A 112789-nucleotide genomic window follows, 5' to 3' on the forward strand; every position below is an offset into this window, starting at 1 on the left:
ACGTAAACACCCGGCGTGCCGGTAAAGGTCTCGGCAACGTGGAAGGGCTGGGAAAGGAAACGCTGCACCTTGCGGGCCCGAGCCACCACGAGCTTGTCCTCTTCGGAGAGCTCGTCCATGCCAAGAATCGCAATGATGTCCTGCAGATCCTTGTAGCGCTGCAGGACTTCCTGCACCGAGCGGGCCACGTCGTAGTGCTCTTGTCCCACCACGTTGGGGTCAAGTATGCGCGAGGTTGAATCCAACGGATCTACGGCCGGGTAAATGCCCAGCTCGGCGATCTGCCGCGACAATACCGTAGTGGCGTCCAGGTGGGTAAAGGTCGTTGCCGGCGCCGGGTCGGTGAGATCATCGGCCGGCACGTAAATCGCCTGCACCGAGGTAATCGAACCCTTAGTCGTGGTCGTGATGCGCTCCTGCAGGCCACCAAGATCAGTACCCAGGGTGGGCTGGTAACCCACAGCCGAAGGCATGCGGCCGAGCAGGGCCGACACTTCCGAGTTGGCCTGCGTGAACCTGAAAATGTTGTCGATGAACAACAGAACGTCCTTGCCGTCATGGTCGCGAAAGTACTCGCAACAGGTGAGCGCCGTCAGGGCCACCCGCGCACGCGCGCCGGGCGGCTCGTTCATCTGCCCGTATATCAACGCCGTCTTGTCGATAACCCCCGACTCGCGCATCTCCATCCAGAGGTCGTTGCCTTCACGGGTGCGCTCGCCTACGCCCCCGAACACCGAGTAACCTCCGTGTGCCTGGGCCAGGTTGTTGATCAACTCCATGATGATGACGGTCTTGCCAACGCCAGCACCGCCGAACAGTCCGATCTTGCCGCCCTTGGCGTAAGGACAAAGAAGGTCGACCACCTTGATGCCGGTTTCAAAAGCCTCGACGGCCGTCGACTGCTCGGTAAACTCGGGGGCAGCCCTGTGTATGGGCCACCTTTCGGTAGCCTCTACCGGTCCACCGCCGTCAACCGGCTCGCCGATGACGTTGAGAATGCGCCCCAGGACCGCCTCGCCCACCGGGGTGGTGATGGCCTGGCCGGTGTTGGTGACCTCCGCGCCGCGCACCAGTCCTTCGCTGGAGTCCATGGCTATGGTTCGTACCGTGCTCTCGCCGAGATGGGCCGCGACCTCCATTACCAGGTTGTCGGGCTCGTCATTGATAGCCGTGTTGGTGACCGTGAGAGCGGTCAGGATGTCGGGCACCTCGCCGGGTGGAAATTTCACGTCCACCACTGCGCCCATCACCTGGGTTATCCTGCCTTTAGCCATTACTGCTCGTCTCCTCCGTAGTTTGCCGCCACCCCGCGTTGGCCTGCGGCCCACGCTCGAGTGCGTCAGTCCCTGTGTACCTTAACCGTTGAGTGCCTCGGCTCCGGCGATGATCTCCATGAGTTCACCGGTAATCGTTGCCTGCCTCGCCTTGTTCATCTGCAGTGTCAGCGCGTCCATCATCTCGCCGGCATTACGCGTGGCGCTGTCCATTGCCGTCATACGCGCGCCGTGTTCACTCGCCGCCCCTTCGAGCATCGCCTGGTAGACGGTGGTCTCCAGGTAACGGGGCAACAGGCCCGCCAGCAGCTCCTCGGCCCCCGGCTCAAACAGGTAGTCTGTCGCCTCATCGTCGTTCTCGGCGCTTCCAGCGGCGCCGTCCTGCTGCGACGATGCCTCCCCTCGGTCGATGGGCAGTATCTGCCGGGTGCGGACTATCTGGGTCATGGCCGATTTGAACTCCGAGTAAACCAGGTACACCGAGCCGGCGTCGCCCTCGGTAAACAAGCGGGCAGCCTCGGCTGAAACTTCACGCGCGAGCTCCAGGCTCACCCCGCCAGGTACGTTGACGTGCGCAGTCAAAACACGGTCGCTGCGCTTCTTAAAATAGTCATTGCCCCGCCGCCCACAAACGGTGAGCGAAGCACCCTTTCCCTGCTCAGACGCCATGAAAGCCTCTGCGGCCTTGGAAAGGTTGCTGTTGTAGGCTCCGCAAAGTCCACGGTCCGACGTGATCAGCAGCACGTGCACCGGCGCGTCGCTACCCTCGCCCAGAAATGGGTGCGAGGAAGCCTCGACCCTGTTGGCCAGGTTGGCCAGCAGCGACTGAAGCTTTTCAGAATACGGGCGCGACGCGGCCACCTGGTCTTCCGCCCTGCGCAGCTTGGCGGCCGACACCATCTTCATGGCCCGCGTTATCTGCTGGGTGCTGCGCACCGAAGAGATGCGCTTACGGATGTCTTTGAGGTTGGCCATTGTAGTTTCCGGTCAGTTTTTCCTTGTTCCTGTTCAGCAGCGCGCCGGTTCAGGCCGCGAAGATTCCCTGGAACTGCTCAAGCGCCGCGTCGAGCTTCGCCTTGAGATCGTCATCGAGTTCTTTTTTCTCGGCTATGGCCGGCAGCAACTCGGCATGCGAATTGTCGAGGTAACTCATCAACTCGCTCTCGTAGCGCCCCACATCCGACGGGCTGACATCGCCCATCAATCCGTTGGTCGCCGCGTAGAGAATCACCACCTGTCGCTCGATGGGCATGGGCTCGTACTGCCCCTGCTTGAGCACTTCGACGAGCAGTTCGCCCTGGGCCAGCTGTTTCTGGGTGGCAGCGTCAAGATCTGATCCGAACTGCGCAAAGGCCGCCATCTCGCGAAACTGGGCGAGGTCGAGGCGCAGTGTCCCGGCAACTTTTTTCATCGCCTTGATCTGGGCCGCACCACCCACTCGAGAAACCGACAGGCCCACGTTCACCGCGGGGCGAACGCCTGAAAAGAACAGGTCCGACTCGAGGTATATCTGCCCGTCGGTGATCGAGATCACGTTGGTGGGAATATAAGCCGCCACGTCGCCGGCCTGGGTCTCGATGATAGGCAGGGCTGTGAGCGAACCTCCCCCCACGGAGTCATTCATCTTCGCCGCGCGTTCGAGCAGGCGCGAGTGCAGATAGAACACGTCACCCGGGTAGGCCTCGCGCCCCGGCGGCCGTCTGAGGAGCAACGACAACTGGCGATAAGCGGTGGCCTGCTTGGACAGGTCATCGTAAACGATCAGGGCGTGCTGGCCGTTGTCGCGAAAGTATTCACCCATGGCCACGCCCGCGTAGGCCGCGAGGAACTGCAGCGGGGCCGCCTCCGACGCCGTGGCCGCGACCACTATGGTGTAGTCCATCGAGCCGTGTTTCTTGAGGCGGTCTACCACCTGCGCCACCGAAGACCGCTTCTGGCCGATGGCGACGTATATGCAAACCACGTCGCCGCCCTTCTGGTTGATGATGGTGTCTATGGCCACCGCGGTCTTGCCGGTCTGTCGGTCTCCGATGATCAGCTCGCGCTGGCCACGACCGATCGGGATCATCGAATCTACGGCCTTGATACCCGTCTGCAGTGGCTCGTTCACAGACTGCCGATCCACGATGCCAGGCGCCTTGACCTCGATGCGGCGGCTCTCGCTGCTCTCGATATCACCCAGTCCGTCTATGGGCTGGCCCAGTGCGTTGACCACCCGCCCGAGCAGGCCCTTGCCCACCGGAACCTCGGCGATACGACCGGTACGCTTTACCTCGCCGCCCTCAGAGATTTTTTCCGGGTCGCCGAACACGGCCGCGCCAACGTTGTCCTCTTCGAGGTTCAACGCCATGCCGTAAATACCACCCTCAAACTCAAGCAGTTCGCCCAGGGCGACGCGGTCAAGTCCATGTATGCGGGCGATGCCGTCGGCGCTCGAAAGCACGCGACCGGTTTCACGGATCTCAACCTCGCGGTCAAAGTTCCGTATCTCGTCCCTGATAATATCGCTGATCTCTGATGCCCTGATCTGCATCACTTCTCCCTCGGGTCGTGTTGCCCGATTTCCCTGTTGTCTTTTTCAGTCATCATTTCTACGTTCGCTCTTCTTCCGGGGTACTCGGCTAACGAAACTCAGCCGTTCCCGCCCATGCTACGGGCCAACCTTCGCAAGCGCGTGCGCACGCTACCGTCAAATACCCGTCCCTGCACTTCTACTTCGACTCCGCCCAGCAGGTCAGGATCAACCTCGAGCTCTGGCAGCACGGTACCACCGGTCCGACCACCCGCGAGATCAGCAAAACGCTGCGCGATGGAATCGAGCTCGGCTGCCGTAAGTTCGCTGGCCGACCTGACCGCGATTCTCACGCGACCCTCGACCTCGTCCTCCATGGCGCGATAACACTCATCTATAGCCGGCAATTCGGCCAGCCGGTCCTTTTTGGCGAGCAGCCTCACGAAACGCCCGATCGTTGAACCCTCGCCGGCACCCGCCACCATGGCGGCGGCAATTCGCTGTCGTTGGGCAAGGCCCATGCGGCCAGCGGCCAGCGGATCCCCTTCCACCCCGCCCAGGCCATCGGCGAGTTGCGCCAGCTCCTGCCCGGTTTCCTGTACCCGGTTTTCTTCGTCGGCCAATGAAAACAGGGCCCGCGCGTAGCGCCGTGCTGCGGCTCCCGAAATCACTGGAGGCTGTTCTCCCCGGTCGTCTTCTCAGCCGCCGATACTTCCTTGAGAAACTCTTCGATCAAGCGGCTGCGATCGGCGTCGCCGAGTTTACTGGCCAGTGTTGTAGAGGCCAGCTCAGCAGCGAGCCGAGCGGCCTCGGCACGCAAGTCGGCACGCGCTGTCTCGTAGTCACTTTGCGCGGTGCGACCGGCCTCGGTAAGCATGCGCTCGGCAGCTTCACGCGCGGCAATGAGCAATCGCTTGCCGTCGGCCTCGGCCATCGCCCTGAGTTCGGCCGTTAGTTCTTCGCGCGCCTGGTCAAGACCCGCTAGTTTTTCCTTGTACTCGGCCTGAACACGCTCGGCCTCTTCTTTTGCCCGCGCGGCGGCCGACATGGCTTCCACGAGTTCCTTGCGACGAGAGGTGAGAAAATCGCGCAGCGGCGCCGAAGTGAAACGGTGGAACAGGAAAACGAACAGGCAGAAGTTGAATACCGAAGCACCCAAATTGAACCAGTCTCCACTGCTGAGATGATGCTCGCTGGCGTGACCGGCATCGCCGGCTGCCAGAGCAAACCCGGCGCCCGCGAGAACAGCCAACAGCGTGGCGGCGGCCGAAAAAACTCCGTGACGGGCAAACCGGGCTGCGCTGGGGTCGGTCACGATTGCCCACCGAGGACGGCCTTGACCATCGCGTCTGCCATCTCTTCTGATTGTGCCTTCAAGCTGCTGCGCGCCTCGTCGCGACTCTGCCAGACTTCCTTCCTGAGTGCGGCCAGGTTGTTGGCGGCCTCTTCCCGGGCTTTCTCAAGAATCACGGCCTCGTCTGCGCGCGCCTGGCTCCTGACTTCTTCGGCAGCCACCTGGGCCTGGGCCCTGCTGGCCTTGAGCTCCTTCTCGTAACGCTCGTTCATCTGCTGGGCTTCTTCGCGACCGCTGGCGGCAAGGTCCTGGTCGCCGGCCGTGCGCTGTTCGCGCTCCTCGAGCAGCTGCCCGAAAGGCTTAAACAACAGGCGATTGAGCAGGTAAGCGAGTACAAAAAAGCTTACCAGCTGAATGATAAAGGGAGCTTGCAGTTCGAAATTCATCTATCGAACGGTCCAGTAAAAAGGTCCTGTCTCAAGGTCACAGCGCAGTGGAGGTAACCACGCGGATAACCGGTTTGTAGATCAAAGCGGGCCTTTCCGGCGCCCAACGCGCCGGAGCCTCTCGGCCTAACCTTGCTTGGCTAACACCGCCCGAAGAGCTTGTCAAAACTGTTCCCGGGCGAAGACCCGACAGGGTCAGGCCAGCAGCCGATCGGCCAGCCCGCTAAGCTCTTCTTCCGAGTAGAACTCGATCTCCACGCGACCGCCTTTACCCTTACGACGCACCCGCACGCGCGTGGAAAGTGCACGCCCGAGCTGCTCCTCCAGCCCACTTGTTTCGAGATCCGCAGAGCCGGCCTTCGAGCCAGTCTGCTCCCCATCATCGGTGGCGCTGCCAGCTTGGGAATCGATGATACGGCGCACTTCTTTCTCTGTCTGCCTGACCGACAGACCCCGTTTGCACACTCTCTTTGCGGACTTTATCTGCAAGGCAGCCGTCGGCAGCGCAAGCAACGCGCGGGCGTGGCCCTCGCTCAACTCCGAGCTCTCGAGCAGTTCTTTGACCGGCGCCGGCAAGCCATTCAAGCGCAGCGAGTTGGCAACGCTTGCACGCGACTTACCCACCCGCCTGGCGACATCCTCCTGGGTGTAGCCGTATTCGTTGACCAGTCGCCGATAGGCCGAAGCCTCTTCCAGGGGTGAGAGATCCTGCCTCTGTATGTTCTCAACCAGCGCAAGTTCGACCAGCTCGCCCTCGGAAACCTCTTCGCGCACGATAACCGGCACCTGCTGCAGGCCAGCCAGTGTGGCCGCACGCAGACGACGTTCGCCGGCTATGACCTCGTAACCACCCTTGCTGCGAGTAACAACCAGCGGCTGTATGATGCCGTTCTGCTTGATCGAATCCGCAAGCTCGCGCATCGGCTGCTCATCAAAGTTGCGCCTCGGCTGACCGCGGCCCGCCCAGATGCGCTCCACGTCCACGAGGCCCTGGCCCTTGGGCCAGCTCGGCAGGCCACCCGCAGCCTGGCCTTCGACAGCCTGGCCACCAGCTCCCGGCTTTACTTCTGTCCGCGCAGAGCTTTCCGAAGAAGCATCGTCGGGGCCGGCTTCGCTGGCAGTGGCCGCCCCGAATATCGCGTCAAGCCCTTTGCCCAGTGCTTGTCTCCTGCTCACTATGCCCTCCTGCCCGACTCTCCGACGAGCTTGTTCTTAATATTTTCGTCAGCAATTCTTCGCCTGCCGCGCGGTAGGCTTCGGCCCCCTTTGACGCCGGGTCGTACAACAGCACCGGCAAGCCGTGCGAAGGGCTCTCACTTATTCGGACGTTGCGCGGGATGACCGTGCTCAACACAAGGCTCTGAAAATGTTTCCTTACCTGTTCAGCCACCTGGCGGCTGAGTGTGGTCCGACTATCAAACATTGTCAGCAGTATGCCGTCGACCACCAGCGCTGGGTTGAAAGCGCCGCGTATGCGCTCCACCGTGTCGAGCAGGCCTGTGAGCCCCTCAAGTGCGTAGTACTCGCACTGCAGCGGGATGAGCACCGAGTCAGCTGCCGACAACGCGTTGACGGTAATCATCCCCAGCGAAGGCGGGCAGTCTATAAGAACGCATTCATAGCCAGACCGCACTTCCTCAAGCTTTTCACGCAGGCGGTACTCCCTGGCCTCTTCGCTGACAAGTTCAAGCTCAGCCCCCGCAAGGCTGCGGTCAGCAGGAATTACGTCGAGTTCGGCGAGCTCGGTGGTGCATAGGGCCGATGAAGCCGGCGTGTCGTTAACGAGTACGTCATAGACCGTAACCCCGCTACTGCTGTTGGCTCCGACCCCGCTTGAAGCGCTGCCCTGGGAATCAAGATCGACGAGTAGCGTACGGTGACCGGTCAAGGCCAACGCCGCAGCCATATTGACGGCGGTCGTAGTTTTACCCACACCACCTTTTTGATTTGCTACTGCTACTATGCGCCCCATCGACCCATCCGCCCTTCTCCCCTTGGAATTATCACGCCAGAAGCCTGATTGCGAGCCTTCTGGGCACAGCGGCGGGCACATTCGGCAATACAGGCCGCCCTATACGGATCGAAGGACCGGATTAATTCCGGCTGAGAATTGTTTCACGTGAAACATCTACCGGAACCAAAGCACCACTGAGGCGGACTTGTGAAACGATCTGCCACGGGCTGAGCGGGAAATTGTTTCACGTGAAACAATCTGGCGACTGTTCAGCCCTGGCTGTCGTCGTGCAGCCGATAAACGAAGAGCCGGCGGCCACCGGCCCACCCTAGATCGTAATCCTTCTGCCGCTCAAACTGCAGGCCACCGTGCCCGGGGTCGGGCTGAGCCGCAGTGCCGCCGGCCATGACCAGCAGGCGCCCCCCATCGCGAAGCAAACCCGCCCCCGTCTCCATGAAACGATGCGGGGCCTGAAAAGCCCGCGACACCACGGCGTCAAAACACCGGTCCCGGACCTCAGGGGATTCGACGTCCTCGTTGATTACGCTGCAGTCGGTCAGCTCACAGCATCTGACCACCTGTTCCAGAAAGCCGGCCCGCTTGCGGCGTTTCTCAACCAGGGTTACACGCACGCCCGGCATAACCACCGCCAGGGGCACACCAGGCAAGCCCGCGCCGCTTCCGAGGTCAACAATGTCGCTGCAGCCCGAAAGGCAGTCTACCAGGGCCAACGAATCAAGCAGCTGGGCTTCTACCGCATGTTCTCGGGGGATAGCTGTAAGCCGCTGGACCCGGTTCCAACGGTAAAGCTCGTCGAGATAATCTATCAACCTGAGCGCGAGCTCGTCGTCCAGCGCCAGCCCCAACGAGGCTGCTCCAGCCTGCAGCCTGGAGAGCTCGCCTTTCATGCACTGCGCTTTTTGAGATGAATCGCGATGGCCGAGACCGAAGCCGGTGTCAGGCCACTTACCCGGGAGACCTGGCCCAGTGAAGTAGGCCTTATACGCCCCAGTTTCTCCCGGGCCTCGGCCGACAAGCCCTCGACGGCCTGATAATCAAAATCCTCGGCCAGGGAGGTCCCCTCAAGCTTTTTCATTCGTTGAACTTCTTCGCGCTGGCGGCCGAGGTAGCCATCGTAGGCGGCCTCGGTCTGCACCAGGGCTGCCAGGTCAGGCTCAACGCGGGGTAGGGCGGTCAAGCCAGCCCGTTCAACGAGGCGGCCCAGAAGCTGGTAGTCAACCGCCGGCCGCCTCAGCATCTCCCAGCAACTCGTAGAGCCGGTAGGCACCGCTACCCCCGCTTCGCCAAGACCGGCACGAAGCGCGCCATCTGGATTGAGCCGGGTTGACTTCAGGGCCGAGGTGACCCGGCGCAAGCCGCTCTCCCTGCGCTCAAGCGAGGCCAGCCGCTTGTCACTCAGGACGCCGATCGATCGCGCGTGGGCAGCCAGCCTCAGGTCGGCATTGTCCTCTCTGAGCAGCAATCGATACTCAGCCCTCGAAGTGAACATACGATAGGGTTCGCCCTCAACACCGCGGGTAACGAGATCGTCTATCATCACGCCAATGTATGCCTCATCACGACCCAGCAGCAGGGCATCGCTACCGGACAACAAGCGCACGGCATTTATACCTGCGATGAGGCCCTGGGCCGCCGCCTCTTCATAGCCGGTGGTTCCGTTGATCTGACCGGCCAGGAACAGGCCACCCAGCACCCGGGTCTCTAAGGACGGACCGAGCTGGGTAGGCTCCACGTAGTCGTACTCTATGGCGTATCCCGGCCTCACGATGATGGCCTGCTCCAGCCCCTCGATGCTGCGCACGAACTGTTCCTGCACCTCCAGCGGCAAGGCGGTCGACAGGCCGTTGGGATAGACCTCATCGCTGTCCAGGCCTTCGGGTTCAAGAAAGATCCGATGAGTATCCCGCTCAGGAAAGCGTACGACCTTGTCCTCCAGGGCCGGGCAGTAGCGGGGACCGCCGCAGTCTATCGTGCCGTTGTACATTGGCGATTTCTGAAGGTTATCGCTTATGATGCGATGCGTCATCGGGTTGGTCGCGGTAAGGTAGCAGCTCAACTGCTTCAGAGGAGGGACGATGTCGTCAAAAGAAAAAGTCGGCATGTCCGGGTCGCCCGGCTGCTCGACCAAACGATCCCAGGCTATGCTGCGTGCCGACAGCCGCGGGCAGGTACCCGTCTTCAACCTTCCCGTGAGCAGGCCGACATCGCGCAACGAAGCGCTCAGCCCGTGCGAGGCCCGGTCGCCAGCCCGACCACCACTGCTCTGCCTGTGGCCTTCGCGGATCAACCCCTCGAGAAAAGTACCCGTGGTAACGATCACAGCAGGCGCAAAGTAAGCTTGTCCGTCGCCGCTCAGCACGCCCCGCACCCGACCAGCATCGTGCAGCAGTTCGGTGACCTCGCCTTCAAGCAGGGTAAGCCCTTGCGTGTCGCGGGCCACCTGCGTCATACGGCGACTGTAGAGCAGCTTGTCGGCCTGGGCGCGGGTGGCCTGCACCGCTGGGCCCTTACGCGTGTTCAAGCGCCGGAACTGTATGCCACACTCGTCAATGGCACGGCCCATTTCGCCACCGAGGGCATCGATCTCGCGCACCAGGTGGCCCTTGCCTATGCCGCCAATCGCCGGATTACATGACATGCGCGCAAGTCGGTCCGAGTCCATGGTCACGAGCAGCGTGCGACAACCCGAACGCGCTGCCAGCAGCGCGGCTTCCATGCCGGCGTGACCTGCGCCGATGACGATTACGTCATAATCTGTATCCATGCTTCCCATTGTCTCAGCCGCCGGCTCTCTTACTTGCCCACGCAGAACTCAGAAAATATCACGTCCAGGATATCTTCGTTATCCAGAACCTCGGTAAGCGCCGACAGTCCTTCGAGCCCCTGCCGTAGCTCAAAGGCGATCAACTCGCTACCGGCCCGGTCGCGCAACAGGCCACTGGCCTGCTGCAATGCGAGCGCAGCCTTTTCAAGCGAAACGCGGTGCCGCTCCCTGCCCATGAAGGCAGGTTGCCCGGGCTCGCCCAGTACGCTGTTGAGCTTGTCGCGAACGGCCTCGGCCAGCTGTTCACAGCCTTCGCCCGACAGCGCCGATACCCCGAGCACCGGGGCACCATCAGCGGCCTGCGACAGGCGCATACTGTCCAGCGAGCAACCGAGATCGAGCTTGTTGAGTAACAACAGGTCGGCTCCAACAGCAAGCTCAATATTGGCCTCGAGCAGTTCAGGCCGCGAACCGTCCACCACCAACACGCGCAGGTCGGCCTCCTGCATGGCCTGCCGACTACGCTCGGTAGCGGCACGGTCCAGATCGGTCATGTTCGCTCTCGTGTCTCCGACCAGGTGCTCCCCCAGGCCGGCGGTGTCGGTCATCACCAGCGCCAGCCCAGCAAGATCGACGGTCTCCTGTACGCAATCACGGGTGGTTCCGGGTTCGCTTGAGACGAGCACCCTGCCGTGCCCGAGCAGGGTGTTGAAGAGACTCGACTTACCGGCATTGGGCAAGCCGTAGAGCACCAGTCGACAGCCCTCGCGCAGGCGACGGCCGAGGGTGAAAGAGTCGAGCAAAGAGGCCACTTCGGATTGCAGACCAGCCAACGCCAGCAGCGACGCCTCCGGATCGGGTTCTCCTATTTCCTCTTCGCTGAAATCAACGTCGGCTTCCGCCGCTGCGAGCAGCCCGCACAACTGCTGCCTGAGCGAAGCCAGCCTGGTCGACAGACCGCCCTGCAGCTGCTCCCAGGCGGCTTCGGCGGCTAGCCCGGCAGGTGCGTTTATGAGATCGATCAAGGCCTCGGCCTGGCTCAGGTCCATGCGGCCGTTGAGCACCGCCCGGCGCGTGAACTCGCCCCTGTCGGCAGGCCTGGCGCCGGCTGCATGAACCGCGCCCATGATCCTCTCTACCACCACGGGCGAACCGTGGCACTGGATCTCCAGGCAGTCTTCGCCGGTAAAACTACGGGGGCCTGGCATCACCACGCACAACACCTCATCAATCGGGCGTTCGCTGACGGGGTCGACCGCGGTGCCGTGACTGAGCTTCCAGGGCTCGAGGGGCCGATCGGGGGACGGTCGAAAAACCGCCGCGGCTATGGCCGGTACCAGCGCCCCGCTGACCCTCACGACGGCTATCGCCGCTGTCCCGGCGGCCGTCGCGCAGGCAGCAATCGTATCGGTCTTGTACAAGGGCGTCGCCCCCGCTCAGGCAGCCACCGGGGCGGGAGCGTGACTGTCTATTTCCTGATCGTGGCCGAACTCGCCTTCGCTGACCACGGCCTCATCGACAACCGGTAACATGCGTATCTTACGATAAAAGCCAGAGCCCAGTATGCGCAGCTTGAGACCCTCGGTCTCGGCCAGGGCACCCTGGAAAACCCGCCGGTCCGCCGGGCTCATGGCCGCCAGTTGAACGCCCTTTACGTCGGCGATCACCTGCTCGCCCAGCCTGGCTGCAAGACTTTCAAGCACGGTGGCCCGCAGCGCGCGGTAGTCGCCTATATCGACGGTGACGCGCAGCCGATCAGCCCGCTCGCCTTTGTGAATCATGCGGTTGAGCACGTGCTCAAGCGCGTCCAGGCACTGGGCCTCAGGGCCGACCAGAATGGCATCGGTTTCAGATCTGACCGTCACCACGACTTCGTTTCCGTCGTCCACGAGGCTGGCGCTCACCCGGCCCGGAAAACCCATGGAAGCGATCAACTGACCCATGAGTTCGGCTCCGAGATCGCAAAGTTTTGCTTTTTCTTCTTCGCTCAAGGGCGGCGAGGGGGCCTGCTTCTCCTGTTGCCTCTCGGGCTGTTTCTCCCGCTGAGTCCCGGATTGCTGGCTATCAGATTGCTGGCTATCAGATTGCTGACCGCCACCCTGACCACCACCACCCTGACCACCGCGGCCCCTGCCGCGACGGCCACGCCGGCGCCCACTGCCACTGCGGGCTTCCTGGTTGCCGCCCCGGCCAGCGTTGCCGCCCCGGCCAGCGTTGCCTCCCTGGCCGGCGTTGCCGCCCTGGCCAGCGTTGCCGCCCTGGCCGGAAGCGGTATCACCATCCGCAGCCGAAGCTCCGCCACCACGATTCCTGGTGTCGTCGCGCTTCTTGTCATCACGCTTCTTGTCATCACGCCGAGCCCGGCCGCCACCCTCTCGGCGATTGCCGCCACGAGAAGCCCCGCCATCACCTTCACCGCCACGACGACGTCCGCGCCGCCGACGTCCGCTTTGCTCGGCCATGTCGTAACTCTGGCCGTCGTCCATGACACCCGGACGGGGAGTTGCCCGTACCTGGGCACGACGGGCGCCCACGCCAAGGAATCCCTTGCGCGGATGCCGCTGTATTTTTATCTCAACACGATCACGGGTCAGCCCGAGCTGATTAAGAGCCAACTGAATGGCTTCTTCGACCGTAACTCCCTGTACCTCGACGCTATCTGACATCGGCTTATTACTCCTGTGTCCGCTGCCGGTTGGTGTGGTACTGCTGCGCGATTGAAAGCAGGTTATTCGTGAACCAGTACAACACCAGGCCGGAGGGAAAGTTTACAAACATGACTGTGAAGACGACGGGCATGAGCATCATCATCTTCTGCTGGGCGGGATCTCCCATGCTCGGGGTCATGCGCTGTTGGAGGACCATGCTGGCCCCCATGAACAGGGTCATGACCGGTATTCCGGGCGGGGAGACAAAAGGAATGGCCAGGCTACCGAGTCTGTCGGGCTGCGACAGGTCGGTCATCCAACCGATGAAAGGGGCGTGACGTAGCTCAATTGCCTGCATGAGCGCGTTGTACAAGCCCAGGAACACGGGGATCTGCACCACCATCGGCAGGCAACCCGAAAGCGGGTTCACCTTGTGACGGCGATAGAGCTCCATCATTTCGCGATTGAGGGTCTCGCGATCATCTTTATACTTTTCCTGTATCTTCTTGAGCTCAGGCTGCACTTTCTGCATGGCCTTCATGGCGTGGGCCTGTCGCTTGTTGACGGGGTAAAACAGTACCCTCACGCCCAGCGTGAGCAGCAGTATCGCCACCCCGAAATTGCCCACGTAGCGCTCCAGGAAAATAAGCGCCTCGAGCATCGGTCGAGCTATGGCCGAGAACCAGCCCAGGTCGATTGCCGTGTCGAGCGAATGGCCGACGTCTTCGAGCAGGTGCAACCGCTTAGGCCCAACGAACAGGCTCCAGGACAGGCTGTCGGTGCCGTCCTCCCACAAGGTGGCTTCGCCCAGGCCTGATCCCGCGGCGGCAACAAACCGCAGCGCGGTAGTTTCAGGCGGAAAAAATGCCGCCATGAAATAGTGGCTCGCGTAGCCCGCCCAGGTGATCTGGCCCAGCTGGATCAGGGGCTCTTCGAGCCCCGACGCCGCGCTTGCCTCCAGCTCACCGTCTATAAACCCCACGGGCCCTTCTGTCCCCGCAAAGCGGTTGGCCTGTTCGCCCAACTGCCGGGTCCAGGACAAGCCGGTTGAACGACTACCCTCGGCCTTTACCTCCAGCTCTACGTCCAGAACGTAAGAACCCCCGTGCACGGTCACTCGCTTGGTGATCTCTTCGCCCGCCGGGCCCTGGCCACGCATGACCACTGCCATATCCGCCCCGAGCCTCTGCACGTCCAGTTCGTAGACAATGTTGCGGTCGTCGCGCGGCTGACCCTCGCCGTCGGTCCAGTAGGCACCAAGCGGCAGCAAGCTGCCGGCGGTTACCATGTCGAGCGGAGCACTATCGCCCGAGTTCGTTTCATTAAACTCTCGCAGCCGGTAGTGGCGCAGCCGGCCTCCCCGCGAAGTAAACACCGCCTCGACAAGATCGCTGGAAAGCTCGGCCAGCTGTTCGACGCTTCCCGGCGTGAAATGAATGGGGTCGGCCAACAGTCCGCGGGCTTCAATCGGGGGCAGCTTCAGTGCCGGCACCGGCGCCGTCGACGATACCGGCGGCGGGATGACCGCTCCCGATAAATCACCGCCGGTGGGTGCACTGCCAAGGTCGGGTTGCAGCCGCCCCGCTTGCTGTTGATCGGGGGGAAGCTGACCGGGGGGCACCTGCGCTTGAGGCGCAAAAAGATACTGGTAGCCAACCAGGATCCCGACCGAAAGTATAAATGCTAGTAGTGCTCTCTGTTCCACCAAGCGGCCCCATCTGAAGGCCGCAACCTGGCTCTCGGTTTCAACCCACTGGGTCGTAACCCCCGTCGGTGAACGGGTGACAGCGGGCCAATCGCGACAGCGCTCGTGCGCTGCCTGAAATCGGTCCATATCTATCTATCGCGGTCATGGCATAGGCGGAGCAACTGGGATGGTAGCGACAACTAGGTCCGAGTAGCGGGGATAAAACGGCACGGTAGGCGCGGATCGCATAGACCAGCGCGGCCGCTGTAAAAGCAGCCCAACTGGCACCAATAGCCCCCAGGCGACTAAGCCCAGGCGCTGACGGATCGGTCATCACTGGACCTCCGTCATTCGGTTTTAATGCCCACGAGGGCCGCAAGTTCCGTTTCAACATCCCTGTAACTCAAGCTGTCAGCACCCGCTCTGGCTATGACTACGAAATCGTGAGCCGGCTGCAGTTTGTTATAATTTAACCTGAAAAATTCTCTGACTCTTCGCTTAATACTGTTCCTTTTGACCGCCGAGCCTACTCTGCGACTCACCGTTATGCCCAGCCTGACGTCCTTCGTCGGCCCGGGACAAGCGATCAAAACAAAGTGCGGTCCTCTCTTACCGCGATTACCTCGCTGGATGCGCAGAAACTCCGCACGCTTGCGCAAACGACGAGTGCGGGGGTAAGTAAACCCCATGTGCCTGAGCCCCATGTCCTTGAGACCCGTATCCCGTCGGCTTGTCAGCCCGCCTGTCAGCCCCTAGCCCGCTTGGGAGGGGTGGAGACCGCAAGGCGTTTGCGCCCCTTGGCGCGACGATTTCTGATCACGCTACGCCCGCCTGGAGATGACATACGCGCCCTGAACCCATGCCGCCGGCGGCGACTCTGATTGCTAGGTTGATAGGTTCTTTTCACGCATTCAGCTCCCGTCTGAACCTTGCGCAGACTTCCACGCAGGATCCAACCGGGCAAAGCTGTCACAGCAATTCTATCTTGTCAATTGTACACGGCCTGGAGCAACAGCGCAGTTATTCTATATTACAGGGGTTTAGCGCCGCCGGGGCCGCTATCAAAGGGAGCTGAGCGAAGGCCGAAGAGAATTCGGGTGCCCCCTCGGCAAGCTCAGTGAAACTCGGGCTTGAGACTGCGCCCAAGCAGCTCCGAGAGGGCCTGGGACGGGGCCATGCCGTTGTAAAGGACCTCGTAGCAGGTCTCGACTATGGGCATTTCGACACCGTGCCTGTCTGCCAGCATCTTCACCGAGCGCGTATTGCGTACGCCCTCCACCACCATGCGCATGCTGCCCAGGATCTGCTCCACGTCCTCGCCGCGGCCTATTCGCAAGCCGAACTGGCGGTTGCGGCTCAGGTCGCCCGTGCAGGTCAACACGAGGTCGCCCAGTCCCGACAAGCCCGACAATGTTTCGGGACGAGCGCCGAGCGCCGCGGCAAGGCGCTGCGTTTCGGCCAGGGCCCTGGTTATCGTCGCTGCCCGTGCGTTGTGTCCCAGGCCCAGCCCATCGCCGGCACCCGTGGCAATGGCAATCACGTTCTTCACCACGCCGCCCACCTCGACACCGGTCACGTCGGTGCTGCTGTAGACCCTCAGGTTGAGAGACGCAAAGTTGTGCTGGATGCTCTCGGCGGTCTCCTGGTCAGCGGCCGCGGCTACCACCACGGTGGGCATTCCAGCTGCCACCTCGGTGGCAAAGCTTGGTCCTGACAGGACACCGACGCGCGGCATAACAGAGCTGCCGCCACCCTGCCGCTGCGCGGCGAGGCATTCACCAATTACCGCGGTCATGGTGGCACAGCTTTCGTCTTCGATGCCCTTGGATGCCGACACCACCACCGCGTCGTCCGCGATCCACGGCGCCACCGCAGTCATGGTCTCGCGCATTGCGTGCGAAGGCACAACCGCCACCACCAGGCTGGCGCCGGCGAGCGCCTGCTCGGCATCACTGGTCGCCTTGAGATTTTCGTTGAGTTTGAGCCCGGGCAGGTAGACCGGGTTCTCATGCCTGGCGTTGACCGCCGCTGCGACTTCTTTGCCCCGCGACCAGAGTACCGTTTCGTGGCCGTTGCCAGCCAGCAGACTAGCCAGGGCTGTTCCCCAGCTACCAGCCCCCAGCACCGCAGCCTTCACGGGCACGCCGCCTAGTCTCCCTCTTCCGGTGTTTCTATATCGGCCATCGACTCGGTGTCGACCTCTGCCACCAGCGCCACCGAGGCCACTTTCTCGCCACCACCGGAGTCTACCTTCACCAGGCGCACGCCCTGGGTCTGGCGCCCGATGACACGGATATCACCCACGCCCATGCGAATGAGCTTGCCGCCGTCTGTAACCAGTACGACGTCGTCATCAACATCGGCGATCTGTACCACTCCCACGACCTGGCCGGTCTTGGGGGTAACCTTCATGGTGTAAACACCCTTGGCGCCGCGCTTCACCAGCCGGTAGGTCTCGATCTTGCTGCGCTTGCCGTATCCGTTGGCCGACACCGTGAGCAGCGTGGCTCCAGCCTCGACGACCTCCATCGACACCACGACGTCACCCTTACCCAGGGTGGCACCGCGCACTCCACCGGCCGTACGGCCCATCGAACGAACATCGGTCTCCTTGAAACGCACCAGCATTCCGTTGCGGGTCGACAGCGCCATTTCCTTGGAGCCGTTGGTGATGCGTACCGAGATCAACTCGTCCTTGCCCACAAGGTTGATGGCCCTTATGCCGTTGGTCCGGGGTCGCGAAAAATCCATCAATGGCGTTTTCTTCACCGTCCCGGCCCGCGTTGCAAAGAACACGAACTGGTCCTTGGTGAACTCACGCACCGCGAGAAACGCCGACAACTCCTCGCCGGGCTGAAGGGGCAGCAGGTTCACTATCGCCTTGCCACGCGCCACGCGCCCAGCCTGGGGCAGCTCATGGACCTTTCGCCAGTACACCCGGCCCCGGTTGGTGAAAAACATCAGGTAGGAGTGGGTGGAGGCCACGAACATGTGCTCGATAAAGTCCTCGCCCTTGGTCCCGGCCCCGGTTTTACCGCGGCCACCGCGCCGCTGCTGCCTGTACAGCGAAGTCGCGTTACGCTTGATGTAACCCTCGTGCGAGACGGTAACCACCATCTCTTCGTCCACGATCATGTCCTCGATGCCGATGTCGTCGGTAGCCTCGGCTATCTCGGTACGACGTTCGTCACCGTATTTCAGCGCCAACTCTTCAAGCTCGGTGGAAATAATTTTCAACACCTCGGCCTTGTCCGAGAGTATTTTCTTCAGCCGGCGTATCAGTGCACGAACTTCCTTATGCTCTTGAAGAATCTTGTCGCGCTCGAGTCCGGTCAAGCGCTGCAGGCGCATGTCGAGAATGGCCTGGGCCTGCACCAATGACAGCTCGAATTTATCGACCAGTTGCTCTCTTGCCGTAACGGCGTCCTTGGCCTTGCGGATGAGCTTGATGACCGCATCGAGGTTGTCCAGCGCGATCTTAAGGCCCTCTAGTATGTGCAGCCTCGCCTCGGCCTTGCGCAGGTCAAACGCGGTGGCCCGGATAACCATCTCGCGCCGGTGATCAATAAAGTGGACCAGCGCCGACTTGAGGTTGAGCAACTTCGGCACACCGTCCACCAGGGCGACCATGCGCACCGAGAAGGTCTGCTGCATCTGCGTGTGCTTGTAGAGGTTGTTGAGCACCACCAGGGGCACAGCGTCCTTTTTGAGCTCCACCACGATACGCATGCCATCACGGTCCGACTCGTCACGGAGGTCGGAGATACCCTCGATTTTCTTGGCGTTGACCAGTAGCGCAATCTTCTCGATCAGCACCGACTTGTTCACCTGGTAGGGGATCTCGTTGATCACGATGCGCGAGCGCCCGGTACGTGAATCGGTCTCGGTGCTGGCGTTGGCCCGTACCTGCAGCTTGGCCCGCCCGGTCTGGTAGGCTTCCTTGATGGGCGCCCTCCCGAATATGGTGGCACCGGTAGGAAAATCCGGCCCCGTGACGTGCTTCATAAGCCCGTCGATCGAAATCTCCGGGTCGTCGATGAGGGCGCGCAGCGCAGCGCAGATTTCACGCAGGTTGTGAGGGGGGATCGACGTCGTCATGCCCACTGCGATACCGGTCGCGCCGTTAATGAGAAGGTTGGGCACGCGCGCAGGCATAACCGTGGGCTCGGCCGTGCTGCCATCGTAGTTGGGAATGAACTCGACGGTTTCCTTGTCGATGTCGACGAGCATTTCACCCGCCAGCCGTGACATGCGGACCTCGGTGTAACGCATGGCCGCAGCGGCGTCGCCGTCTACAGAACCAAAGTTGCCCTGGCCGTCAACGAGCAGGTAGCGCAGCGAAAAATCCTGGGCCATGCGAACGATGGTGTCGTAAACCGCCTGGTCGCCATGCGGGTGGTATTTACCGATAACGTCACCGACCACGCGCGCTGATTTCTTCGGCGGTTTATTCCAATCGTTGCTGAGATCGTACATCGCGTAGAGCACGCGACGGTGCACGGGTTTCAATCCATCGCGCACGTCGGGCAGCGCACGACCGATGATGACACTCATCGCGTAGTCCACGAAGGACGCACGCATCTCGTCCTTGATCTCTATGGGCAGCTCGGGGCGGCGTACGTTAGCTTCCATGCTTCATACCGCTAGACGTCCAGGTTGCGCACGTCGCGCGCGTTGGCCTCGATGAACTCCCGACGGATCTCCACGTTTTTGCCCATGCACAGGCTGATCATGGAGTCAGCTCCCGGCGCGTCTTCCATGGCCACCTTGAGCAGCACCCTGCGCTCCGGGTCCATCGTGGTCTCCCACAACTGCTCGGGGTTCATTTCGCCCAGCCCCTTGTATCGCTGCACGACCAGGCCCTTTTCGGCCCCCTTCATGATCACGTCGTAGAGCTCGTTGAGGCTTGCCGCCTCGCTGGTGCCGGTTCCGTTCTCAATCTGGAAGGGAGTCTTGCCCAGTCCTTCAAGTTCGCCCAGCAAGCGCGACAGCGTCGAGAACTCGGGCGACCCCAGCAACTCGGTGTCCACGATAGTGACCGTGGAACGGCCGTTGACAGTGGTGCTCACCACCATCCTCTCGCAACCGTGTTCGGGATCTTCCTCGTAAGATACGCTGTAAGGCGCAGACTCCGGGTGACGTTGATCGAGCTCGCTCTTGAGACGCTTGCCCGTCTTGCGCAGAACTGTTTTCTTGCCCAGGCTTGCTACGCTGATTTCGCCGTCGCCAGCCACCGCGCTTATGACCGCGCGATCGCGACGCTTCATCTCGAACACGTTGAGCAGGTCGCTTACACGCGTGAGCCTGGTGAGCGCCTTCGTCAGGGCCGCCGTCGTAATCGCTTTTTTGGCACCCTTGCCGCGTACATTGAGGCCTTCCACCCCGAGTTCTATCAGGTGCGCGTCGAGCGCCGGCTGATCCTTGAGGTACTGCTCCTTGCTCGATTTCTTGACCCGAAACAACGGGGGCTGGGCGATGTACAGGTGACCGCTTTCAATCAAGCGACGGTAATTGCGAAAGAAAAACGTGAGCAGGAGCGTGCGGATATGCAGGCCGTCCACGTCGGCATCAGTCATGATGATGACCTTGTGGTATCTCAGCTTGGACAGGTCATCAGCGTCTTCGCCCACGCCCAACCCCAGCGCCATGACCAGCAAACGTATGGCCTCAGACTGCAGCTGCTTGGCAACCGGCGCCTTCTCAATGTTGAGTATCTTGCCCCTGAGCGGAAGAATGGCCTGGTTGCGGCGATCACGGCCCTGCTTTGCCGAACCACCGGCGGAATCTCCCTCGACTATGTAGAGCTCGCTCTCGGCGGGGTCGCGGCTCTGGCAGTCTGCGAGTTTTCCGGGCAAGGCACCGGACTCCAGCGCCCCCTTGCGACGCACCATGTCGCGAGCCTTGCGCGAGGCCACCCGCCCACGGGCCGCGTCGAGACACTTATTGACTATCGCCCGGGCGTCGCGTGGGCTCTCTTCGAGGCAGGTCGCGAGACTCTCGTTCACCAAGGTCGCTACCAGGCCGCGCACCTCGCTGTTGCCGAGCTTGGTCTTGGTCTGCCCTTCGAACTGTGGCTCGGGCACCTTGACAGACAACACCGCGGCCAACCCTTCACGCGAGTCATCGCCTTCGATGGTTTCATCGTTTTTCTTGAGCAGGTTGTTGGCTACCGCATAAGCGTTGAGGGTTCGCGTGAGCGCTGAGCGCAGGCCGGCCATGTGGGTGCCGCCCTCGATGGTGTTGATGTTGTTGGCGAAGCTGTAAACGTTCTGCGTGTAGCTGTCGTTCCACTGCAGGGCGATCTCAATTTCAACCCCGTTACGCTCGCCGGTCAGGTAAACGATCTTGTTGTTCACTACCTCGTGGTCACGGTTGAGGTGCTCCACGAACGAGACGATTCCGCCCTCGTAGTAGAACGTTTCCATCTGGCCTTTTTCCCGTTCGTCCTCCAGGGTGATGCGCACGCCCCTGTTGAGGAAAGCCAGCTCGCGCAGCCGCTTGGCGAGGATGCCGTAGTTGAACACCTCCACCTCAAAAATGCTGCTGTCGGCCTTGAACTTGACCGTGGTGCCTGACCTCTTGGTTTCGCCCACGGCCTTGAGAGCGCGCTTGCGCTTTCCCCGGTGAAACTCCTGTTGGTAGACCTTGCCGTCGCGATAAATCTCTACCTCGAGATGTTCCGAAAGAGCGTTAACCACCGATACGCCGACACCGTGCAGACCACCCGAAACCTTGTAGGACCCCTTGTCGAACTTACCGCCGGCGTGCAGCTTGGTCATCACCACTTCTGCTGCCGACACGCCCTCGGTGGGGTGTTTGTCTACCGGGATACCACGGCCGTTGTCGCTGACCGTGATGCTGTTATCGACGTGGATTTCAACCACCACGACGTCGCAGTGACCGGCCAGGGCCTCGTCGATAGAGTTATCAACGACCTCGAAAACCAGGTGGTGCAGGCCACGCTCACTGGTGTCGCCAATGTACATGCCGGGCCGCTTACGGACCGCGTCCAGCCCCTCGAGGACTTTTATATTTTTGGCGGAGTAGTCTGCTGCCGGGGGTTTTGCCCCGCTCTTTCCAGTCTTTTTAATTACTTTGATTTTGCTCGGCATACGAAAAGAAAATCCTGTTCCAGAAGGGCACGAGCGCCTGGCGGGGCGTGCCCTTCTGGCCCGCTTCGGGCAGCGGTCGGTCCGCCCTCAAGGGGTCGTCCCGACACCGGCCAAAGTATCAATCAGGGCTCGGAAAGTAAAACGGGTCTGCGGCTGTTCACCCGCAAAAAACAAGGCCGAAATCAGGGGACCGGGACCCCGATATTATTCCGTAGGGGGATCTTTTTCGGCCCGACGGCCGAGCTCATATACGCATTGGCATAACGACGTAGCAGTAGTCCTTGTCGATTCCCCTGACGACGCCGGGGCTGAGCTGATCCTTGAGCGAAATCTCGACGTTTTCGTTGTCCGGAAGCACGTTGAGAACGTCGAGAAGGTAACGGCTGTTAAAGCCGATCTCGATCTCATCACCTCCGTACTTGACCTTCACATCTTCGCTGGCTTCGCCCAGGTCGGGGTTATTGGCCGACACCTCGAGAGAATCCTCCTGGACGCTGAACTTGATGCCTCGGGCTCGCTCACTCGAAAGCAAGGACACCCTGCGTACGGTCTGCAACAGGCTGTCCCGTTCGGCTACCATCAGGTGAGGAACCTTTTTTGGTACGACCTGGTTGTAGTCAGGAAAATTACCCTCGACCAGGCGCATGCTCATTATCGCGCTGCCAGCCTCGAGGAAGGCCTCGTTAGCGGTGATCGATAGCTTGACGTCTGCTTCCGAGGCCATATCGGAAAGTATCCTGGCAGTTTCGTTAAGGCCCTTGCGGGGTAGAATTACCCCGGAAGGAATTTCACCGCTGCTGTTCTTTTTTTCTATCATCGCCAGGCGATGACCGTCGGTAGCGACCATCCTCAACAGGCCACCTTCGGTAGCCGATTCCAAGTAGACCCCCGCCAGGTTGGACCTTGTGTCGTCGGTGGACACGGCGAAGATGGTTTTCTGTATCATGTCGAGAAGTTCGTTGACCTTGAATGAAAGAACCGTCGTGGCGCTACCGTTTCCCGGCGAATCGGAGACCCCCGGATGGTCGGAAGGGTCAATTCCCATCAGCTTGAAGTCTGAGCGACCGTAAGCCACTTCGACCCAGCTGTTCTTGAGAACCTTGAGCTTGAGTTCGATGCCGTCGGGAGCCTCCCTGACGATTTCGAACAACTTGCGGGCCGATACTGCCACTGTGCCGGGTTTTTTTACCTGGGCTGGACAGGACTGGCGCAGCCCGATTTCAAGATCGCTGGCCAGGACGATCACAGAGTCTGAATCAGTTTCGATCACCAGGTTGGTGAGCACTGGCATCGAGTGTCTTCGGTCGACCACTCCCTGGCAGCGGTTGAGTACGGTAAGGAAGGATTCTCTTTCTAGGGTTATCTCCATGCGGACCTCTTCAGTAATAAAGGAATAGACTTATCCTGTTACTGTTGTTAGATGCCAACTTTCGAGGGATAAGTTCGTAAGTTGTTGTATTGATGTAGTATTGTATGCACAGCAAGCCTGTGCGCTTCCTGCTGACAATCTGAGCGTAACTCCTTTCTTTGTGTTTCGGCTGCGATAGGCAAAATCTGCGCACAGCCCAGCGCATAACTTATCCACAGCCAATCATCCTCGTCACGGTGTCGACCAGATCGCGAAAACGGGGGTCGTCACTACGCTTCTTTTCGACCACCCGGCAGGCGTGGACCACGGTTGAGTGGTCGCGGCCACCGAGGAACTCACCAATGCGGGGAAACGAAGCGCCGGCGTGGTTGCGCATGATGTACATGGCCACCTGCCTTGCTTCGGCCACCTTCTTGGTGCGCCGTCGTGCCGCCAGTTCACCGGGCCTGAGGCCGAAGTGGCGGTTGACCCCGGTAGCTATGTCCTCGAGGCCGATTTCCTTCTGGCCATTGCCGCCGCTGGTGGCGAGCAGTTCCCTGGCCAGGTCCAGTGTCAGTTCACTGCGGTTCAACGAAGCGTAAGCACTCAAGCGGGTGAGCGCGCCCTCCAGATCACGGACGTTGGAGTCGATCTGAGAGGCCACGTAGCTCATCACCTCGTCGGGCACGCTTATGCTCTCGGCCTGGGCTTTGCGCCGCAGAATGGCCACGCGGGTTTCGGCGTCGGGTGACTGGATGTCCGCCACCAGGCCCCAGCCGAAGCGGTTGCAGAGCCGTTCTTCAACACCCTGTATCTCGTTGGGAAACTTGTCCGAGGTCAGCACGATCTGCTTGCCGCTGTCATAGAGCGCGTTGAAGACGTGGAAGAATTCTTCCTGGGTACGCTCGCGGCCAGCGAGAAACTGTATGTCGTCGACCACGAGCACGTCCATGCGGCGAACGCGGTTTTTGAATTCCTGCACGCGGTTGCGGGAGATGGCGTCGATGAGCTGGTTGGTGAAGCTGTCGGTGGACAGGAACAACACCCGCGCGTTGGGGTCAGAGTCGACGATGGCGTTGCCGATGGCGTTTGCCAGGTGAGTTTTACCCAGTCCCACACCACCAAAAATAAAAAAGGGGTTGTAAAGCGCGCCCGGCTGCCCGGCCACCGCGCGGGCGGCGGCATGTGCAAACTGGTTGCTGGGGCCGACCACGAAGTTGTCGAAATCGTAGCGGGCAAGGAAGCCCCCGGGCCGTCGCGCAGGAGGTTTTCTGACTTTCTGGCTGGCCTTGTCCGGCTCGTCGGCAAACAGGTTTCCCTGGGCCGGCTGCTCGTCGCAGACAAGGCGCAGGGTGTTCCGTTGTCCACTGGCCTCGGTCCAGGCTGTGGATATGTCGTCGAGAAAGTTCTCCTCTATCCAGGACGCACAGAGCCGGTTGGGGACAGTGATTTCCAGCGCCCCATCAGGTGCCGGACGCGTTTTCATGGGCTCAATCCAGGATTCGAAGTCCTCATCGGATACAACCGCCCTGAGCGAGCTAACGACTTGATTCCAAAGGGTTTTAAAGTTGACCGACGGGGCGTTTTCCACAACAATTACCAAACTTAGACACAGGGTTATCCACAACTGTTGATAACCCGTATCGCGGGGCCGCGGTGGAACTTATCCACAGGGGCACCGATGGTTGCCAATAGGCCCAAACGCGTGGAGTTTCAAGAGCGGTACGCGACGCGCGAGACAAGTATGCGAGAAACAAGCAGAGTTGAATGCAGGTTCGGTCGGTGCCATCGGTTGGTGTGAGCGGCACTCGCCTCCGGGCGGGGCCGGCAGCCTGGGAGGAAGAGCTGAAAATGGAAGCAAAGCCGGTTTCGGCTGAACTCTTTGAACGTGCGTGCCGTTGTATGCCCGGCGGCGTCAACTCGCCGGTGAGGGCCTGGTCGGCGGTGGGCGGTGTTCCGCGCATCGTGGAGTCGGCGGCGGGTGTTGAGCTCTGCGATGTTGATGGCTGTCGGTACCTGGATTTTACGGCCTCCTGGGGGCCGCTGATCGCCGGCCACGCCCACCCGCGGGTGGTCGAGTCGGTGTCAGCAGCGCTGGAAAAGGGCAGCAGTTTCGGCGCCACAACGCGTGGAGAAATAGAGCTTGCGGAGCGCTTGTGCAGCCGTTTTTCCTCGCTGGAGAAGCTGCGCCTGGTCAGCTCCGGCACAGAGGCGACCATGAGCGCGCTGCGCCTGGCGCGGGCGGCCACCGGCCGCGACTCGGTAGTCAAGTTTGCCGGTTGTTATCATGGCCACAGCGACGGGTTACTGGTGCGAGCGGGTTCGGGCGCCACCACCCTGGGCATTCCCGATAGCCTGGGTGTGCCGGCGGCCGTGGGTGGGCTTACGCGGGTGGCACGCTACAACGACCTCGAATCGGTGCGCGTCGCCTGCGACGGCGAGGTAGCCGCCGTCATCGTGGAGCCGGTGGCCGGCAACATGGGAGTAGTGCCGCCGCGCGAAGGCTTTCTGGAGGGCCTGCGCGAGATAACCGAATCAACCGGGGCGCTGTTGATCTTTGACGAGGTGATAACCGGCTTGCGCCTGTCGCCCGGTGGATGGCAACAGTTGTCGGGGGTGACGCCCGACCTGACCTGCCTCGGCAAGGTGATAGGCGGCGGCTTGCCGGTGGGTGCCTACGGCGGGCGCGCTGACCTCATGGACCAGGTGGCACCCAACGGCCCGGTCTACCAGGCGGGCACCCTGTCGGGCAATCCGCTGGCCGTGGCCGCCGGCCTGGCCACCCTCGACCTGCTCGAGGAAGACGGCAGCTACGAGAGACTCGAGGAGCTTGGCAAGCGACTGGGCGACGGCTTGGCGCAGGCGCTGGCGGGCAACGGTTGCGTGCAGCGAGTCGGCTCGATGCTGACGCTTTTTTTTGGCGTCTCTGACGTGGCCGATTACGACGACGCACTAAGCCTGGACGCCGATGCTTACGGGCGCTTCTTCCACGCGATGCTGGACCGCGGAGTGTGGCTGCCGCCGTCGGGCTACGAGGCCTGGTTCGTGTCGATGGTTCACAGCGATGAGCATGTCGACCGTGCGGTCGAAGCGGCTGGCGGCGCGATGGCGGAGATCCTGTGAACGAGCCCGGCGTGAACGAGGACCGGGGCGGCTCGCTCAAGGCCCTTGGACTTGGCTGGAGCCTGGGCTGGCGCGTGGTGGCCGGCGCCCTGCTGGGCTACCTGGCCGATGCTTACCTGGGCAGCGGGCCCTGGCTCGCGTTGTTGGGTGGGCTGGGGGCAATGGTAAGCGGCGTGCGCAACATGCTATCCGTGTTGGGCCCCGACCCTGCGCAGGATTCATCGCTGGACCCGGGGTCGAGCGATGAAGGCACTTGATCTCGTAGAGCGCGATACGGCGCTGCTCGTGTTGGCGCTGGCCGTGGCCAGCTGGGTCGCCGGGCTCGGCAACGCCATCAGCGTGTTGCTGGGTGGTGGTTTCATGGTTATCAACTTTCGCGTCATACGGATGTTGGTCGCCCGGGCGCTCGGTGGCCGCAAGCAGGCCGTGGCCGAGGGATCAACCGGTGCAGCCGAGTCGCCGTCAGCGTGGCGAACCTGGCCACTGTTTGTTGGTAAGCTGCTACTTGGAATTGCGCTTATAGCCGGTGTGCTGTACCAGTTTCCCGTTGAGCCGCTGTCGTTTGCTGCGGGCACAACCGCCCTCCTGCTGGTCATATTGCTGCGGGGGCTCAGCGGTGGCCTGGCGGACGAAACTGGCACGAGCGAAAGCAGCCCGACGGAGAACTGACCTTGAACAGCAAAGCGAGAAGGATCACCGCCACGTCGCTGTTTATCGGCCTGGCTACAGCTTTCACGCTGGCCGTTGTCCTGGTAGAGCCGGCCCGCGCATCGGGCGGAGTGACCTGGTTTGCTCTGATCCCAGGACTCAACACCATCTGGCCCCACACCGTGGGTGCCACCCTGGTATCGGTGCTGCTGGTTTTGTTTGCCTGGGCCGCCGGTCGCCAGCTCGAAGCAGCGCGTGGGCGCGGCACGGCCCTGGTACCTGACGAGAACCTGAGCCTGCGCAATGCGGCCGAGCTCCTGGTCGGCGCCGTTCACTCGATGACCGAGGGTGTCCTGGGCAAATCGGGCAAGCAGTACGCGGCCCTCTTCGGCACGTTTTTTATTTTCATACTGATGGCCAACCTGCTCGGTCTCGTGCCGGGTTTTGCTCCGCCCACCGACAACTTCAACATTACTTTCGCGCTGGGCATCGCGTCGTTTCTCGGTTTCAACGCCATCGGCATACGCCGACAGGGCTTGGTCAATTACGCCAAGCACTTCGTAGGCCCGGTGTGGTGGCTGGCGGTGCTCATGGTTCCGCTCGAACTCATAGACACCATGGTCCGCCCGGCCTCGCTCGCACTTCGACTCGCGGGCAACATGACCGGCGACCATCTCGTGCTGGCGATTTTCACCGATCTCACCAAGTTCGTGATCCCGGTGGCTTTCTATTTCCTGGGGGCTTTCGTGTCCCTGGTCCAAGCTTTTGTATTCACCCTGCTTTCAATCATCTACGTGTCGCTGGCCATTGGCCACGCCGACGAGCACTGATTGGACGACGACTTTCAAGGGTGGAATTCGAAACAACTTCGTTGCGGTCGGTGGTTGATAGAGGAGTGGTTGGTAGAGGAAAGAGGATGGATGTCGGGCCGTAGAAACGCAGCGTGATAAGGAGAAAACAATGAAGAAGATGAAGACTTTCGTATACGCGGCAACTGCTTTCGTGGCTGCTTCGCTGGTGGCTACACCGGCGATGGCTGCCGATGGCGGCGGCGGTGCTGGTGGAATGATAGCGCTCGCGGCAGGCATCTGCATGGGCGTGGCGGCTTTCGGCGCGGCGCTCGGCCAGGGCCAGGCCGTTGCAGCGGCCATGGAGTCGATAGGGCGTAACCCCAACTCGGCCGACCGTATCCAGACACCGATGATCATCGGTATCGCTTTCATGGAAGCACTGGGCATTTACGCCCTGGTGGTTGCCTTCCTGCTGGTGGGCAAGGTCTGACAGGCGGGATATTGACCTGGCCAACGGGCTTCCGTTGGCTGGTGAACGGGCGGGGATCGACAGCGGTCCCCGCCTTTTTTATGGGCTCTTCGCGGGCTATCGCCCGGCCGCTTCTATCTCGGCCCTGGTCGCCAGCGCCACCACCGAGTCGCAACGCTTCGCGAGATGGGCCATCCCGTCGTTCTCCTGGCGGTCGACCACGGTGACGATGAGCGAGACCCGGCCGCCGGCTTCTTCCACGGCGTCGACGGCCTGGAGCGTTGAGCCACCGGTAGTGACCACGTCCTCCACGAGGGCGATGCGTGCGTCGGGTCGAAAACGACCGTCGAGTTTTGCCGCCGTGCCGTGATCCTTGACGTCACGGCGAACAAAGAAGCCGTCCAGCGGCTGGCCCAGGCGAGCGGCCTCGCACAGCGCTACCGAAACCAGAGGCACTGCGCCTATCGCCATGCCACCGACCAGTTCGACCTCGTTGGCAACCAGGATCTCGGCCACGGCCGTGCCCAGCAGGCTCGCTCCCTCGGAGGACATGACGGTCTGCTTTACGTCGACGTAGAAGTCGCTGGTCTGTCCCGAGGCCAGGGTGAAACTGCCACGTCGCCACGAGAGGCGGGCGAGCAGTGCGGCTACTTCGGCCCTTGTGTTGGTCGTTTTTGCCATCGTTATCTATTCCTGCGCGCTGGGCGGCGTCAGCACAAGTGGCGGCCGCCCGGCGGGCTATTTCTTGAGCAGGTTGCGGGCGATCACCATGCGCTGGATCTGCGAGGTTCCCTCGTAGATCTGCAGCAGCTTGGCGTCACGCATGAGTTTTTCTACGGGGTACTCTTTCATGTAGCCGTAACCACCAAAAATCTGCACGGCGTTTATCGCGATCTGCATGGTACGGTCGGCGCCGAAAGCCTTGGCGTAACTGGCCACTATCGAGGCCGGTTCACCCTGGTCTATGCTCCAGGCCGCTTTCCACGTGAGCAGGCGCATGGCTTCCACTTCTATGGCCATGTCGGCGAGCATGAACTGTATGGCCTGGAAGTTGGCTATGGGCTCGCCGAACTGCTTGCGCTCGAGCGCGTAGTCACGGCTCTCTTCGAGTGCCCGCCGGGCGATGCCGATACACATGGGGCCTATCTGCGGCCGCGTGCGGTCGAAGGTCTGCATGGCTATGCGGAAGCCCTCGCCCTCGTTTCCCACGAGCGCGTCGAGGGGCACCCGCACCTGGTCAAAACTGATTTCGGCCGTATCCGAACAGCGCTGGCCCAGTTTGCCTGTCATCTTGGTGGTCGTCACGCCGGGCGTGTCGGCCGGCACGACGAAACAGGCGATTCCGCCGTGGCGTTCCGAAGCGTCACGGGTGGCGAACACCGTGAACCAGTCTGCCTCGGTGCCGTTGGTTATGAAGTGTTTCACTCCGTCGAGTACGAAGTGGTCGCCGTCGCGCTTGTAGCGGGTCGTCATGCCGGCCACGTCGGACCCCGAGCCAGGTTCGGTCAGGGCGTAACCGGCAAACTTGAAATCGCTGCAGAGGCTGCCCAGGAAGCGCTGCTTCTGCTCTTCACTACCGGCTATGAGCAGAGGCGTGGAGGCCAGCCCGTTGGCCGTCATTATGGTACCGACGCCCGAACAGCCGAAGTTGATTTCTTCCATCACCACGACCGCGTCGAGCACGCCGAGGCCCACGCCACCGTACTCGGCCGGGATCTCGAGGTTCATCAGGCCAACGTCCCAGGCCTTGCGCAGAACTTCCGTCGGAAACTCCTCGGCCTCGTCGTATCGGCCCGCTACGGGAATGATTTCTTTGGCCGTAAAGTCTCTCGCGGTTTCGCGTAACTGTTTCTGTTCGTCGGTCAGGTCAAAGGCTATCAAGTGTTCCTCCGGCGTTCGAGTATCCGGATATGAAGCCGTGAACGCGTCGCGCAGTCCAGTGACCAGGGCGGTGTGGCGCGTTTGCTGCGGTCAGCGGCGCGCGCTAATGCGGCAGCTGTGAAAGACGGCGACACTGTGGGGCCCGGAGAGGCACGATGGTCAACGATCGCGGTGCTGATGGGGCTGGCCGCGGGCGTGTTCATGACCGCAGCCGGATTGATGACCGGGGGTTCGAGGCACAGCTCGGGGCTGGCGCCTGGCATTGCGGCTACGGTGAACGGCAGGGAGCTTCTGGTAGAGGACCTGGAACGGCTGGCCGCCGGCCTGGCGGCCGAAGATCGTGTCGTTACTCTCGAAGATCGGCAGAGAGTACTCGATCGCATGGTCGACGAATCCCTGCTGCTGGGCAGGGCGGTTGAACTGGGCCTGGTCGGCCGCGACCCGGCGGCCCGCAAGGCGCTGGTGTCGGCGGTGGTTGATTCGGTGGTGACCGACAGCAGCGACCTCGACCCTGGTGACGAGCAACTACGGGAGTTTTTCGAGGACAACCGCGACTACTTCCGCTCCTCGCCGCGGTTGGTGGTCGAGCAGATGTTCTTCAGCAGTGGGCGAGCCGGCCTGGACCATGCGCTGCGCGCTGACAAGGCGCTTGCCCGCTTGCGCGCGGGAGAGTCAGCAGAGTTGGTGGCCCGCGAGCTGGCCGACCGGTCGGCGCTGCCCCTGCCGGCCCAGCCGCTGCCGCCGGCGAAGCTGCGCGACTACCTCGGACCCACCGCCGTGCGCACCGCCATGGGTCTCGGCGAAGGCGAGTACAGTGAGGTGCTGCCCGGCGTTGGTGGCTCGCGGGTGCTGCGGCTTCTCGGGCGCGTGGAGGCGGCCGAGCCAGCGTTCGAGATGAGCAGAGCGCAGGTGCTGAACGAGTACCGCCGCCGCGCCGGGGATGACGCCCTGCGGGCTTACATCGATCGCATGAAGCGTCGGGCGAGCGTCGAGATTGCCGAGGGCTACAGGTGACCCTGGTTCGACGGTCTCCTCCCGGCGGGCTGATCGTCATCGGGCTGCTGATCTTCCTGGTGTCGGCCGTGCTGTGGGAGGCCGACCCTGCCCAGGCCCATGATCGCAGCATCTCGTGGTCGCGCTGGTGGGTCAGCGGGAGTGAAAGTGGTACGCAGCTAAGCGCACGCCTGCGGTTGCGGGCTTTCGATCTTGAGCGTTATCGCAGTGGGGCACAGCTGTTCGGTGGAAGAATGCCTGTGCAGCTCGCGTCCCAGTTGGCGGTCACGGTAGACGGCCACCGCTGCAAGGCTCATTCGGCCCGGCGGCTGGCGGGGTCGCCCGATCTTGCCCTGTTTGAGTGGGAGCTCGACTGTCCGGCCCAGGGCGTGGTGGTCATACGCAGTGACTTGCTGGCACCGTTGCTCCCCCAGCACATGAACATGGGGCGGTTGTTTGACGCCGAGGGCAAAGAGCACGAGTTTCTGCTGGGCGCGGGGCGGCGCAGCTGGACGCAAGCAAGCTCCGGCCCGTCGCAGGAGCAGGCTTCATCGTCGGCCTGGGACGATTTCGTGGGCAGTGGTTTTCTCCACGCCGTGGGCGGGTACGACCACCTGGTGTTCCTGCTGGCCTTGCTGCTCGGCGGCACGGCGTTCAAGGAAATGCTGGCGGTGGTCACCGGCTTCACGCTTGCTCATAGCCTGACCCTGGGCTTGACCGTGACCGGCCTGCTGCGCCCGGACGCGTACGCTGTCGAGGCACTGATAGCGTTGTCGATAATTATAGTGTCGGTGGAGAACGCCTGGCTGGCCGGTGGCCGCTCTTCAACACTTACGCGCTGGACGCCATTGTTCATAGCCGTCCTGGCGCTTCCCGCGGCCATGGGCCTGCTCGCCGTTTCGGTAACGAGCATGCTCGGAATGGCTGTGTTTTCGGCTTGTTACTTTCGCCTGCTCGGCGGTAGCGACAGGCCCGGCCGCCTGCGCTGGTTCTGCGCGGTCGTGTTCGGCCTGCTGCATGGCTTTGGTTTTGCCGGGGCACTGCTCGAAGACAGTCGCGCGCAGGCGTCGATTCTCTCGGCACTGGTGGGCTTCAACGTCGGCGTAGAGCTGGGACAGCTGGCGGCACTTTCGTTGATGTGGCCCCTGCTCGGTTTTGCCGAAGGCTTTGCCCGGCGAGTGGGCGGAGCTCCCGCCGTGAGGGGGCTGACCAGGGTGGGTGCGGCCACGACGCTCGCGCTTGGTACCTGGTGGTTTACCGGCCGCGCTTTTCAGCAGCTGGCCATCGGTGGCTGACTTGTGGGCGCAACAGGCGCTGCGTCAGGCGGGGTCGTCGCTGGCCGGGGAATCTTCGGCCGCCGGGTCTTCGTCGCCAGCGGGCGCCTGCCCCGGCGCGGGCGCCAGTAAAACGCGGGCTATACGCCGGCCCTGCATCTCGGTGACGCGGCCGCGGTAATCGCCTATTTCGAACACGTCGCCAGCGCGGGCGATTCTGCCCAGCTGGTCAGTAACGTAGCCACCCATGGTATCTGAATCGCTGCCAGTGTCTTCGATGTCGAGCTCGCGGCAGAGGTCTTCGACCAGGAGCATGCCATCGATCAGTATGCCGTCGTCGGTGTGCAGGATCTTGGCTTCTTCGTCAGTGTCAAACTCGTCCTGTATTTCGCCGACGAGTTCTTCGAGCACATCTTCAAGCGTGACCAGTCCGGTAGGCACGCCGTACTCGTCCACCACCAGGGCCATGTGGGCCCGGCGGCGCTGGAAGTTCCTCTGAAGCACGTCGATGGCCTGGGTCTCGGGTACAAACTGCATCTCGTGTTGGAGCAGCCGCAGGTCTTCTGAAGACTGCAGGCTGTTGGCGCGGTGAAAGAGATCCTTGATGTGGATCATGCCCACGACACTATCCAACCCGGTCTCGCACAGTGGATAACGGGTATGGCTGGTTTCGTGGATGATGGTCATGTTTTCTTCGAGGCTGCGTTCAAGGGAGATAAAATCGATCTGGTCGCGGGCGATCATTACCTGCCGCGCGTTGTGGTCAGAGTACTCGATCAGGTTTCCCAACAGGCGCCGGTTGCTTATTGACAAGCGGCCCAGGGTGGAAGGTTCGGCCAGAAAAATCTGCAGCTCCTCGGCGCTCATGGATTCGTACTCGTGGTCGGCCTCGGTCACGCCAATCATCGAAAGCAGGGCCTGGGCGAGGCGGTTCATCACCGCGAGCAGTGGCGACGAAAGGCGGGCCACGAAGTGTAGCGGCGGCGACATCCACATTGCCACTTTCTCGGTACGGCGCAGGCCGAGAAACTTCGGCGCCAGCTCACCGGCTATCACCAGTGTCACGGTGATGAATACGAAGGCCAGCAGCAAGGCGAGCAGGTGAACAAAAGCGGGAGAGGCGAGACCGGCAGGCGCCAGCAGTTGTTCGATCTTGCTGGCGAGCGCCTTTTCTGCGATTGCGCCTATGGCGAGGCTGGCTGCTGTTATCACGAGCTGGCCGGCGGTTATGTGGCGATCAAGATCGTTGAGGACTTTTTCCAACACGGCTGCTCGCCGCCGGCCGTTGCGAACGAGGGTTTCTACCCGGCTCCGACGCACGGTGACGATCGCGAACTCGGCGGCCACGAAGCAGGCGTTGACCAGCAACAGCCCGAGGGCCGTCAACAAGGCTGTAGTTTCGTTCACTGGATTTGCTGTCGCTGGCCGAAAGTCCGGATAGCCGGTGCCGGCGATGGAGGTTGGTCTGGGTCGTTCATCAAGCTTTTGCAGACTCACTTCCATTTAAGCCACGAAGGAGCCGCGTTGCAAGCACCGTGGAGTCATGGCTGGATAGGGAATCGTTTCCGGTGACCCCGGGCGGGTAAATACGTCGTGCTAGCCCTTGTTCTCGATAATTCCCTCGTGCGCTTGCAGCGCGGCCGGGACCGCCCCCTTTCGGGGGATGGCCTCGTAAGGGTGCGTACCCGCATAGGGGGCATATGCAATACCGACCTTGAGCTGGCCCGCGGTTACATGGGATTCGAGGGTGTGCTGGGGCACGAGTTCGTGGGCGAGGCCCTCGACGGCCAGCTGGCCGGCGCGCGGGTGGTGGGGGGAATCAATTTTTCCTGCCACGATTGCGCTACCTGTCGCGGCGGAAACCCCAGGCATTGTCCCCGGCGTACCGTGCTCGGCATCCAAGGTGCCGACGGGGTGTTTGCCGAGGAGTTTCTCATACCCGAGCGCAACCTTTCGCTGGTGCCCGACGGCGTGAGCGACGAGCAGGCCGTTTTTACCGAGCCGCTGGCCGCTGCCTGCCAGCTGGTGGCGCAGCTGGCAGGAGAAGTGCCGCCGACGGCGCTGGTGATGGGCGACGGCAAGCTCGGCTTGCTGCTGGCCCAGGTGCTGGCGGCCAACGCTTGCAGGGTGGAGCTCGTGGGCCGGCACCTCGACAAGCTCGGCTGGCTGAGGGATTCAGGTGTCAGCCTGGTCGAAGAGTTGCAGCAGGGTAAGACCTGGCCGTTGGTCGTGGAGGCCACCGGCAGTCGCGAAGGGCTGGAGGCCGCTCTGCAGGTTACAAGTCCGCGGGGAACGCTGGTGCTTAAGACTACCGTTGAGGGTAGTCACGAGCTGAACCTGGCCCCGGTGGTTATCAACGAGATCACGATACTGGGTTCCCGCTGTGGCGCGTTTGAGCCGGCGCTGGAGCTTCTCGAGCGCGGCCTGGTCCAGACCGATCCAATGATCGGTGGGCGCTACGGGCTCGACGACGGCGAGAAAGCCTTTGAGCGTGCGGCCTGCCGCGGCGCCGGCAAAATACTGATCGAGGTGGGTTGATGGATTTCGGTTACAGCGACGAGCAGGAAGTTTTCCGCGGCCGGCTGCGCAAGTGGCTCGAACAGTGCGGCGAAGACGGTTCTATTCCCCGGCTGAAGGGATTGGGCCTGGACGAAAAGGTCGCCGTGGGCAGGGTCTGGCAGAAGCGCTTGTATGAAGGAGGTTGGTGCGGGCTTTCCTGGCCCGCGGAGTACGGCGGGCAGGGGATCGGTATTGTCGAGCAGATAATTTTTCAGGAAGAGCTGGCCCGCGCGGGTTCGCCGCAGCTGGTCAACCTGCTGGCCCTGAGTATGGTCGGTCCGATGATCATCGAGCATGGCAGCGAAACCCAGAAAAAACGCTTCCTGAAGTCGATCCTCAACGCCGACGAAATCTGGTGCCAGTGTTTCAGTGAGCCGGGCGCCGGTTCGGATCTCGCTTCGTTGTCCACCCAGGCCGAACTCGACGGTGACGACTACCTGGTAAATGGCACCAAGGTGTGGACCTCGTACGCGCAGTACGCCGACTACTGCATCCTGCTCGCGCGTACAGATCGCGGCACGAAACCGCACGAGGGTATCACCATGCTGATCGTCGACATGAAGAGCGATGGCGTCCAGGTGAGGCCCCTACGCCAGCTCAACGGCGACAGTGAGTTCAACGAGGTATACCTGGAGAACGTGCGTGTTCCGCGGTCGGGGGTCATAGGCGAGCCGGGCGGTGGCTGGAAGATGGCGATCGCCATGTTGATGCACGAGCGTGCGACGCTTACTTTCCAGAGGCAGTTACAGTCGCGCGTTGCGCTGGACGACATGCTGAAGTTTGCCCGTGACTTTGACCACGGCAAGGGGGCGCCGGCCGATGATCCGGTCTACAGGCAGCGCCTGGCCCAGGCCTGGATAGAAAGCGAAGCCATACGGCTGACCTCGCTGAGGCACCTGACCCGGCGTCTCAAGGGCGACCCACCCGGCGCCGAGGGATCAATGGAAAAGCTGTTCTGGAGCGAGATGTACCAGCGCATGCTGGCCGTGCCGATGTCGATGTCCGGCCCTTACTCGATGCTCTCCGGGGAGGATCCCAGGGCACCGCTGGCAGGCCAGTGGCCCGAACTCTACCTCTACTCTCGCGGGCGCACGATCGCCGCGGGCACCTCGGAGGTGCAGCGCAACATCATCGCCCAGCGCGTGCTGGGCATGCCCCGTTCCTGAACGAAGCAGGCTCAGGCAGTTTTGCGTATGCGGCGCCGCTCGCGTTTGGGGTTGATGCTGTGGCGACGTCCGTTGACGCGTCGGAAAGGGAAACGGTAGACCTGTCCCTCGACGCCGGCCAACCTGGCCCGGTCACGCCAGGTCTCCAGGCCCCTGCGAAGGTAGTCGGGCTCCATGTCCAGCGCCTGGCAGATACTCTCAAACGAGAAGGCCCAGTCCATGTCTTCCGAATCCAGCCATGAGTCGACCGCGGCTTCGTCTTCAGAGGGCGGCAGCGGGATGCTGCCACCGCGGAAGACGTTGCGTTGGAACGAGGCGATCGCGTCTTCGAGCACGGCGAGCATCAGGCGTTTTTCCGGCACGAGCGAGGACTCGTCAAGGGGGTGGGTAAAGAACTGGGCGGGGCTCACCGTGTCAGGTTCGACCATGGTAAGGGCCGGGTCTTCTATGCATACGGTGCGTGATTTTCTCGGCTCAACGGTCTCGGTTTTTTGCTGCTCACTCATTTTATGCTCCTTTTTTCTCTCTCTACTCGATTTCGTACGATAAACGGCTCAGGCCACTAGCGATGTCTCGGCTTGGGCTTCGGTGTTGTACTCGTTCACCAGCGCTGCCGGGTCGGCGAACTCTTCTTCAGACGAGGGCATGCTCTCGAACTCGAGGATGTCGAGTTCTTCGAATCCCCTTCTCAGCTTGTCGTTGAGCAGCCCGAGTTTCTTGACGTTGGGTACGATCTTGGAAAACATCGCGCGGCGGAAGGCCTTGGACATTTCGTCGTGATATTCGATCTCAACGCAGGCTTCGACGTCCATGCCCATCTTCTCGTAGACCTCGCGCTGCAGCAGTCGATCGCGCATCAGGCGGCAGCCTTCGTAGACAAATTCCACGCGCTCGTCGACCTCTGCCTCGCTCAACTCGCGGTAGTAGTCCTTCAGGCTGAGTACGCCGAAGGCAACATGGCGCGACTCGTCTTTCATGACCATGGCCGTGAGTTCCTTGATCAGCGGCTCGGTGCTGTAGTCACGCATGGTCTGGAAGGCGGCCAGCGCCAAGCCCTCCACGAGTATCTGCATGCCGAGGTACTTCATGTCCCAGCGTGAGTCGCTGAGAATCTGGTCGAGGAGGGTCTTGAGCTCCGGGTTTATCGGGTAGACGATCTCGATCTTTTCATGCAGGTAACGGTCGTAGACCTCCACGTGACGGGCTTCGTCCATGACCTGGGTCGCCGCGTAGAGTTTTGCGTCTATGTTGGGCACCGAGTCCACGATCTGCGCGGTTGCCAGCAGGGCGCCCTGCTCACCGTGCAGAAACTGCGAGAGTGTCCACGCCATCGACTCGTGGTTGAGTTGGACTTTCTCGCGCTCGGTGAGACGGGTCCAGTGCGAGGTGCCGGAAATGGCTGTTTCTTCTACCGGGAAAAAAGGCTTTTCCGGGTCAACGTCGATTGACCAGTCGAGGTAGGTCTCGCCGTCCCACTGTGCCTGCTTGGCCATGCGGTAGAGCCGCACGAGGTCACCGCGCAAGTGATCGTAGTCCGCTAGAAAGGCGCTGTCGTAGCTGTGGGCCACGCTGTCGAAGGCCCGGGCTACCAGCGGCGGAGTGGTTTGGTCAGCGATTGTTTCTTTCCGGGGCATTTTTCTTATTTCTCTTCCGGCTGCTCTTCAGTCGTTGGTACCCGTATTTTCAGTTTCGTTACCGAGCCTGATTTCCGCCATGGCGCGTAGTATCATCTTGCGCCTCAAGAGTGCCATGAACTGCTCGGCGTGCTTCATGGCGGCTATTGCTATTTCGGGCACGCGCTCGGGGTCGGAATGGTCGGTCACGCCCCGCGTGAAAATTTTGATTTCTTCGCGGGCGAGCTTTTCGAGCGCTTCCACGTAGATGGGCAGCGTAGTCTCGTAGGGGAACAACTCCGGTCCCATGCCGGCCTCGCGCATGGCCTGGAAGTTTTCGAGCAGCAGAAGGTCATCGCCCTCTACGCAGCTCACGCCTTCGCGTTGCATGGGGGTGATGATTCCCAGGCGAACGCAGAAGTCGAAACGATCCCGGTCCACGCCGTAGCGGGCCAGGGCTTCTTCTACCGGCACCGGCGGCTGGTCGGGCGCGTAATGAATTTCTTCGTACAGTGTTCCCTCGATGCCCAGCAGGGTGCTGACCTCGCGCTCGCTCACCACCTCGGAGTCGTGCTCGAGTATGGCCTTGATGACGTCCAGGGGCAGGAAACGCTTCTGCTGCAGTTCCTTGATCACGCGGATGCGCTCAATAAACGAGTGATCGTACCAGGCCATGTTGCGTCCGGTCTTCACCGTGGGTTTGGGCAGAAGGCCTTCGCGGATGTAGAATTTTATGGTGCCGGTAGACACGCCGGTCTCGCGCGCGAGATCGGAGATCTTGTGCAGGCCCGTGGTGCTCGGGTGATTGTCGGTGTCGGTGTCGGTGTTTCTGGTTCTCGTCATGGTAAGTAGAAAGTGCGACTATCCACTTACTATAACCAGGGCATGGCTGTCAAGGGATTTCTCGGAACGGCAGAACTTTTTTTTCCGGGCCAAAAACGGCTGGGAACCAATAAAATACTGGCCTTTTTGACAATTCACCCTTTGCCGAGCAGTCTGCTCGCCAGTGTCTGAGTCGTTTCAGCCAGCTCCAGAAACGGCCCCCCCGACCAGGGGGGAGCGTCTTGGCCAGGCGGCCGAGGGCTGCTTTGACCTCGTCGTGGTGGGCGGAGGGATCACCGGCGCGGGGGTCGCCCGCGAGGCGTCGGCCCGTGGATTATCTACCCTGCTGCTCGACCGTGGAGACTTTGCCGGGGGCACCAGCAGCCGTTCGTCCAAGCTCATTCACGGCGGTATACGCTACCTCGCCCAGGGTGACGTAGCCCTGGTGCGAGAGGCTTCGCGCGAGCGCGCGGTATTGCACCGCATGGCTCCGCACCTGGCCGTGCCCATCAACGTTGTTTCGCCCGCGCGATCGAAAGCCGGCTTGGCCAAGCTGGCAACCGGCATGTGGACCTTCCGCCGATTGTCGGCCGACGGTGAAGATTACAAGGTGCTGGGGTCACGCCAGACGGTTGAGTTTGAGCCCTTGCTGGCCGATCGCGGCATCGCTGGCTCGGTGGTGTTTCGCGAGTACCTCACCGATGACGCGCGCCTGGTACTCGAGACGGTGCTGAGCGCTGCTGATTCTGGCGCGGTGGTTCTCAACTACACCGAAGTCACAGGTATAGAGATGGGAGAGGCTGGCGCCATGCTGTCGGCCCGCGACGTACTGGGAGCCGACGACCTGGTGATCAGGGCGCGCTGCGTGGTAAACGCTGCCGGCCCCTGGTTCGACGAGGTGGCCGGACTCGCCGACGCTTCGCAGCGGCCCCGCCTGCAGTTGACCCGGGGTATTCACGTTGTGGTCAAGGGCGAGGCCCTGCCGTTGGCGAGCATGCTGGCCTTGCGCACGAGCGACAATCGCACCGCGTTTGCGCTTCCTCGAGGCGGCGCGTGCTACGTGGGGACGACCGACACGCTCTACGAGGGCGACCCGGCCGAGCCCGATATCGAGGGTGCCGACGTTGCCTACCTGCTCGACGCGGTCGAAGAGACACTCGGTTTGCGCTTGCGGGCCGACGACCTGCTCGGTTGCTGGGCGGGGGTGCGGCCGCTCATGGCATCGCCCGGTCGCAAGGTGTCGGAGATATCGCGGCGCGACGAGCTCAGTAGCGGCCCCGGTCCGCTGGTGTCGATAGCTGGTGGCAAGCTGACGACCTTTCGCCGCATGGCCGAAAGGGTCGTTGACGCCGCTGTCAAACAGGCCGACCTGAAGCCGAGTGCCGGGCCGCCGGGCGACACGCCGTTGGTGGGAGGCAGCGCTGACCAGCAACTCGAGGCCCGGGCCTGCGCTGTCGGCCTCGAGGACAGCGAGCTAGAGCAGCGTTTGTGGGCTGTCTACGGCGCCCGGGCCCCGGGGCTACTGCGCTGTATCGCCGATGACCCCGCCCTGGGCAGAGCCGTGGGCGGTCTCAAAGACCTGACCCTGGCCGAGCTCGAGCACTGCGTTGAACAGGAAATGGTGCTCACCCTCGATGACCTGTTGCGACGCCGTGTGCGCACTGCGATGTTCGACGCCGAGGCGGCCATGGCTGCTGCGCCCGAGGCCGCTCGTGCGCTGGCGGTGAGATTGGGCTGGGACGATGACCGGCGGCGGCGGGAAGTGGACGTTTTTGTCTCGAGAACCCGTGCCCAGCTTTCTGCGGCGCGCGACGCAGCAAAATAGAACAGCGGCGCTGAGCTGTGGAGACGAGCTATGACTGAACAGGTAGAAGGGCTGGACAAGCTGGCGGCCGACGCTCCCGGTCTCGAAATAGTGACCGAGGGCGAGCTGCTCGAGGAAACCGGCCGCGACACCTGGATGCGCAGTCTCATGCAGGCACGCGCGAGTGGGCGCGAACCGCGGGCGGGGGCGGTGCTCAGACCCGGCAACACCGCGGAACTTTCGGCAGCCCTGCGCTGGGCCGGGGAGACCGGCACACCGGTGCTGCCCTACGGGCACGGCTCGGGCGTGTGTGGCGGCGTGTTGGCGTCGGCGGGTAGCGTGGTAGTCGACCTGCGGCGCATGGATGCCGTGCTCAATATAGACGACGTTTCGTTGAGGGCGACCGTCCAGGCTGGCGTGCGGGGCTCCGACTTTGAGGCTGCTCTCAACGAGCGCGGTCTGACGATGGGGCACTGCCCGCAGTCGATCGAGATTTCGAGTGTCGGCGGTTGGTGCGCCACGCGCGCCTCGGGCCAGTTCTCTACCCTGTATGGAAACATCGAGGATATGTTGCTGGGCTGCGAGTTCGTACTGCCCGGGGGCAGGGTACTCAGGCTGGCCAGTTCCACCCGTTCGGCCACCGGCCCCGATCTTAAGCACATGTTGATGGGCAGCGAGGGCACACTGGGCATATTCAGCGAGCTTACTTTCCGTGTGCATCCCTTGCCTGACTGCAGGCGCGGCCAGGCCTTCACCGTGCCCGATTTTGCCGCTGGCGTGGAATCACTCAGGCTGATAATGCGCGGGGGGTGGCGGCCGGCGGTTACCCGCCTGTACGATGCGGCCGAAGCGGGTCGTCATTTTGCCGGCATGGCCGAGGGCGCACCTGCCCTGCTGTTTCTGAGCGAGGGGCCCGAGTCGCTCGTGCAGGCTGAGTCTGCGGCCATAGCCGCCATAGTGGAAACGCAGGGCGGCACGCCGCGCGGCGAAGAGCCGGTTCTCAGCTGGATGGAGCACCGCAACCAGGTGCCCACTTTTGACTCCCTGCTCGACCAGGGGCTGGTGGCCGACACCATAGAGGTGGCCATTGCCTGGGACAGGCTTTCGGCCCTCTACGACGATGTAAGCAAAAAGGGCGGGGAGATAGAGGACATGCTCCTCATGTCGGGGCATGTTTCGCACTGCTATACCCACGGTGCGAATATTTATTTTACCTTCGTAGCGTCCCAGCCCGATCTCGAGCGAGGCCTGGAGATTTACGACCGGGCCTGGGAAACCACCATGCGCGCAGTTCACGAAGCGGGCGGCACGATCGCTCACCATCACGGCATCGGCCGCGTGAGACGCGGCTGGTTGAGAGCCGAGCTGGGCGAGGGCGTCGAGTTGTTGCGTGCCCTCAAGGACTCGTTGGACCCCGGGGGCATCATGAATCCGGGCGTGCTGCTGGAGCCCGCCGAATGAAAACCGCGCTGCTCGCGCTCGACGCGGGCACCACCCAGATAAAGGCGGTTGCCTACGATGAGAAGGGCACGGTGCTGGCCCGCGCCGTGAGGCCGGTGACCACCATTTATCCGGGGCCCGGGCTGGTGGAGCAGGACGCGTCGCAGGTGCTGGCCGCGTCGGTCGAGGTACTCACAGAGGTGCTGGGCCGGACGGGCGGCAAGGCCGAGGGAGTAAAGGCCCTGGGCATAGCCAACCAGCGGGGCTCGATAGTGGCCTGGGACTCGGTCAGCACGGAGCCCTTGTCGCCGATGATAAGCTGGCAGGACACGCGCGGGGCTGAGCGTTGCGAGCAGTTGCAGGCGGCCGGGTTTTTCGTGATGCCGGGGATGGCGGCGAGCAAGGCCGAGTGGATCATGGCCAACATCGAAGCCGCGGCCACGGCAGCAGCCGCGGGCCGGCTGCGCATGGGAACGCCCAACTCCTGGTTGGTGGCAGGCCTCTGTGGAGGCTTGCACACCTGCGATCACTCCAACGCTTTTCCCAGCGGCCTGTACGACTTTGCCGATGGTGACTGGAGCGATGCCCTGCTGGTGGAGCTTGGCCTCGAACGCGCCATGTTACCCGAGCTCGTAGACTCCAAGCTGGTGACCGGAGGCCTGCAGGCGGAACTGCTCGGTGCCCCGGTGCCGCTGGGCTGTACTTCGGCCGATCAGCAGGCCTCGTTGTTCGGGCTCGATTGCCTTGTTGAGGGCAGCGCCAAGTGCACGCTGGGGACCTCGGCTTCGGTCAATCTCAATACCGGGGGCAAGCTGCGGCTCGGTGGGCCGGGAACTTTTCCGCTGGTGGCCTGGAGAGAGGACGGCGTGTCGACTTACTGTATGGAGGGGCAGGTCCTCACCGCAGGCGAAGCCCTGCGTTGGGCGGCCACTGCGCTGGGCTTTGACGGTGGCCCGGCGGCCCTGGCAGCACAGGCCGAAACAGCCGACGATTGCGGGGGCGCCTGGATGATCCCTGCCCTCCACGGCCTCGGTACTCCCTGGCAGAATGATGTGCAGGCCCAGCTGGGAGGGCTTTCGGCGGCCGTGGGTCGCGCGCAGCTCGCGCGCGCGAGCGTTGAAGGAGTGGCCCACCGTGTGGTCGATGCTGCCGAGGGGCTGTGGCAAACCCCCGGCGAGACGCTATCTACCGAGCCATTACCCCTCGAAGTGCTGCGGGTTGATGGTGGGGCCTCGAGCAGCGAGATGTTGCTACAGATGATCGCTGACTTTGCAGGCACGCGGGTCGAGCGCAGCAGTGATCTCGACGGTGGCGCCCGTGGCGTTGCCCTGATGGCGGCCGCAGCGGTGGGACTCGAGCTGGGCGAGGGCGGAGATGGCTGGTCGTTTGACCGGGCATTTGAACCCGCCCTGACCGAAGAGCGAAGGCTCGAGCAGCGCGCGACCTGGAAGGCTCGCGTGCAGGCCCTGGTCGAGGTCAGCAGCTGACCGTGTCTATCCGCCTGCTGGTGTTCGATTGTGACGGCGTGCTGTTCGAATCAGGTGACGCCAACATCGGTTTTTATAACGAAGTGCTGCGCCGTGTCGGCGAGCCGGCGATGACGTCGGCGCTCGAAGAAAAATGTCACGCAATGTCTTCGCCCCAGTTCTTCGAAGTCTACTTCGCCGATCGTCCCGACATGGCTGCGAGGGTACGCGAGATGGCGATCGCTACCGACTACGAACCGTTCTACTCGTTGATGCATCCCGCCCCGGGCCTGCACGACCTGCTCGACGCTTTGCGCGCCGAGGGTTACGACACGGCCATGGCCACCAACCGTGGCCGCACGGTGGGCCGTCTTCTCGAGCTTTTTGAGCTCGACAGTCGTTTTGATTTCAGCATCGGTACGCTCGACGTCGAGTTACCCAAGCCGGCTCCGGACATGCTGCTCAGTTGTCTCGAGCGTTTTGCCCTGGAGGCGCGTGAAGCCGTTTACCTGGGCGACCAGGACTGCGACCTCCAGGCGGCTACCGCTGCGGGGCTGCATTTTGTGGGAGTCGGGCCGGTTGTCGCCCACGCACAGTTGAGTATTGAAGCTATCGGTGAGCTGCCCGGCCTGCTCACGCTGCTCAACGAGCCTGGCGGCAGCGCGACTTGATGCAACAATTCGCAACGTTGCGAGTTATTGCGGTCTATAGTTGAACCAGAACGCCAGCGCGGGGCTCAGTCCCGGCCGTTGATACGGTTGATCAGCTCGCGCAGGCGGCCGTGACCCGAACGGTTGAAATCGAGTGCGAGGCGCGGCATTCCGGCCAGCTCGGGCTCGTCTGATTCCTCGGCAAAGGCTTCGCGCTGTTCGGGTGGCGAGCCCAGGATGTCGCTGAACTCGCGACCCAGCTCTGTCACCAGGCCCTCGTCGAGTCGCTGCTGCAGGCGCAGCACCAGGCGCGAGCCTACGTAGCGCGACGAGTGGTACACGCGGTAGAAACGGTTGATCTCGCGTAGCGCCGCTTCGCTGTCGTCGGTGACAGTGTAGAGCGAGAGGTCCTCTTTTGAAATCAGACCGCGCCTGAGCAGGTGCTCGCGGATGTACTTGTCCCAACTCTTCCAGTAGGTGCCGCCGGGCACGTCAAGATAGATCACGGGTACGAGCTGGCTCTTGCCGGTCTGTATCAGGGTGAGAGATTCAAAACTTTCGTCGTGGGTTCCGAAGCCACCGGGAAACAACACGATGGCCGATGACTCCTTGAGGAAGAACAGCTTTCGCGTGAAGAAGTACTTGAACTGGGCCAGCTTGGGGTCGTTCGCGATAAACTTGTTGGCCTCGTTCTCAAAAGGCAACTGTATGTTGACGCCGAAGCTGCGCTCTTTGCCGGCGCCTTCCTGGCAGGCCTCCATGATGCCGGGGCCGGCACCGGTAATGATCATGAAACCGGCGCGGGCGGCCGCCTCAGAAAAGTTACGCGCGAGGTGATACTCGCCGTGGTCGGCAGGCGTACGCGCGGATCCGAAGGTGGTGATCTTGCGCGTGTCGTTCCAGGGCTGAAAACAGGCCAGCCCCCTGCGAATTTCGGCGAAGGCGGCCGTGACCAGTTTTATGTCGGCCATGTCAGCACCGCCCCTGACCATGGCGAGGCATTCTTCGATAATCTCGCGCAGGTAGGGTAGTGATTTGCGCTCCACGGGTTCGGGCAGGGCCTGGGCGAGCAGGTCGGTTATGGTGTCGGTGAGGCCGGTGTCGTTTTTCTGCCTGGTTGCCAAATTACTTGTGTCCCGCCGAGCTGGGGCCTGTAGGGGCGGCTGAATCCTGGCTCTCTGCCCGCTGGCGTTCCAGAGGGAAACCCTGGGTTATGACAACGCCCGCCGGGTCTTCAAACACAACTTCAACGCCCGCGTCGCGCGCGGCCTGTACCCCCATTCTGCCAAGCACGACCAGCGCCGTCGACCAGGCCTCGGCAGTTGCGCCGTCGGCCGCCAGTACGGTAGCGATTCGTGGTTCGGTGACAGGCCGCTGCGAGCTGGGGTCAATGATGCTGCCCGCCGGGTCGCCCGCTGGCGTGGAGCGCGACGTAGACAGAGATCGGCCGTCGAGCAGTACGCTGCCATGCACGGTGGTGGCATCGAGGGCCGCTACGGCTACCCGCCAGGGCCTGCCCCTGGAGTCGCTGCCGAAAGCCGCCTGGCTTGAGCCACCGAAATTGAGCCAGGCCCCGCGCGATCCGAGCGAGAGCAAAAGGTCAACGGCCGCGTCGAGAGCCAGGCCCTTGCCTATGCCGCCGGAGTCCAGGGCGGAGTTGGCCAGGAGGCTGGCACGGTCTCCGTTGAGCTCAAGAGCGGAGGCTATCCTGACCTCCGGCCCCGCTGCAGCGGGCGCCGCGAGGCCTGGATGCTCGCGCCAGTAATTGACCAGTGGGCCCACGGCCGGATCAAAGGCGCCGCCTGTGTCCCCTGACAAGCGCAGCATGCTGGCCAGAGCCGTGGCCAGGTCGTGGCCGATGCGCTGCGGGCCTTCACCGGCCCGCTGGTTGAAGCGGTACAGCTGGCCCTCGCTTCTCCAGGTGGTGAGCACGTCGTCCCAGTGGGCAACGAGTTGCTGGGCGCGGTCGGCCAGCTTGGCGGCCGTGGCCTTGTCGGGGGCGGTTACCCTGAGCTCGAGCACGGTGCCCATGACGGGCCACCCCCGCGCAGCTTCAAACAGCAAGGCCTCGGGGGAGTGAGCGGCTTCAGCCGGGTGAGCGGCCGGGGTGCCGGCCGAAGAGGCAGAGCAGCCCGAAATGGACGCTGCCAGCAGTAGTGTGCAGGCGCTGTAACCGCGCACGCGCTTCACGTATCGCCGTTGTAGTCCGAGGGTGTGTTGAACAGCAACGCCCGGGCCACGAGCAACATCAAGCACAGTATCGTCGTTTCGAGCAGCAGGAAGGAGAACACCTTGGCCCAGGCAAAACCCGGGTGAACAAAACGCACCCCCCAGCCCGCGGCCTCGTTGGCCAGCCCCGCGCCGAAGCTGAGAGCGATCCCCCAGGCCTTGGTCTTCAGCGACAACGGCACAAACAGCATCAGGTGGGTGAGGGTGAGCAGCAGTATGCCCATCGCGAACGAGTGAAAGTGCAGCACCTCGAGCAGGCCGAGCATGCTGCGGGGTTGGCGGAAGGTAGCGGGGTCGCCCAGGTAGTAACTCACCACCGAATCGGGATTCAGCGACATCTTCGAGAAATACAGCGCCGCGTTGCTGGCCCAGAGCAGGGCCGTGTAGATCAGGAAGCACAGTACTATGGTCTTCAGCAGACGGTTACGCGTCCACTCCCCTGTGACTACGAATCTCACGGCGTCCTGCAAAACCTACGGCAAGTCGGCTCCGGGAGCCAGCAGCACCTGCCAGGTAGCCAGCGCCCGGCGTATGCCGCCCTCCACGGCCCTGGCCGAGAGCGTGGCGCCGGTGATGCCGGCGATGGCGCGACCCACGCGGAGGTCGTCGTCGAGATCCTGGTCGTCAAATTGTTTCAGCCAGCGCGGGGGAGGCATGTACTCAGTGGGCTCGTGGAAGGCCAGCATGTGGGTGGCCGTCACCTTGCCCGAAGGGGCCACCACCACGAGAAAGGTCTCGGGCAGAGTGCGCACGTTGTGAGTGTCGAGCAGGGCCCAGCCGGTGACCCGGCCGTCGCGCCGACCCTCGTAGGCGGTGAGCAGCTGCGAATCGAAACGCGCTCGGGCGAGTTCTTCGAGCAGGGTCTTCTGCTCGCCGGTGATAATGAAACTGCGCGTAACAACCTCGTCGGCATCGGGAAACGCCAGCTCCAGCATTTCGTCGCGGGCGTAGAACACCACCGCGTCGGCCGGCTGTCGCCCCAGCAGGGTCGCCGATACGACCAGGGCCAGCAATGCCGCCCGCGTCCAGTTGGCCCGGGATTTCATTAGAACACGAAGCCCGCGCCCAGGCGCAGCTCGTCGCCGGGGTCACTGTCCGTCTCGGCGTCGCTGAAGTCACGCCAGTCGAGTTTTATGACTACGTTGGAGATTGGCTTCCAGGCCAGGCCCACTTCGAGCAACTCGCGATCCGCCGAGGGGTCGGCGCTGAAGCCCGCGGGGACGTCGGCGTTGGTATCCAGGGCTGAGTAGCGCAGCCACGGAGCGAGGTACTGGTCGCTGCCCGGACTGAGCAGTGGCATAAGATCGTAAGCGACCTCGGCGTACCAGCCCTCCATGGCGGAGCCTATCGTTTTCCCGTTGGCCGTGCTCAGCACGTCGGCGTCGTCGAGGTCAACGGTCACGCCCAGCGCGCGCAGCTCCAGCCCGTGCGAGCGGTACTGCAGGTGGGCCTCGTACATCTGCATGAAGACGTCAGCTTCAACGTCTGCAGTGATGGGATTACTGTCCATGTCGGCGGCGATGCCGTCCTGTCCCTGGTCGCCCAGGTAGGCCGATGCACCCAGCAGCAGCTCGGGCGTTGGCTCCCAGTCGAGTCGGCCGACCCAGGAAAAATCGTTGGCGAGTTCCTTTGAGCCTTTCTGTCGTCCGCCGCGGATATCGCCGGATTTGAAGCCACTGGCGTCCAGGCTGGTGACTACGTAACTGCGGTAACTCAGGCCGGGCGCCAGCTCGCCGAAGAGGCCCAGGCCGTTGGCTCTCCAGGTGCTGGGGATGATACGGCGCTCGACAATGGGCCGCTGGTTGCCATGGTAGAAAGGAGGCTCGTGCATTTCGTTGACGAAGCCCACCGGCACCAGTACGAGTCCGGCGCGGACGTTGGCTCGCTGGTTGATGAGGAAGTCGAGGTACGCGAACTCGACCGACACCGAACCGCTCTTGCCGGTCGAGGCGTGCTCGTACTCGATCTCGGTGTTGAGCAGGATCTTGTCGCTGAACTTGTATCCGAGGTAGGTCACCAGCCGCAGGAAGTCGGCGGTGTCATCGCCACCTTCGACGTGGGCAAAGTTGAATTCGCCGTAGCCGGCTATCGACAGCCCGCTCTCAACGCCGTAGACCTTTGACGCCGCCGGCCCCATGCCCCACTCGCTTTTGAGCTCGGTGGTTTCGGGGATGACCTGCGCCTCTTTCACGCGCCCGAGTTCTTCGGCGAGCACCTTGATCTGCCGCTCGAGTTCGTTGATGCGCTTGTCCATGGCCTGGTCGGCCCAGGCGTTGCTTACGTTTGCCGTCAACAGGGTGCAGGCCAGGGCTATGGCCCGCAGGCTGGAAGTTCTCATTTCAATTAATCTCCTTTACCGGGGGGCAGGGCCGGCTCACCGGTTGACTTTGACAATGATAGTCAAAGTCGAAACGCTGTGTCAAGGCCCGGTGATTGGCGCAAAAGCTGGCCACGGCGTTGCTTTAGTGCCCCGGGCGGCCAATGGATGGCGGCATGGATGCAGCGATACTGTTGGCCAGGGGCGGCGCTGTTATGTACGTACTGCTCGCCCTCTCGGTGGCCGCCGGGGCTATCGTTATTTTTAAAGGCTGGCAATTTACGCGCCTGGGCCTGCGCGACTGGGACTTTGTTGAGCCGGGCCTCGAGGCCCTCGGGCAGAACCCGGCAGCGGCCGGCGCGCTGTTTGCGGCCGCAAAGAACCCGGCCGCGCGCGTGCTCGGAGCGGTCTGTGGACAGCCCCTGCAGTTTGTCGAGTCCGAGATGGCGCGCAGGGGCAGCGCCCTTATTCGCGAGCTCGAGTCCTGGCTGCGGGCGTTGTCGGGCATCGCCCACCTGAGTCCCTTGCTGGGTCTGCTGGGAACCGTGCTGGGAATGATACGCGCTTTCATGGCCGTTGAGGCAGCCGGCTCGCGGGTCGACCCGGCCATGCTCTCGGGCGGCATATGGGTAGCCTTGCTCACCACGGCCTTCGGACTGCTGGTGGCGATACCCGCCATGGCTGCCTTCTACTGGCTGGAGGGCCGACTCGATAGTTTTGCGGGCACACTCAAGGACGCCTGCGCACGGGCTCTCGAGCGCCGTGGCTTGCGGTCGTCGGGGACGGCGACCGAGGGCGGCCGGGTGAATCTGGCTGACGAGGACTATGGAGTTTGACCGTCGCTCACGCCTGCGCCCGCGGCTGAGCGTAGCTCCGCTCGTAGACGTAGTTTTTCTCCTGTTGATATTTTTCCTGCTTACCAGCAGCTACGAGAAGAGCGGGGCCATGCAACTCGACCTCCCCCGGGCACAGTCTGCCCGGCCGGTCGGTGACAGTGCCATAACGGTAAGCCTGGCCGCCGACGGCAGCACCCGGTTAAACGGCCGCCAGGTGGCCGGCGCAGACCTCAAGGCGGAGCTCGAGCTATTGCTCAGCGCCGACCAGGCTGTACTCCTACGCGCCGATCGCACGGTGGCAGTGGCCGAACTGGTGAGGGTGATGGATTCCGTGCGGCAGGCCGGTGGCCGGGTTCTTTCGTTGGCCACGGGTTTTCCGGTTCCCGCTGGAGGCCCTGACGTCGACAGGGCCGATGATGACGGCGGCTGACAGCAGGCTACTTGCCGGGCTATCCTTGCTGGCGTCGCTGCTGCTGCACGCGCTGCTCGTGCTGGGCCTACCTGATATGCGAGCTGCCGTTGTCCTGCCTCCCGCTGCGCTTGAGTTCAGCTTTGCCAACCTCGGCCAGCGCCACGTTTCGCCCGAGCTTGAAAATCAAAGGCCCGAGCCACCGCCGTCAGTGGATAAGGCAGCTGCAGTAAAAAAGCCTTTGGCAAAAAAAGCGTCTGTAAAGGAGCCGCCGACAGGGGCCGCAGTTTTGCAACCCAGCCCTCCCCGGCCCTCGCCTGCCGCGAGCGAGGCCGTGGCTGCGGCGCGGGCTTCCCGGGATCGGGCCCTGTACCAGCAAACCCTGGCGGGCTGGATCGCTCGGCACAAAAGCTATCCCGAGATCGCGCGACGGCGCGGCGTGACGGGCAGTGGATTGCTCAGGGTTCGCATCGCCCGCGACGGCCGAATACTCGAGCAGTCCATCGAGCAGTCCACGGGAAGCGCCCTGCTCGACCGGGCGGCCGCCGACATGCTGGACAGGGCTTCACCGCTTCCGCCTGTACCCGAAAACCTGCCCGCCGGCGATTTCGAGTTTCTGCTGCCGGTAGAGTATCGCCTGGCCGCCGCCGCGGATTGACTCGCTGTCGTCCGCCCGCCGCCGCCGCTGAGCCCGCCCCTGGCGCTTTTTGGCCAGTAACGGCGCGGTTTTTGGGGACTGTTGCCCGCCGGGGTAGCCTGCCGGTACAATAGACCGCAGTTGTGTGGGGGAGATTGTGGCGGAAATAAGGGGAGTGAGGAGCTATGGCTGATTGGACAATGGTGGTACCGGAAGCGCTGGGGGGCACCCTGGCAAATCTGAGTCGTGGCAGCAGGCTGGCCTCGGGGCTGGCCAGGGACCTGACGAGCGCGATTGAAAACGGTCGTCGGGGTTTGTCGTCGGTGACTCACGAGGTCCGAACGGGAGCCATGCGCATGGCTGGCTACCTGGCCGAGGTGGGCGGGGACATGGTCCTGCCGCGCAGTTCGGCATGGGGCGAAAGGCTCTTCTCCAGACTGGGCATCGCTTCGGTCGGGTTGCTGCGGGAGCTCGACGAAAGGATTGAAGACGTTGAGTGCAAGGTCGACGAGGTTGGCCGTGGCCAGGCGGCGCGCGAGCTGTTGCTGCTCAGGCAGAGGGTGGGCGAGCTCGAGTCGATAATCTCCGAGGTTGACGACCGCGAAGGCCAGACCGCTATTCACCTGCTGGTCGATCGCCTGGGCGAGCTGGAGTCGCGCATAGACACCCTGCCTTCGCCTACCATAGACGTCAGCGACGCCGTAACTTACTGAGCCTCGAGGAGGCAGCAGCCGGCGCCGGACCTTTGCGGTAGGCGCGCGCGAGCAGCTCCACCGGGTGTAGCAACTCGGCGCTTATCCCGGCACGGCGCGCGTGCATCTCTATCTGCAGAATACAGCCCACGTTGCCCACGGCGAGCACCGAGGCGTCGCTTGCACCCAGCGCCGCCGCTTTTCGCCGTCCCAGCCGTGCCGCCATGGACGGCTGCTCGAGGTTGTAGCTGCCCGCGCTGCCGCAACAGAGCTCACTTTCGGCCAGCTCCAAGGGCTCCCGGCCCACGGCTGCGCGCGTGATTATGCGTGGTTGTTCGGCCACTGAACAGCCGTGCAGCAGGTGACAGGCATCATGGTAGGCCACCGGCCCGATGTCGGTCAGCGGTTGCATGGGAGGGTCGAAGCCTGCTTCTACGAGCAGCTCGGAGACGTCGCGGGTAGCTCCCGCCAGGCGTTGCGCGGCGCCAGAGAGCAGGTTGTCGTGGGCGAGCAGGCTGTCGTACTCGCGCATGAAGGCTCCGCAACCGGCCACCGTGGTCACCACGTGGTCCAGGCCTGCGGCATCGAGCAGGCGCACGTTGTGGCGGGCGAGTTCGGCGGCGCGTTCGCGGTCGCCCGCGTGTGCGTACAGCGCTCCACAACAACCCTGGCCGGCCACGTCGACCACGGTGATGCCGTTTCGCTCGAGCACTTCCCTTGCGTCACGGGTTATGCCGGGCGCCACCGCGTTGCCCACGCAGCCCTGCAGCAGGGCCACGCGCAGGCCGCTTGAGCGTTTGCCGGGGCTGCCGATCGTGAGGCCGCCGGCCCTGAGCTTGCGCTTGCGTCCGGGCATCAACGCCAGGCCGGGTAGCAGTCGCCGCAGTCGTTCGAGCCCGAGCAGGTCGAGCAGTCGCGCGGTGCGGGCAGCGATTTTCAGCAGCAGGGGAAAGCGCGTTACCAGCAGCGCCGCTCTCCTGCCCGGGGCCAGTCGGTGGGCGGCCGCCAGGCGGGGGCGAAACTTATCCATGCGTTCGGAAAAACCGACGCCACTCGGGCAGGCGGTCTCGCAGGCCTTGCAAGCGAGGCAGCCCTCGAGGTGTGCGCGCGCGGGCGCGTCAAGCTCCTGCTCGCCGGCTTCGATGGCTTCCATGAGATAGATGCGCCCGCGCGGCGAATCGGCTTCGCTACCCAGCTCGCGGTAGGTGGGGCAGCTGTGCAGGCAGAGACCGCAGTGTACGCAGGGCAGACCGGTATCCACTACAGGCCACCGGCCAGTCGGCCCGGGGACAGTATGCCAACGGGGTCAAAGCGCTTTTTCAGTTCTCGCATCAGTCCCAGTCCTGCCGGGCGCCCGTGCCAGCAGTCGACGAGTTCATACAGCTCGGCGGGCGCCTGCTCGACCACCACGCGCGCCTTGTAGTCGAAGGCGGCCTGCCTGAGTTCGACCAGCAGCGCGGCCATCTCCCGGGGCGATCGCCCACCGGCGGCAGTCTGCCTGGCTTTCACCGGTGGTAGGGGCTCAAGGCCTATCACGGTTTCGCCCGAGCAGAGGTGGGTCAGCAACTGGTAGCTCCCGCCGGCCTTGACGAGGGTCGTTATCCTGTCGGCGAAGGCCAGCGCCTGGCCGGGCATCGAAACCGCGCGCAGGCGCAGCAGCCAGTCCTGGTGGAGCGCGTCGTGGTGGTCGGGCGGGTTGTCGGATCTCGCCAACGGCGCGCAGCCGAGCAGCTCGCGCAGCCGTGCCTGCTGGTAGTCGAGCTCGGAGTTTCCACCCTCGATGCGAAGCAGCAGCAGGGGCCGCTCGTGGTCGTTATCGGGCGAGCTGCCGGCGCTGTCTCTACCGCCGCTTTGCAGCAGGTCCATCATCACCGGCGAGAGTTCGCTGTTGAGCAGGCTCGCGCGGGTAGCCACGGCCGCCGCGGTGTCGGCGAGGCGATACTGGAGGGTGAGTGCCGCCACTGGCCGCGGGAAGGTGCGCAGCGTGAGCTGGGTGATAATTGCCAGGCTGCCGTTGGAGCCTGCGAGAAGGCGCACGAGGTCATAGCCGGCCACGTTCTTTACCACCTGTCCGCCTACCGTGAGCTCTCGCCCCGAGCCGTCGATGGCGTTCAGGCCCAGCACCATGTCGCGAAAACAACCAAATCCAGCAGAAGAGCTGCAGGTGGTGTCGGCGGCCACGAGGCCACCCAGCGTGGCTTGCCCGGCGAGCGGCGGGTCGAGCGGCAGGCGCTGACCCGAGGCCGCAAGCGTGCGGTTGAGTTCGGTGAGCGTCGCTCCGGCGCTGATGGTGACGACCATGTCGTTGGGGCGAGCGTCGACCGGTCCACCGAGGCCGCGGGTGGACAGCAGCAGGTCGAGTGCGCGCGGGGGGTTGGCCGCGCCCATGGCCGTGCCTCCACCGGTGACCACCAGCGCCAGCCCCTCGCTTCGTGCCGTGTTTACGCAGCTGAGCAGTTCCTGCTGGTCGCGCGGCGAGAGGACAGTGGGCGCAGTCAGGCCTGACAAGGTCTCGTCGGGGCGGGCGTCACGGGAGGGCACCCCCTTGGTGCCGGCGGCGAGTGCCGCGCTCCTGGCCCTGGTTCCGTTCTGGCTTGCCTGCACTGTCAGCCGCCTCCCCTTGGGCGCGGGCGTGTGACCTCTACGCAGTGGCGGTCACTGGGCAGAATCTTGTGGGGATTGCACAGCGAGCGCGGGTTGAATACCTCGCGCAGGTCGGCCATTGCGGCAAGGGTAGCGGGCCCAAAGCTGGCCGGCATGAGATCGGTTTTTTCTATGCCTATTCCGTGCTCACCGGTTACCGAGCCGCCCAGTTCGAGGCAGGCCAGGAGTATGTCGCGGCCGGCGTCGAGCACGCGGGTGACCTGCTCGGGATCGTTCTCATCGTAGAGCAACAGTGGATGAATGTTGCCGTCACCGGCGTGCATGAGATTGGCTATGCGCAGCTTGTAGCGGCGGCCGATTTCGCCGACGCGCTCGACTATTTCGGGTAGGGCGCTGCGTGGGACAACGCCGTCCTGGGTGCAGTATGACGGCGCCAGTCGGCCCATGGCGCCAAACGCGCGCTTGCGCGATTTCCACAGCAACTCGCGTTCCCGGGGGTCGTCGGCGCGGCGGATTTCGCTCGCGCCCTGCTCGTTGCAGGCCTCGGTTACCTGCACGCACTGCTCGTCGAGGGCTGCCGCCAATCCGTCCAGCTCGATGATGAGCACTGCCCCGGCGTCGGCCGGAAATCCAAAACCGTAGGCGGCCTCGACCGCCTTGATCACCAGCGCGTCCATCATTTCGAGCGCGGCGGGCACCAGCCCGGCCGCGATGATGGCCGACACCGCCCGGCTGGCTTCGAGCACACCGGGGAACACGGCCAGCATGGTCGCCACCGCTTGCGGGGTTCTGACCAGCGCCAGCGTGGCCGAGGTTATGATGCCCAGCGTGCCCTCGCTGCCGGTTACAACGCCGGCCAGGTCAAATCCACCGCTGCCGGCCTCGCGCGACAGTTGCAGCACTTCGCCGTCGGGCAGCACCAGCTCAAGGCCGAGCAAGTGGTTCACGGTCACGCCGTACTTGAGAGTGTGCGGGCCGCCGCTGTTCTCGGCGACGTTGCCTCCTATGGTGCAGGCGGCCTGGCTCGAGGGATCGGGCGCGTAGTGCAAGCCATCGCCTTGGACCAGGCGGGTGACGTCGAGGTTGACCACGCCCGCTTCGACTTCGACGCGGCGGTTGTCGAGATCCACGTTGCGGATTCGTCGCATGCGACTGGTGCCTATCATCACCGGGATGTCGGCTGGCAGGCAGCCACCGCTCACGCCCGTGCCTGCGCCGCGCGGTACAAAGGCGATACCGGCCTTGTGGAGCAGCTCTACCGAGCGCGACACCTCCTGGGTCGTGGCGGGCAGCAGCACCAGGGCCGGCCGGGCTTTTTCGAGCGTGTAGCCGTCGCACTCGTAAACCCTCAACGCGGCTTCGCCGGTGAGCAGTCCCTCCTCTCCCAGCATCCGCCTCAGTCTGGTCACCAGCCCGGCGTCCAGCGGCGGGTTGCTCAAGGTAGCGCTCACGCATTGAATCTAACGGCTGCGGCCCACCCGCGCCAGAGGGCCCCCGGGTTGTCTTCGGGAGGGGGGCGCCTTATGCAGCTGATCGTGAGCGATAAAACTCAGCAGGCTTCTTTTGTTCCGCCCGATAGGCTGTTGCTTGGCCCCGGTCCGGCCATGGTGCACGAGCGGGTTTACGCTGCCATGTCGCGGCCGATTATCGGCCATCTTGACCCCGCTTTCCTGGATCTCATGGACAGGGTGCAGGGCAATCTTCGTCGGGCGTTCGGAACCGAAAATGCAATGACCCTGCCGGTGTCGGGTACCGGGTCGGCCGGCATGCAGGCTTGTTTTGCCAACCTGCTTGAAGTTGGCGACGAAGTTGTGGTGGGCGTGAACGGGGTGTTCGGCACGCGCATGGCCGACGTTGCCGAGCGGCTGGGTGCGCGCGTGCGCAGGGTCGAGGCCGAGTGGGGCGAGGTGATACCCGTCGAGGCGCTGGCCGAGGCGCTCGCTGCATGCGACAGCCCACGTTTGCTCGCCGTGGTGCACGCTGAGACTTCCACCGGCGCCTGGCAGCCGGTGCAGGGGCTGGGCCAGCTGGCCCACGACTCGGGTGCCCTGTTGATGGTGGATGCCGTTACCTCGCTGGCCGGCTGCCCGCTGGAGGTCGACGCCTGGGAAATCGACGCCTGTTACAGCGGTACACAGAAGTGCCTCAGTTGCCCGCCTGGGCTGTCGCCGTTGACGATGAGCGAGCGCGCCATGCAACGCGTGGCCGACAGGAAGAGCGCCGTTTCGAGCTGGTATCTCGACCTGGGCTTGATCGCCGGTTACTTCGGAAGCGCACGCGTGTATCACCACACCGCGCCCATCTCGATGCTTTACGCGCTGGACGAGGCACTGCTGCTGGTGCACGAGGAAGGGCTTCACGCGCGCTGGGACAGGCACCGCTCCAACCACGAAGCGTTGTGGGCTGGCCTGGCTACGCTCGGCCTGGAGCCCGCCGCGAGCGAGGGGCACCGGTTGTGGATGCTCAACAGCGTGCTCGTGCCCGATGGCGTAGACGAGGCGGGCCTGCGGCGCTCATTGCTCGAGGATAACGGTATCGAAATAGGCCCCGGTCTTGGCCCGTTGGCTGGGCGCGTGTGGCGTATAGGCCTGATGGGCGAGTCGAGCAGGGCGGCCAACGTACTGCGCTTGCTCGGCGCCCTGGCGCAGCTGTTGGGCGGCGACGCCGCGAAGGCGCGGCGCGCGGCCGAGCAGTCCGGCCTGCAGGGCTGAAGTCTCGGCCCGCTCATTAAGCGATTAGTGTGCATTTGATCGCTCGCAGCTGTTGACATCTGTGGGGCTCGAATCACAATAGAAAGGTGGCGCTGAGGTCGGTCCCATGGCGGACAGGCTACGGTGGTGAGGCAGGAGATTGAGGCGGAGGATGAGGTGGCCCCTAGGGTTAAGGAGCGGTGGATTGCTGCTCTTGTTGGTCTTTCTTCCCTCCTGCGGCGTGCTCCCCCTGGATTTTAATTCATCCCCCGCAACTTCCTACGAGCGCACCCAACGTGTCGGTGTCATAGGCGACGATCTCGACGTGGAAAGCCTCCTGGCCGCGGCCTCGGCCAGCCTCGACTACTACGACAGCCGGGGTCGGCGCAAGCGTTACTCGCTCGATCACGATACTTACAGCGCCAAGCAGCTCCGCCACAGCGTGGAGCATTTTGTTGAGCTGGTTCGGCACACGCCCACCGCCTTGCTTCACCAGCGCCTGGCAGAGGAGTGCCGCGCCTACGCGCCCAACGAGGGAGCGCGGTTCACGGCCTACTACGAGCCGGTGCTCGAGGCGCGCAGCAGCCCCGACGAAAAATTTCGTCACCCGGTCTACGCGCGCCCCGACGAGCTCACGCGTGTGGAGCTGGGGCGCTTCTTCAAGGGAGACCAGAGGCTCATCCACGGCAAGGTAAAGGACGGTGACCTCGTGCCCTACCTCACGCGTGAAGAGATCGACGGCAGCCGGCTTCTCGAGGGTCGTGATCTCGAACTGGCGTGGGTGGACGACCCGGTCGCGCTGTACTTTTTGCATGTGCAGGGTTCAGGCCGCTTGCGCATGGAAGACGGCCGTGTGATGCGCGTGAACTTCTCGGCGAGCAACGGCTTGTCTTACTTCAGCGTGGGCAGGTGGATGCTCGACAACCGCGTGCTGGGGCCGGGGCAGGGTTCGTCGAGTTCCATACGTTCCTGGCTCACCCTCAATCCCGAGCAGCGCGACGGCGTGCTGTTTCGCAACCCGCGTTACATATTTTTTCGCGAGGTTGATCTCGCCGACAACCAGGGGCCCATAGGTTCGCTGGGAGTTCCCCTGATCGGCGGGCGCTCGATAGCCACAGACCCGAGCTTCGTTCCGCCCGGGGCGCTCACTTACATCGTCAGCCGCCGTCCCCAGCTCAACGACAAGGGACAGGTGGCCAGCTGGCGGCACTTTGCCCGCTTTGCTTTCAACCACGATACCGGCGGCGCCATCAAGGGAGCCGGCCGCGCTGACATTTACTGGGGCGAGGGCGAAAAGCGGGGGCTGGAGGCCGGTTACATGAACGAGCCCGGTCGCATGGCGGTGCTGCTCTGCGGCGTGCAACCGCGGCCCACGTCGCCCACGCGGCAAGCAGCCGTAAACAAAATGGGTAAGGTCAGCTGGCCTTACTTCAAGCCTGTGTCTCCCACCGTCGTTGCTTCCGCGGGCTGAGCCCCGGCAGTTGACCCGGGACTGCAGGCCGGAAAACTCGCGGCTTCACCAGGCGGCGTAGCCGCCGTCCACGGGTATCACCGAGCCGGTCACGTAAGACGAAGCGGGTGACGCCAGGAACAGGCAGGCCGTCCTCAGTTCGCCCGCCCGCCCCATTCGGTTCATGGGGCAACCGCGGCTCATTCGGTCGACCACGCTTTCCTTGGCGGTGCTGCCGCCGGTCATTTCGCTGGGAAACCAGGCCGGCGCGATGGCGTTCACCGTTATACCATCGCCCGCCCACTCAACGGCCAGCTGCCGGGTGAGGTTAGTGAGCCCGCCCTTGGAAGCGCTGTACGCAGCCAGCCGGAACAGCGAGCTGCCGAGACTGCCGAAGATCGAACTTACGTTGATTATGCGCCCGCCTCGCCCGCTTGCGCGCATGCCTTCGGCGGCCAGCAATGAGAGTTGGAAAGCGGCGCTGAGGTTGACGGCGAGCGAATCGTCCCAGGCCTTGGGCCACTGAGTTTCGGCCCGCCCGGTCACCGATATGCCCGCGTTGTTGACCAGTATGTCTACACCGCCGGCCTCGGCCGACAGTTTGGGCCACGCTGCCGCCACCGCTTCACGCTCGCTTATGTCGAGCGCGTGCGTGGTCACGGTGGCCCCCCAGCGTTGGCGTAGCAGTTCGGCCTGTTCGTCGAGCTGCTGCTTGCGCCTGGCCACGAGCAGCAGCGAGGCCCCGGCCGAGGCCAGCGCGTCGGCAAACTCGGTGCCAAGGCCCGACGACGCGCCGGTCACCAGCGCGACGCGACCCGCGAGAGAAAACAATTCCGCGGGCGATTCCGCTTCAACCGTGCTCATGGTGTTGCTCCACTGCGGGCAGTATTCGCGAACACGCCACGGCTCGCCAGCAATTCTACCGCGCTGTCGATGTCGTCGCAGAGATCAATCAGTTTCATGTGGCGTTCGCCGAGTTCGGTGAGCCCGCTCAGGCTTTCGAGCGCAGCTGGCCATTCGCTGCCCACCAGCAGCAGGGGCCGCGCCGGGAGTAGGCTCATGTAGATTTCGTTCCACGCCAGGAAAATTTCGACCAGCGTGCCTATGCCTCCGCCCAGAGCTACCCACGCGTCGCTGCCGTGAATAAGACCCTGCAGGCGCTCGTAGAGATCGCCGCAGGGGCGTTCTTCGCTGAGAAACTCGTTGGGCTCGCGGCCAGGAAAATCGGGCACGGTAAAGCCCAGTGCGTGGCCGCCTGCAGCCCGGGCGCCGCGCGAAACCGCTTCCATCACACCGCCGTAGCCACCGGAGGCAACTCGCGCTCCACGCTCGGCCAGCATCCGCCCCAGCCGCTCGGCCGATCGGTACAGCTCGTCGCCCGCGGGCGCCATCGAGCTGCCGAATACTGTTACTACCGTAGACTTGTTTTCATCCGTCACTGGAAACCGTTTTCCTCTGGGTACAGGATGCATATCTCCGCGGCCCGGGTTTGTCACGGTCGCTCGCATAGCGAGGCCTCACCTGGCTACCAGGCACTGACACTACCGCGGGGACCAGGACTGACAGTCAATGAAACACTTCAGGGTAGATAGCAACGGCCAGCGCATAAACGTGACCGATTGGGGTGGGCAGGGTCGCACGCTGCTGTTCTCGCATCCCACGGGTTTTCTCGGCGCGGTATGGAAGCCGGTCATCGACGAGCTGCGTGGCATCGGTTTCGACGGTCGCGTCTTGTCGATCGATCACCGTGGGCATGGTCTCAGCTCCAAGCCCGACGACGGTTACCAGTGGAGTAACTTCGTGGACGATCTCGAAGGCGTCATGGCCCGGCTCGAACTCGAAGTTGCCCTGGGCGTGGGCCACTCGGGCGGTGCCACTACGCTGGCTGGTGTGGCGGCGGCTGACGGGAAACGATTCGAGCGGCTGCTGCTGATCGATCCGATTCTTTTTGATCCCGTGGCCGACGCTTCGTTCGCCGAAGTGGACAACCCCATGTCGGCGCGTACGCGTACCCGCCGCATGGTGTGGCCGTCGCGCGAATACCTGTACGAAGTCTTTGCCTCCAAGCCCCCCTACGACACCTGGACCGAAGCGGCCCTGCGCGCATACGTTGAGCACGGCAGCTTTGATCGGCCCGACGGCGAGATAGAGCTGCTGTGCCCTGCTCGCCTCGAGGCGCGGGTATACCAGGGTGCAGCAGAGTCCAATGGCTTTGCCTATCTCGAGGCCCTCGACCTGCCGGTACTCGTGGTAAAGGGAGAGACCACCGACTCGTTTTCTGATGAGCGCGCCGCGCGTGCGATGGATCGCCTGTCGCAAGGCCGCCTGCTTGTCGTGCCCGGCAGCACGCACTTCGTGCCCATGGAGTTTCCTCGAGCCATCGCCGACTTGATAGTTGAAGAACTCGACGACTCTGCCGCCTGACCGGGTGGACCTGGTCAGTGCTCGTGGTTCTGTTGGTGATCGGCAGGCGAGGCCTGGGACGGGAAATGGCCGTCTGGCGAATGCGGGCTGTGCCCCAGGTAGCGGGCAAACGGCAGCGCGGCCAGTAGCAGACCCAGCAGTATCGCGGCGAGCAGGCGCGCGTCGTTCACTCCCTGTCTGCCGATCGTTGCATGGTCACGGTTACGGCCACGAGCAGGATCGCGGGCAGGTACACGGCCGGAAAATCGAGCAGCCAGTGATTGGCGGGCACCAGCCCGCGGGCGGTGTCGAGCACGTGCACGGCAGCGTGCAAAAGGTAGAAAAGACTTACCAGCACCATCACCGGCAGCCTGACGGGCGGTCGAACTGCGGCCCAGGCAAGCCCGAGGCCCATCATGCCGAAGGTGGCGCCCACGTCACGAATGAAGTGCTCGTTGGCGGGACCGAAGTCGGGCACGGCGGCCGGAATGCCGTGATACCAGCCAATCGGGTCGGCCAGCATCCAGGAGGCATTGGCCAGGTTGCCGAGGGCAAATAGCGCGAGCGTCCACGCCCAGGGGTCGTTCTTGAGCTCTTTGGTCATGTTTTCTTCCCCGATCCTGCTCGTCACAAAGGTATAGACCAGCGCTGACGCAGTGCACAACCCGGCCGGGATGGTTTGCCAAAGCGCGGTATGGGGCTATACGGAGCCGATGCAGGCTGGTGTTTCGAGTGGGGGGCCCGTGGCCCGGGCGGTGGCCTGGGCGGTTCATTTATACACGGCCTCGGGCGTCGTGCTGGGTTTTCTCGCTTTGCAGGCGGCTTTTGTCGGTGACCACCGCACTTGTTTTATCATGCTTGCCGCCGCCCTGGCCGTAGATTCAACCGATGGCACCCTGGCCCGTGCCGCCAACGTGAAGCACGTGCTGCCCTGGTTCGACGGCGCCATGCTCGACAACCTGGTCGACTATCTCAACTACGTCATCGTACCCGTGGCCGTGTTCATGCAACCGGGCATGCTGCCCGACGAGTTCAGGTTGGTGCCGCTGGCCGTGCTGGCGGCGAGCGCCTACGGGTTTTCGCGGGCCGACGCCAAGGGCGTTGTCGAACACTACTTCCTGGGCTTTCCTTCCTACTGGAACATCATCGCGTTCTACTTCGTGGTGCTTGGCACCGGCCCGATGATGAACCTGCTGGTGTTGGTCACCGCGCTGGTGCTGGTGTTTGTGCCGCTGAGATGGCTGTACCCCAGCCGCAGCGAAATACTGCGCCGGCGCACGCTCGGCCTGGGCGCAGTGTGGGCGGCGATGGCGCTGGTGTTGGTGCTGCGCTTGCCCGAAGTGCAACCCCTGCTCGGGGCGGCGTCGTTGTTCTACCCGCTTTACTACATCGGGGCGTCGTTGGTGTATCACCGGCAGGGCTGAAGCCCGGGCGGCCTGCTCAATAGCTGCGCTGCAGGTTTTCAGCCGTCGCTTTTTTCGCCCGCCGCTTCTTCGACCTGCAGCGTTTGCAGGCTCGGCGTCTGTGGTTGCTCCATTCTCTCAAACGCTCGTGCGTGCAAAGTGTGAAGCGCTTGCTCAACTTCGACCCTGAGCAGTTCGGCGGCATTGTCTTTGTTGCCCGCGGTGAATGGTCCGAGAGTCTCCAGGCTCACCCTGCTGAAGGGCAGCGGCAGGGCAAAGCGGTCCCAGCCCGGCGCGTACCAGCAGCGCCGGCTGCTGCCACACACTGCGTAGACCGGTAGACCGGTGCGCGCAGCCACCACTGCAAAACCCACCTTGCAGGCCCCGGCCGGCCCCTGCGAGCCATCGGGGGTGATGTAGGTGCAGGCGCCGGTGTCGCGGGTTTCTGCGACGGCTTCGAGCAGGTAATCAACAGCCGGACGTCGGCGACTGGCGCGACTGCTCGAGCCACCTCTCAGCGCGCGGTAGCCATAAAGACGACAGAGCCCGGCTATGACATCGCCGATGTCGCCTATGCTCACCAGCGTGTGCATGCGCGAGCCGGCGAAGAAGAATGCCAGGTAGAGTAAGCCCTGGTGCAGGCTCACCACGATGCAATCCTTGCCAGCGGCGGCATCGGCCAGTGCCCGGCGGCCGGCCTTGTCTATGCTCACGCCGCTGGTCAGGCGCACAAAGGCCAGCCAGCCCCTGAGTAGCCACGGCACCACGCGCGCGGCCGCGGCGACGCCGGCTTTTTTGAGACGCCGGGCCGGGCGCAGCTTAGCGGTTGCAGCATGGTCACGTTGGGTCATGACGACTGACTGCCCAGCGCTCGGGGCATTGTCAAAGCAGCAGACTGTCGATGCTGAGCAAGCTCGTCGCTATCTGCCGTTTCTTGACGCAGTCAAGGCAGGCCGTCAGGTTACGCGGCTATGAACAGACTTGATGAAAAGACGGCGATCATAACCGGTGGCGCATCGGGCATAGGGCTGGCAACGGCGCGGGCGTTTACCGAGGCGGGTGCGACGGTGGTGCTGGCCGACGTGCAGGACGGTTCGGAAGTGGCCGCCGAACTGGGCGCGACTTTCATGCGTTGTGATGTCACCGACCCCGAGCAGGTGCAGGCGCTGGTAGACTCAGTGGTAAGCGCGCGGGGCCGCCTCGATCTCTACTTCAATAATGCCGGCGTCGAGATCAACGGTCCGTTGATCGACACCGACCCCGCTGAGCATCGCCGCCTCATGGACGTAAACGTCAACGGCGTGTTTTATGGATTGCGTTCGGCCGTGAGCGCCATGCTCAAGAACCCCGGCCCGGTGCGTGGAGCTATCGTCAACACTGCCTCGGTGGCCGGACTCGTGGGCGTGCCCGGCATGATCAGCTACAACGCGAGCAAGGGAGCGGTGGTACTCATGACGCGTGAGGCGGCGGTGGAGTACGCAGCCGAAGGCATCAGGGTCAACGCAGTCTGCCCGGGCGTCATACGAACCCCGATGGCAGACACGGCGATGGCCGTGCTCGGTGGAGACGGTGAGCTGCTCGAGGAAATAGGCAGGCGTAGCCACCCGCTGGGTCGCGTGGGCGAGCCCGAAGAAGTGGCTTCCGTTGTGAGATTTCTATGCAGCGACGACGCGTCGTTCGTGACCGGCGTCGCCCTGCCTGTGGATGGCGGCATGACGGCCGGCGTTATCTCGCCCGGCCCGCCACCCGAGTAGGGCCGCCTTTCTCGGAGCCGTAGTTGTCTACCGGCCGTTTCAGGCGGCTTCTGCCACTGCTGCGCCGGTGAACGTAAGGCTGTCGCTCGAGGCGTCCACCAGTACGCGGCTGCCCGCCGGGAACTCGCCCACAACCAGGCGCCGAGCCAGCGGTGTTTCGACTTCTCGCCTGATGGCACGCTTGAGCGGACGCGCGCCGTAGGCCGGCTCGTAGCCCGACCGTGCCAGGTGGTCGAGCGCCGCTTCGGTCAGCACCAGTTCGATCTCGCGTGCGGCCAGGCGTTCCGCCAGCTCCCGGGTCTGCAGCTCGACTATCTCCCTGATCTGTTCGCGCTCGAGCGCGTGGAAGATCACGACCTCGTCGAGGCGGTTGAGAAACTCGGGCCTGAACTCCTGCTTGAGTAGCTCGAGCACGGCCTGTTTCATCTGCTCCCACGACCTCCCCTGCTCTTCGAGCGAAACGATCTCGCTGCTGCCCAGGTTCGAGGTCATCAGTATGACCGTATTTGAAAAGTCTACCGTGCGACCCTGGCTGTCGGTCAGGCGCCCGTCGTCGAGCACCTGCAGCAAGGTGTTGAAGACGTCGCGATGGGCCTTCTCGATTTCGTCGAGCAGGATGACGGCGTAGGGCCTGCGGCGCACGGCCTCGGTGAGTTGGCCGCCCTCTTCGTGACCCACGTAGCCGGGGGGCGCCCCGACCAGCCGCGACACGCTGTGTTTTTCCATGTACTCGGACATGTCGAGCCGAATCATCGCGTGCTCGTCATTGAACAGCTCTGCCGCCAGGGCCCGCGCCAGCTCTGTTTTGCCCACGCCCGTTGGTCCGAGGAAGAGGAACGAGCCGTCGGGGCGGCCAGCTTCGGACAGGCCCGAGCGCGCGCGCACGACCGCGTCGGCCACTGCCTGCACGGCCTCGTCCTGGCCTATCACACGCTCGTGCAGGCGCTCGGCCAGGTGCACCAGCTTGTCGGCCTCGCCCTCGAGCAGGCTCGTGACTGGTATGCCGGTCCACCTCGCCACCACCGCGGCGATGTCGTCCTCGGTGACTTCTTCGCGCAGCATGGCGTGACCGTCGTCGGCCTGGGCGTCGGCCTGTTCGAGTTCACGTTCGAGCTCGGCCAGGCGGCCGTACTTGAGTTCGGCAGCGCGGTTGAGGTCGTAGGCCCGCTCGGCCTGCTCGACTTCGACGCGTAGAGAGTCGATCTGTTGCTTGAGCCCGCGCAGTTTCTGCACCTCGGCGCGCTCGACGTCCCACAGCGCTTTCTTTTCTTCGTAGTTGGCGCGCAGGCCGGCGAGTTCCTGCTTGAGCTTCTTTAGCCGCTCGCGCGAGGCCTTGTCTTTTTCGGCCTTGAGCCCTTCGCGCTCTATCTCGAGCTGCATTATGCGGCGGGACTGCTCGTCGAGATCGGCGGGCATGGAGTCCATCTGCGTGCGCAGGCGCGCGGCCGCCTCGTCGACCAGGTCTATGGCCTTGTCGGGCAGGAAGCGGTCGGCGATGTATCGGTCCGACAGCACGGCAGACTTCACCAGTGCCGCGTCGCGTATACGCACGCCGTGGTGAATCTCGTAGCGCTCCTTGAGCCCGCGCAGTATCGACACGGTGTCGGTCACGCTGGGTTGATCGACCTTGACGGGCTGAAAACGGCGTTCCAGGGCCGCGTCTTTTTCGACGTACTTGCGGTACTCGGTGAGCGTGGTCGCGCCTATGCAGTGCAGCTCGCCGCGGGCCAGGGCGGGCTTGAGGAGGTTGCCCGCGTCCATCGAGCCCTCGGCCGCGCCCGCGCCGACCACGGTGTGCAGCTCGTCTATGAACAGCACGACCTGGCCGTCTGACTCCTGCACGGCCGTGAGCACGACCTTGAGCCGTTCTTCGAACTCGCCGCGGTACTTTGCGCCCGCCACCAGCGCGCCCATGTCGAGCGACACCACGCGGCGGTCCTTCAGGCTCTCGGGCACGTCGCCGGCAACGATGCGGCGGGCCAGGCCCTCCACGATCGCGGTCTTGCCCACGCCGGGCTCGCCTATGAGCACGGGGTTGTTCTTGGTGCGTCGCGATAGGACTTCTATCGTTCGGCGTATTTCTTCGTCGCGGCCGATGACGGGATCGAGCTTACCGGCCTCGGCGTCACTCGTCAGGTCGCGCCCGTACTGCTCGAGCGGAGATTTGCCGTCGGGCTGTTCGGTATCCAGGTGGCTGTTTCTGCCAGTCGCTCGCAGCCCGGCCAGCGCCTGCTCGAGAACTTCGACTGTAAGGCCGGTCTCCCCCAGCGCCCGGCCGGCCTCGCCCTTGTCGGCGAGCAGGCCTTCTACGAGGTGTTCGACGCCGAGGTGTTCGACGGCCGAGTGTTCTACGGCGGAGTGGGAGTCATTGCGTCGTTTCGTGGCGCGTTCGGCCGTTCGCATTACGCGGGCAAAACGGGTTCCGGCACGTAGCTCCTGTTCGGGGGAGGCGTTGCCGGGCAGGGCCTCGAGCGAGCGCGTTACGCTGGTTGATAAAGCGGCCGGCTCTCGGCCTACGCCGCGTAGCAGGGTGCTGAGCAGACCGCCTTCCTGCCCGAGTAAGGCCGCCAGGAGGTGCTCAGGCTCAAGGGTTTCGTTGTGGTTGTCCAGCGCCAGTCCCTGCGCTTCGGCTATTGCCAGCCGGGCTTTTTCTGTCATTTGTTTGTCCATCTCTTCTCTCTCGTACCGGCCACGCCAGGTGCGCGCGAGAGCCTTACGGCCCGGCGCAGTGAGCCGGTCTGTAGACAGAAGATAAGCACGAAACGGCCGCGGGCAAGGTCGCCGGAGAGCTTGGCGTTTCAGGCGGACTGGGTTTCGGCGGTGAGGGGACGGTGGAATCCCCTGAGCATGAGCGCGGCGAAGCAGCCGAAGGAAAAGCCGCCCAGGTGGGCCCACCAGGCCGTTGCCAGGTCTGCCGAGAACACGCCCAGCACCTGCGTGGCCAACCAGGCCACGATGAAGACCATGGCTGGTATCCACACCCGGATGAGCACGAAGGTGAACTGCACGCGCGCCAGCGGAAAGTAAACCAGGTAGGCACCCAGCACGGCGCTCACGGCTCCCGACGCGCCCACCATGGGCACGCTGGAGTAGGGGTCGGCCAGCACGTGCATGATGCCGGCTGACAGCGCGCCCGACAGGTACAGCAGCACGAACAAGAAGCTTCCCAGCCGTTGCTCCACGCGGTGGCCGAACACGAAAAGGTAGAGCTGGTTGCTTGCCAGGTGAAAGAATCCGCCGTGCAGAAAGGCTGCGGTGATGGTGCTCAACAGCACAGCGGGAGACGCCGAGGCTTCCAGGCGATAGGGAAACATTGCCCAGGTGGCGAGCAGCTCTTCGGGCTTGGAGGAAACGACAAGAAAATAAAAAGCCGTGCAGTTACCAGCTATGAGCAGCCAGGTGGCGGGCGCAAATCGGTAAGGTCCCAGCGTGTCGCGTATGGGGTACATGGCTTCACTGTGGGCCACGCTGCAGGCGAGGCCCAGTCTAAAAGAATAAGCCCCGTGGGGGCGCTCCACAATGGGCTTGGCCGTTTTCGTTACACGGCGGGGGGTAATGGCGCCGCCGTGGGCTGGAACCGTAGGCCCAGCCTGCCTACAATGCGCCGCTGGAAGTACGCCCGCGTTGAAAAGAAAAGCACTGAGATGGTTTCGCCTGACGGCGGGCAGCGCCCTGCTGCTGTTGGGATTCGTGGGTGGGTTTATTCCCGTGCTGCAGGGCTGGGTGTTCGTGCTGGCGGGTCTTGGGCTCATGGCCCCGGAGAGTCGGCGGGCCCGGCGGGCGCTGGACTGGGCCCGGGCACGTGTTAAGCGAGACAAGGCCGATGTTTCATCGACGGCCGCGAGCAGGGAGAAGACGACGGATGAGTAGCAAGGACAAGTTTGGCGACAAGCTCAAGGACAAGGAAAAAGCCGAAGAGGACAGGTACTTCGCGCAAAAGGACCGCGAACGGCTCGACGCCATACGCGAGGCCGACCAGCCGCCGGCTCCAAAGGGACTGTGCCCGCGCTGCGGGGTGGCACTGGCCGAGCGCGACCACAGCGGCGTTGCCATTGACGAGTGCGCCGATTGCGGCGGCATCTGGCTGGACAAGGGCGAGCTCGAGTCTATCGAGGAGCGCGACGGCGAGGGCTGGATGAGCCGCTGGGTGCGCAGCCTGCTCGAAGGCCGCGGCTGAAGCAGCCAACCCACACCGTGTTTACCGGCATCATCGAAGACCTGGCCAGCGTGGCCTCAGTATCGCCGCTGGAGCAGGGCTGCCGACTGGAGATAACTACCGCGCTGCCCACTGCTGAGCTGGTTATGGGCGAGAGCATCACCCTGAACGGAGCCTGCATGACGGTGGTGGTCATTGGCGACACCGGCTTCAGTGTAGACGTTTCATCGGAGTCGCTCAGGTGTACGACGCTTGGTGACCTGGGCGAGGGTGCGCCGGTTAACCTCGAGCGCTCGCTGCGCATGGGTGATCGCCTGGGTGGCCATGTCGTGACCGGTCACGTCGACGGTGTTGGCCGCGTGCGCACCGTGCGCGAAGAAGGCGAATCGTCGGTGTACACCTTCGAGACTTCCCCCGAACTGCTGGTACGGCTGGTCGAGAAAGGCTCGGTGGCTGTCGACGGTGTGAGCCTGACCTGCTACGCGCTCACCGACGACAGCTTCGACGTGGCGCTCATTCCCCACACGATGACCGTCACCACGCTGGGGCAGCGGGCAGCGGGCGACGCCGTTAACCTCGAGCTCGACGTGCTGGGCAAGTACGTGGAGAGGTTGCTCGAGGGGCGGGTTGGCTGACCCTCCAGTAACGTAGCCCGCCGCGAAGAAATCGTGCCTGCAGGTAAAAACTCCTGGCCCGCCCTTCCTCCAAGTACTCGGGCCGCGGCAAGGGCGTATCACTCCAGGCCGGCCAGGAAGGGCACCATGGCCTTTACCGGGTCTACCTGTGAGTCGAGCTGTTTGCCCAGGCCGCTGAGCAGACCCATCACGCGCAGCACCAGCCGCGACTTCACAACACGCCCCTCGGTGGAACCTGGCTCGGGATACAGCCGCCCGCTTTGTTTTCCTATCCGTGTGCGTCGGGGCTCCGGACCCACTGCCGCAGTAACCATCTGGGATGATCGGGATCTTCCGTGTAGGCGTCCCGGTCGTGGGCGACGACGCGATTTGCTATCCAGAGCATGTCGCCAGCGGAGAGGTCAAGGCGGAACATGTGCTCCTCGCGGGAGAGTTCTTCGTCCAGGGAGTCCATTGCCTTCCTCTCTTCTTCCAGGATAGGCACGCCGGTAATGCGGTGACCGGTTTCGATCCAGTAGCGCATGTAACGCAGGGTCAGTCCCTCTTCGTGTTGAAAGATCGGGAACCGGTTGTCGGCGATGCTGGCGGGGGCTCGGTCGGCTCCAGGAGTTACGATGTCGCGAATGAAGTCCCGGTAGAGAACCTCCAGGGCGCTTGGGTTGAGACGGCGCAAGGCCTCGTGGGCCTGGGTTGCGCTGGCGATCCTCGACCCGCCGCCGCTTCGAGCCGGCCTCTGGCAGAGCAGTCCGACATAGTCCGGGACGTTGCCCAGACGGGAACTGTCGGTGTGCATCCCGGTGGATTCGCGCGTCTGCGATACCGGGATCGCGGTTTTCTTGTAGCTCTCGCCCTGATCGACCACGTCGTATAGCGGCCCGTAGGTCTCGATGACTTCTCCCATGGCCGCACCGAGGGCGAGGTACAGTAGCGAGGCGGTAGTCGGATCTCCTTCCACGGGAATTCCCGTTACCCAGGCAACCCCTGAGCGGGTGTCCAGTTGCTCGCGGATCGCGACGGCCAGGGCGGTTGTTTCGGGAAGATCGATGACCCCGTGTCGGTAGCTCGCGATGGCATCGTGTTGCTCGGCTGCCCATTCGGCCAGTCTTGTGCGCTCGCGAAGCAGCGATCCCGGAGCGCCGAGTTTCCAGCCGGAATCGCGAAGCAGGGTATCCACGTCAAAGCGGCGTTCGTCGAGCGGCTCGGGTGCTACCGGGTAGCTCTTTCTATCGACCCGCACCGGCTACTCCTGTTTCTCGACCGAAAAAAGCAGGTGGAGCGGCTGGTCGAGAAGGGGCTCGAAGAAGTCGCGATCCAGGTTGACGTGTTCCGGCTGAACCCTCAGTTCCATGACTTTCGGCATGCCGGTCCACCCGGCATTCCCAAGCGCTTCGAAGTAGACCTCCAGCGGCTTGTGTACGCAACGCACTGGAACAGCCACTCCATCCCTCCGCCAGATCGACCCTTCGAGGGTCTTATCCCTTGCACTGAAGTAGCCGGTGCCGTCCCGACGAAAGAAGAACGGGGGCTCCTCGCCGCGCATGAACGGCAGGCTCGGATGGGGAACGGTGAACACGAAACGACCACCGGGCGCGAGCCAGGAGCGAACGCTGCGGATCACCTCGGTCATTACGTCGCTTGTCACGTAGTTGAAGAGAAAAACGGCGGCGATGCGGTCAAAGGCCGCTTCGGAGAGATCCTGCAGATCCGCAGCATCTCCCTGTCGATATTCGATGCCCTGCGGATTCCTCTTCTCTTCGGCGCGAGCCTCATCGATCATTCCTTCGGACAGATCGATTCCGAGAACAGACGCGGCACCCGCCGCCTTGATCTGCCGTGCAACGAAGCCTTCACCGCACCCCAGGTCGAGAACGCGTTGATCCGAGAGTGGCTCAAGTTGCTCCAGCACGTATGGGCGCGCCGTGAAGTCACTGAGCAACAACTTCTCGTTGCGCGCCCATTTGGGCGAAGCGCTGTCGTAGATTTCCCGCGTGGAGCGGGGACCGTCAGTCATCTGCGTACGCCTCCGGGTTCAGCGCGCGCTCGTGGAGCCAACTCCAGAAATCAGCACGCAAGGAGAGGGCCTTGTGCATTCCGCGTGCGAGGTCGAATCGACCTTCAGGCGTCACCGCAAGATCGATGGCGATTCTCGCGAGGGCGGCCTGGTGGTGGTCGTCGACGGCCGTGTGGAGAGGGAAGAACACGGCGTCCCTTGCACCGATATCGCCTACGGATTCGATGGCCCTGACGAAGGGAACGTAGATCTGCCGGACGATGTTCTCGGTGCCCAGGCCGAGGGCGCCCACGGCTTCAGCGGACGAACCATAGCTGAGAGCGTTGAGAAACATGTCGCGCCAACAAACTACCTCGATATGCTCCTCCCCGGCTGATTTTTCGTTCATTCCCAGTGCTTCCCGAAAGCGCTGGAACAGCAACGGGTGAGGAACGCCGACGACCCACTCCGCTTCGATCCCGATTTCCGTGAGCAGGGCCAGGCCCTCATCGTCGTACTGTCCTGACTCTTCGGTCAGGTTCTCCAGCAGAGCCTCGCGATGTTCGGTTTTTTCCAGCCGAGAAATGAGCGCGGTGAGGTAGCGGGGGAAGTGCGAGGAGTAGCCGTTATAGTGCCTTGCGAAATCTGTCAGAGCCCAACTCATGTCTGGAAGGTTGCCGGCGGCCAGGTCGGAGAGGTAGGGGTGCCGAAGCGCACGGTGGGACGTCGCCGAGGCTGCGAGTTCTTCGACGAACGCACGAGGCTCGATCTCGCTGCCCTTTTCGCCAACCCGCAGGCGCGACTGCTGCAGCGCGGTGAGAGCTTCGAGGATTACGGTGATATCGCGGGGCTGTTCGCACAGTGCCCGAAACAATTCCTGCCGCTCGATGCGCCTCGCCTTTACCGGTCCTACCGCCGAAGCCGTGGCCGTCCGCGGCCGGTTGTCCAGGAAGGCCATCTCCCCGAGAAGGTCTCCTGTTTTCAGCATGGTCGGAGCCGGATCGGTGTCGACGGAAACTTCTCCCGAAAGAATGTGGAACAGGTGTGTGTCGCAATCGCCGAACTGGATCATGCAATCGCGGTCACCAAAATCCTGGACTTCACCGATCTTCAGAATAACGTCCAGCAAGGCCGGCGAAAAGCCGTGTGTCCAGTTCATGATGGTCTTAGATATCGAATCTGCTGCCCAATGGGAAGTTCGAGTTATGGAGCCTGCCGCGAGGGAGTTCTGGTTGCAGGTATAAACTTGGTTCGCCTTTCCACCAGATACGCCGGCTGACACGGCGCTGCCCCGACACGGCTTCGGGTCGCGTAGTCAGGGACGTATCACTCCAGGCCGACCAGGAAGGGCACCATGGCCTTTACCGGGTCTACCTGTGAGTCGAGCTGTTTGCCCAGGCCGCTGAGCAGACCCATCACGCGCAGCACCAGCAGCAGGTCGGAACCTGCCTTTACTATGGGATTGCCCCTCAGGGCGTGCCACAGCTCGTCGTTGATGCGCTCCACCATTGCCGGGTCGGCGTAGGCGCGGCCGCTCGCGAGAGCCTGCCCCAGCATAAGTTCGGCTATTGTGGCGAAGACCTCGTCGTCCTGGTCGCGGGTCTCAAAGCCCAGCTCGCGAAAAGCGCTGGCCACGCGCGCGGGGTCGTCGGCCACGACGGCGGCTGCGAGGCGGGCTGCCGACTTGCGTTTTTCGGGTGTGAACTCGCGCGCCAGCCCGAGGTCGAGCAACACCAGCACCGGGCCGGGTCTCACCAGGAGGTTGCCCGGGTGAGGGTCGGCGTGAAAAAACCCGTGCTTGAGTATCTGCACGAGGTAGCAGCGCACCAGTCGCTCGGCTACTTCGTGTGGGTCTATGCCCAGCCGTTTCAGCGCCGCCAGGTCGGTGGGCTTGACCCCTTCCATGAAGTGCATGGTCAGCACCGTTCGGCAGGTGAGCTCCTCGATGGGTTCGGGAAACTCCACGCCGGGGTCGTCGGCAAAGTTGTCACGAAACTTTCGTGCGTTGGCCGCTTCGTTGACGAAGTCGAGTTCGAGCGGCACGTAGGTGGCGATTTCCGAGAGCAGCACGCGCAGGTCAAAGCTGCGCTCTATTCGCGCCAGCAAGCGCACGAAGAACCCGAAATTGGCTATGTCTGTGGCGATCACCCGGTCTATGCCGGGGTACTGTACCTTGACGGCCACCGGGGTGCCGTCATGCAGGGTGGCGCGGTACACCTGTGCCAGCGACGCGGCGGCAATGGGCTGCGTGTCGAAGCTGGAGTAGGCCTGCTCGAGCGTCTTGCCGAGCTGCTGCTCCAGCCAGGGTTTCATTTCGGTGAAGGGCCTGGGCGGTACGCGGTCGTGAAGCTCGGACAGTATTTCTATCCAGGCCGGTGGCAGCACGTCGGCGCGGCTGCCGGCAAACTGGCAGGCCTTGATCAGCAGGCCTTCCATCGCCAGCGCGGTGTTGCGCAGGCGCAACGCGCTCGCGTGGTGACAGCCGTCGTACCAGTCGTGGTGGTGGCGTCGGCCGGTCAGCAGGCCCAGCACCTGCCGGCTCTTGTAGCGACAGTAGATGGCCAGCACCATGCTGGCGACGCCCAGGAACCTGCGCGTGCGGGTGAGAAGTGGCAGGGGCGCGCCGGTCAATTACTGTCCGGCAGGGAACGCTCGAGCTCGGCTATCCGTTGTTCCAGTTCGCGGCAACGCAAGCCGACTCTCCAGGCGTAAAGCAGTACCAGTGTCCAAACGACCAGGAAGGCCGCGCCGAGAAATTGCAGGTTGTTCATACGGTTGCCTCTCCCGTGCTTGTATTGCTGCCCGTGGCCATGGCCAGGCGGTCACCACGTTCTTCGAGCAGCGCCACCTGGTCGTCAAGTCGCAGCGAACGCGCACCCAGCGCCCACAGCCACGCGAACATGATCATAAAGGTAAGCGTGCACAGTATCAGCGTGGTGATCATGCGCGGGTCGGAAAGCCCGGAGCCGCCTTCGCTGGTCTTGAGCACGGCCGGGTGGACGGTACGCCACAGGCGCGTGGAGAGCATGATCAGTGGGATGTCCAGCGTGCCCACTATGGCGAGTACCGCCGCAAAGCGAGCCCCCGAGGAGCCACCGTCACGCTCGCCCGAGAACGCGCGCAGGAGCAGGTAGGCAGCAAAGATCAACCACAGCACGAGCATGGTCGTCAGCCGTGAGTCCCAGGTCCACCACACGCCCCAGATCGGCCGCGCCCAGATTGGCCCGGTAATGAGTACGGCGGTGGCAAACAGCATGCCGGTTTCAACCGCGGCGCGGGCGGCGTTGTCCCAGTCGCGGTGGCGTTTCCACAGGTAGGCTGCGCTGGTCACCGATGCCAGGCCGAAGGCCAGGAAGCAGCACCAGGCCGAGGGGACATGGAAATAAAATATGCGCTGCACGGCGCCCTGCACGCGCTCGGTGGGCACCCACCAGAACACGGCACACAGCGAAGCCAGCATACCCAGCGCCACCGGCAGGGGAAGCACGCGCATGAGCAGGGACTCGGTTTTGTAGAGAAAGGGGACGGTAGTCATAACTTAATCAGTGGCCACGTATTCAAAGGCCAGCCAGCCGGCAACCACGAACAGCAGGTCGAAGCCAAGTAACAGTCTGACCCAGCTGTCACCCCAGGGGAAACCGCCGCCGGCCATGATTACGCGGGTGATCTTGACGGAGGCTATGAGCAATGGCACCTCCAACGGCAGCAGCAGTATGGGCAGGGCCAGGTCGCGGCCGCCTCCGCCCACCGTAACCAGGGCGAACAGGGTCCCCACTGCCGCCAGGCCGATGCTGCCAAGCAACAACGCCAGTGCCAGCGGTGCGAGTACGGGCAGCACCGACAGTTCAAAGAACAGCGCGAACACCGGAAGCAGCATGGCTTCGAACAGCAGCAACAGCAGCAGGTTGACGGTGAACTTGGCGAGGTAGACCGAGCCGCGGTCCAGCGGCGAAGCCACTATGGCGTCAATGCAGCCGTTCTCTCGTTCGCCAACGAAGCCGTGGCCGGCGGCGAGTCCGGCCGAGAAAAGTACAGCCACCCACAGTATGCCCGGAGCCAACGCGGCCACGTTGTCTGGCGACAGGTCGAGAGAGAAGTTGAAGGCCAGCAGCATGAGCACGCCCATCACGAAGGAGGAGGCCAACAGCTCACCCCTGCGAAACTGCAACCTCAGATCACGCGTGAGCAGCGTCAGCACGTTTGCGTTCCCCCGTCGGTGGCAGCGCGGCCACCTTGGCTACTGGTCGTGTCACGCCATGCCTGTTCAAGTCGTTCCGGCGCCAGGTCGTTCCCTTGTCCCTGCCAGGCCACGCGTCCGCGCCCGAGCAACACGGCCTGGTCGGCCAGCAGTGACACGCGCGTGAGATCGTGGGTGACCATAAGTATGCTCGTGCCGGCCGTCCGTTGCTCGGCCACCAGGTTTTCGAGTAACTCGACGCCGTCTCGGTCCAGGCCGGTAAACGGTTCGTCGAGAAGAAGCAGTTCGGGGTCGTGCAGCAGGGTGCGCGCGAGCGAAAGGCGCTGCACCATGCCACGCGAAAAACTACGCACGCGCCTCGATGCTGCTCGTGTCATGCCCACCCGTTCGAGTAGCGAGTCAACCGAGCCATCATCGCTGACGCCATAGAGTCGGCAGTAGAACTCCAGGTTTTCACGGGCGCTCAGGTCACCGTACAGCCAGCTCTCATGACCGAGGTAGCCCAGCTTCCGGCGCAGGACGGCCGTTGAGGGCAGTGGGTGCCCGAGCACCGTGGAGCTACCACCGTCGGCGCGTAACAGTCCCGCCAGGAGTCGCAGCAGGGTTGTTTTACCCGATCCATTTGCACCCAGCAGGGCCATGCTCGCCCCGCGCTCGAGCTCCAGGTCAAGACCGCGCAGTACGCCAACGCGGCCGAAGCTGCGCGTGAGTCCGCGGCAGGTAACGGCGGCTTCAGGCAAGGCCCGCGTCTCCGGTTGCCTGCTTGCGGCGGTCAGTAATTATCCACAAGAGGTAGTAAACGTGCGCCGCCACGGCGCAGGCCCACAAGAACAGGTCCGGTCTTCCGGCCACGGTGGTGAGCAGCAGCGCCCAGGCGGTGCCGTTACGGTTGGCGAAGCGGCTGGCGAAACTCGCGGGGCGCACGTGCAGAAAACCTGGCGCGCGGTCGCGATCGCGGGTCCACTGGGCGTGGAAGATTCTCTTCCACGCCAGCCACGCGCTGAGCACTACACCGGCGAAGGCCACCGAGGCCAGCAGCTCGCCGTGTACCCCACTGTCGGCGCGACCAGACAGCGCCCACAGCATGGCCGCCATAACGGCGAGGTCGCCGTAGAAGTCGGCCTTTTCGCCCGACGAGCCATCCTTGATCGCGGCGCGTGCGAGGTCCGACGAGACCCCGTCCAGCACCCGCGAAAGGAAGAAAAGCAGCGCGCCGGCGACACCGGTCAGCCAGGATCCGGCGGTAATCACCCACGCGGCCAGCAACCCGAGAGCGATCTTGGCCGCCGACACGTGCAGCGGCAGCACGCTGGTGGCAGCCAGGCGGCGGGTGATGGGCAAGGTGAGGTAGTTCTGCACCAGGCGCAGCAGCGGCGACTCGCGCTTGACGCCCGCGCGGTTGAAGAGCTTGGTCTCGGCACGGTCCACTGCCACGCTGTCGCTCAGTCGGTGGCGTTCGGTAGCCGGGAGGTCCACCAACATAGAGTTGGCATCAGAGTTGCGGTTTATCAGTTCGCCCGACGGCGTGTTGGCCAGCGCGGGAATTATGCGCTTGAGCGAGGCCACGCTCATGCGCGCGAGCGGCGCTACTTCTCGTGTCCTGTCGTTGAAGCGGGCGAGCGCGGGGCCGGTGGTGCTCTCGATGAAATCCACCACAGCGCCGGGCGACACGTACCAGTCGCCAGCGAGTACCAGCACCTGCCTGTCATCGTCGCCGGCCTCGGTGTTGAAGGCGTTGGACGGCACGCAGCTCACGCGCTGCCCCACCGCGCCGCTGATCTCAGCGCCCAGGGCGCGCATGCTGCCCGGGTAGAGCACCAGCGGCTCGTAACCCAGGCGCTCGGCCACCGCCGCGTGCCTCGCCACCGACGGCATACCGCCTATCGTGGCCACGGCGGTACGGCCCGTGACCAGTAGCACCAGCGGTTCTCGTTCGAGGCAGCCCAGGGGTGGCGGGAGTTCCACGCAACCGAGTCTAGCTACAGCGGCGGCGGGAATCGAATCCGGCCCGGACTGAAGGGCGTGGTCGGCGGCTGTTTGCCTGGGATCCGTTACGCGGCAAGATGCTGTCCGTCATGGCAACAAATTCATTGGTTTCGAACTGGCTCCAGGTACTGCAGACCCAGAATCTCGAAGAAGGCCGCCGCGTGGACCTGTTGTCGCGCTGGTTGCTCATCGTGCGCGCAAGCGTTTTTCCGATGACCTTGTTCTCGGCCTGCGTGGGGGGCTTGCTTGCCGCCCACGGAGGCAACGCCGACTGGGGCCTGTTTGCGCTCGCGACTTTCGGTCTACTCGTGGCCCACGCGGCCAACAACATGATCAACGACTACTTCGACACCGACTCGGGAGTAGACACCGAGGGTTACGTTCGCACGCAGTACGCGCCGCACCCGATCTTCTCTGGCCTCGTATCCAAGCGCGGGTTGATCGCCGCCATAGCGCTGGCCAACATCGTTGACCTGCTCATACTGATTTACTTCGTCGAGCTTCGTGGGCCGATGGTGGCGTGGTTTGCGATGGGCGGGTTGTTCATCAGCGTGTTCTACGTCGCGCCGCCGCTGCGGCTTAAACACCACGGGTTGGGCGAGCCCGGCGTATTCATCGTCTGGGGCCCGCTCATGGTGGGTGGTACCTGCTACGTTGCTACGGGCGCGGCGCCCGCCGATGTCCTGCTGGCCAGCCTGCCCTACGCGCTGCTGGTGACCTCGGTTCTGTTCGGCAAGCATATAGACAAGATAGAGGCCGACTCGGCCAAGGGTATACGCACGCTGCCGGTCATTCTCGGCCCGACCCGGGCGCTGCGATGGGCTAAGGCCATGATGGTGGTGTTTTACCCGGCCACGGGTGCCTTGGTGCTGGCCGGGCTGCTGACGCCATGGGCGCTGCTGGTGTTGGCCGGCCTGCCCATGCTGCGCGAAACCCTGGCGACCTTGAGCGAGCCTCCGCCGGACGAGGCCCCCGAGGGATTTCCGCTGTGGCCCTTGTGGTACGTGGCCTGGGCGTTTCGTCACACCCGACGTGCGGGTGGGCTGTTCGTGCTGGCGCTGGCTCTTGACCTGTTAGTCCCGCTTTCGCTGCCCTTCTGAGCGATCGCCGGGCCCCCTGCTTGCCGTGTTGGCTGAACCGGCGTTCTGGCGTAGTGTCCCGGGGCGATATCGTGTTCCGGGGCAGCTTGTTCCCGGGCAACGAAGTGTAGCCGCGGAGCGGACGCGAGTATTTTCCGCAATCAAGAAAGCACTGGAGTTTTTACCAAGATGAGAGAAGCCGTAATTGTTTCGAGCATGCGCACCGGCATGGCCAAGTCCTACCGTGGCAGTTTTAACGTCACCCGTCCCGATGAGCTTTGCAGCCACGCCCTGGTTTCGGCGCTAGACGCCGTACCCAACGTGGATAAATCCGAGATCGAGGATGTGGTAATAGGTTGCGGTTTTCCCGAGGGGCCGCAGGGAATGAACGTCGCGCGCGTGGCGACCCTGGGAGCTGGTCTACCCGATACGGTGGCCGCCACCACGGTCAACCGCTTCTGTTCTTCGGGCCTGCAGGCCGTGGCGATGGCCGCGCACCAGGTAATTGCCGAGGGCGCCGAGGTGTCCATAGGCGGCGGCGTGGAGAGCATCACCCTGGGCCAGGGACAGGCCAACCAGAACGGTATTTTCAGCGAGAAGATCAATGAAAAATGGCCCGGTGTTTACATGGGCATGGGCGACACGGCCGAGGTAGTGGCTGAGCGCTACAACATCTCGCGCGAAGACCAGGACGCTTTCGCGCTGCGCAGCCAGCAGCGCTACGCGGCGGCGCTTGAGTCGGGCATCATGGCCGAAGAGATCGCTCCCTTGTCGGCCACCTGGGCAAAGAAAAACAAGGAGACCGGCGAGACAGAGATGGTGGAGGTCAACGTTGATCACGACGAGTGTAACCGTCCGACCACCACGCTCGAGGGACTGGCGTCTCTCAAGCCGGTGTTCAAGGAAGACGGCAGCGTGACAGCCGGCAATGCCAGCCAGATGAGCGATGGTGCTTCTGCCACCGTGCTGATGTCTGCCGAGCGAGCCAAGCAACTCGACGTACAGCCGATGGGCGTGTTCCGCGGTTTCGCGGTGGCCGGTTGCCGGCCCGAAGAGATGGGCATAGGCCCGGTCTTCGCGGTGCCCAAGCTCTTGTCGCGACACGGATTGAAGATAGAAGACATCGACATCGTGGAGCTCAACGAGGCGTTCGCTTCGCAGGCGCTCTACTGCATGCGCGAGCTGGGTATCACCGACGAGCAGATCAATCCCAACGGCGGCTCGATCGCCATCGGTCACCCCTACGGCATGACCGGCTCACGCATGGTCGGTCACCTGCTGCGCGAGCTCAAGAGGCAGGGCAAGCGCTACGGCATAGTCACCATGTGCATAGGCGGTGGCCAGGGAATGGCCGGCCTGTTCGAGGCCTGCTAGGGCCTGGCAGTAAGCCGCGCCAGCCACAGCAGCGCTCGTACTGCTGCGAGCAGTTCCTTTAGCGTTTTTCCTTGCATCACCGCTGGGCCGGGGTCTTATCATGGTGTGGGCAGAAAGACCTGGGGCCACGATGAACGATCGCAAGGAAGAAATACGCCGCCTGCTGGGACTTTTCAGGCGCGGCAGTCTGGACGAGGAATTGTTACTCGAACAGTTGGCCGAGATACAGGATAACGGCGAGCAGTCCGATGGCGCGGTCCTCGTCGAGTTGTCGGCTGAAGAGCCAGCGAGCAAAGAGCCAACGAGCAAAGAGACAGTGAGCGAAGACAACGATTCAACCACCCTGCTGGCCGGCAGGCTCGACTCCTGGCGTGCTGCCGAGAGGTCGGGTTCGTTGACACTGGCCGCCTGGGCCGACAACACCGACGACGAGGAGCTTGGCGGCGGTCTCCGTGGCGCCGCTGCGCGGGCGGCTGCCCACGCTGAGCTGTTCGAACGTCGCCTGGCCGACCTCGGTGCCGACGCCGTCGCCGCGGTGCCAGCCTGGATGGAGAAGTACAACGCTGCGCTGCTGGACCCGGTGGCCAGTGACGCCGATCGCCTGGCCGCCGTGGTGGCGGAGTTTCCCGACGTGGAAGACGCGGTGAGGCCGCTGCGCGAGTTTGCCGAGGCTTTGCAGGCTGATCCGCTTACGCAGCAGTTGCTGCTGACAGTGTGCGAAGACCAGGTGGCCACCCTGACGTGGTTTCATCGCGCCAGGCAGGCGCGAAAAGCGCAGTAGCCGGGCGCTCAGTTCTTGGAGTTTAGTTCGGGATATTCGGCCAGGCCCTTTGCCAGTCGCCACCCGGCGTCTCTTTTCGAGAGCAGGGGAAGAAAGCGTTCCTCGTGGCCGAGCAGCCAGCTTTTCAATTCCAAGCCGCCGGCGTAGCCGGTAAGGGTGCCGTCGGCTCCCACCACACGGTGGCAGGGGATGATGATGGGCAGGGGGTTCGCGCCCTGCGCGCGGCCGGTAGCTCGCACTGCCTTGGGGCGGCCCGCGTTCCGCGAAATCTGGCCGTAGGACAGGTAGCCGCCGAAGGGGATCTTTTCAACGGCCTTCCACACTTCCACCTGGAAGTCGGTACCCACCATCATCAGCGGCAGGTCAAAGGCGGCCCGCTTGCCGGCAAAGTACTCGGACAGCTGTTCGGTGGCGCGCCTGAGCACCGGCGTGATGCCACGACTTACCTTGGCCTGCGGGAAGTGCATCGCGAGCCACACGTTCATTCGTATGGACGCGTTGTCTCCAGGCAACTCCATCCGTACCAGGCTGGTGTTGGTAGACCCCAGGTAGATCCTGCCCACGGGGGTGTCTGTGAAGGAGCTGAAGATCCTGTCCACCAGAGCATTTTCTGTCCGCGACCGGACTTTCCGGGGTGTGCGGGGCGTCTTTGTTGTGCGAGGCATGATGCTTGTTTTTAGTACATTTGGGTACTTGAATACAAGGGCTGGAGGTCGTTTGCGAAACATTTTTACCTAGTCGGGGGGCAGCCAGATTCATTGCTGGGACTTGAGCCCCCCCGGTTGGGGAGGCTACAACTGCTATAGTAGGGGCATCAGCTATGAGGACTTAATGTTCGCGTGGCGGGGTGGATTGTATGCAGGAGCAAGCGATTAGCGACGGGCCCAGGCAGGTGGCGGTGGTAGGTTCGGACAGTGTGGCGCTGTTGCTGGCCACCGCGAGCATCCTCGGCGAATGCGCTGCGCGGCATGGTTGGTCGGAGCGGCTGCGCGTGTCGGCCGTCGGGCGCGGTAGTGCGGCGGGCCGCGCGGGGGCTGATGATCTGGCCTTGCTCGCCAGGGCCGGGGTAAAGCCAGGCAGCGATTCCTGCCCGGAAATAGTGGGCCAACAGGGGATTATCTCTGCTGCCGATACGCTGGTGGGATGGTCGAGCCCCGACGCTGATTACCTGCTCGAGCTCGACGAAAGCATTGGCAAGCCGGTGCTGTGCCTGCAGGAATTGTTGGGCGCAGAGGGTTCCTGCGACGGTGAGTTGCCCCTCGAAGAGCTCGTTGAGAACATGCGCGAGTTGATGCCGGTGCTGTTGCGCCAGATCATCGCCGGCAGCAGTGAGCTAGACGACGACATCTGCTTCACGTCAGACTTCTAATAATGTAAATTTGAATTTCTCGCGCAGGTCGTCGAGAAACCTGTTTTGCTTCACGAGACGGAATACTGAGCGTTTTCTTTGTTCAATTACAACGCAATCGGGGGTCAAGCTGGTGATCACCGCTGCGGTTTCCGCCACGGCGTCGCCGCGCCTGAACTCCAGGCGGCAGGCCAGCCCCTTTTCCTGGAATTCCCCCACCAGCTGTTGGGACTGATCGACCAGTAATTTTTCCTGCCTTTCGTGCAGGGTGTCGGCCAGGTCACCGGACGGGCGCGAGCCGATCTGCCCGGCCTCACACACGCGGCTGACGATATCCGAGACCCTCTCGGGGTCGGACACGGCGAGCAGCACGAGTTCGGTTCCCGCCTTTGAAGCCCGGTTGGCTGCCGCTTCGACGAGCTCCCCGTCAGCGCCAGCCGGTCCAAGTATGAGCAGGACGGTGTCCACCCTCGAACTGTATACCCGTGGGCCTCGGCAGTCTATGTCGGCAGCGGCCCACGCTCGGAGCAACGCGGGAGCGGGCTTATCGACTGGCTACGGCTCAGCGCCTGAACAGCACGGGGGTGCCGGTTTCGACCAACTCGTGGAGTTCGGTAATGTCACTGTTGCTGAGCGCCACGCAGCCCCTGGTCCAATCCGTGTCGCCATCGTGAGCGCTATCGCTTCCGTGCAGTCCCAGGCCCGAACCTATGGCCAATGCCTTGCCGCCCAGGATCGGGACCCGCTCTTCTTCGAGCAGTCGTTTATAGCGTTTATGGTCGCCCCGGTTTGGGTAGTCGATGGCGAGAAAATAGGCCCAGCGGTAGTGGGGTTTTTTAGAAGAGATTCGGTACAGCCCTTCGGGAGTTCGCATGTCGCCCTGGAAGCGCTTGGCACCGCTGGGTCGCCGGCCCAGGTTGACCGGGTAACGGCGGTAGAGCTCACCTTTGCGGTAAACCGACAGCTGGCGCGAAGACTTATCGAGCAGCAGGGCTACCGATTCGTTGGCGAGCCCCGCTGGCAGCGCCGTGCTGTCACCGCCGCTCAGGGTGGCGCGCGGGTTGCCCGCACAGGCCGCGAGCATCAGCGGCAGCAACAGGGTGGCAATTACCCGTAGCCCTGCCGCCACCATATCGGGGCTGTGCCGCGTGGGGGTATAATGTTCGGGGCCACAAGCTTGGGCCCTGTTCAGTAGAGGTTGTAGTGGTTTCACGTCCCCCTATTTTCTGGGATGGTAATGTAAGGTTCAACAGCCCTGGGTCGATTGTTGCGACAAATATAGAAGCGAAGTGATCTCAATCAGGCAAAAATTCTCGCCCCGCAGGCTTTATGCTCGGATTCTACGGCTGTCGGCCCTGGGGTTGCTGCTGGTCTTGTCGGCGGGCGCGGGCCTGGTAGCAGCCGGATCGGCAGCCACGCAGCAGTGGGAGCTGGCCCGCTTGCGCGAGCCTTCGGGCCTGGTGCTGCACCCGGGGCGCAACACGCTTTTCGTGGTGGGCGACGAGGGGGACGTGGCCGAAGTGGGTCTCGACGGAGAACTGCTTCGCATCTCGGTGCTCGGTGGCGACCTCGAAGGTGTGACCTGCGATCCCTCGAGCGGACTGGTCTACGTGCTGCGCGAGGGACCCGACGAGATCGTCGAGATAGATCCCGACACCTTCAAAGCCCTCAGGCGCTTTCGTCTTGACCGGGGCTGGGCGGGCGACCGCGAGTACATCAAGCCCGGCGGCGATGGGCTTGAAGGACTTACTTTTGTCGCCTCGTCCGAGCAGGCCGAGGGAGGCAGCTTCTTTGCAGTCAACCAGAACGACCCCCCCGCCCTGCTCGAGCTGCTGCTGCCCCTGCGTAGTGGACGGGGCGACGCTGCTGCTCGCATAGTGGCTGCCCACGAACTGGGCCCGGCCGCACTTTCGGCGGTCGTGTGGCTGCCTGGGCGCGAGCTTTTTCTCATAACGAGCGCGCTTTCGGGGCGCGTGGCGCTGGTCGGCCGTGACGGTTCGGCCCACGGAACGTTCAGGATTCCGGGTTTTCTGCCCGAAGGGCTGGCCCTGCTGCCCGGGGGTGTATTCATTATCGCGCAGGACACCGGGGGATTGATACAATGGAAACCCGGTGAGGATCCCCTGCCGGGGCTGCTGGATGGCAAAAGACATGGCGACTGACAAAACTGGAAAAACAAAAGGCCGTGCGCGGCGACCCCTCGCGGTGGTCGTACTGGCCGCTGGTGAGGGCAAGCGCATGCGCTCAGACCTGCCCAAGGTGCTGCACGAGGTGGCCGGTCGGGCGATGATCGACCACGTGCTCGGGTCGGCGCGGGCGCTTAAGCCCGAGCGCCTCGTGGTGGTGGTGGGTGATGGTGCCGAGGCCGTGCGCTCTCGCGTGGGTGACGATGACGGCGGTGATCTGCGCTGCGTGTTGCAGGCCGAGCAGCTCGGAACCGGCCACGCGGTGTTGCAGGCAAGATCGGCTCTACGCGGCTTTGATGGCGACGTGCTCGTACTGTGCGGCGACGTTCCCCTGCTGACGACATCAACCCTGCGCTCGCTGCTCAAGCAGCATGGCCGCAACGCTGCCCTGGCCACGGTGCTTGGCATGGCGGTAGACGACCCCTCTGGCTACGGGCGCATTATAAGAGAAATGGACGGCCGACTGTCGGTTGTCGAACACCGCGACGCCACAGCTGCTCAGCGCGAGGTCTTCGAGGTCAACAGTGGCACCTGGTGTTTCGATGCCCGCTTCATGCTCAAGGCCCTGGCCGGGCTTGGCAGGGACAACGCCCAGGGCGAGTATTATCTTACCGACCTGTTGGCCATGGCCTCGGCCAGGGACAGCGCCGCTGCCTGGGTGATGGACGACGACAGCGAGGGGCTGGGAGTAAACTCCCGGCATGACCTGGCGCAGGCAGAGATGCTGATGCAGGAACGACTGATAGCCGGCTGGATGGACAAGGGCGTGAGCTTTCTCGATCCGGCTACGGTGACTCTTTCCTGCGACGCGCGCCTGGGCCGCGACACCGTGGTGGGGCCCGGCGCTCGCATCTGGGGCAACACGCGTATCGGCCGCAACTGCGTGCTCGATGGCAACTGTTTTCTCAATGACAGCCAGGTCGGCGACCGTGTGCACCTGCGCTGGGGCGTAGTGGCCACCGAGGCCAGCGTAGGTAAGGGGTCACTGCTGGGACCCTACGCGCATCTGCGACCCGAAGCCCGCTTGGACGAGGAAGTTCATGTGGGGAATTTTGTTGAGATCAAGAAGAGCCGGCTCGGCCGTGGCTCGAAGGCCAATCACCTCAGTTACATCGGTGATGCGCAGCTTGGCAGGGACGTGAACGTGGGCGCCGGGACCATCACTTGCAACTACGACGGCTACCAGAAGTACCCGACCATCATAGGAGACCGGGTGCAGATAGGCAGCGACACCCAGTTGGTGGCGCCGGTACGGCTGGGCAACGACAGCTACGTTGCTGCAGGCTCGACGGTGTCGAGCGACGTGGAAGACGGAGCGCTGGTGTTCAACGACAAGCCGCAGCGGGTGCGCAAGGGCTGGGTCGCGGGTTTTCGCCGCCGCATGAAGCGATTAAAGAAGGGAGGCGCTTCCTGACGTGTGCGGCATTGTAGGTTACGTCGGCTCGAGACCAGCCGACGAGGTATTGGTAGCCGGCCTGCGTAAGCTCGAGTACCGAGGGTACGATTCAGCCGGGGTGGCGACGCTCAATGGCGGCAAAATAGAAGTACGCCGCGCCGTGGGCAAGCTCGATAACCTGGTGGCGGTACTGGCCGAGAACCCGGTGGAGGGCAGATCGGGCATCGGCCACACACGCTGGGCTACGCACGGGCGGCCGTCCGAAGAGAACGCGCATCCGCACCGCGCAGGTGACGTCGTTCTTATTCACAACGGCATAATCGAAAACTACGTCGAACTGCGCGAACAGCTGCGCGAGCAGGGTTGCGAGATGCAGTCCGAGACCGACACCGAGGTGATATCCCACCTGGTCGACCTCGAGCTCAAGAAATCAGGCGACCTGCTCGCGGCGGTCCGCTCGACGATAGAGCTTCTCGACGGTTCGTTTGCCATCGTGGTCATGTCGGCCGCTGAGCCCGGGCGGCTGGTGGCGGTAAAGAACGCCACGCCTGTGGTCATAGGGCTCGGAGAGGGCGAGAGCTTCGTGGCCTCCGACGTTCCCGCCCTGCTCGAGTACACCCGCGACGTGGTCTTTCTCGAAGACGGCGAGGTAGCTGAGCTGACCACCGATGGAGTATCGCTGTCGGATTTTTCGGGCGCGGAGGTCACCAGGAAAGCCCAGCGCATTACCTGGGATCCGGTCACGGCCCGCAAGGGCGGTTACGAGCATTTTCTCATCAAGGAGATACACGAGCAGCCGCAGGCCATCATCGACACTACCCGTGGGCGTATCGCCCAGGAGAGCAGTCGCGTGGCCCTGCCCGAACTCGATGCTATCGCCGACCGTCTCGACGGCATAAAGCGGGCGACCATGGTTGCCTGTGGCACAGCGTGGCACTCCTGCCTCGTGGGAAAGTTCATATTCGAGCGGTTCGCGAGGCTGCCCACCGAGGTGGATTACGGCAGCGAGTTTCGCTACCGCGATCCGCTGGTCGACGAACACACACTGGCGGTGGTGGTGTCGCAGTCAGGTGAAACGGCTGACACGCTGGCGGCAATGGAATCGGCACGCGAGCGCGGCGCGCCAGTGTTGGCGGTGTGCAACGTGGTCGACTCGTCCATCGCGCGCAAGGCCGACGCGGTCATCTACACCCACGCTGGCCCCGAGATCAGCGTTGCCAGTACCAAGGCGTTCACCACCCAACTCACGGCGTTGTACCTGCTGGGCCTCTACCTGGGCGACCGCGCGGGAACCGTTGATCGCCAGCTCGAGGACGAGTGCATACAGGCACTGGTGCAGCTGCCCGCGTTGGTAGAAAAAACGCTGCAGTGCGAGGCCGAGGTCGAAAAGGCGGCGCGTCGTTTCGCGTCGGCCTCCGACCTGCTCTTTCTCGGTCGCGGCATCAACTACCCCATAGCCCTCGAGGGTGCGCTCAAGCTCAAGGAGATTTCTTACATACACGCCGAGGGCTATCCCGCCGGTGAGATGAAGCACGGGCCCATCGCGCTGATAGACGAGAACCTCCCGGTGGTTGTGCTCATCCCGCGTGACGAGGTCTACGAGAAAACCCTGAGCAACCTGCGCGAGGTCGAGGCACGAGGTGGTCGTATTATTGCCATCACTGATAATGCCGACGACGACCTCAGGGCGGTGGCCGAGTGCGTGATAACCGTGCCCAGCACGAGCACGTCGTTGCTCCCGGTGCTGCTCACCGTGCCGCTGCAGTTGCTGGCCTACCACGTGGCCGTGGAACGCGGTACCGACGTGGACCAGCCGCGTAATCTCGCCAAGAGCGTCACCGTCGAGTAGGCGCCCGCCAGCTAGAAAGCCACCCGTTTTCTCTACCCCGCGTCAGGGCTATAAAGCCTACTCAGTGGCCGATAACGACACAGGACAGGAAAGCGGGCTCGCCGGGGGCAACTCACCCGTCAGTTCGATAGAAGACGCGGTCGAGGACATACGCCTCGGGCGGATGATAATCCTCGTGGATGACGAGGACCGTGAGAACGAGGGTGACATCTTTGTCGCCGCCGACAAGGTGACGCCCGAGCACATCAATTTCATGATGCGCGAGGCCCGCGGGCTTATATGCCTGCCGCTGACCGCTTCGCGGGCCGACGAACTCGGGCTGCGCATGATGGTGCCCGAAAACACCACTCCGCTGGGCACCGGTTTCACGGTGTCGATAGACTCGCGCAAGTGCGCGGGACTGGGTATGACCGCGTCCGATCGAGCGCTTACCATCAGGGAGGCGGTGCGCGAGGGGGCCACGGCGTCTGATTTTTTGAGCCCGGGGCACGTGTTTCCGCTGCGCGCCCGCGACGGTGGCGTGCTGGTTCGCACCGGGCAGACCGAGGGGTCGGTGGACATGTCGCGCCTTGCCGGCTTGTCGGCGGCCGGTGTCATCTGCGAGATTCTCAACGAGGACGGCACCATGGCGCGCATGCCCGAGCTGGTGGAGTTCAGCCACCGTCACTCGATAAGGATAGCGACTATCGCCGACCTCATACAGTACAGGTTGCAGACCGAATCGCTGGTCAAGCGTCTCGCGTCGTCGCGGTTGCCCACGCGCACCGCCGGCGAGTTCGAGGTCCACGTGTATGGCAGCGACGTGGAAGACGGCGAGCACGTGGCCCTGGTCAAAGGCAGGATCGACCCCGACAAGCCGGTACTGGTGCGCACCCACGCCGAGTACCTGCCGGGCGACGTTTTTGCCTACAGCCACCGCAACACCGGTGCCCTGCTCGAGGCATCCATGCGACGCATCGACGAAGAGGGGGCGGGCGTGGTGCTGTACGTGAGGCGGCACGGGCGCGGTGCAGAGTCGCTGTCAGCTGGTAGCGACGGGGTCGTGTCGACCAGTCCAGCCAGCCGCCTGGCGGCGTTCAAGGACTACGGCATCGGCGCACAGATCCTGCGAGACCTGGGCGTGAGGCGCATAAGGCTGCTCACCAATACCCCGCCGAGGCTGCCCAACCTGGCCGGCTACGGTCTGGAAGTAGTTGAGACGGTGCCCATCGCCCTGCCCGACGATCTTGGCTCGGGCGCTACGACGACCTGACCCCGGGTCAGCGCAGGGTCACGAGGACAAAGTGGGTGTTGATGCCCGAGTTGGCGTCGGCCCACAATCCTGCGTGCGAAAGATGGCGCAGGCGGTAGCCGACGGCCAGTAGTTTTCCACCGGTCGTGGGCAGGTCGAAGCCCACTCCGACCTGGTCGCTGAACAGTATGCGCGAACCCAGGTTCAATCCGCGCAGGTCCGACCACGCGATACCCACGCCGCCTTCTATCCATGGGCGCAGCAGGCCTTGGCCAGTTCCCTGCCAGCGCAACATCGGCACCAGTTGCAGGTCGAAGCTTTCGCGGTCGCCCGCGAACAAAGTGAGCAATGGCTCGAGCACGGTGGCGATTGTGCCCCCGTGACGACGCGCCGCGGCGTCAAGAAAATCCGGCCCCCGCCATTCGTAGCGGTATCCCAGCGAGAGGCTGTACATGGAGACGTCGCCCTTTTCGGAAAAGCCCACCGCGACTACCGGTCCCGACAGGGTGGCGCTCGCGGTGTCGGCAGGGGGCGATTCGCCTGACCATGCGCTGTTTGCGCCCAGCCAGAATGTTGCCAGCAGGACGGCTGAAAACAGTCTTGCCACGTTTCTCATGGTCGTTGCATCCCGCTTGTTATATCCACGTAACAAGAAATACCCGGCCGCGAGCAGGCTCGCAAACCGGTGCCAGGACAGGTAGGCTGGAGAACGTGTCGTTTTTTTCAAGGGGGGTATGGCAACCACGCTCGCGGATGATATCCGGACAGCGTTCTGCTGCAGCGCCAGGCCTGATGTTGTCCGCCGCGATGTTGTCCGCCGCGATCTGGATCGTCGCCCCGGTGCCAGCCTGGGCGGCCACCGTCCAGGGCCCGGCCCGCGCCGAGTTCAAGCTGAGTGATAACCGACTTCTTCCCGGTGACAGCAGCACGGTTGAACTCACGCTGTCTATCGCCGATGGCTGGCACATCAACGCTATCGATCCCGGTCTCAAGTTCCTCGTGCCTGCCAGTCTTGATTTTAAGCTTCCTGAGGGCGTGTCAGTTTCCGAGCTGACCTGGCCTGTCCCCCAGCGCACCCGGGTCCGCTTTGCCGGGGGCAACGACATCTACACCCATGAGGGCAGCATCACGGTCAGTGGCCAATTGCACTACGATAGCATCGCTCCAGCCGGTGGTCGCGCGGTGGCCATACTCGGCTACCAGGCCTGCAACGAAACACTGTGCCTGCGACCCGAGACTATAAGGGTGCCGCTGGCGATAGAGTTCGTTCCCCTGCAAGCGGCCGAGCACGCCGGACCGGGCTACTACAGCAACCTTGGCCATCACGCCGGGCTCGCGCTCGGCGGACTGTCGCGGGATGGAAGCCGGGCTCTTCTGCTCGGCCTGCTGCTGGTAGGGCTGGCGATCAACCTTGTCCCCTGCGTCGGCCCCCTGCTGGGCTCGTCGGCGAGGGCGCTCGACCAGGTCTCGAGCTCGGGCTCATTGCGGGCGTCGGTGGGTCTTCTGGCATACGCGGTAGGTAGTTCACTGGTACTTGCCTCGCTGGTGGGCGTGGCCGCTTCGCTCGAATCAGGTCCACTGGCCGGCAACTCGGTGGTCTACCGGGCAGCCCTGGCGATGCTGGTCGTGGCGTTGTGCTCGCTGGGCCTGGCCGTGCGGTCGCCGCGTTCGGTGCCGGGCTCGGCTGTTGCCTGGCTGTTTCTCGCGGGTATGGCAGCCGGCCTGCTCGGAGCACCGCTGGTTGCCCTGGTGACGGTGGCGATTTCGAAAACAGGCGCTTCTCAACCGTGGGTGCTGGCCGCGGCGGCGGCCGTGGTTGCCTTGCTGCCCTCGCTTGCGCTGGTGATGCTGGCCCGCTCGGGAGCTGACGCGGACACCGTTCCCGCCTGGGTGGAGCACTTGTTCGGCTGCGCGTTGCTGGTGGTAGCCTGCAGGCTGGCGGCACCCGTGCTGCCCGAGCCCCTATCGACTTCGCTCGTGCCGGCCTTCGTGTTCCTGGCCGCGTTGTACATCGGCCTTGTCGATCGCCCGGGGCCGCTGTCGATCTCTGCGGGCTCGCTGGCTCGCACCGCGGGCGCGGCCCTGCTGCTGGTGGCCACCGCCTCGGTTGCGGCTCCTGCGCCGCAGGCGACCGGCCTGGCCTGGCAGGAATTCTCGGCCGAAGTTTATGACGCTAATCAGCGTAGCGGGCGCCCCATGGTGATGGAGTTCACCGCCGATTGGTGCCTGCCCTGCCAGGAAATGAAAGAACAGACTTTCAGTGATGAAGGGGTCGTAAGGGCGTCAGAGGGCATCGATCTGTTGAGCGTGGACATAACCGCCATCAACGATTTCGTGGACAGGGTAATGAAGTCCTTCAAAGTGCAGAGCGCCCCGACAACGATATTTTTTGACTCCTCGGGCAAGGAAGTCACGCGACGAGCGGGTTTTATAGGGGCGGCCGACTTTATCCGGTTGCTCCGGCAGGCAGGCGAAGGTACACCTGCGAAGACCGGTATCTGAGCCTCGCCCCGTCCGGGGCCGCCAGGAGGAATCACCATAGAGTTTGCTGAACTTGACCTTCCCGAACAGGTAAGACGCGGTATTGCGTCGGCGGGATTCACCCACTGCACGCCTATACAGGAGCAGTCGCTTCCGCTTGCCTTGCAAGGACGAGACGTGGCCGGACAGGCCCAGACGGGCACGGGTAAAACCGCCGCTTTTCTCATTGCCATGTTCAGCCTTTTGCTGCGCCGGGATGCGCGCAGGCCCGAGGACGGTGGGTCCGCTCCGCGCTGCCTCATCGTTGCTCCTACGCGCGAGCTAGCCGTGCAGATACGCGACGAAGCCATCCTGCTGGGCCGATACTGCGACATGGAGATTGCCGCTGTTTACGGTGGCGTGGATTACGAGAAACAGCTCAACCACGTGAAGTCGGGCATAGACGTGCTCGTGGGGACGCCCGGGCGCTTGATCGACTACTACAAGCAGAGAGCTTTCACGCTTGATCACCTCGAGGTTCTCGTCATCGACGAGGCCGATCGCATGTTCGACATGGGGTTTATCGACGATATCCGTTACATGCTGCGCAACATGCCTCCGCCTGACCGTCGCGTGTCGTTTCTCTACTCCGCGACCTTATCGCAGAGGGTGGTCGAACTCGGCTACGAGCACCTGAGCGAACCTACGCAGGTGGAGGTGTCGCCCGAGCAGGTGACCGCCGACAACATCGAGCAGACCGTTTACCACGTGGGCATGGACGAAAAGTTTTCGTTGTTGCTGGGACTGCTGCGTCGCGAAAAGCCCGATCGCGCGCTGCTGTTTGTAAACACAAGAATAATGGCGACCCAGCTGGCCGAGAGGCTCACTCTCGAAGGTTTCAGCGCCGGGGCCCTGGCGGGCGACGTGGATCAGCGCAAGCGGCTGAAGTTGCTCAACGGTTTCAAGGAGGGCTCGATCAGCCTGCTCGTGGCCACCGATGTGGCCTCGCGGGGGCTGCACATTGAAGAGGTCAGCCACGTTTTTAACTACGACCTGCCGCAGGACCCCGAGGACTACGTCCACCGCATAGGCCGAACCGCCCGTGCCGGGGCTTCGGGCAAGGCGATTTCGCTGGCCTGCGAGCGCTACGTGTATTCTTACGAGGCTATCGAGGAATTCGTCGGCTACAGTCTGCCCTTTGAATTTCCGGCCGAAGAGTTGCTGGCGAAGCCCAAGCGGTGGACTCCCAAGCGGGTTAAGCGGGGCGGGCCCGGTGGTGCCAGGGGCGGACCGGGCGGCGGCCGCGGCGGTGGCCGCGGGGGTGGCCGCGGGGGTGATCCAGGAAGGTCGTCGGGTGGCGGTGGCCGTCAGGGGCGACGGAGATCGACGGGGTCCGGTTCGGGCGCCCGGACCGGCTGACCGGGAGAAGGGGCGTTGGCGGTACTGGCAGCGGTTGTCTGTCTGGCGTGTTATGCCGCGACCTATCGTTTCTACGCGGGCTATCTTTCCTCGCGCATTTTCTCGCTGCGCGCAGATGTTGCGACTCCGGCCCACCAACTACGTGACGACATAGACTACGTACCCGCGCCGCGGGGCGTTCTCTTCGGCCATCATTTTGCTTCCATAACCGGCTTGTCGCCGATGCTCGGTCCGGCCATCGCCGTGATCTGGGGATGGCTGCCGGCCATGATCTGGGTAGTGGCGGGTTCGCTGTTTATAGGTTGCGTGCACGACATGAGCGCTCTCGTGTTGTCGGTGCGGGCGCGCGGCTTGTCGGTGGGGGCCATTACCGAGGGCATCATCGGCGCGCGGGCCAAGACGATGTTTCACGTCGTCATCTTTTTTGGCGTGGCACTCGCCATGGGTGTGTTCGTGTCGATTCTCTGCGACCTGTTCATGCCCGGGGCTTACCCCCAGGCCGTGATGCCGTCGGCTGTTATCATGGCGCTGGCCGTGGTCACGGGCGTGGCTTCGTACAAGCGGGGTGTGTCGATGACCCGGCTCGCTACGGCAGCTTTCGTGATCACCTTGCTGGCCGTGTTCCTGGCGGCTACCAACGAGTGGCTGTCGCCGCAGTGGGACAGCCGCGGTGGCTGGGGAGCCCTGCTGCTGGCTTACGCTTTCGGTGCCTCGGTGCTGCCGGTCTGGCTGCTGCTGCAGCCGAGGGATTTTATCAACTCGCTGCTGCTGTATCTCGGCATGGGTCTTATGTACGGCGGTTTTTTTGTCCTCGCGCCCGAGTTTTCTTCGCCCGCGGTGGTGCTCAATCCCGAGGGAGCGCCGCCGATGTTTCCCTTCGTGTTCGTGGTCATCGCCTGTGGGGCGGTGTCCGGCTTTCACGGGCTGGTGGCCTCGGGAACGACCGCCAAGCAGCTCGACCGTGAAACCGACGCGCGGGCTATCGGCTACGGCGGCATGATGGGCGAGTCGTTGCTGGGCCTGATGGCGGTGCTGGCCTGCACGGCCGGCTTCAGCTCCGCGGGTTCCTGGCACGAGCACTACTCAAGCTGGGGGGCGGCCAATACCCTCGGCGGTAAGCTGGGCGTGTTCATAGAGGGCGGTGCACGTTTTGTTTCGACCCTCGGGCTGCCCTCTGAGTTGTCTACCGCGTTGATATCGGTAGTGGTGGTGTCGTTTGCTCTCACTACCCTCGACTCGGCTACGCGCCTGCTCAGGTACAACATTGCCGAAATGGGGCAGGGCTTCGGCGTGAAGCGCGAAAACCGTTTTGTGACCTCGGCGTTGGCCGTGGTGGTGATAGGCTTCTTTGCCTTCTACGAGGTGGACGGCCAGCCGATGGGGCTCACCCTCTGGGGCCTGTTCGGTACCACCAACCAGTTGCTCGCCAGCCTGACGCTTATCCTCGTGTCGTTGTACCTGTACCAGCGAGGCCGCAACCCGCTGGTCGCCGCCGTGCCCGCGGTCTTCATGACGATTACGACCGTGGTGGCGATGGTGAACAATCTCGGTCGTTTCTACGACGCCGGCCAGCACCTGTTGTTCGCGGTCGGCCTGCTCCTGCTGCTGCTGGCCCTGGGCGTCGTGGGCGAGGGGCTGCTCGCGCTCAGGCGTGCAACCACTGCCAGGGCTGCCGGCCCGCCGCTCGACCGCCTCTCGGTATTCTGAGGGCAAGGCGCCCGACAGGGGCGAAGCGCACGGGGACGCCTCGCCATTCTGGAGAGGACGGTGTTGTGCGAAAACCATTGGCAGACGCGCCGTAGCCTGATAGGTTACGTCTGGAGATGGCTTTGGACTCTTTTCCCGACGCGGTCCATAGCGTACCGCTTGCCAGTCAGGAAGCTTCCCCACGCAAAAGTTTTGCCCTTGACGAAGAGGGGCGCCGGCGCCTGGCTGAGGCCACGGCACCACGAGTAAACGAGGCTATCGAGGCGGGATCAGCCGATAATTATGGTCTTGACCTTGCCTTCCGCTCCCGCTCGGAACCGCTGTTCAAGTTTCTTTTTGACAACTACTGGCGGGTCGATCTGCAAGGGCTCGAAAACCTGCCCGAGCAGGGTGGCGCCATACTCGTGGGTAATCACTCGGGTGCGCTGCCCCTGGACGCGACCATGGTCTGCTACGCGCTGTCCAACGTCTGGAAGCCCGGCCGCGTGGTCCGGCCGCTCTTTGACGCTTTTGTAGAGGGCATGGGGCCGGTGGCGGACGCTTACCGAAAGATGGGCGGGGCGCCGGCTCGCTACGCGGTTGCCGACCAACTTCTCGGCCGTGGCGAAATGCCCCTTATATTTCCCGAGGGCGTAAACGGTGTCGCCAAGCTCTTCGACGAGCGTTACAAGCTGCGTCGCTTTGCCACTTCGGCTGCCAGGCTCAGCCTGCGCCACCGTGTGCCCATCATTCCCTTTGCCGTCATCGGGGCGGAGGAAACCTACCCCGTCATCGGTCGCAGCAGGAGGCTGGGCCGTCTGCTCGGCGCGCCCTACATGCCCATCACCCCGCTGTTTCCACTGCTCGGCCTGGGTGGATTGTTGCCGCTGCCCACGCGTTGGACCCTGGTGTTCGGCAGGCGGATTTACCTCTACCGTGAGAATCGTTTTCGCGGTGAAGGCAGCACAGATTTTGACGCCATGTCGCAAAGGCTTCGGCGTACCGTGCAGGTGCTCATTCGCCGTAAGCTGGGCCAGCGCAAGTCGATCTTCCTTGGCTGAGCATCTTCGCTACCCATCGTCGCGACCAATGACGGCCAACAGCATGGTTGTCGCGACAATACTGTTGCTCAGCGTCGCCGCCTGTCGCCCGTCTTCTACCGTTGCGCCTACTACTGTTACGCCCATGCCGGGCATACCGATACTGTTGCTGACCGTAGACGCGCTGCGGGCCGACCACCTGTCGATATACGGTTATCCGAGAGACACCGCTCCCGCGCTCAGTCGGTTGGCCGAGGACGCGGTTGTTTTTGAACGTGCGTTTACCCCCTGCCCCCGTACCAGCCCGGCCTTCGCGTCGTTGTTTACCGGAAAATATCCGCACGGCCACGGGCTGAGGCAACTGGGGCAGGAGCTGGCCGGCGATAATCTCACCCTGGCCGAATTGCTCGCGGAGGCTGGTTACAGCAGTCGCGGATTCGTGAGCAGCACGGTGCTGGTCGGCCAACTCTCGGGTCTTGACCAGGGCTTTGATGCCTGGGATGACCTGCTGCCGGCGCGCGAACGCAACCGTGAGAACTATCAGCGCATCGCGGCCGAGACCGTGGCCAGCGTCTCCCGCGAGCTGGACGGGGGGTGGCAACCCGGTTTTCTTTTTCTGCACCTCATCGATCCGCACGGACCCTACGCAGCACCCGAGCCGCGTAGCTTTGCGCCCGGCCCGGCGGCGTCTGCCTCCGGGCTGTTCGAGCCCTCGCTGGTACCCGAATACCAACGGCTCGACCAACGGCCGCGCCTGCGTGATTACATCGACGCCTACGATGCCGAGATAAGTTATGCCGATGCCTGGCTGGGGCGCTTGCTTGAGAGGCTGCGGCAGACCGACCTCTACGACAGGGCGTTGATAGTGGTCACGGCCGATCACGGCGAGGCATTCGGCGAACACGGTTCCTGGTTCAGGCACGGGGCGACACTGCACGAAGAGTCGACCAGGGTGCCGTTGCTGATTAAGCTGCCCGCCGGCCCGCGCGCCGCGGCGCCCGCGCGGGTGACGGCAGCGGTATCATTGGTAGACCTGCTTCCCACCCTGCTCGACTACGCGGGGGTGTCGCCACCACCCGGCCTGCACGGTAGCAGCTTGCGGGGCCTGCTCGAGGGTGACTCGCAAAGCTCCCGCGCCGTGTTTTCTACCCGGACAGGGAGGACCATCAAGTGGGCAGCCCACACCCGCCAGGGCACACTGCTGGCGTCGGACTGCCCCGGCGGTGACCCCGGGCTGTGCGCGTGGAGTTGGTTCGACGCCGCCGACGCTGACAGCCGCGACGGCTTGCCGGCCGCCAGCGCTCCAGCGGGCACGGCCGAAAAACTGCGCGACTTCGTTACCCGCTCGCGAGCAGCCACACTGTCGTTCGCTGTAGCGAGGCGCTATCGTCCGTCGGACAGGGATTTTGTTGGGAGCTTCATGCAGGAGCACAACCGCGGCGAGGCTGGCCTGGACAGGCAGCAGCGACTCGCACTCGAGGAGCTGGGCTACCTGCAACCCCTCGCCGACGATGAGCCCCCTGCCGGCCGGAAGCCGTCCGAGCAGGATCACAGGAGGTAATGACTACCGTGGCAGTAACGCTTTATGTAAAGACCGGGTGTCCGTACTGCTCGGCCCTGCGCGGCCGCCTGCAGGCCGAGGGAAAGCCGTTCTCGGAGATAAATGTACTCGATCAACCAGAGCGCGTGCCCGAGTTACTTAAGCTGAGTGGCGGTGAGCGTATAGTGCCGGTGCTTGTAGACGGGGGCCGCGTGGAGGTAGCCCCCGAGGGGGGTTGAGGGTTTTAGAACGCGGCCGTGTGCCGCATAATCCAACTACTATTTCCGTCCCGGCCGTTGGCTTGGGGCTCGGCCCCGGGCCGCCTCCGCGGGCACGAAAATTGCCGGTAATTTGTTTGCATAAAAGTCTTGCTAAGCGGCCTCAACCCGTTGTAGTGTTCGAGTCAAGCATGGAATTTATCGATGAGGGGTATAAGGCAATTTCTTCGCCTCGGTGACCGCGTCTGGCAGGAGTACCGGGAGGATTGGGGTAACGGCGTGGTCGTCGAGGTCATGACCTCAACGATAATCGGCGGCACCTGCCTGGTGCGCATTCTCTTCGAAGACGGTCAGCAGCGTACCTTCAACAACGACCTTAACAGCGAGATGTGTTGCGCCCGCATGGGCATGTGCAGGGAGCACGTTCTCGGTCGGGGCCGCGATCGCAGCGACAGCCGCAGGCCGGTCACCCGCCAGTTAACGGCCGCAGAGCTTGGCTGAGAGCTCCTTTCTATAGACCGCCGGCGGTCAGTCTTCAGTATCAGCCTGGGCAGTGTTGTCGGCGGCTCCAGCCGGGGCTGCCGTGTCGCTTGATCGGCTGTCTTCGGCCGGTAGCGGCTTGCCCCAGGGGTCGGTGGGAGCGATGCCTATCTTGTCGAGCGTAGCCAGGGTGTCCGTGTTGACCCATTCCGTTCCCATAACGCAGGGCCTGGGCTGACCGTTCTCGTCAACGGTCGACGGGCCGGCGACATTGAAGTCCAATTGCATTCTCTTTGCCACGGTCGAGTACCCTGCCACGGATACGACCGAGTTGCCAGCCTGCCGTTAAGTTGATATCGCTGCTCTTTCGGCCCTCCTGCGGCTAAAGGCGATGGACTACAAGGACACACTCAACCTCCCGAGCACTTCGTTTCCCATGCGTGCCAAGTTGCCACAGCGGGAGCCCGAGTTGCTCAAGCGTTGGCAGGAGGAGGGGCTCTGGCAGCAGATGCGACAGCTGCGGGAGGGCTCCACGCCCTTCCTGTTTCATGACGGTCCGCCTTACGCCAACGGTAACATCCACGCGGGCCATGTTCTGAACAAGGTGCTCAAGGACATAGTGGTCAAGTATCGGCACCTTGCCGGCTTCCGGGTCTCGTTTCGTCCCGGCTGGGACTGCCACGGATTGCCCATAGAGCTGGAGGTCGAGAAAAAACTCGGCCGCAAGAAGAGAGCGGATACCAGCCGCGTTGAAGTACGGCAGCTGTGCAGGGATTACGCCCTGGACTGCGTTGACCGCCAGCGCGAAGACTTCAAGCGCCTGGGCATACAGGCCGACTGGGACAATCCGTACCTTACACTGGACAAGGCCTACGAGGCTGACGAACTGCGCGAGCTTGCACACCTGGCTGACTCGGGTGCGTTGTATCACGGGAGGCGTCCGGTCCACTGGTGCTCATCCTGCCGCACTGCCCTGGCCGAGGCCGAGGTCGAGTATTCGGATCACAGTTCGAGGTCGGTTTATGTTCGCTTTGCGTTTGCCGGTGCGACCGGTGACTTGCAGGCGCTGGTCGAAGAGGGGCTGGGCGTTGCCATCTGGACCACCACGCCGTGGACCTTGCCCGCCAACCTCGCCATCTGCGTGAACCCCGGTTTTGATTACGTCGTCGTAGACGCGCCCGGCGGCCCCCTGCTGGTCGCCGAGGGCATGCTCGAGCAGTTACGCGAGGTGTTGGGCCTGGGTGCCACGCGCGCCACCATCGCCGGCCGCGAACTGGAGGGCATGACGGCTCGCCATCCCTGGCTGGACCGGGATTCGCTGCTCGTGCTCGGCGACCACGTGACCCTGGAGGCCGGAACCGGCTGCGTGCACACGGCCCCCGGGCACGGCCACGACGACTACGTGGTAGGCCGTCGTTATGGGCTGGAGGTCTACGCGCCGGTAGACGCTGCCGGTTGTTTTACCTCCGAGCTACCCGAGCTGGAGGGCAAGCACGTCTTCAGCGTCGATGACACGGTGGTCGAGATCCTGCAGGCTGCCGGCGCCCTGCTGGCCGAAGAAACCATACAGCACAGTTATCCGCACTGCTGGCGCTGCCGGCGACCGATAATATTCAGGGCCACCGACCAGTGGTTCGTGTCGATGGACAGTATTCGCGAGCGCGCTCTCGAATGCGTGGACGAGGTGAAGTGGATACCGTCGTGGGGACGGGATCGCATACACGGCATGATAGCCGGCCGACCTGACTGGTGCCTGTCGCGACAACGGGCCTGGGGCGTACCGGTTCCCGCCCTGCACTGCACTGATTGCGGGCAGGCCACCTGTGACGGCGATGTCGTCAGGCACGTGGCCGATCTCTTCGAGGAGGAGGGCTCTGACGCTTGGTTTACGCGGGACATCGAGGACCTGCTTCCCGCGGGCTTCGCCTGCCCGTCCTGCTCGGGCACGAACTTTGAGCGCGACAACGACATCCTCGACGTATGGTTTGATTCGGGCTCGAGCTTCTCCTCGGTGATGGAGCGCGACCACGGCGAGGGGACCGTTTCGGACCTGTACCTCGAGGGAAGCGACCAGCACCGGGGCTGGTTTCATTCTTCCTTACTCACCAGCGTGGCCACGCGCGACCGTGCGCCTTACCGCGCGGTGTTGACGCACGGCTTCCTGCTCGACGGAAAAGGTCGCAAGCAGTCCAAGTCGCTCGGTAACGTGGTCGAGCCGGCCAAGGTACTCAAGCAGTACGGCGCTGACATCATGCGCTTGTGGGTTTCGTCGGAGGACTACCGCGACGACGTGAGCCTGTCGGATGAAATCCTCAAGCGGGTCTCCGACTCCTACCGCAGGATACGCAACACTGCGCGCAACCTGCTGGGGAACCTGCACGATTTTGACCCCGTGGCCGACGCCGTTGCCTGGGACGACATGGACGATCTCGACCGCTGGGTGCTGGCGGAGCTGCACGGTTTCGTGGACCGTTGCCGGGGGGCTTACGAGGGCTGTGAATTTCACGTCGTCTACCGCGAACTCAACAATTTCTGCAGCGTCGAGCTGAGCTCCCAGTACTTCGACATCGTCAAGGACCGGCTCTATTGCGGGGGACGCGATTCGCGCGAGCGGCGCAGCGCGCAGACCGCTATGCGCTCTGTGCTGGAAACCCTTACAGTGCTGGTTGCTCCGGTGTTGTCGTTTACTGCCGAAGAGATATGGGGCCAGATCCCGGGCAACGATGACGCGGCGAGCGTTTTCATGCAGGATTTTCCCGTGCCTGACGAGAACTGGAACAACGAGATGCTGCTCATGCGCTGGCAGGCCACCTGGACGGCGCGGGCAGCCGTGACGCGCGCGCTGGAAGAGAAACGCCAGGCCGGCGATATCGGTCACTCGCTCGACGCGAGCGTGGTGCTGGCGGTGCCGTCCGCCGACTTCGAGTTGCTTGAGCAGGTTGGCGAAGAAACCCTGGCCGCGGTGATCATCGTATCGCAACTGGAGTTGATCCGTTCGGATGGAGACGACACGCGGGTGGAAGTGGCCGCGGCGCGAGGTGGCAAGTGCGCCCGCTGCTGGAATTACGATGAGCTGGTAGACGAGGGTGACGACACGAAGTTGTTGTGTGGTCGTTGCGGCGATGTGGTCGCCTCGATCGGATGACTGCCCGCGCCGTCGGCTTGTTGGCCGCAACCGTCCTGCTGCTCGACCGCCTGACCAAGATGCTACTGCTCGAGTATCTTCCGCGCGGCGGCTACGTCGAAGTCATCCCCGGTTTCTTCTCGCTTGTCCACGTTCGCAACACCGGCGCTGCCTTCGGCTTGCTGGCCCACGACGGCTGGACCTGGCGCAGCGTTCTGCTGTCGGTAGTGGCCGCGGCGGCCGTGATCGGCTTGGGCTGGCTGGTTTCCAAGGTGCCCGTGGAGCGCAGGGCCTACAGGGCATCGCTGGCGGCCATCATGGGTGGCGCGTTGGGAAACCTCTGGGACAGGGTCGCGCACGGCGCGGTACTCGATTTTGCAGACTTCTACCTGGGCGCGTGGCACTGGCCGGCCTTCAACGTGGCCGACAGTGCCATCAGCGTGGGCGTGGTGGTGCTGCTTTGGTGTACCTGGCGCGAAGGACCGACTGCCTGATCTACTGGTGCGCCCGGCCCCCGGCGTCACTCCAGCGGGAAGGGCTGTTGACGATCCGGGCTTCGGCTGGAACCATGTGCACAGGGCGCTCGGCCAGAGTGTCGCCCTTTTGTCACCATTGGAGGAAAATATGTACACAGGAAAATTTGCAGCCTTTTCATTGGCGATGGTCTTTGTCGCCGCCTGCGCGTCGGGCCCTCTTACCCAGCGCGAAAAAGGGACCATCACCGGGGCGCTGCTGGGAGCGGGGACCGGTGCCATCATCGGTAACCAGGGTGGCAACGCAGCCGAGGGTGCGGCCATCGGGGCTGCGCTCGGGGCGCTGAGCGGGGCCAGGGCCGGTGATCAGCAGCAGCGACAGAGCGAGGATCTCGACGGGCTTGAGCGCAAGCTGGACGAGCAGGAGCGCGAAATCGAAAACCAGAAACGCCAGATAGAAGAGCTGGAGGCGCGATGAGATCAGCCCAGGTAAAAGGTTCTCAGCTATCCAGGCTGCGCTTGCTTGCGGTTCTTCCCGCGATCGCCCTCCTGCTGGCTTCCTGCGCGTCGGGGCCGGCCACCCAGCGCGAAAGGTCTACCGCCACCGGGGCGCTGATCGGCGCCGGCGCCGGCGCTATCATCGGCAACCAGAGCGGTGACGCGGCCGAGGGTGCTGCCATAGGTGCCGCATTGGGTGCCTTGACGGGTGCCGCCGCGGGAGACCAACAGCAACAGGCCCGCCAGCGGGGCCAGCGAATCCAACGCCGCCTGGCGGCCCAGGAGCGCGAGCTGGAGCGCAATCGTCGCCTGCTGGCCAGGCTCAGGGCACGCGACCTCTCGGCGACGGAGTCTGACCGTGGCGTCGTGGTTACCTTGCCCGACGTATTGTTCGAGTTCGGTAGTTCATCGCTCACCCGCGCGGCCAAGCGCAAGACCAGGGACGTGGCCGACATCGTGAGTGCCGAGGCTCCGGGCCGCCGCGTGATGGTTGAGGGGCACACCGATTCGATCGGGGCTGCTCTGTACAACCAGGGTCTCTCTGAACGCCGTGCCCGCGTGGTCGCGGAGTCGCTGTCTACGCATGGAGTTTCGCCGGCGCTGGTCAAGGCGGGCGGCTACGGCGAAAAATACCCGGTGGCGCCAAACGCCCACCCGGACGGCAGCGACAATCCCACGGGACGCGCGCGCAACAGGCGAGTTGAGGTAGTTATCCTCAACTGACAACCGGGAGCAGCCCGCAAAAAAAAGGGCCGCCCCAGTGGGGGCGGCCCTGCGTATTCCAAGCCTGTTGGTCCTTGACGACTCAGCCGTCGTAGTACAGGGCCAACTCCCAGGGATGCGGACGCAGCTTCATGTCGGTGACCTGGGCCTGCTTCATGTCGATCCAGGTCTCAAGCAGGCCCTCGTTGAACACGTCGCCCTTGAGCAGGAAGTCGTGGTCCTTGGTCAGGGCCGCCAGCGAGTCTTCGAGCGAAGAGGGCACGCTTGCTACCTTTGCCTTGCGAAGCTCGGCCTTTGACAGCGAGTAGATGTCCTTGTCCAAGGGCTGTCCCGGGTCCAGTTTCCGCTCGATGCCGTCCAGTCCCGCCATCAGCATGGCCGCAAACGCCAAGTAGGGGTTGGCCATCGGGTCTGGAAAGCGAACCTCAATGCGCTTGGCCTTGGGTGAAGGCGAGTAGGTCGGGATTCTCACCGCGGCTGAGCGGTTGCGGCTCGAGTAGGCCAGGTTGATCGGAGCCTCGAAGCCCGGCACCAGCCGGCGGTAGGAGTTCGTGGTCGGGTTGGTGAACGAGCACAAGGCCGGTGCGTGTTGCAGTATGCCGGCTATGTAGTGCATGGCGGTCTTCGACATGCCCGCGTACTCGTTACCGGCGAAGGTCGGCTTGTTGCCCTTCCAGATCGACTGGTGGGTGTGCATGCCGGTACCGTTGTCTCCAAACACGGGCTTGGGCATGAACGTGGCCGTCTTGCCGTTGCGGCGAGCTACGTTCTTGACGACGTACTTGTACCAGAGCAACGCGTCGCCCATTGGTACCAGCGGCAGGCGGTAGAGGTCTATCTCTGCCTGGCCGGCGGTCGCCACTTCATGGTGATGCTTCTCGACGTGCAGGCCCACTTCTTCCATGGTCTGTACCATCTCGGTGCGCAGGTCGCTCATGCTGTCGACCGGCGAAACCGGGAAGTAGCCTTCCTTGTAGCGTGGCTTGTGGCCCAGGTTCTGGCCGCCGTCCTCGCCGGTGTTCCACTGGCCCTCGACCGAGTCGACTTCGTAGAAGGCCGAGTTTTCGGTCTGGTCGTAGCGAACGCTGTCGAAGACGAAGAACTCGGGCTCGGGGCCGAACACAGCGTCGGAGCCCAGTCCGGTGGACTTCAGGAAGTTGACTGCTTTCGCACCGATGTAGCGGGGGTCCCTGTCGTAGGGCTCCCGCGTCATCGGGTCTTCGATGTTGCACACCAGTGACAGCGTGGGTCGCTCAAAGAACGGGTCGATGACCGCGCTGTCGGGGTCCGGGATGACCAGCATGTCGGAGTTGTCGATGGTCTTCCAGCCGCGGATAGAAGATCCGTCAAAGCCCAAGCCGTTCTCAAATACGTCTTCTTCGAACTCGCTCAGTGGGGTCGTGAAGTGCTGCCAGGTTCCGGGAAGGTCGCAGAACTTGTAGTCGATCATCTCGACGCCGTTCTTCTTTGCATTGGCGATGACCTTGGCGCCCGCCGATGCCTTTGCAGCCGACCTGCTCTTTTTTGTCTGGGTTTTCTTTTTCGTTGCCATGTCGGGGTGGTTCTCCTTAAGCGCTTAGTGTTGCGATGCTGGCCTCGTGCATTCGGCGGGGCCGTGGGGGTCGTTCAAGTCTGTATAGTCCAAAGCGGTAACATTAAAAAACGGGCCGGCACATGACCGACCCGTCCGGGGATCCCTCGTGAATGCTTCCCCGTACGAGTTTGGCTACAGGGCTTCCTCTCCACGCTCGCCGGTTCGGATGCGAATCACTTCGCTTATGTCGGATACGAAGATCTTGCCGTCACCGATTCTTCCGGTCTTGGCGGTCGAGGCTATGGTTTCAACCACGCTGTCTACCTGATTGTCGCTGATTATGACCTCGATTTTCACCTTGGGCAGAAAGTCTACGACGTACTCGGCTCCACGGTACAACTCGGTGTGGCCGCGCTGACGCCCGAACCCCTTTACCTCGCTCACGGTTATTCCCTGGACGCCTACGCCACCCAGGGCTTCTTTTACTTCGTCCAGTTTGAACGGCTTAATAATTGCTTCGATTCTTTTCATTTTTCATGGCCTCCAGTCAGCAGGGGCGCTCTCCGTTCCAAGCGGCGTATATTAGTCAATAGACCCGGTGTGTAAAGGGAGTGAGCAGTATTTTTTGCCGTCCTGGACAAGGATACCGCCACGGCTCGCTCCTCAGCACCGCACCCCTTGTTAGCAAGGCCGGTGCCAGACCTCTCGAGCCGGCGATCCACGCCAACCGTGGGTTCTTTTCAGCAGGAGGTGCTGAGGAGCGGCCTTCGGCTGCACGAAAAACCGGCACTGCACGTGTCTTGGGCAGGTTCAGGAGGCCAATCCGGCTTCTTTGAGAGTCTGCCAGGCCGCGTTTATGTCTTTCATTCGGCGTTCGGCCAGGTCCCGGAACTCCGGGCCCAGCTGGCGGACCCTGTCGGGGTGATTCTCGAGCGAAAGGTTGCGCCATGCTGTCTTGATCTGCTCGGCCGAGGCGTTTCGATCCTGCCCCAGCGTGGCCAGGGCCCGGTCTACCTGTGATTCGTGGTCGGCCCGCGCCTGCCCGGCCCCGCCGGCGTAAGCTCCAGCTCCAGCAAAGGCGCCCAGGCCCAGGAGATTGACCACCTGTTCGAGAAAGAGTTGTTCGGGCTCGCTGACCTCGCCGTCTGCCCTTGCGACCTCGCCCAGTAATTCGAGCAACATCAGCCTTTCGCGTAACCCGAAGCGGTTGGAGAACTCGTGGCACAGAGATTCAACCGACTCCTGGGAGCTGGCCGCATCCTTGATGAGGTCGCGGATCCACAGCAGCCGTTCGTCTCGGTAGCCGAGCCGATGGTGGAAGAACTCGCGTATTACGCTGACTTCACGGCGGTCGAGATTGCCGTCCACCTGCGCCATGCGGGTCATGAGGGCGACCAGCAGCTCAACGAAGCGGTTGTGGGCCTCGGTCTGGCTCTTCGTGTAGAACTCGACCGCACGGTGGCGTAGCCACCAGCTTATGGCAGCCCCGGCTACTCCTACTACCACCACGAAGGCCAGCAGCAGGCGCAGCACGCCTATGAGTAGCGGGGATCCTCCCACCAGCAGCAACAGCAGGGCGATCCAAAGACACCCGAGGTTTCCCCTGTAGCTCATAGTCTAAGCCGCTTTTTTCCGCCGGAAACAAAGTGGTCGGGGTGAGAGGATTTGAACCTCCGGCTCCTGCGACCCGAACGCAGTACTCTACCAGACTGAGCTACACCCCGAACTAGAAACCGGGAAACGAGGGTGGAATACCACGCCCACCGCCAAAAGCGAAGCCCGTAGGCAGGGGGGTCTTGTCAGGCGGCGTGCATGGCGGCGATGGTCTCGCTGTAATCGGCGGCGCCGAATATCCCGGATCCCGACACGACCACGTCAACGCCGGCTTCTACGACCCTCGAGATGTTGTCGGCTTTTACGCCACCGTCGACTTCAAGCAAGCATTTACTGCCCGTTTTCTTCTTGAGATCGCTCAGGGTTTGCAGCTTGGGCAGGGAGTTTTCCATGAAACTCTGACCACCGAAACCGGGCACCACGCTCATTATGAGTATCATCGCCGCCCTCTCGATCCAGGGCGAGACGGCTTCTACCGGTGTTGCAGGGTTGATGGCCAGCGACGCACGGCAGCCGTGGCTTTCTATGGCCGACAGGGCGGCTTCGACGTCGTCGACAACTTCGCAATGCACGGTGATCCAGTCGGCTCCCGCCCGGACGAAGGACTCGACGAAATCAAGGGGTTTTTCGACCATGAGGTGGACGTCCAGCGGCAGCTCGGTGGCCTTGTCCAGGGCCCCCACCAGGTCGGGGCCCAGGGTGAGGTTGGGTACGAAGTGGCCGTCCATGACGTCCACGTGGATGAGGTCGGCACCGGCCAGTTCAACCGCGCGGGCTTCTTCGGCCAGGCGACCGAAGTCGGCGGCGAGTATGGATGGAGCGATAAGGGCCATGCGCGTTTATACGGATCGTGTCCGGGACGGGCAAACGCCGGTCGCTGCCCGCGGCGTCGCGGCTGCCTGAAGGCCGGTCTCAGCGACGGCGCAGCCGCGCGGCAAAGAAGCCGTCGCAGCCGTGCAGGTGAGGAAAGGTACGAAGCCGCCCGCGGGCATCGAGCAGGGGCTGCAGGCAGGCGGCTGCCTCATCGTTGGCCACCGGTTCGGTGAAGTCGTCGTTCTCGGCCAGGAAACGGTCTACCACTGCGTCGTTTTCGGCGTCCACCAGTGTGCAGGTCGAGTAGACCAGCACCCCGCCCGGAGCAACGCGCTCGGCGGCGAGCTGCAGTAGCTCGCCTTGTCGGGACGCGAGGTCGGCGAGGTCCGACGGCTGTCGTCGCCAACGTATTTCAGGGTTCTGCCTCAGGGTTCCCAATCCCGAGCAGGGCGCGTCGACCAGTACGGCGTCAAAATCGTCGTCCGTGTCGAGCTGCCGCAACGTGCAGGCGTGGAATTCCACGTTTTCCTGTCCGCTGGCCTCCAGGGTCAAGGCCACGCGGGATCGGGCTCCACGAGCCGGGTCGACTGCAATCACGTGCCCATTTTCGCCGCCCGGTCCCTGGCCTGCCAGGCGTGCCGCGTAGGCGGTTTTACCACCGGGCGCGGCGCAGGCGTCGAGCACGCGCTGCCCGGGTCGGGGGTCGAGATACAACACGACCAGCTGCGAGGCCTCGCCCTGGGACACGGCTATGCCACTCCAGTCCCCGGTGTTGAGAGCCAGCAACGCGTCGGGGGCGTAGTGCGCAGCTGTTGCCTCTACCCCGCGCGCGGCCAACTCGGCCAGGGCCTGTTCACGTGGCAGCAGGCAGCGCAGCACGGTGGGCGCGGCCGTGTTGTTGGCCGCCAGCAACGCAACGGTCTCGTCTTTACCGAGCTGGTCGAGCCAGTCCTGCACCAGCCACCGCGGGTGCGAGTATTCCAGCGACAGTCGTGCCGCTGTTCCCACCCTCGCGGCATCGGGCAGCGCTGGAGCGCCCTGTCGTATGGCCCTGCGGAGCACGGCGTTGACCATGCCCGCGGCGCGGCGCTGGTGGCGACGCGCGAGGTCTACCGAACTGTTGACCGCGGCCCACTCGGGTACGCGGTCGAGGTGGCGCAGCTGGAACAGCCCGAGCCTGATGGCTTCGAGCACCGGAGCATCGATGGCGCTGAGCTTGCGGTTCGAAAGCGTTTTTATCTCGTGGTCCAGTGCCAGGCGCCAGGCCAGCGATCCGTATACCAGCAGCGTGGCCAGTGCGCTGTCACGTCGGTCGAGCTGGTCGAGCTCCAGCTGACGGGACAGGGCGGCGTCGGAGAAGGCGCCCACGTTTACCCGCAGCAACACCTCCAGGGCCACCGATCGTGAATCAGCTTTCATCGCCCAGTTGTGATGGTTGGCTGGACGGTCCCAGCCCGCGCAGCCAGGAATCACAGTCCATGGGTTTTTTGCCCTCGGGCTGTACGCGCAGCAGTCTCAGTGCGCCCCGGCCGCAGGCTACCAGCAGCCCCCGCTCCCATGACAGCACGCGCCCGGGTTCGCCCGCCGCCGCGTCGGTGGTGGCAGCCCCGGCATCGGCCATGATCTCTACGCTCAGCACTTTCAGGCGCCGGTCGCCCAGGGTGGTAAAAGCCCCGGGCCGGGGATGGAAGGCGCGCACCTGTCGATCGATCTCGACCGCGTCTCGGCTCCAGTCCACACGCATGTCTTCGTTTTGCAGCGCCGGGGCCCAGCTGGCCAGCGAGTCGTCCTGGGGGGTCCAGTCGGCCGTGCCGTTGGCTATACGCTGCACTGCCCGCTCGAGCAGGCGGGCCGAAAGATCAGCCAGCGTTGCGCGCAGTTCTCCACCGTCGGTCTGCCCGCTGAGCGTTACTTTCTCGGTCAACAGCACGTCGCCCTCGTCGAGTCCGGCGTTGACCCGCATGATGCTCACCCCGCTTTCGCTGCGGCCCTCCATTATGGCGCGCTCTATGGGTGCGGCTCCACGCAGGTGGGGGAGCAGCGACGCGTGGGCGTTGATGCAGCCCAGCCGTGGCAGCTCGAACAAGGAGGCCGGCAGTATCCTGCCGTAGGCCACCACTACGCCGAGGTCGGGGCGCAGGTCGCGGAGCCGGGAGTGGACGCCGGCGTCGGCCGGATCGGTGGGCTGCAACACTTCTATTCCGTGCCTGAGGGCGAGTTCCTTGACGGCCGGTTGCCGCAGCTTGCGGCCTCGCCCACTGGGCCTGTCGGGGCGCGTGAGCACGGCCACTACCCTGTGCGGCCCGGCCAGCAGCCGGTCGAGCGAGAGTGCCGCAAAGGGCGGTGTTCCCATGAACAGCAGGCGCAGGCTGCCGTCGGGATCGGGGGGCGGCTGTTCGTCGGCCGCGGCTATGGGTTTTGCCTGCAAGGGTTCGCCCACCGTTTCAGATGCGTGGCACTCCGTCGTCGGGCAGCTCGCCGCTGCGTTTAATTTTCTTCAGCCGCTTGCGATACAGGCTCCGCTTCAGCGGCGACAGGTGATCGAGAAAGAGTTTGCCGTCGAGGTGATCTATCTCGTGTTGGAGGCACACCGCTTGCAGCCCGGTGGCCTCGATGCGGACTTCTTCCTGGTCCACGCTCCAGCCGCTCACCAGCACCCTAGCCGAGCGTTGCACCTCGGCGGTGTAGTCCACCACGCTCAGGCAGCCTTCTTCCCAGGTGATGTCACCCTCGGCTTCGACGACCTCGGGGTTGACCAGGCACAGGGGTGCCAGTCCACGGTTCTCACTGTCGGTGTCCACCACGATGGCGCGCTCGAGCAGGCCCACCTGCGGCGCCGCCAGGCCGATTCCGTTTGCCGCGTACATGGTTTCGACCATGTCGGCCACGTAACCCGCTACCCGGCCGTCTATCTGGGCTACGCGCTCGCTCGTGCGCGTGAGCAAGGGATCGGGGAAGGTGTGAATACTGAGTATCGCCACGCGCGAGATAAACCGCAGAAAATCTGCACTTGCAAGGGTTTACCCCGCCTCCCGGGCTGCTAGAGCATGCTCACCGGGTCGACGTCTACCGACATGCGCACGTTGTCCTGCCGGCAAGGGTCTTTGAGTACGTCGCGTATCCAACCGGCTGCCGCAGCCGTAGTGGCGGCCGACGGGGCGCGCAGCTGCAGCACGAAGCGCCAGCGACCGCGCAGGCGCTCGAGCGGGGCCGGTGCAGGTCCGCGGACTTCGAGCTCGCTCATCTCGCGCGCAGCCGACACCGCCAGCCCGGCCGCTCGCTCGGCCATCAGCGAGGCGGCGCCCTGCTCGGGGGATTCAAAACGCAGCATGACCATGCGCGACCAAGGGGGGTAGCCCAGTTCTTCGCGCTCGGCCAGCTCGGACTCGATGAAATCGGTGTAGCGGTGCTCCAGCGCCAGCAGTACCGCCGGGTGATCGGGCTGGTAGGTCTGCAGCACCACCCTGCCCGGTTTTTCCCCCCGCCCCGCCCTGCCTGCCACCTGTGACAGCAACTGGAAGGTACGCTCGGACGCGCGAAAATCCGGCAGGCCCAGGGTCATGTCGGCGTGTACGACTCCCACCAGCGTGACCCCCGGCGCGTCGTGCCCCTTGGCTATCATCTGGGTGCCGATGAGTACGTCGAACTCACCGCGTCGCCAGCGCGACAACATCGACTGCCCGGCTCCCCGGCGCGAAGTAGTGTCGCGGTCCATGCGCTCAACGCTTGCCTCGGGCAGCAACAGGGACACTGCGTCCTGTAGCCGCTGTGTGCCCAGGCCCTGGCCGCTGAGCCCGTCGGCACCGCAGGACGGGCAGCATGACGGCGGTGGTTTTATGGTGTCACAGTGATGGCAGCGCAGCTCGTGGCGATCGCGGTGAAGCGTCAGCCTGACACTGCAGTTACTGCAGTTCACCGCTTCCCCGCAGGCCCAGCACTGCAGCTGTGAGGCGTAGCCGCGGCGATTGAGAAAGAGCAGGGTCTGGCCGCCTTCCTCGGCGTTGCGTTTCATGAGGTAGCCCAGTCGATCGGATATGCCGCCCATTTTTTCGAGGTCGCGACCGCGCAGGTCCACCGTTTCGATGACAGGCATCGGCCGTTTGAGTATCCTGTGCGGCAGGCGCAGGTGGCCATAACGCTGCTCGTTGGCGTTGCGCCAGGTTTCGACCGAGGGGGTGGCCGATCCGAGCACCACCGGACAGCCGGCCATGCTGGCCCTCACGATGGCAACGTCGCGTCCGTTGTAGCGCACGCCGTCTTCCTGTTTGTACGACCCGTCGTGTTCTTCGTCGACCACCACGAGGCCCAGCTCGGCGATGGGTGCGAGCACTGCCGAACGTGCGCCGACCACGATGCGGGCCTCGCCACGCGCCACGCGGCGCCACTGGTCCCAACGGCGCCCGGCTCCGAGCTCGCTGTGCAGCACCGCCACCGTGGGCCCGAAACGAGCTACCAGGCGCGACACCAGCTGGTGGGTCAGCGATATCTCGGGCACCAGCACCAGCGCGCTTCGGCCCAGGGCCAGGGTGGCCGCCACCAGTTGCAGGTAGACCTCGGTTTTGCCGCTCGCGGTTACGCCCTCGAGCAAAAAGCTGCGGTAGCTGCCCAGTGATTCGCTCACCGCTGCTACCGCGGCGGCCTGCTCGTCGTTGAGCTCAACGCGCTTGTCTACCTCGCTCTCCGCGTCGTGTTCGCGGCAGAGCTCTTCCCGGCTGACCTCGACCAGCCCGGCTTTCTCGAGCGGGCTCAGCTTGTCACGCGGGGAACCGAAAAGTTCGGCCAGCTCGGCCAGGGTGGCGCGCCGCGCCGGGGTATCACGAAGGTGCTGGTAGAGTTGCAGTCGCACCGGTGCGCGGCTGCAGAGCTGCTCGGCCATTTCATCGTCGGCCTTGAGCAGGCGCACTACCGTTCGATACTGTTCGCTCACCTTCGCCGATTGCAGCAACTGCTCGACCTTGACCGCGCCGTGTTTCTCGAGCGTGGACACGACGGCGCGCAGCGAGCGACTTCCGGTGGCGCGCTCGAGCGAGGGCAGCTCCATGGCCTCGCCGCTCGACCGCAGCGCTTCGACAACCGCTCGTTGGGTAGGCGTGGATGCCTTGTCAGCGTCGAGCAGGCTGACGGTGGCTATGGAGGAGGAGGTGAGCCCCTTGCCCAGGGCCAGCGACACCACTTCGCCCAGGCTGCTGAGGTAGTAGTCGGCCATCCAGCGCGACAGCTTCAGGAGCTCGGGGGGAAACACCGGCTTGTCATCGGTGACTTCGCTGAGATCGCGGCATTTTATTCCTGCCGGAGCTTGCGTCTCGAGCGCTGTTACCAACGCGGTTACCTTTCGCCGTCCCAGCGGTACCAGCACGCGCACGCCAGGCTGCACGCGCTCGGCGAGGGACGCGGGCAGCGAGTAGCTCAGCGTGTCGATTCCGGGCACCGGCGGTAAGGGCACCACCGTGACCCAGCCGGGGCTCACCGTATCGCCTGCTCGTCCTCCAAGCGGGGCTATTACAGCTGAGTCGTTGACGGGGGCGGGGTCTGGGGTGGAAGCTGCCAAGGTGGCTTTTTGTAACTTCGAACGATGGAAACATCCACGCCGGGCCGTATTCTGGCACCTGTCCCGTTCGGGATTGGTGGCCGCGGTGATAGAGGCTGCCGACGAGGAGCCGCTTTTACTGGCCTGCGCGGATGCGCAGGGGAGCCTCGGCTGTGCCGATTCAACCGCTCGTGGGCTGCTGGTTTGTCCCGGAATAGCCGAGTTGGCGCTGCTGTTGCGGGCCGCGGGGTTGCCGCAGGTAGCCGCCTTGTCGGCCGACTGCGGAGCGTTTGTCAGGGTGGCGGGCTCCGAGAGCAATCGAGCTGGGGCGGGCGACCTCGCCCCGGGCGCGGTGGAGGTGCGGCTGAGCGCTGCTGCGGGGATGGTGGCTGGCGGCCCCGAAGAGCTGGTAGCAACAGCGCCCCGGCAACTGGTCGCCGGCGTAAAAACATTGTTCTCGGCCTGCGGGCTCAGGCTGGTTGAGCTGGGACTGGCAGAGATCGCGGCCGACAACCTGGCCGAGCTCTCGCCACCGGGTAACGGCGAGACCGTCGATCCGCTGATGGCGGTTTCGGTGGCACCGGGCTGCGAAGAGCAGGCCGGCCAACTCGGCTCAAGACTGGTCGTGCCGGTGGGACTGGCCCTGGGGAGGATGGGTTTCGATGCCACGACGGGTTGACCTGTTAGCCGGGCTCGGCCGTCGCGACACGGGTCCCGGTGGAGTTGTCGGTGGAGGCGGCCAGCCTTTGTCGCGCAAGTGGTTGTTGCTGGGCTTTCTGTCGTTGTTGCTGGTGGCTTGGCTGGCCTGGCCGGTGTCGGTCGAGCCTCCGGGGGTAGTGGCATCGGCGGCTGCACCGGCAGCTTCATCGGCCTTGGTATCGACCGCTCCGGCTGTCGCAGCCGGAGCGCTGGCCGGCGCAGTTGAAAGTCGGACGCTGGAGTACTGGCTGAGGGAAATAGCTGTCGGAGCCGAACTCGAGTTGGTACTCGACCCTGGCCTGGCGGCCGGTGAAATGGTGGCCAGTGTTTCCACCGCCGACTGGCGGCACAGGCTCGAGGCATACGCGCGCGTGGCCGGGTTCGCCTACCGGGTGGACAACGGGATACTCGAGGTAGGGGGCAGTGCTTCCCGGATGGAGGCGCGGCTGGCGGCGGGTGGCTCCCAGCAGGAGCTTTCTCGGGGCGGGCCCAGCGAACAGCCACCCGCGCCCGCGCCGGGGGTCGAGAGGGTGTTGCCGTTGGGTTTTGCGCAGGCGGACAAGCTCGCCGCTGTGCTTGCCGGGGTGGTAGACAAAAGCTCGGCCCGGCTGATAGCCGAGCCCCGCTCCAACAGCCTCATCCTTCGGGGCGAGGCCACCGAGCTGGCAAAACTCGAGAGGCTGGTCGGACTCGTGGACAAACCCAGGCAGGGCTTTCTGCTCGAGGCGCGCATCGTCGAGCTCTCGAGTACCGCGCGCGACGAGCTGGGCGTGCAGTGGAACGTGAGTGGTCGGGTTGGTGCCGGCATGGATTTTCCGTCGCCTTCGGCCGGCGGATCTTCGGCTGCGCTCACCGTTGCCACCACGGCCGCGGGGCACGCCATCGAGGCAAGGCTGGGAGCGCTCGAGGCCCAGGGAAGGGTGAGAATCGTATCGCGACCCAGGGTCATGATACTCGAGGGCGGCCGCGCCCGTATAGAGAGCGTGCGCGTGCTCAGGGTCCGGCTGCCCGACAGCAACTCGGTAGTAACCGGGGCAGTGGAGGGCCAGGCGCAGGCCAACCGCAAGGCTGTCGAAGAAATACGGGTTGGTGTCAGCATGCTGGTAAAGCCGCGCCTGCTCGGCGATGGTCGCGTGCTGCTCGATATAGAGGCGCGCTCGAGCACCCTGGGCGCGCCGCAGCCCCCCGATGGAATACCCGAGGAGTTGAGTCGCATGCTCAGCGCCGAGGTTGTGGTGGGGGATGGCGATACCGCCATACTGGGGGGTCTCAGGCGCGAGGGAAGCAGCTCCAACGGCGCCGGTCTGCCCTTGCTGTCGAGGGTGCCGGTGCTCGGCGCTCTCTTCGGCCGCCGCGAGGAGGAGAAGAAGAGCGAGGAGTTATTGATACTGGTGACCCCCCGGCTGCTGTCTTGAACCCGGGGGCCGCGGGACTCCTGGGCACGGCTAGCGCACAGAATAGTTCCCTCTTCGGCCTACTATGCTAAGTTGGCGACATGCTTCGCTTTCTTACAGCCGGCGAGTCCCACGGGCCCTGCCTGACCGTGATA

The 112789-nt window shown here is 63.6% G+C and carries 108 protein-coding genes, 1 tRNA gene and 2 pseudogenes (2 of these 111 only partly in view); 47 read left to right on the forward strand and 64 right to left on the reverse strand.

The features are described 5' to 3' along the window. The 21 genes from atpD to dnaA all read right to left on the reverse strand — a co-directional run. Positions 1-1274, reverse strand: partial view of a F0F1 ATP synthase subunit beta gene (atpD, locus tag EYQ35_08995; protein HIF64272.1) — the 5' portion only. Its footprint begins 133 nt before the window's first position; only the first 1274 of its 1407 coding nucleotides appear in the window; it begins with the start codon at positions 1272-1274; its stop codon lies off the left edge, out of view. An 81-nt stretch (positions 1275-1355) separates the two neighbouring features. Continuing rightward, positions 1356-2249, reverse strand: coding sequence for an ATP synthase F1 subunit gamma (gene atpG / locus EYQ35_09000; protein HIF64273.1), 894 nt, complete (start codon positions 2247-2249; stop codon positions 1356-1358). A 49-nt stretch (positions 2250-2298) separates the two neighbouring features. Beyond that, positions 2299-3807: a F0F1 ATP synthase subunit alpha gene (locus EYQ35_09005; protein HIF64274.1), complete on the reverse strand. Its 1509-nt coding sequence runs from the start codon at positions 3805-3807 to the stop codon at positions 2299-2301. Between the two features lie 98 nt (positions 3808-3905). Next, positions 3906-4457: an ATP synthase F1 subunit delta gene (gene atpH, locus EYQ35_09010; protein ID HIF64275.1), complete on the reverse strand. Its 552-nt coding sequence runs from the start codon at positions 4455-4457 to the stop codon at positions 3906-3908. Beyond that, on the reverse strand, positions 4454-5194 hold the full coding sequence (locus EYQ35_09015) for a hypothetical protein (protein HIF64276.1): 741 nt from the start codon (positions 5192-5194) through the stop codon (positions 4454-4456). Before EYQ35_09015 ends, atpH begins: the two co-directional genes overlap by 4 nt. Beyond that, the gene (locus tag EYQ35_09020) at positions 5098-5526 is read right to left on the reverse strand and encodes a hypothetical protein (GenBank protein HIF64277.1); all 429 of its coding nucleotides are present in this window, start codon (positions 5524-5526) and stop codon (positions 5098-5100) included. Before EYQ35_09020 ends, EYQ35_09015 begins: the two co-directional genes overlap by 97 nt. Positions 5527-5721: 195 nt before the next feature. Further along, a complete protein-coding gene (locus tag EYQ35_09025) occupies positions 5722-6705 on the reverse strand; it encodes a ParB/RepB/Spo0J family partition protein (protein HIF64278.1) in 984 nt (327 codons plus the stop codon). Further along, a complete protein-coding gene (locus tag EYQ35_09030) occupies positions 6668-7498 on the reverse strand; it encodes a ParA family protein (GenBank protein HIF64279.1) in 831 nt (276 codons plus the stop codon). Before EYQ35_09030 ends, EYQ35_09025 begins: the two co-directional genes overlap by 38 nt. Positions 7499-7749: 251 nt before the next feature. Further along, positions 7750-8388 (reverse strand): 16S rRNA (guanine(527)-N(7))-methyltransferase RsmG, encoded by a 639-nt coding sequence (rsmG, locus tag EYQ35_09035; GenBank protein HIF64280.1) that lies wholly within the window; start codon positions 8386-8388, stop codon positions 7750-7752. Beyond that, positions 8385-10274, reverse strand: coding sequence for a tRNA uridine-5-carboxymethylaminomethyl(34) synthesis enzyme MnmG (gene mnmG / locus EYQ35_09040; protein ID HIF64281.1), 1890 nt, complete (start codon positions 10272-10274; stop codon positions 8385-8387). The genes rsmG and mnmG overlap by 4 nt, the downstream gene beginning before the upstream one ends. 20 nt (positions 10275-10294) lie before the next feature. Next, a complete protein-coding gene (gene mnmE, locus EYQ35_09045; protein HIF64282.1) occupies positions 10295-11686 on the reverse strand; it encodes a tRNA uridine-5-carboxymethylaminomethyl(34) synthesis GTPase MnmE in 1392 nt (463 codons plus the stop codon). Between the two features lie 15 nt (positions 11687-11701). Then, entirely contained in the window at positions 11702-12931 is a 1230-nt protein-coding gene (locus tag EYQ35_09050) for a protein jag (GenBank protein HIF64283.1), read from the reverse strand. Positions 12932-12938: 7 nt separating this feature from the next. Then, a complete protein-coding gene (locus EYQ35_09055; protein ID HIF64284.1) occupies positions 12939-14747 on the reverse strand; it encodes a membrane protein insertase YidC in 1809 nt (602 codons plus the stop codon). Then, positions 14659-14934, reverse strand: coding sequence for a membrane protein insertion efficiency factor YidD (yidD, locus tag EYQ35_09060; GenBank protein HIF64285.1), 276 nt, complete (start codon positions 14932-14934; stop codon positions 14659-14661). The genes EYQ35_09055 and yidD overlap by 89 nt, the downstream gene beginning before the upstream one ends. A 13-nt stretch (positions 14935-14947) precedes the next feature. Beyond that, positions 14948-15304 carry a ribonuclease P protein component gene (gene rnpA, locus EYQ35_09065; GenBank protein HIF64286.1) on the reverse strand — a complete coding sequence of 119 codons (357 nt, stop codon included), beginning with the start codon at positions 15302-15304 and terminating at the stop codon, positions 14948-14950. A 41-nt stretch (positions 15305-15345) separates the two neighbouring features. Further along, on the reverse strand, positions 15346-15507 hold the full coding sequence (locus EYQ35_09070; protein HIF64287.1) for a 50S ribosomal protein L34: 162 nt from the start codon (positions 15505-15507) through the stop codon (positions 15346-15348). 207 nt (positions 15508-15714) lie between these two features. Beyond that, positions 15715-16737: an NAD(P)-dependent glycerol-3-phosphate dehydrogenase gene (locus EYQ35_09075; GenBank protein ID HIF64288.1), complete on the reverse strand. Its 1023-nt coding sequence runs from the start codon at positions 16735-16737 to the stop codon at positions 15715-15717. Positions 16738-16748: 11 nt separating this feature from the next. Next, positions 16749-19232, reverse strand: a complete 2484-nt coding sequence (gyrA, locus tag EYQ35_09080; GenBank protein HIF64289.1) for a DNA gyrase subunit A — start codon at positions 19230-19232, stop codon at positions 16749-16751. An 11-nt stretch (positions 19233-19243) separates the two neighbouring features. Beyond that, positions 19244-21712, reverse strand: coding sequence for a DNA topoisomerase (ATP-hydrolyzing) subunit B (gene gyrB / locus EYQ35_09085; protein ID HIF64290.1), 2469 nt, complete (start codon positions 21710-21712; stop codon positions 19244-19246). 244 nt (positions 21713-21956) lie between these two features. Continuing rightward, on the reverse strand, positions 21957-23081 hold the full coding sequence (gene dnaN, locus EYQ35_09090; protein HIF64291.1) for a DNA polymerase III subunit beta: 1125 nt from the start codon (positions 23079-23081) through the stop codon (positions 21957-21959). Between the two features lie 208 nt (positions 23082-23289). Next, on the reverse strand, positions 23290-24687 hold the full coding sequence (dnaA, locus tag EYQ35_09095; GenBank protein ID HIF64292.1) for a chromosomal replication initiator protein DnaA: 1398 nt from the start codon (positions 24685-24687) through the stop codon (positions 23290-23292). Positions 24688-24911: 224 nt separating this feature from the next. On the opposite strand from dnaA, the gene hemL reads away from it, so the two are divergent. From hemL to atpE, 5 genes are all read left to right on the forward strand, one after another. Next, positions 24912-26183: a glutamate-1-semialdehyde-2,1-aminomutase gene (hemL, locus tag EYQ35_09100; protein ID HIF64293.1), complete on the forward strand. Its 1272-nt coding sequence runs from the start codon at positions 24912-24914 to the stop codon at positions 26181-26183. Continuing rightward, the gene (locus EYQ35_09105) at positions 26180-26440 is read left to right on the forward strand and encodes an AtpZ/AtpI family protein (protein HIF64294.1); all 261 of its coding nucleotides are present in this window, start codon (positions 26180-26182) and stop codon (positions 26438-26440) included. The genes hemL and EYQ35_09105 overlap by 4 nt, the downstream gene beginning before the upstream one ends. Then, entirely contained in the window at positions 26427-26852 is a 426-nt protein-coding gene (locus EYQ35_09110) for a hypothetical protein (GenBank protein ID HIF64295.1), read from the forward strand. The genes EYQ35_09105 and EYQ35_09110 overlap by 14 nt, the downstream gene beginning before the upstream one ends. Further along, positions 26780-27661, forward strand: a complete 882-nt coding sequence (gene atpB, locus EYQ35_09115; protein HIF64296.1) for a F0F1 ATP synthase subunit A — start codon at positions 26780-26782, stop codon at positions 27659-27661. Before EYQ35_09110 ends, atpB begins: the two co-directional genes overlap by 73 nt. A 130-nt stretch (positions 27662-27791) precedes the next feature. Next, on the forward strand, positions 27792-28112 hold the full coding sequence (gene atpE, locus EYQ35_09120; protein ID HIF64297.1) for an ATP synthase F0 subunit C: 321 nt from the start codon (positions 27792-27794) through the stop codon (positions 28110-28112). Between the two features lie 96 nt (positions 28113-28208). Here the strand turns inward: atpE and pyrE are convergent, their stop codons facing one another. Together pyrE and EYQ35_09130 are read right to left on the reverse strand one after the other, a co-directional pair. After that, positions 28209-28772: an orotate phosphoribosyltransferase gene (pyrE, locus tag EYQ35_09125; protein ID HIF64298.1), complete on the reverse strand. Its 564-nt coding sequence runs from the start codon at positions 28770-28772 to the stop codon at positions 28209-28211. Positions 28773-28829: 57 nt separating this feature from the next. Then, entirely contained in the window at positions 28830-29969 is a 1140-nt protein-coding gene (locus EYQ35_09130; GenBank protein HIF64299.1) for an acyl-CoA dehydrogenase, read from the reverse strand. 120 nt (positions 29970-30089) lie between these two features. On the opposite strand from EYQ35_09130, the gene EYQ35_09135 reads away from it, so the two are divergent. Further along, a complete protein-coding gene (locus tag EYQ35_09135) occupies positions 30090-30986 on the forward strand; it encodes a peptidyl-prolyl cis-trans isomerase (protein HIF64300.1) in 897 nt (298 codons plus the stop codon). Beyond that, entirely contained in the window at positions 30983-32260 is a 1278-nt protein-coding gene (locus EYQ35_09140; GenBank protein HIF64301.1) for a HupE/UreJ family protein, read from the forward strand. The genes EYQ35_09135 and EYQ35_09140 overlap by 4 nt, the downstream gene beginning before the upstream one ends. 24 nt (positions 32261-32284) lie before the next feature. On the opposite strand, the gene EYQ35_09145 is transcribed toward EYQ35_09140, so the two are convergent. Next, entirely contained in the window at positions 32285-33742 is a 1458-nt protein-coding gene (locus EYQ35_09145) for an HlyC/CorC family transporter (protein ID HIF64302.1), read from the reverse strand. 90 nt (positions 33743-33832) lie between these two features. On the opposite strand from EYQ35_09145, the gene EYQ35_09150 reads away from it, so the two are divergent. Next, positions 33833-34777: a hypothetical protein gene (locus EYQ35_09150; GenBank protein ID HIF64303.1), complete on the forward strand. Its 945-nt coding sequence runs from the start codon at positions 33833-33835 to the stop codon at positions 34775-34777. Continuing rightward, positions 34777-35964 carry an acyl-CoA dehydrogenase gene (locus EYQ35_09155; protein ID HIF64304.1) on the forward strand — a complete coding sequence of 396 codons (1188 nt, stop codon included), beginning with the start codon at positions 34777-34779 and terminating at the stop codon, positions 35962-35964. The genes EYQ35_09150 and EYQ35_09155 overlap by 1 nt, the downstream gene beginning before the upstream one ends. 11 nt (positions 35965-35975) lie before the next feature. Here the strand turns inward: EYQ35_09155 and EYQ35_09160 are convergent, their stop codons facing one another. From EYQ35_09160 to EYQ35_09170, 3 genes are read right to left on the reverse strand one after another with little or no spacing between them, the layout of a single operon-like run. Then, positions 35976-36470: a hypothetical protein gene (locus EYQ35_09160; GenBank protein ID HIF64305.1), complete on the reverse strand. Its 495-nt coding sequence runs from the start codon at positions 36468-36470 to the stop codon at positions 35976-35978. Between the two features lie 48 nt (positions 36471-36518). Next, positions 36519-37598 carry a ferritin-like domain-containing protein gene (locus EYQ35_09165; GenBank protein ID HIF64306.1) on the reverse strand — a complete coding sequence of 360 codons (1080 nt, stop codon included), beginning with the start codon at positions 37596-37598 and terminating at the stop codon, positions 36519-36521. Between the two features lie 27 nt (positions 37599-37625). Further along, positions 37626-38420 carry a MerR family transcriptional regulator gene (locus EYQ35_09170; protein HIF64307.1) on the reverse strand — a complete coding sequence of 265 codons (795 nt, stop codon included), beginning with the start codon at positions 38418-38420 and terminating at the stop codon, positions 37626-37628. Positions 38421-38583: 163 nt separating this feature from the next. Here EYQ35_09170 and EYQ35_09175 point away from each other — a divergent pair, with 163 nt between their 5' ends. From EYQ35_09175 to EYQ35_09190, 4 genes are read left to right on the forward strand one after another with little or no spacing between them, the layout of a single operon-like run. Next, positions 38584-40224, forward strand: coding sequence for a glycerol-3-phosphate dehydrogenase/oxidase (locus EYQ35_09175; GenBank protein HIF64308.1), 1641 nt, complete (start codon positions 38584-38586; stop codon positions 40222-40224). Between the two features lie 30 nt (positions 40225-40254). Continuing rightward, complete coding sequence (locus EYQ35_09180; protein HIF64309.1) at positions 40255-41664, forward strand: FAD-binding oxidoreductase; 1410 nt, start codon at positions 40255-40257, stop codon at positions 41662-41664. Next, positions 41661-43130: a hypothetical protein gene (locus tag EYQ35_09185; GenBank protein ID HIF64310.1), complete on the forward strand. Its 1470-nt coding sequence runs from the start codon at positions 41661-41663 to the stop codon at positions 43128-43130. The genes EYQ35_09180 and EYQ35_09185 overlap by 4 nt, the downstream gene beginning before the upstream one ends. Beyond that, a complete protein-coding gene (locus tag EYQ35_09190) occupies positions 43088-43780 on the forward strand; it encodes an HAD family hydrolase (GenBank protein HIF64311.1) in 693 nt (230 codons plus the stop codon). Before EYQ35_09185 ends, EYQ35_09190 begins: the two co-directional genes overlap by 43 nt. Positions 43781-43845: 65 nt before the next feature. On the opposite strand, the gene EYQ35_09195 is transcribed toward EYQ35_09190, so the two are convergent. From EYQ35_09195 to EYQ35_09215, 5 genes are all read right to left on the reverse strand, one after another. Beyond that, a complete protein-coding gene (locus EYQ35_09195) occupies positions 43846-44751 on the reverse strand; it encodes an LOG family protein (GenBank protein ID HIF64312.1) in 906 nt (301 codons plus the stop codon). A 133-nt stretch (positions 44752-44884) separates the two neighbouring features. Beyond that, a complete protein-coding gene (locus EYQ35_09200) occupies positions 44885-45949 on the reverse strand; it encodes an FAD:protein FMN transferase (protein ID HIF64313.1) in 1065 nt (354 codons plus the stop codon). Then, on the reverse strand, positions 45946-46446 hold the full coding sequence (locus tag EYQ35_09205) for a hypothetical protein (protein HIF64314.1): 501 nt from the start codon (positions 46444-46446) through the stop codon (positions 45946-45948). The genes EYQ35_09200 and EYQ35_09205 overlap by 4 nt, the downstream gene beginning before the upstream one ends. Positions 46447-46461: 15 nt before the next feature. Then, the gene (locus EYQ35_09210; protein ID HIF64315.1) at positions 46462-47034 is read right to left on the reverse strand and encodes an FMN-binding protein; all 573 of its coding nucleotides are present in this window, start codon (positions 47032-47034) and stop codon (positions 46462-46464) included. Then, complete coding sequence (locus EYQ35_09215; protein HIF64316.1) at positions 47034-48326, reverse strand: hypothetical protein; 1293 nt, start codon at positions 48324-48326, stop codon at positions 47034-47036. Before EYQ35_09215 ends, EYQ35_09210 begins: the two co-directional genes overlap by 1 nt. A 143-nt stretch (positions 48327-48469) precedes the next feature. On the opposite strand from EYQ35_09215, the gene EYQ35_09220 reads away from it, so the two are divergent. The 4 genes from EYQ35_09220 to EYQ35_09235 all read left to right on the forward strand — a co-directional run bounded on the left by EYQ35_09220 (position 48470) and on the right by EYQ35_09235 (position 50900). Then, entirely contained in the window at positions 48470-49141 is a 672-nt protein-coding gene (locus tag EYQ35_09220) for a MotA/TolQ/ExbB proton channel family protein (protein HIF64317.1), read from the forward strand. Then, positions 49131-49571: a biopolymer transporter ExbD gene (locus tag EYQ35_09225; GenBank protein ID HIF64318.1), complete on the forward strand. Its 441-nt coding sequence runs from the start codon at positions 49131-49133 to the stop codon at positions 49569-49571. The genes EYQ35_09220 and EYQ35_09225 overlap by 11 nt, the downstream gene beginning before the upstream one ends. Then, entirely contained in the window at positions 49555-50208 is a 654-nt protein-coding gene (locus tag EYQ35_09230; GenBank protein HIF64319.1) for an energy transducer TonB, read from the forward strand. The genes EYQ35_09225 and EYQ35_09230 overlap by 17 nt, the downstream gene beginning before the upstream one ends. Positions 50209-50372: 164 nt before the next feature. Continuing rightward, positions 50373-50900 carry a hypothetical protein gene (locus EYQ35_09235; protein HIF64320.1) on the forward strand — a complete coding sequence of 176 codons (528 nt, stop codon included), beginning with the start codon at positions 50373-50375 and terminating at the stop codon, positions 50898-50900. On the opposite strand, the gene EYQ35_09240 is transcribed toward EYQ35_09235, so the two are convergent. Genes EYQ35_09240 through EYQ35_09250 form a run of 3 tightly spaced genes read right to left on the reverse strand, consistent with a single transcriptional unit; the run spans position 50878 to position 54874 of the window. Beyond that, positions 50878-52140: a (Fe-S)-binding protein gene (locus EYQ35_09240; GenBank protein ID HIF64321.1), complete on the reverse strand. Its 1263-nt coding sequence runs from the start codon at positions 52138-52140 to the stop codon at positions 50878-50880. The two genes, EYQ35_09235 and EYQ35_09240, sit on opposite strands and share 23 nt — an antisense overlap. Continuing rightward, positions 52140-53483, reverse strand: coding sequence for an FAD-binding oxidoreductase (locus EYQ35_09245; protein ID HIF64322.1), 1344 nt, complete (start codon positions 53481-53483; stop codon positions 52140-52142). Before EYQ35_09245 ends, EYQ35_09240 begins: the two co-directional genes overlap by 1 nt. A gap of 2 nt (positions 53484-53485) precedes the next feature. Further along, a complete protein-coding gene (locus EYQ35_09250; GenBank protein ID HIF64323.1) occupies positions 53486-54874 on the reverse strand; it encodes an FAD-binding protein in 1389 nt (462 codons plus the stop codon). A gap of 213 nt (positions 54875-55087) precedes the next feature. Between EYQ35_09250 and EYQ35_09255 the strand changes: the two genes are divergently transcribed. Both EYQ35_09255 and EYQ35_09260 read left to right on the forward strand, forming a co-directional pair. Continuing rightward, positions 55088-56194: an alanine--glyoxylate aminotransferase family protein gene (locus tag EYQ35_09255; protein HIF64324.1), complete on the forward strand. Its 1107-nt coding sequence runs from the start codon at positions 55088-55090 to the stop codon at positions 56192-56194. Between the two features lie 151 nt (positions 56195-56345). Continuing rightward, a complete protein-coding gene (locus EYQ35_09260) occupies positions 56346-57644 on the forward strand; it encodes a transglycosylase (protein HIF64325.1) in 1299 nt (432 codons plus the stop codon). Positions 57645-57689: 45 nt separating this feature from the next. Here EYQ35_09260 and EYQ35_09265 read toward each other — a convergent pair whose 3' ends face one another. Continuing rightward, positions 57690-58487, reverse strand: coding sequence for an SDR family oxidoreductase (locus EYQ35_09265; GenBank protein ID HIF64326.1), 798 nt, complete (start codon positions 58485-58487; stop codon positions 57690-57692). Further along, positions 58484-59131: an LOG family protein gene (locus EYQ35_09270; GenBank protein ID HIF64327.1), complete on the reverse strand. Its 648-nt coding sequence runs from the start codon at positions 59129-59131 to the stop codon at positions 58484-58486. Before EYQ35_09270 ends, EYQ35_09265 begins: the two co-directional genes overlap by 4 nt. Positions 59132-59192: 61 nt before the next feature. On the opposite strand from EYQ35_09270, the gene EYQ35_09275 reads away from it, so the two are divergent. After that, positions 59193-60047, forward strand: a complete 855-nt coding sequence (locus tag EYQ35_09275; GenBank protein ID HIF64328.1) for an alpha/beta hydrolase — start codon at positions 59193-59195, stop codon at positions 60045-60047. 166 nt (positions 60048-60213) lie between these two features. Here EYQ35_09275 and EYQ35_09280 read toward each other — a convergent pair whose 3' ends face one another. Further along, positions 60214-60630, reverse strand: coding sequence for a hypothetical protein (locus EYQ35_09280; GenBank protein HIF64329.1), 417 nt, complete (start codon positions 60628-60630; stop codon positions 60214-60216). A gap of 109 nt (positions 60631-60739) precedes the next feature. Between EYQ35_09280 and EYQ35_09285 the strand changes: the two genes are divergently transcribed. After that, positions 60740-61450 carry a CDP-diacylglycerol O-phosphatidyltransferase gene (locus tag EYQ35_09285; protein ID HIF64330.1) on the forward strand — a complete coding sequence of 237 codons (711 nt, stop codon included), beginning with the start codon at positions 60740-60742 and terminating at the stop codon, positions 61448-61450. 38 nt (positions 61451-61488) lie between these two features. Here EYQ35_09285 and EYQ35_09290 read toward each other — a convergent pair whose 3' ends face one another. Beyond that, positions 61489-62280, reverse strand: a complete 792-nt coding sequence (locus tag EYQ35_09290; protein HIF64331.1) for a DUF374 domain-containing protein — start codon at positions 62278-62280, stop codon at positions 61489-61491. 120 nt (positions 62281-62400) lie between these two features. On the opposite strand from EYQ35_09290, the gene EYQ35_09295 reads away from it, so the two are divergent. Further along, positions 62401-63183: an SDR family oxidoreductase gene (locus tag EYQ35_09295; GenBank protein HIF64332.1), complete on the forward strand. Its 783-nt coding sequence runs from the start codon at positions 62401-62403 to the stop codon at positions 63181-63183. A gap of 39 nt (positions 63184-63222) precedes the next feature. Here the strand turns inward: EYQ35_09295 and clpB are convergent, their stop codons facing one another. Both clpB and EYQ35_09305 read right to left on the reverse strand, forming a co-directional pair. Continuing rightward, entirely contained in the window at positions 63223-65853 is a 2631-nt protein-coding gene (clpB, locus tag EYQ35_09300) for an ATP-dependent chaperone ClpB (protein ID HIF64333.1), read from the reverse strand. 128 nt (positions 65854-65981) lie between these two features. Beyond that, positions 65982-66935, reverse strand: coding sequence for a rhomboid family intramembrane serine protease (locus tag EYQ35_09305; GenBank protein ID HIF64334.1), 954 nt, complete (start codon positions 66933-66935; stop codon positions 65982-65984). Between EYQ35_09305 and EYQ35_09310 the strand changes: the two genes are divergently transcribed. Genes EYQ35_09310 through EYQ35_09320 form a run of 3 tightly spaced genes read left to right on the forward strand, consistent with a single transcriptional unit; the run spans position 66703 to position 67974 of the window. Then, the gene (locus tag EYQ35_09310) at positions 66703-67053 is read left to right on the forward strand and encodes a hypothetical protein (GenBank protein HIF64335.1); all 351 of its coding nucleotides are present in this window, start codon (positions 66703-66705) and stop codon (positions 67051-67053) included. The two genes, EYQ35_09305 and EYQ35_09310, sit on opposite strands and share 233 nt — an antisense overlap. Next, positions 67007-67360, forward strand: coding sequence for a hypothetical protein (locus EYQ35_09315; protein HIF64336.1), 354 nt, complete (start codon positions 67007-67009; stop codon positions 67358-67360). Before EYQ35_09310 ends, EYQ35_09315 begins: the two co-directional genes overlap by 47 nt. Then, positions 67243-67974 (forward strand): riboflavin synthase, encoded by a 732-nt coding sequence (locus tag EYQ35_09320; GenBank protein ID HIF64337.1) that lies wholly within the window; start codon positions 67243-67245, stop codon positions 67972-67974. Before EYQ35_09315 ends, EYQ35_09320 begins: the two co-directional genes overlap by 118 nt. Positions 67975-68242: 268 nt before the next feature. Here EYQ35_09320 and EYQ35_09325 read toward each other — a convergent pair whose 3' ends face one another. The 9 genes from EYQ35_09325 to EYQ35_09365 all read right to left on the reverse strand — a co-directional run bounded on the left by EYQ35_09325 (position 68243) and on the right by EYQ35_09365 (position 76127). Then, positions 68243-69211: a hypothetical protein gene (locus EYQ35_09325; GenBank protein HIF64338.1), complete on the reverse strand. Its 969-nt coding sequence runs from the start codon at positions 69209-69211 to the stop codon at positions 68243-68245. Between the two features lie 3 nt (positions 69212-69214). After that, positions 69215-69985 (reverse strand): class I SAM-dependent methyltransferase, encoded by a 771-nt coding sequence (locus EYQ35_09330; GenBank protein HIF64339.1) that lies wholly within the window; start codon positions 69983-69985, stop codon positions 69215-69217. After that, a complete protein-coding gene (locus EYQ35_09335; GenBank protein HIF64340.1) occupies positions 69978-71123 on the reverse strand; it encodes a cyclic nucleotide-binding domain-containing protein in 1146 nt (381 codons plus the stop codon). Before EYQ35_09335 ends, EYQ35_09330 begins: the two co-directional genes overlap by 8 nt. A 167-nt stretch (positions 71124-71290) precedes the next feature. Continuing rightward, on the reverse strand, positions 71291-72595 hold the full coding sequence (locus EYQ35_09340; GenBank protein ID HIF64341.1) for an AarF/ABC1/UbiB kinase family protein: 1305 nt from the start codon (positions 72593-72595) through the stop codon (positions 71291-71293). Continuing rightward, positions 72592-72735, reverse strand: coding sequence for a CcmD family protein (locus EYQ35_09345; GenBank protein ID HIF64342.1), 144 nt, complete (start codon positions 72733-72735; stop codon positions 72592-72594). The genes EYQ35_09340 and EYQ35_09345 overlap by 4 nt, the downstream gene beginning before the upstream one ends. Then, the gene (locus EYQ35_09350) at positions 72732-73457 is read right to left on the reverse strand and encodes a cytochrome C assembly protein (protein HIF64343.1); all 726 of its coding nucleotides are present in this window, start codon (positions 73455-73457) and stop codon (positions 72732-72734) included. The genes EYQ35_09345 and EYQ35_09350 overlap by 4 nt, the downstream gene beginning before the upstream one ends. A gap of 45 nt (positions 73458-73502) precedes the next feature. Then, positions 73503-74162, reverse strand: coding sequence for a hypothetical protein (locus EYQ35_09355; GenBank protein ID HIF64344.1), 660 nt, complete (start codon positions 74160-74162; stop codon positions 73503-73505). Further along, positions 74156-74938, reverse strand: coding sequence for a heme ABC exporter ATP-binding protein CcmA (gene ccmA / locus EYQ35_09360; protein ID HIF64345.1), 783 nt, complete (start codon positions 74936-74938; stop codon positions 74156-74158). Before ccmA ends, EYQ35_09355 begins: the two co-directional genes overlap by 7 nt. Further along, on the reverse strand, positions 74895-76127 hold the full coding sequence (locus EYQ35_09365; GenBank protein ID HIF64346.1) for a hypothetical protein: 1233 nt from the start codon (positions 76125-76127) through the stop codon (positions 74895-74897). Before EYQ35_09365 ends, ccmA begins: the two co-directional genes overlap by 44 nt. A 98-nt stretch (positions 76128-76225) precedes the next feature. On the opposite strand from EYQ35_09365, the gene EYQ35_09370 reads away from it, so the two are divergent. From EYQ35_09370 to EYQ35_09380, 3 genes are all read left to right on the forward strand, one after another. Beyond that, on the forward strand, positions 76226-77248 hold the full coding sequence (locus EYQ35_09370) for a prenyltransferase (protein ID HIF64347.1): 1023 nt from the start codon (positions 76226-76228) through the stop codon (positions 77246-77248). A 168-nt stretch (positions 77249-77416) separates the two neighbouring features. After that, complete coding sequence (locus EYQ35_09375; GenBank protein ID HIF64348.1) at positions 77417-78601, forward strand: thiolase family protein; 1185 nt, start codon at positions 77417-77419, stop codon at positions 78599-78601. A 130-nt stretch (positions 78602-78731) separates the two neighbouring features. Next, positions 78732-79382, forward strand: a complete 651-nt coding sequence (locus EYQ35_09380; protein ID HIF64349.1) for a hypothetical protein — start codon at positions 78732-78734, stop codon at positions 79380-79382. 8 nt (positions 79383-79390) lie between these two features. On the opposite strand, the gene EYQ35_09385 is transcribed toward EYQ35_09380, so the two are convergent. Then, positions 79391-80047, reverse strand: a complete 657-nt coding sequence (locus tag EYQ35_09385; GenBank protein HIF64350.1) for a methylated-DNA--[protein]-cysteine S-methyltransferase — start codon at positions 80045-80047, stop codon at positions 79391-79393. Positions 80048-80238: 191 nt separating this feature from the next. On the opposite strand from EYQ35_09385, the gene EYQ35_09390 reads away from it, so the two are divergent. Continuing rightward, the gene (locus EYQ35_09390) at positions 80239-80751 is read left to right on the forward strand and encodes a hypothetical protein (GenBank protein ID HIF64351.1); all 513 of its coding nucleotides are present in this window, start codon (positions 80239-80241) and stop codon (positions 80749-80751) included. Here the strand turns inward: EYQ35_09390 and EYQ35_09395 are convergent. Both EYQ35_09395 and EYQ35_09400 read right to left on the reverse strand, forming a co-directional pair. Beyond that, positions 80740-81198 carry a hypothetical protein gene (locus EYQ35_09395; GenBank protein ID HIF64352.1) on the reverse strand — a complete coding sequence of 153 codons (459 nt, stop codon included), beginning with the start codon at positions 81196-81198 and terminating at the stop codon, positions 80740-80742. The genes EYQ35_09390 and EYQ35_09395 overlap by 12 nt on opposite strands. 94 nt (positions 81199-81292) lie before the next feature. Next, positions 81293-81862, reverse strand: a complete 570-nt coding sequence (locus EYQ35_09400; protein HIF64353.1) for a hypothetical protein — start codon at positions 81860-81862, stop codon at positions 81293-81295. A gap of 157 nt (positions 81863-82019) precedes the next feature. Here EYQ35_09400 and EYQ35_09405 point away from each other — a divergent pair, with 157 nt between their 5' ends. The 4 genes from EYQ35_09405 to ribB all read left to right on the forward strand — a co-directional run bounded on the left by EYQ35_09405 (position 82020) and on the right by ribB (position 87413). Beyond that, entirely contained in the window at positions 82020-82892 is an 873-nt protein-coding gene (locus EYQ35_09405; protein ID HIF64354.1) for a hypothetical protein, read from the forward strand. Beyond that, on the forward strand, positions 82870-84330 hold the full coding sequence (glmU, locus tag EYQ35_09410; GenBank protein HIF64355.1) for a UDP-N-acetylglucosamine diphosphorylase/glucosamine-1-phosphate N-acetyltransferase: 1461 nt from the start codon (positions 82870-82872) through the stop codon (positions 84328-84330). Before EYQ35_09405 ends, glmU begins: the two co-directional genes overlap by 23 nt. Before the next feature lies 1 nt (position 84331). Beyond that, positions 84332-86161, forward strand: a complete 1830-nt coding sequence (glmS, locus tag EYQ35_09415) for a glutamine--fructose-6-phosphate transaminase (isomerizing) (GenBank protein HIF64356.1) — start codon at positions 84332-84334, stop codon at positions 86159-86161. 64 nt (positions 86162-86225) lie between these two features. Then, a complete protein-coding gene (gene ribB / locus EYQ35_09420; GenBank protein ID HIF64357.1) occupies positions 86226-87413 on the forward strand; it encodes a 3,4-dihydroxy-2-butanone-4-phosphate synthase in 1188 nt (395 codons plus the stop codon). A gap of 7 nt (positions 87414-87420) precedes the next feature. Here ribB and EYQ35_09425 read toward each other — a convergent pair whose 3' ends face one another. Beyond that, positions 87421-88008: an acyloxyacyl hydrolase gene (locus EYQ35_09425; protein ID HIF64358.1), complete on the reverse strand. Its 588-nt coding sequence runs from the start codon at positions 88006-88008 to the stop codon at positions 87421-87423. On the opposite strand from EYQ35_09425, the gene EYQ35_09430 reads away from it, so the two are divergent. The 7 genes and pseudogenes from EYQ35_09430 to EYQ35_09460 all read left to right on the forward strand — a co-directional run bounded on the left by EYQ35_09430 (position 87741) and on the right by EYQ35_09460 (position 96163). Further along, entirely contained in the window at positions 87741-89894 is a 2154-nt protein-coding gene (locus tag EYQ35_09430; GenBank protein ID HIF64359.1) for a hypothetical protein, read from the forward strand. The genes EYQ35_09425 and EYQ35_09430 overlap by 268 nt on opposite strands. Before the next feature lie 36 nt (positions 89895-89930). Next, positions 89931-91073 (forward strand): annotated as a pseudogene (locus EYQ35_09435) (DEAD/DEAH box helicase). A gap of 213 nt (positions 91074-91286) precedes the next feature. Beyond that, a complete protein-coding gene (locus tag EYQ35_09440) occupies positions 91287-92978 on the forward strand; it encodes a carbon starvation protein A (GenBank protein HIF64360.1) in 1692 nt (563 codons plus the stop codon). A gap of 116 nt (positions 92979-93094) precedes the next feature. Next, a complete protein-coding gene (locus EYQ35_09445; protein ID HIF64361.1) occupies positions 93095-94018 on the forward strand; it encodes a hypothetical protein in 924 nt (307 codons plus the stop codon). Further along, on the forward strand, positions 94011-95558 hold the full coding sequence (locus tag EYQ35_09450; GenBank protein HIF64362.1) for a hypothetical protein: 1548 nt from the start codon (positions 94011-94013) through the stop codon (positions 95556-95558). Before EYQ35_09445 ends, EYQ35_09450 begins: the two co-directional genes overlap by 8 nt. Then, entirely contained in the window at positions 95558-95776 is a 219-nt protein-coding gene (locus EYQ35_09455) for a glutaredoxin family protein (GenBank protein ID HIF64363.1), read from the forward strand. Before EYQ35_09450 ends, EYQ35_09455 begins: the two co-directional genes overlap by 1 nt. A 183-nt stretch (positions 95777-95959) precedes the next feature. Further along, positions 95960-96163 (forward strand): annotated as a pseudogene (locus tag EYQ35_09460) (DUF3553 domain-containing protein). A 120-nt stretch (positions 96164-96283) separates the two neighbouring features. Here EYQ35_09460 and EYQ35_09465 read toward each other — a convergent pair. Beyond that, positions 96284-96535 (reverse strand): hypothetical protein, encoded by a 252-nt coding sequence (locus tag EYQ35_09465; protein ID HIF64364.1) that lies wholly within the window; start codon positions 96533-96535, stop codon positions 96284-96286. 91 nt (positions 96536-96626) lie between these two features. Here EYQ35_09465 and ileS point away from each other — a divergent pair, with 91 nt between their 5' ends. The 4 genes from ileS (at position 96627) to EYQ35_09485 (ending at position 101053) form a co-directional block, all read left to right on the forward strand. After that, positions 96627-99380 (forward strand): isoleucine--tRNA ligase, encoded by a 2754-nt coding sequence (ileS, locus tag EYQ35_09470; GenBank protein HIF64365.1) that lies wholly within the window; start codon positions 96627-96629, stop codon positions 99378-99380. After that, positions 99377-99853 (forward strand): signal peptidase II, encoded by a 477-nt coding sequence (lspA, locus tag EYQ35_09475; protein HIF64366.1) that lies wholly within the window; start codon positions 99377-99379, stop codon positions 99851-99853. The genes ileS and lspA overlap by 4 nt, the downstream gene beginning before the upstream one ends. A 130-nt stretch (positions 99854-99983) precedes the next feature. Next, complete coding sequence (locus tag EYQ35_09480) at positions 99984-100310, forward strand: hypothetical protein (protein HIF64367.1); 327 nt, start codon at positions 99984-99986, stop codon at positions 100308-100310. Then, complete coding sequence (locus EYQ35_09485; protein ID HIF64368.1) at positions 100307-101053, forward strand: OmpA family protein; 747 nt, start codon at positions 100307-100309, stop codon at positions 101051-101053. Before EYQ35_09480 ends, EYQ35_09485 begins: the two co-directional genes overlap by 4 nt. 82 nt (positions 101054-101135) lie before the next feature. Here EYQ35_09485 and glnA read toward each other — a convergent pair whose 3' ends face one another. The 9 genes from glnA to priA form a co-directional block, all read right to left on the reverse strand. Beyond that, positions 101136-102605 (reverse strand): type I glutamate--ammonia ligase, encoded by a 1470-nt coding sequence (gene glnA / locus EYQ35_09490; GenBank protein ID HIF64369.1) that lies wholly within the window; start codon positions 102603-102605, stop codon positions 101136-101138. 174 nt (positions 102606-102779) lie between these two features. After that, positions 102780-103118, reverse strand: a complete 339-nt coding sequence (locus EYQ35_09495; GenBank protein HIF64370.1) for a P-II family nitrogen regulator — start codon at positions 103116-103118, stop codon at positions 102780-102782. A gap of 279 nt (positions 103119-103397) precedes the next feature. Beyond that, a complete protein-coding gene (locus EYQ35_09500; GenBank protein ID HIF64371.1) occupies positions 103398-104201 on the reverse strand; it encodes a J domain-containing protein in 804 nt (267 codons plus the stop codon). Between the two features lie 33 nt (positions 104202-104234). Beyond that, positions 104235-104311 (reverse strand) — tRNA-Pro (locus EYQ35_09505). A 75-nt stretch (positions 104312-104386) separates the two neighbouring features. Beyond that, positions 104387-105034 (reverse strand): ribulose-phosphate 3-epimerase, encoded by a 648-nt coding sequence (gene rpe, locus EYQ35_09510; GenBank protein ID HIF64372.1) that lies wholly within the window; start codon positions 105032-105034, stop codon positions 104387-104389. A 79-nt stretch (positions 105035-105113) separates the two neighbouring features. After that, positions 105114-106433: a 16S rRNA (cytosine(967)-C(5))-methyltransferase RsmB gene (gene rsmB / locus EYQ35_09515; protein HIF64373.1), complete on the reverse strand. Its 1320-nt coding sequence runs from the start codon at positions 106431-106433 to the stop codon at positions 105114-105116. Further along, on the reverse strand, positions 106423-107454 hold the full coding sequence (locus EYQ35_09520) for a methionyl-tRNA formyltransferase (protein ID HIF64374.1): 1032 nt from the start codon (positions 107452-107454) through the stop codon (positions 106423-106425). The genes rsmB and EYQ35_09520 overlap by 11 nt, the downstream gene beginning before the upstream one ends. A 4-nt stretch (positions 107455-107458) precedes the next feature. Next, complete coding sequence (gene def, locus EYQ35_09525) at positions 107459-107995, reverse strand: peptide deformylase (GenBank protein ID HIF64375.1); 537 nt, start codon at positions 107993-107995, stop codon at positions 107459-107461. A 59-nt stretch (positions 107996-108054) separates the two neighbouring features. Then, positions 108055-110481: a primosomal protein N' gene (priA, locus tag EYQ35_09530; GenBank protein ID HIF64376.1), complete on the reverse strand. Its 2427-nt coding sequence runs from the start codon at positions 110479-110481 to the stop codon at positions 108055-108057. 82 nt (positions 110482-110563) lie between these two features. Between priA and EYQ35_09535 the strand changes: the two genes are divergently transcribed. The 3 genes from EYQ35_09535 to aroC all read left to right on the forward strand — a co-directional run. Continuing rightward, positions 110564-111220 carry a hypothetical protein gene (locus EYQ35_09535; GenBank protein ID HIF64377.1) on the forward strand — a complete coding sequence of 219 codons (657 nt, stop codon included), beginning with the start codon at positions 110564-110566 and terminating at the stop codon, positions 111218-111220. Then, entirely contained in the window at positions 111204-112655 is a 1452-nt protein-coding gene (locus tag EYQ35_09540) for a hypothetical protein (GenBank protein HIF64378.1), read from the forward strand. The genes EYQ35_09535 and EYQ35_09540 overlap by 17 nt, the downstream gene beginning before the upstream one ends. 80 nt (positions 112656-112735) lie before the next feature. After that, a protein-coding gene (gene aroC / locus EYQ35_09545) for a chorismate synthase (GenBank protein HIF64379.1) crosses the window boundary here: on the forward strand, positions 112736-112789 show its 5' portion. Its footprint extends 1110 nt past the window's final position; only the first 54 of its 1164 coding nucleotides appear in the window; its start codon is at positions 112736-112738; the stop codon falls past the right edge of the window.

It is taken from the genome of Candidatus Binatota bacterium (assembly GCA_012960245.1).
Lineage (GTDB): Bacteria > Desulfobacterota > Binatia > UBA1149 > UBA1149 > UBA1149.

What these genes read in the sequence shown, in the direction of transcription:
- atpG (HIF64273.1), bottom strand. Translation starts at nt 2,249, where the DNA reads ATGGCCAACCTCAAAGACATCCGTAAGCGCATCTCTTCGGTGCGCAGC.
- EYQ35_09005 (HIF64274.1), bottom strand. Translation starts at nt 3,807, where the DNA reads ATGCAGATCAGGGCATCAGAGATCAGCGATATTATCAGGGACGAGATA.
- EYQ35_09020 (HIF64277.1), bottom strand. Translation starts at nt 5,526, where the DNA reads ATGAATTTCGAACTGCAAGCTCCCTTTATCATTCAGCTGGTAAGCTTT.
- EYQ35_09030 (HIF64279.1), bottom strand. Translation starts at nt 7,498, where the DNA reads ATGGGGCGCATAGTAGCAGTAGCAAATCAAAAAGGTGGTGTGGGTAAA.
- rsmG (HIF64280.1), bottom strand. Translation starts at nt 8,388, where the DNA reads ATGAAAGGCGAGCTCTCCAGGCTGCAGGCTGGAGCAGCCTCGTTGGGG.
- mnmG (HIF64281.1), bottom strand. Translation starts at nt 10,274, where the DNA reads ATGGGAAGCATGGATACAGATTATGACGTAATCGTCATCGGCGCAGGT.
- EYQ35_09050 (HIF64283.1), bottom strand. Translation starts at nt 12,931, where the DNA reads ATGTCAGATAGCGTCGAGGTACAGGGAGTTACGGTCGAAGAAGCCATT.
- EYQ35_09055 (HIF64284.1), bottom strand. Translation starts at nt 14,747, where the DNA reads ATGGACCGATTTCAGGCAGCGCACGAGCGCTGTCGCGATTGGCCCGCT.
- yidD (HIF64285.1), bottom strand. Translation starts at nt 14,934, where the DNA reads ATGACCGATCCGTCAGCGCCTGGGCTTAGTCGCCTGGGGGCTATTGGT.
- rnpA (HIF64286.1), bottom strand. Translation starts at nt 15,304, where the DNA reads ATGGGGCTCAGGCACATGGGGTTTACTTACCCCCGCACTCGTCGTTTG.
- gyrA (HIF64289.1), bottom strand. Translation starts at nt 19,232, where the DNA reads ATGGAAGCTAACGTACGCCGCCCCGAGCTGCCCATAGAGATCAAGGAC.
- gyrB (HIF64290.1), bottom strand. Translation starts at nt 21,712, where the DNA reads ATGCCGAGCAAAATCAAAGTAATTAAAAAGACTGGAAAGAGCGGGGCA.
- dnaN (HIF64291.1), bottom strand. Translation starts at nt 23,081, where the DNA reads ATGGAGATAACCCTAGAAAGAGAATCCTTCCTTACCGTACTCAACCGC.
- hemL (HIF64293.1), top strand. Translation starts at nt 24,912, where the DNA reads ATGGAAGCAAAGCCGGTTTCGGCTGAACTCTTTGAACGTGCGTGCCGT.
- EYQ35_09110 (HIF64295.1), top strand. Translation starts at nt 26,427, where the DNA reads ATGAAGGCACTTGATCTCGTAGAGCGCGATACGGCGCTGCTCGTGTTG.
- atpE (HIF64297.1), top strand. Translation starts at nt 27,792, where the DNA reads ATGAAGAAGATGAAGACTTTCGTATACGCGGCAACTGCTTTCGTGGCT.
- pyrE (HIF64298.1), bottom strand. Translation starts at nt 28,772, where the DNA reads ATGGCAAAAACGACCAACACAAGGGCCGAAGTAGCCGCACTGCTCGCC.
- EYQ35_09145 (HIF64302.1), bottom strand. Translation starts at nt 33,742, where the DNA reads ATGGAAGTGAGTCTGCAAAAGCTTGATGAACGACCCAGACCAACCTCC.
- EYQ35_09155 (HIF64304.1), top strand. Translation starts at nt 34,777, where the DNA reads ATGGATTTCGGTTACAGCGACGAGCAGGAAGTTTTCCGCGGCCGGCTG.
- EYQ35_09160 (HIF64305.1), bottom strand. Translation starts at nt 36,470, where the DNA reads ATGAGTGAGCAGCAAAAAACCGAGACCGTTGAGCCGAGAAAATCACGC.
- EYQ35_09165 (HIF64306.1), bottom strand. Translation starts at nt 37,598, where the DNA reads ATGCCCCGGAAAGAAACAATCGCTGACCAAACCACTCCGCCGCTGGTA.
- EYQ35_09170 (HIF64307.1), bottom strand. Translation starts at nt 38,420, where the DNA reads ATGACGAGAACCAGAAACACCGACACCGACACCGACAATCACCCGAGC.
- EYQ35_09180 (HIF64309.1), top strand. Translation starts at nt 40,255, where the DNA reads ATGACTGAACAGGTAGAAGGGCTGGACAAGCTGGCGGCCGACGCTCCC.
- EYQ35_09185 (HIF64310.1), top strand. Translation starts at nt 41,661, where the DNA reads ATGAAAACCGCGCTGCTCGCGCTCGACGCGGGCACCACCCAGATAAAG.
- EYQ35_09195 (HIF64312.1), bottom strand. Translation starts at nt 44,751, where the DNA reads ATGGTCAGGGGCGGTGCTGACATGGCCGACATAAAACTGGTCACGGCC.
- EYQ35_09210 (HIF64315.1), bottom strand. Translation starts at nt 47,034, where the DNA reads ATGAAATCCCGGGCCAACTGGACGCGGGCGGCATTGCTGGCCCTGGTC.
- EYQ35_09215 (HIF64316.1), bottom strand. Translation starts at nt 48,326, where the DNA reads ATGAGAACTTCCAGCCTGCGGGCCATAGCCCTGGCCTGCACCCTGTTG.
- EYQ35_09220 (HIF64317.1), top strand. Translation starts at nt 48,470, where the DNA reads ATGGATGGCGGCATGGATGCAGCGATACTGTTGGCCAGGGGCGGCGCT.
- EYQ35_09225 (HIF64318.1), top strand. Translation starts at nt 49,131, where the DNA reads ATGGAGTTTGACCGTCGCTCACGCCTGCGCCCGCGGCTGAGCGTAGCT.
- EYQ35_09230 (HIF64319.1), top strand. Translation starts at nt 49,555, where the DNA reads ATGATGACGGCGGCTGACAGCAGGCTACTTGCCGGGCTATCCTTGCTG.
- EYQ35_09235 (HIF64320.1), top strand. Translation starts at nt 50,373, where the DNA reads ATGGCTGATTGGACAATGGTGGTACCGGAAGCGCTGGGGGGCACCCTG.
- EYQ35_09250 (HIF64323.1), bottom strand. Translation starts at nt 54,874, where the DNA reads ATGCTGGGAGAGGAGGGACTGCTCACCGGCGAAGCCGCGTTGAGGGTT.
- EYQ35_09255 (HIF64324.1), top strand. Translation starts at nt 55,088, where the DNA reads ATGGTGCACGAGCGGGTTTACGCTGCCATGTCGCGGCCGATTATCGGC.
- EYQ35_09260 (HIF64325.1), top strand. Translation starts at nt 56,346, where the DNA reads ATGAGGTGGCCCCTAGGGTTAAGGAGCGGTGGATTGCTGCTCTTGTTG.
- EYQ35_09265 (HIF64326.1), bottom strand. Translation starts at nt 58,487, where the DNA reads ATGAGCACGGTTGAAGCGGAATCGCCCGCGGAATTGTTTTCTCTCGCG.
- EYQ35_09270 (HIF64327.1), bottom strand. Translation starts at nt 59,131, where the DNA reads ATGCGAGCGACCGTGACAAACCCGGGCCGCGGAGATATGCATCCTGTA.
- EYQ35_09275 (HIF64328.1), top strand. Translation starts at nt 59,193, where the DNA reads ATGAAACACTTCAGGGTAGATAGCAACGGCCAGCGCATAAACGTGACC.
- EYQ35_09280 (HIF64329.1), bottom strand. Translation starts at nt 60,630, where the DNA reads ATGACCAAAGAGCTCAAGAACGACCCCTGGGCGTGGACGCTCGCGCTA.
- EYQ35_09285 (HIF64330.1), top strand. Translation starts at nt 60,740, where the DNA reads ATGCAGGCTGGTGTTTCGAGTGGGGGGCCCGTGGCCCGGGCGGTGGCC.
- EYQ35_09290 (HIF64331.1), bottom strand. Translation starts at nt 62,280, where the DNA reads ATGACCCAACGTGACCATGCTGCAACCGCTAAGCTGCGCCCGGCCCGG.
- EYQ35_09295 (HIF64332.1), top strand. Translation starts at nt 62,401, where the DNA reads ATGAACAGACTTGATGAAAAGACGGCGATCATAACCGGTGGCGCATCG.
- clpB (HIF64333.1), bottom strand. Translation starts at nt 65,853, where the DNA reads ATGGACAAACAAATGACAGAAAAAGCCCGGCTGGCAATAGCCGAAGCG.
- EYQ35_09310 (HIF64335.1), top strand. Translation starts at nt 66,703, where the DNA reads ATGGGCTTGGCCGTTTTCGTTACACGGCGGGGGGTAATGGCGCCGCCG.
- EYQ35_09305 (HIF64334.1), bottom strand. Translation starts at nt 66,935, where the DNA reads ATGAGCCCAAGACCCGCCAGCACGAACACCCAGCCCTGCAGCACGGGA.
- EYQ35_09315 (HIF64336.1), top strand. Translation starts at nt 67,007, where the DNA reads ATGTTTCATCGACGGCCGCGAGCAGGGAGAAGACGACGGATGAGTAGC.
- EYQ35_09330 (HIF64339.1), bottom strand. Translation starts at nt 69,985, where the DNA reads ATGACTGACGGTCCCCGCTCCACGCGGGAAATCTACGACAGCGCTTCG.
- EYQ35_09335 (HIF64340.1), bottom strand. Translation starts at nt 71,123, where the DNA reads ATGAACTGGACACACGGCTTTTCGCCGGCCTTGCTGGACGTTATTCTG.
- EYQ35_09345 (HIF64342.1), bottom strand. Translation starts at nt 72,735, where the DNA reads ATGAACAACCTGCAATTTCTCGGCGCGGCCTTCCTGGTCGTTTGGACA.
- EYQ35_09350 (HIF64343.1), bottom strand. Translation starts at nt 73,457, where the DNA reads ATGCGCGTGCTTCCCCTGCCGGTGGCGCTGGGTATGCTGGCTTCGCTG.
- EYQ35_09370 (HIF64347.1), top strand. Translation starts at nt 76,226, where the DNA reads ATGCTGTCCGTCATGGCAACAAATTCATTGGTTTCGAACTGGCTCCAG.
- EYQ35_09375 (HIF64348.1), top strand. Translation starts at nt 77,417, where the DNA reads ATGAGAGAAGCCGTAATTGTTTCGAGCATGCGCACCGGCATGGCCAAG.
- EYQ35_09380 (HIF64349.1), top strand. Translation starts at nt 78,732, where the DNA reads ATGAACGATCGCAAGGAAGAAATACGCCGCCTGCTGGGACTTTTCAGG.
- EYQ35_09385 (HIF64350.1), bottom strand. Translation starts at nt 80,047, where the DNA reads ATGCCTCGCACAACAAAGACGCCCCGCACACCCCGGAAAGTCCGGTCG.
- EYQ35_09390 (HIF64351.1), top strand. Translation starts at nt 80,239, where the DNA reads ATGCAGGAGCAAGCGATTAGCGACGGGCCCAGGCAGGTGGCGGTGGTA.
- EYQ35_09400 (HIF64353.1), bottom strand. Translation starts at nt 81,862, where the DNA reads ATGGTGGCGGCAGGGCTACGGGTAATTGCCACCCTGTTGCTGCCGCTG.
- glmU (HIF64355.1), top strand. Translation starts at nt 82,870, where the DNA reads ATGGCAAAAGACATGGCGACTGACAAAACTGGAAAAACAAAAGGCCGT.
- EYQ35_09430 (HIF64359.1), top strand. Translation starts at nt 87,741, where the DNA reads ATGGCTCGAGCACGGTGGCGATTGTGCCCCCGTGACGACGCGCCGCGG.
- EYQ35_09425 (HIF64358.1), bottom strand. Translation starts at nt 88,008, where the DNA reads ATGAGAAACGTGGCAAGACTGTTTTCAGCCGTCCTGCTGGCAACATTC.
- EYQ35_09445 (HIF64361.1), top strand. Translation starts at nt 93,095, where the DNA reads ATGGCTTTGGACTCTTTTCCCGACGCGGTCCATAGCGTACCGCTTGCC.
- EYQ35_09455 (HIF64363.1), top strand. Translation starts at nt 95,558, where the DNA reads ATGACTACCGTGGCAGTAACGCTTTATGTAAAGACCGGGTGTCCGTAC.
- ileS (HIF64365.1), top strand. Translation starts at nt 96,627, where the DNA reads ATGGACTACAAGGACACACTCAACCTCCCGAGCACTTCGTTTCCCATG.
- lspA (HIF64366.1), top strand. Translation starts at nt 99,377, where the DNA reads ATGACTGCCCGCGCCGTCGGCTTGTTGGCCGCAACCGTCCTGCTGCTC.
- EYQ35_09480 (HIF64367.1), top strand. Translation starts at nt 99,984, where the DNA reads ATGTACACAGGAAAATTTGCAGCCTTTTCATTGGCGATGGTCTTTGTC.
- EYQ35_09485 (HIF64368.1), top strand. Translation starts at nt 100,307, where the DNA reads ATGAGATCAGCCCAGGTAAAAGGTTCTCAGCTATCCAGGCTGCGCTTG.
- glnA (HIF64369.1), bottom strand. Translation starts at nt 102,605, where the DNA reads ATGGCAACGAAAAAGAAAACCCAGACAAAAAAGAGCAGGTCGGCTGCA.
- EYQ35_09495 (HIF64370.1), bottom strand. Translation starts at nt 103,118, where the DNA reads ATGAAAAGAATCGAAGCAATTATTAAGCCGTTCAAACTGGACGAAGTA.
- EYQ35_09500 (HIF64371.1), bottom strand. Translation starts at nt 104,201, where the DNA reads ATGAGCTACAGGGGAAACCTCGGGTGTCTTTGGATCGCCCTGCTGTTG.
- rpe (HIF64372.1), bottom strand. Translation starts at nt 105,034, where the DNA reads ATGGCCCTTATCGCTCCATCCATACTCGCCGCCGACTTCGGTCGCCTG.
- rsmB (HIF64373.1), bottom strand. Translation starts at nt 106,433, where the DNA reads ATGAAAGCTGATTCACGATCGGTGGCCCTGGAGGTGTTGCTGCGGGTA.
- EYQ35_09540 (HIF64378.1), top strand. Translation starts at nt 111,204, where the DNA reads ATGCCACGACGGGTTGACCTGTTAGCCGGGCTCGGCCGTCGCGACACG.